Annotated in this window: 130 protein-coding genes and 2 riboswitches (2 of these 132 cut by a window edge); of the genes, 95 read left to right on the forward strand and 35 right to left on the reverse strand. The window is 36.6% G+C overall.

Translation table 11 applies throughout. From position 1 onward, the window contains the following. The 3 genes in view from ACE38V_RS04475 to ACE38V_RS04485 are tightly spaced (at most 13 nt apart) and all read right to left on the reverse strand, a layout consistent with a single transcriptional unit that may run on beyond the window. Positions 1 to 92, reverse strand: partial view of a DUF2249 domain-containing protein gene (locus tag ACE38V_RS04475; RefSeq protein ID WP_375839984.1) — the 5' end (the start) only. 115 nt of this gene lie to the left of the window's left edge; only the first 92 of its 207 coding nucleotides appear in the window; it begins with the start codon at positions 90 to 92; the stop codon falls past the left edge of the window. 4 nt (positions 93 to 96) lie between these two features. Beyond that, positions 97 to 333 (reverse strand): DUF2249 domain-containing protein, encoded by a 237-nt coding sequence (locus tag ACE38V_RS04480; protein WP_375839985.1) that lies wholly within the window; start codon positions 331 to 333, stop codon positions 97 to 99. Between the two features lie 13 nt (positions 334 to 346). After that, a complete protein-coding gene (locus ACE38V_RS04485) occupies positions 347 to 1036 on the reverse strand; it encodes a Crp/Fnr family transcriptional regulator (RefSeq protein WP_375839986.1) in 690 nt (229 codons plus the stop codon). Positions 1037 to 1255: 219 nt separating this feature from the next. On the opposite strand from ACE38V_RS04485, the gene ACE38V_RS04490 reads away from it, so the two are divergent. From ACE38V_RS04490 to ACE38V_RS04500, 3 genes are all read left to right on the forward strand, one after another. Then, positions 1256 to 3625 carry a nitric-oxide reductase large subunit gene (locus tag ACE38V_RS04490; protein ID WP_375839987.1) on the forward strand — a complete coding sequence of 790 codons (2370 nt, stop codon included), beginning with the start codon at positions 1256 to 1258 and terminating at the stop codon, positions 3623 to 3625. Between the two features lie 113 nt (positions 3626 to 3738). Beyond that, the gene (locus ACE38V_RS04495; RefSeq protein WP_375839988.1) at positions 3739 to 3972 is read left to right on the forward strand and encodes a DUF2249 domain-containing protein; all 234 of its coding nucleotides are present in this window, start codon (positions 3739 to 3741) and stop codon (positions 3970 to 3972) included. A gap of 157 nt (positions 3973 to 4129) precedes the next feature. After that, complete coding sequence (locus tag ACE38V_RS04500; protein ID WP_375839990.1) at positions 4130 to 5647, forward strand: carboxypeptidase M32; 1518 nt, start codon at positions 4130 to 4132, stop codon at positions 5645 to 5647. 49 nt (positions 5648 to 5696) lie between these two features. Here ACE38V_RS04500 and ACE38V_RS04505 read toward each other — a convergent pair whose 3' ends face one another. The 4 genes from ACE38V_RS04505 to ACE38V_RS04520 form a co-directional block, all read right to left on the reverse strand. Continuing rightward, positions 5697 to 7352 carry a b(o/a)3-type cytochrome-c oxidase subunit 1 gene (locus tag ACE38V_RS04505; RefSeq protein ID WP_375839991.1) on the reverse strand — a complete coding sequence of 552 codons (1656 nt, stop codon included), beginning with the start codon at positions 7350 to 7352 and terminating at the stop codon, positions 5697 to 5699. Continuing rightward, the gene (locus tag ACE38V_RS04510) at positions 7352 to 7828 is read right to left on the reverse strand and encodes a cytochrome c oxidase subunit II (RefSeq protein ID WP_375839993.1); all 477 of its coding nucleotides are present in this window, start codon (positions 7826 to 7828) and stop codon (positions 7352 to 7354) included. The genes ACE38V_RS04505 and ACE38V_RS04510 overlap by 1 nt, the downstream gene beginning before the upstream one ends. 24 nt (positions 7829 to 7852) lie before the next feature. Continuing rightward, on the reverse strand, positions 7853 to 7999 hold the full coding sequence (locus ACE38V_RS04515) for a cytochrome c oxidase subunit 2A (protein ID WP_375839994.1): 147 nt from the start codon (positions 7997 to 7999) through the stop codon (positions 7853 to 7855). Positions 8000 to 8630: 631 nt separating this feature from the next. Continuing rightward, positions 8631 to 9086: a chemotaxis protein CheX gene (locus ACE38V_RS04520; protein ID WP_375839995.1), complete on the reverse strand. Its 456-nt coding sequence runs from the start codon at positions 9084 to 9086 to the stop codon at positions 8631 to 8633. 372 nt (positions 9087 to 9458) lie between these two features. Here ACE38V_RS04520 and ACE38V_RS04525 point away from each other — a divergent pair, with 372 nt between their 5' ends. The 6 genes from ACE38V_RS04525 (at position 9459) to ACE38V_RS04550 (ending at position 17777) form a co-directional block, all read left to right on the forward strand. After that, positions 9459 to 10550, forward strand: a complete 1092-nt coding sequence (locus ACE38V_RS04525; protein ID WP_375839997.1) for a type III polyketide synthase — start codon at positions 9459 to 9461, stop codon at positions 10548 to 10550. Continuing rightward, positions 10547 to 11110: an isoprenylcysteine carboxyl methyltransferase family protein gene (locus tag ACE38V_RS04530; protein ID WP_375839998.1), complete on the forward strand. Its 564-nt coding sequence runs from the start codon at positions 10547 to 10549 to the stop codon at positions 11108 to 11110. Before ACE38V_RS04525 ends, ACE38V_RS04530 begins: the two co-directional genes overlap by 4 nt. Before the next feature lie 398 nt (positions 11111 to 11508). Next, positions 11509 to 15168, forward strand: coding sequence for a dynamin family protein (locus ACE38V_RS04535; protein WP_375839999.1), 3660 nt, complete (start codon positions 11509 to 11511; stop codon positions 15166 to 15168). Positions 15169 to 15181: 13 nt separating this feature from the next. Then, a complete protein-coding gene (locus ACE38V_RS04540; RefSeq protein WP_375840000.1) occupies positions 15182 to 15919 on the forward strand; it encodes a nucleotidyltransferase domain-containing protein in 738 nt (245 codons plus the stop codon). 20 nt (positions 15920 to 15939) lie between these two features. Next, positions 15940 to 16776, forward strand: a complete 837-nt coding sequence (locus ACE38V_RS04545; protein ID WP_375840001.1) for a sulfurtransferase — start codon at positions 15940 to 15942, stop codon at positions 16774 to 16776. Between the two features lie 107 nt (positions 16777 to 16883). Next, positions 16884 to 17777: a 5'-3' exonuclease gene (locus ACE38V_RS04550; RefSeq protein ID WP_375840002.1), complete on the forward strand. Its 894-nt coding sequence runs from the start codon at positions 16884 to 16886 to the stop codon at positions 17775 to 17777. 120 nt (positions 17778 to 17897) lie between these two features. Here ACE38V_RS04550 and sspL read toward each other — a convergent pair whose 3' ends face one another. Next, entirely contained in the window at positions 17898 to 18035 is a 138-nt protein-coding gene (gene sspL / locus ACE38V_RS04555; protein ID WP_375840003.1) for a small, acid-soluble spore protein L, read from the reverse strand. Between the two features lie 134 nt (positions 18036 to 18169). On the opposite strand from sspL, the gene ACE38V_RS04560 reads away from it, so the two are divergent. Continuing rightward, positions 18170 to 18670 (forward strand): divergent PAP2 family protein, encoded by a 501-nt coding sequence (locus ACE38V_RS04560; RefSeq protein WP_375840004.1) that lies wholly within the window; start codon positions 18170 to 18172, stop codon positions 18668 to 18670. A gap of 28 nt (positions 18671 to 18698) precedes the next feature. Next, the gene (locus ACE38V_RS04565) at positions 18699 to 18968 is read left to right on the forward strand and encodes a DUF6123 family protein (RefSeq protein ID WP_375840005.1); all 270 of its coding nucleotides are present in this window, start codon (positions 18699 to 18701) and stop codon (positions 18966 to 18968) included. Between the two features lie 26 nt (positions 18969 to 18994). Here the strand turns inward: ACE38V_RS04565 and ACE38V_RS04570 are convergent, their stop codons facing one another. Then, a complete protein-coding gene (locus tag ACE38V_RS04570; protein ID WP_375840006.1) occupies positions 18995 to 19936 on the reverse strand; it encodes a DMT family transporter in 942 nt (313 codons plus the stop codon). After that, positions 19929 to 20345, reverse strand: a complete 417-nt coding sequence (locus ACE38V_RS04575; protein ID WP_375840007.1) for a reverse transcriptase-like protein — start codon at positions 20343 to 20345, stop codon at positions 19929 to 19931. Before ACE38V_RS04575 ends, ACE38V_RS04570 begins: the two co-directional genes overlap by 8 nt. A gap of 477 nt (positions 20346 to 20822) precedes the next feature. Between ACE38V_RS04575 and ACE38V_RS04580 the strand changes: the two genes are divergently transcribed. Both ACE38V_RS04580 and ACE38V_RS04585 read left to right on the forward strand, forming a co-directional pair. Further along, positions 20823 to 21479, forward strand: coding sequence for a reverse transcriptase-like protein (locus ACE38V_RS04580; protein ID WP_375840008.1), 657 nt, complete (start codon positions 20823 to 20825; stop codon positions 21477 to 21479). A 15-nt stretch (positions 21480 to 21494) separates the two neighbouring features. After that, positions 21495 to 21671: a zinc-finger domain-containing protein gene (locus ACE38V_RS04585; RefSeq protein WP_375840009.1), complete on the forward strand. Its 177-nt coding sequence runs from the start codon at positions 21495 to 21497 to the stop codon at positions 21669 to 21671. Between the two features lie 94 nt (positions 21672 to 21765). Here the strand turns inward: ACE38V_RS04585 and cspD are convergent, their stop codons facing one another. Then, on the reverse strand, positions 21766 to 21966 hold the full coding sequence (cspD, locus tag ACE38V_RS04590; RefSeq protein WP_009791749.1) for a cold-shock protein CspD: 201 nt from the start codon (positions 21964 to 21966) through the stop codon (positions 21766 to 21768). A gap of 362 nt (positions 21967 to 22328) precedes the next feature. Here cspD and ACE38V_RS04595 point away from each other — a divergent pair, with 362 nt between their 5' ends. The 5 genes from ACE38V_RS04595 to ACE38V_RS04615 all read left to right on the forward strand — a co-directional run bounded on the left by ACE38V_RS04595 (position 22329) and on the right by ACE38V_RS04615 (position 27925). Continuing rightward, complete coding sequence (locus ACE38V_RS04595) at positions 22329 to 23324, forward strand: HD-GYP domain-containing protein (RefSeq protein WP_375840010.1); 996 nt, start codon at positions 22329 to 22331, stop codon at positions 23322 to 23324. 86 nt (positions 23325 to 23410) lie between these two features. Then, positions 23411 to 23701: a hypothetical protein gene (locus ACE38V_RS04600; RefSeq protein ID WP_375840011.1), complete on the forward strand. Its 291-nt coding sequence runs from the start codon at positions 23411 to 23413 to the stop codon at positions 23699 to 23701. 613 nt (positions 23702 to 24314) lie between these two features. After that, entirely contained in the window at positions 24315 to 26453 is a 2139-nt protein-coding gene (locus tag ACE38V_RS04605; protein ID WP_375840012.1) for a DNA topoisomerase III, read from the forward strand. A gap of 149 nt (positions 26454 to 26602) precedes the next feature. Next, positions 26603 to 27019 carry a transcriptional regulator MntR gene (mntR, locus tag ACE38V_RS04610; protein WP_375840013.1) on the forward strand — a complete coding sequence of 139 codons (417 nt, stop codon included), beginning with the start codon at positions 26603 to 26605 and terminating at the stop codon, positions 27017 to 27019. 222 nt (positions 27020 to 27241) lie between these two features. Next, positions 27242 to 27925 (forward strand): class I SAM-dependent methyltransferase, encoded by a 684-nt coding sequence (locus ACE38V_RS04615; protein WP_375840014.1) that lies wholly within the window; start codon positions 27242 to 27244, stop codon positions 27923 to 27925. 100 nt (positions 27926 to 28025) lie between these two features. On the opposite strand, the gene metA is transcribed toward ACE38V_RS04615, so the two are convergent. After that, entirely contained in the window at positions 28026 to 28934 is a 909-nt protein-coding gene (gene metA, locus ACE38V_RS04620) for a homoserine O-acetyltransferase MetA (protein ID WP_375840015.1), read from the reverse strand. Positions 28935 to 29132: 198 nt separating this feature from the next. On the opposite strand from metA, the gene ACE38V_RS04625 reads away from it, so the two are divergent. The 5 genes from ACE38V_RS04625 to ACE38V_RS04645 all read left to right on the forward strand — a co-directional run bounded on the left by ACE38V_RS04625 (position 29133) and on the right by ACE38V_RS04645 (position 35662). Next, positions 29133 to 30821 carry a formate--tetrahydrofolate ligase gene (locus ACE38V_RS04625; RefSeq protein WP_375840016.1) on the forward strand — a complete coding sequence of 563 codons (1689 nt, stop codon included), beginning with the start codon at positions 29133 to 29135 and terminating at the stop codon, positions 30819 to 30821. Positions 30822 to 30866: 45 nt separating this feature from the next. Then, the gene (locus ACE38V_RS04630) at positions 30867 to 31397 is read left to right on the forward strand and encodes a hypothetical protein (protein WP_375840017.1); all 531 of its coding nucleotides are present in this window, start codon (positions 30867 to 30869) and stop codon (positions 31395 to 31397) included. A 290-nt stretch (positions 31398 to 31687) separates the two neighbouring features. Then, positions 31688 to 32347 (forward strand): HD domain-containing protein, encoded by a 660-nt coding sequence (locus ACE38V_RS04635; protein WP_375840018.1) that lies wholly within the window; start codon positions 31688 to 31690, stop codon positions 32345 to 32347. Further along, a complete protein-coding gene (locus ACE38V_RS04640; protein WP_375840019.1) occupies positions 32328 to 34208 on the forward strand; it encodes an ABC-F family ATP-binding cassette domain-containing protein in 1881 nt (626 codons plus the stop codon). Before ACE38V_RS04635 ends, ACE38V_RS04640 begins: the two co-directional genes overlap by 20 nt. Positions 34209 to 34534: 326 nt before the next feature. Further along, positions 34535 to 35662 (forward strand): conserved virulence factor C family protein, encoded by a 1128-nt coding sequence (locus tag ACE38V_RS04645; RefSeq protein ID WP_375840020.1) that lies wholly within the window; start codon positions 34535 to 34537, stop codon positions 35660 to 35662. Positions 35663 to 35736: 74 nt separating this feature from the next. Here ACE38V_RS04645 and ACE38V_RS04650 read toward each other — a convergent pair whose 3' ends face one another. Continuing rightward, entirely contained in the window at positions 35737 to 36570 is an 834-nt protein-coding gene (locus tag ACE38V_RS04650) for a polysaccharide deacetylase family protein (protein WP_375840021.1), read from the reverse strand. Positions 36571 to 36766: 196 nt separating this feature from the next. On the opposite strand from ACE38V_RS04650, the gene ACE38V_RS04655 reads away from it, so the two are divergent. From ACE38V_RS04655 to ACE38V_RS04675, 5 genes are all read left to right on the forward strand, one after another. Further along, positions 36767 to 37201: a BrxA/BrxB family bacilliredoxin gene (locus ACE38V_RS04655; RefSeq protein ID WP_375840022.1), complete on the forward strand. Its 435-nt coding sequence runs from the start codon at positions 36767 to 36769 to the stop codon at positions 37199 to 37201. Between the two features lie 85 nt (positions 37202 to 37286). Continuing rightward, on the forward strand, positions 37287 to 38063 hold the full coding sequence (locus tag ACE38V_RS04660; protein WP_375840023.1) for a class I SAM-dependent methyltransferase: 777 nt from the start codon (positions 37287 to 37289) through the stop codon (positions 38061 to 38063). A gap of 256 nt (positions 38064 to 38319) precedes the next feature. After that, a complete protein-coding gene (locus ACE38V_RS04665; RefSeq protein WP_375840024.1) occupies positions 38320 to 39498 on the forward strand; it encodes an LL-diaminopimelate aminotransferase in 1179 nt (392 codons plus the stop codon). A 28-nt stretch (positions 39499 to 39526) separates the two neighbouring features. Beyond that, positions 39527 to 40126, forward strand: a complete 600-nt coding sequence (locus tag ACE38V_RS04670) for a YpjP family protein (RefSeq protein ID WP_375840025.1) — start codon at positions 39527 to 39529, stop codon at positions 40124 to 40126. A gap of 168 nt (positions 40127 to 40294) precedes the next feature. Continuing rightward, on the forward strand, positions 40295 to 41071 hold the full coding sequence (locus ACE38V_RS04675) for a TerC family protein (RefSeq protein ID WP_375840026.1): 777 nt from the start codon (positions 40295 to 40297) through the stop codon (positions 41069 to 41071). Between the two features lie 120 nt (positions 41072 to 41191). Here ACE38V_RS04675 and ACE38V_RS04680 read toward each other — a convergent pair whose 3' ends face one another. After that, positions 41192 to 41338 carry a hypothetical protein gene (locus ACE38V_RS04680; protein ID WP_375840027.1) on the reverse strand — a complete coding sequence of 49 codons (147 nt, stop codon included), beginning with the start codon at positions 41336 to 41338 and terminating at the stop codon, positions 41192 to 41194. Between the two features lie 220 nt (positions 41339 to 41558). On the opposite strand from ACE38V_RS04680, the gene ACE38V_RS04685 reads away from it, so the two are divergent. The 9 genes from ACE38V_RS04685 (at position 41559) to ACE38V_RS04725 (ending at position 48284) form a co-directional block, all read left to right on the forward strand. Next, on the forward strand, positions 41559 to 42260 hold the full coding sequence (locus ACE38V_RS04685; RefSeq protein WP_375840028.1) for an anthrax toxin lethal factor-related metalloendopeptidase: 702 nt from the start codon (positions 41559 to 41561) through the stop codon (positions 42258 to 42260). A gap of 62 nt (positions 42261 to 42322) precedes the next feature. Next, complete coding sequence (locus ACE38V_RS04690) at positions 42323 to 43117, forward strand: thymidylate synthase (RefSeq protein ID WP_375840029.1); 795 nt, start codon at positions 42323 to 42325, stop codon at positions 43115 to 43117. Next, on the forward strand, positions 43114 to 43599 hold the full coding sequence (locus tag ACE38V_RS04695; RefSeq protein ID WP_375840030.1) for a dihydrofolate reductase: 486 nt from the start codon (positions 43114 to 43116) through the stop codon (positions 43597 to 43599). The genes ACE38V_RS04690 and ACE38V_RS04695 overlap by 4 nt, the downstream gene beginning before the upstream one ends. 226 nt (positions 43600 to 43825) lie before the next feature. Next, a complete protein-coding gene (gene ilvA, locus ACE38V_RS04700; RefSeq protein ID WP_375840031.1) occupies positions 43826 to 45094 on the forward strand; it encodes a threonine ammonia-lyase IlvA in 1269 nt (422 codons plus the stop codon). 196 nt (positions 45095 to 45290) lie between these two features. Then, a complete protein-coding gene (tatA, locus tag ACE38V_RS04705) occupies positions 45291 to 45485 on the forward strand; it encodes a twin-arginine translocase TatA/TatE family subunit (protein ID WP_375840032.1) in 195 nt (64 codons plus the stop codon). 198 nt (positions 45486 to 45683) lie between these two features. Beyond that, entirely contained in the window at positions 45684 to 46442 is a 759-nt protein-coding gene (tatC, locus tag ACE38V_RS04710; RefSeq protein ID WP_375840033.1) for a twin-arginine translocase subunit TatC, read from the forward strand. Between the two features lie 125 nt (positions 46443 to 46567). Continuing rightward, positions 46568 to 46930, forward strand: coding sequence for a DUF5658 family protein (locus tag ACE38V_RS04715; RefSeq protein WP_375840034.1), 363 nt, complete (start codon positions 46568 to 46570; stop codon positions 46928 to 46930). 106 nt (positions 46931 to 47036) lie between these two features. Next, positions 47037 to 47288 (forward strand): DUF2535 family protein, encoded by a 252-nt coding sequence (locus ACE38V_RS04720; protein WP_375840035.1) that lies wholly within the window; start codon positions 47037 to 47039, stop codon positions 47286 to 47288. Positions 47289 to 47441: 153 nt separating this feature from the next. Further along, positions 47442 to 48284, forward strand: coding sequence for a DegV family protein (locus ACE38V_RS04725; RefSeq protein WP_375840036.1), 843 nt, complete (start codon positions 47442 to 47444; stop codon positions 48282 to 48284). A 65-nt stretch (positions 48285 to 48349) separates the two neighbouring features. Here ACE38V_RS04725 and ACE38V_RS04730 read toward each other — a convergent pair whose 3' ends face one another. Then, a complete protein-coding gene (locus ACE38V_RS04730; RefSeq protein WP_375840037.1) occupies positions 48350 to 48874 on the reverse strand; it encodes a PCYCGC motif-containing (lipo)protein in 525 nt (174 codons plus the stop codon). 272 nt (positions 48875 to 49146) lie between these two features. Between ACE38V_RS04730 and ACE38V_RS04735 the strand changes: the two genes are divergently transcribed. The 3 genes from ACE38V_RS04735 (at position 49147) to ACE38V_RS04745 (ending at position 51251) form a co-directional block, all read left to right on the forward strand. Continuing rightward, positions 49147 to 49728, forward strand: a complete 582-nt coding sequence (locus tag ACE38V_RS04735) for an SCO family protein (protein WP_375840038.1) — start codon at positions 49147 to 49149, stop codon at positions 49726 to 49728. 176 nt (positions 49729 to 49904) lie between these two features. Next, positions 49905 to 50669 carry an SGNH/GDSL hydrolase family protein gene (locus tag ACE38V_RS04740; protein WP_375840039.1) on the forward strand — a complete coding sequence of 255 codons (765 nt, stop codon included), beginning with the start codon at positions 49905 to 49907 and terminating at the stop codon, positions 50667 to 50669. A gap of 3 nt (positions 50670 to 50672) precedes the next feature. Beyond that, positions 50673 to 51251: a YpmS family protein gene (locus ACE38V_RS04745; protein WP_375840040.1), complete on the forward strand. Its 579-nt coding sequence runs from the start codon at positions 50673 to 50675 to the stop codon at positions 51249 to 51251. Between the two features lie 39 nt (positions 51252 to 51290). On the opposite strand, the gene ACE38V_RS04750 is transcribed toward ACE38V_RS04745, so the two are convergent. Next, entirely contained in the window at positions 51291 to 51902 is a 612-nt protein-coding gene (locus tag ACE38V_RS04750) for a DUF4397 domain-containing protein (RefSeq protein WP_375840041.1), read from the reverse strand. Between the two features lie 233 nt (positions 51903 to 52135). Between ACE38V_RS04750 and msrA the strand changes: the two genes are divergently transcribed. Beyond that, positions 52136 to 52627, forward strand: coding sequence for a peptide-methionine (S)-S-oxide reductase MsrA (gene msrA, locus ACE38V_RS04755; protein ID WP_375840140.1), 492 nt, complete (start codon positions 52136 to 52138; stop codon positions 52625 to 52627). Further along, entirely contained in the window at positions 52617 to 53051 is a 435-nt protein-coding gene (msrB, locus tag ACE38V_RS04760) for a peptide-methionine (R)-S-oxide reductase MsrB (RefSeq protein ID WP_375840042.1), read from the forward strand. The genes msrA and msrB overlap by 11 nt, the downstream gene beginning before the upstream one ends. 146 nt (positions 53052 to 53197) lie before the next feature. On the opposite strand, the gene ACE38V_RS04765 is transcribed toward msrB, so the two are convergent. Further along, positions 53198 to 53800, reverse strand: a complete 603-nt coding sequence (locus ACE38V_RS04765; protein ID WP_375840043.1) for a DUF502 domain-containing protein — start codon at positions 53798 to 53800, stop codon at positions 53198 to 53200. 231 nt (positions 53801 to 54031) lie between these two features. Between ACE38V_RS04765 and ACE38V_RS04770 the strand changes: the two genes are divergently transcribed. From ACE38V_RS04770 to ACE38V_RS04835, 14 genes are all read left to right on the forward strand, one after another. Then, positions 54032 to 54190: a YjcZ family sporulation protein gene (locus ACE38V_RS04770; protein ID WP_375840044.1), complete on the forward strand. Its 159-nt coding sequence runs from the start codon at positions 54032 to 54034 to the stop codon at positions 54188 to 54190. Between the two features lie 439 nt (positions 54191 to 54629). After that, a complete protein-coding gene (locus ACE38V_RS04775) occupies positions 54630 to 56096 on the forward strand; it encodes an NAD(P)/FAD-dependent oxidoreductase (RefSeq protein WP_375840045.1) in 1467 nt (488 codons plus the stop codon). Positions 56097 to 56121: 25 nt separating this feature from the next. Beyond that, a complete protein-coding gene (locus tag ACE38V_RS04780) occupies positions 56122 to 57102 on the forward strand; it encodes a S66 family peptidase (RefSeq protein ID WP_375840046.1) in 981 nt (326 codons plus the stop codon). A gap of 171 nt (positions 57103 to 57273) precedes the next feature. Next, positions 57274 to 58629, forward strand: coding sequence for an aspartate aminotransferase family protein (locus tag ACE38V_RS04785; protein WP_375840047.1), 1356 nt, complete (start codon positions 57274 to 57276; stop codon positions 58627 to 58629). Continuing rightward, positions 58630 to 59325 (forward strand): CoA transferase subunit A, encoded by a 696-nt coding sequence (locus tag ACE38V_RS04790; RefSeq protein ID WP_375840048.1) that lies wholly within the window; start codon positions 58630 to 58632, stop codon positions 59323 to 59325. It begins immediately after the preceding gene. Next, complete coding sequence (locus ACE38V_RS04795) at positions 59310 to 59948, forward strand: 3-oxoacid CoA-transferase subunit B (RefSeq protein WP_375840049.1); 639 nt, start codon at positions 59310 to 59312, stop codon at positions 59946 to 59948. The genes ACE38V_RS04790 and ACE38V_RS04795 overlap by 16 nt, the downstream gene beginning before the upstream one ends. A gap of 76 nt (positions 59949 to 60024) precedes the next feature. Continuing rightward, on the forward strand, positions 60025 to 61293 hold the full coding sequence (locus ACE38V_RS04800) for a peptidase (protein WP_375840050.1): 1269 nt from the start codon (positions 60025 to 60027) through the stop codon (positions 61291 to 61293). A gap of 74 nt (positions 61294 to 61367) precedes the next feature. Continuing rightward, entirely contained in the window at positions 61368 to 62216 is an 849-nt protein-coding gene (gene ablB / locus ACE38V_RS04805) for a putative beta-lysine N-acetyltransferase (protein ID WP_375840051.1), read from the forward strand. 72 nt (positions 62217 to 62288) lie between these two features. Then, the gene (locus ACE38V_RS04810) at positions 62289 to 63695 is read left to right on the forward strand and encodes a sigma-54 interaction domain-containing protein (RefSeq protein ID WP_375840141.1); all 1407 of its coding nucleotides are present in this window, start codon (positions 62289 to 62291) and stop codon (positions 63693 to 63695) included. A 203-nt stretch (positions 63696 to 63898) separates the two neighbouring features. Beyond that, positions 63899 to 65305: a lysine 2,3-aminomutase gene (kamA, locus tag ACE38V_RS04815; RefSeq protein ID WP_375840052.1), complete on the forward strand. Its 1407-nt coding sequence runs from the start codon at positions 63899 to 63901 to the stop codon at positions 65303 to 65305. Further along, complete coding sequence (locus ACE38V_RS04820) at positions 65302 to 65583, forward strand: YokU family protein (protein ID WP_375840053.1); 282 nt, start codon at positions 65302 to 65304, stop codon at positions 65581 to 65583. The genes kamA and ACE38V_RS04820 overlap by 4 nt, the downstream gene beginning before the upstream one ends. Positions 65584 to 65694: 111 nt before the next feature. Then, positions 65695 to 65886 (forward strand): hypothetical protein, encoded by a 192-nt coding sequence (locus ACE38V_RS04825; RefSeq protein ID WP_375840054.1) that lies wholly within the window; start codon positions 65695 to 65697, stop codon positions 65884 to 65886. Between the two features lie 184 nt (positions 65887 to 66070). Further along, a complete protein-coding gene (locus tag ACE38V_RS04830; protein ID WP_375840055.1) occupies positions 66071 to 66289 on the forward strand; it encodes a YozE family protein in 219 nt (72 codons plus the stop codon). A gap of 124 nt (positions 66290 to 66413) precedes the next feature. Then, entirely contained in the window at positions 66414 to 67100 is a 687-nt protein-coding gene (locus tag ACE38V_RS04835) for a hypothetical protein (RefSeq protein WP_375840056.1), read from the forward strand. A gap of 1 nt (position 67101) precedes the next feature. On the opposite strand, the gene ACE38V_RS04840 is transcribed toward ACE38V_RS04835, so the two are convergent. Next, on the reverse strand, positions 67102 to 67266 hold the full coding sequence (locus tag ACE38V_RS04840; RefSeq protein ID WP_375840057.1) for a hypothetical protein: 165 nt from the start codon (positions 67264 to 67266) through the stop codon (positions 67102 to 67104). A 182-nt stretch (positions 67267 to 67448) separates the two neighbouring features. Between ACE38V_RS04840 and ACE38V_RS04845 the strand changes: the two genes are divergently transcribed. The 3 genes from ACE38V_RS04845 to ACE38V_RS04855 all read left to right on the forward strand — a co-directional run bounded on the left by ACE38V_RS04845 (position 67449) and on the right by ACE38V_RS04855 (position 69544). Beyond that, a complete protein-coding gene (locus tag ACE38V_RS04845) occupies positions 67449 to 67622 on the forward strand; it encodes a YozD family protein (RefSeq protein ID WP_375840058.1) in 174 nt (57 codons plus the stop codon). Between the two features lie 334 nt (positions 67623 to 67956). Then, a complete protein-coding gene (locus ACE38V_RS04850; RefSeq protein WP_375840059.1) occupies positions 67957 to 68787 on the forward strand; it encodes a serine/threonine protein kinase in 831 nt (276 codons plus the stop codon). Further along, positions 68774 to 69544 carry a sporulation protein gene (locus ACE38V_RS04855; protein WP_375840060.1) on the forward strand — a complete coding sequence of 257 codons (771 nt, stop codon included), beginning with the start codon at positions 68774 to 68776 and terminating at the stop codon, positions 69542 to 69544. Before ACE38V_RS04850 ends, ACE38V_RS04855 begins: the two co-directional genes overlap by 14 nt. Positions 69545 to 69607: 63 nt before the next feature. Here ACE38V_RS04855 and ACE38V_RS04860 read toward each other — a convergent pair whose 3' ends face one another. Then, complete coding sequence (locus ACE38V_RS04860) at positions 69608 to 69733, reverse strand: hypothetical protein (protein WP_375840061.1); 126 nt, start codon at positions 69731 to 69733, stop codon at positions 69608 to 69610. Between the two features lie 172 nt (positions 69734 to 69905). Here ACE38V_RS04860 and deoD point away from each other — a divergent pair, with 172 nt between their 5' ends. The 7 genes from deoD to ACE38V_RS04895 all read left to right on the forward strand — a co-directional run bounded on the left by deoD (position 69906) and on the right by ACE38V_RS04895 (position 76035). Continuing rightward, positions 69906 to 70610, forward strand: a complete 705-nt coding sequence (deoD, locus tag ACE38V_RS04865; protein ID WP_375840062.1) for a purine-nucleoside phosphorylase — start codon at positions 69906 to 69908, stop codon at positions 70608 to 70610. A 144-nt stretch (positions 70611 to 70754) separates the two neighbouring features. Beyond that, positions 70755 to 71603, forward strand: coding sequence for a M15 family metallopeptidase (locus tag ACE38V_RS04870; RefSeq protein WP_375840063.1), 849 nt, complete (start codon positions 70755 to 70757; stop codon positions 71601 to 71603). Positions 71604 to 71648: 45 nt separating this feature from the next. Continuing rightward, the gene (locus ACE38V_RS04875; protein WP_375840064.1) at positions 71649 to 71978 is read left to right on the forward strand and encodes a metal-sensing transcriptional repressor; all 330 of its coding nucleotides are present in this window, start codon (positions 71649 to 71651) and stop codon (positions 71976 to 71978) included. A gap of 104 nt (positions 71979 to 72082) precedes the next feature. Then, positions 72083 to 73543, forward strand: coding sequence for a lmo1851 family serine protease (locus tag ACE38V_RS04880; RefSeq protein ID WP_375840065.1), 1461 nt, complete (start codon positions 72083 to 72085; stop codon positions 73541 to 73543). A gap of 142 nt (positions 73544 to 73685) precedes the next feature. Beyond that, on the forward strand, positions 73686 to 74609 hold the full coding sequence (locus tag ACE38V_RS04885) for a CobW family GTP-binding protein (protein WP_375840066.1): 924 nt from the start codon (positions 73686 to 73688) through the stop codon (positions 74607 to 74609). Beyond that, positions 74606 to 75025, forward strand: a complete 420-nt coding sequence (locus ACE38V_RS04890) for a MarR family winged helix-turn-helix transcriptional regulator (RefSeq protein ID WP_375840067.1) — start codon at positions 74606 to 74608, stop codon at positions 75023 to 75025. Before ACE38V_RS04885 ends, ACE38V_RS04890 begins: the two co-directional genes overlap by 4 nt. Positions 75026 to 75201: 176 nt before the next feature. Further along, complete coding sequence (locus ACE38V_RS04895; RefSeq protein ID WP_375840068.1) at positions 75202 to 76035, forward strand: hypothetical protein; 834 nt, start codon at positions 75202 to 75204, stop codon at positions 76033 to 76035. A 111-nt stretch (positions 76036 to 76146) separates the two neighbouring features. On the opposite strand, the gene ACE38V_RS04900 is transcribed toward ACE38V_RS04895, so the two are convergent. Next, positions 76147 to 76389 carry a DNA alkylation repair protein gene (locus tag ACE38V_RS04900; protein ID WP_375840069.1) on the reverse strand — a complete coding sequence of 81 codons (243 nt, stop codon included), beginning with the start codon at positions 76387 to 76389 and terminating at the stop codon, positions 76147 to 76149. 430 nt (positions 76390 to 76819) lie between these two features. Here ACE38V_RS04900 and ACE38V_RS04905 point away from each other — a divergent pair, with 430 nt between their 5' ends. From ACE38V_RS04905 to ACE38V_RS04925, 5 genes are all read left to right on the forward strand, one after another. Next, positions 76820 to 77074 (forward strand): hypothetical protein, encoded by a 255-nt coding sequence (locus ACE38V_RS04905; RefSeq protein ID WP_375840070.1) that lies wholly within the window; start codon positions 76820 to 76822, stop codon positions 77072 to 77074. A 147-nt stretch (positions 77075 to 77221) separates the two neighbouring features. After that, positions 77222 to 78199, forward strand: a complete 978-nt coding sequence (locus tag ACE38V_RS04910) for a YncE family protein (protein ID WP_375840071.1) — start codon at positions 77222 to 77224, stop codon at positions 78197 to 78199. Next, positions 78196 to 78876, forward strand: coding sequence for a response regulator transcription factor (locus ACE38V_RS04915; protein WP_375840072.1), 681 nt, complete (start codon positions 78196 to 78198; stop codon positions 78874 to 78876). Before ACE38V_RS04910 ends, ACE38V_RS04915 begins: the two co-directional genes overlap by 4 nt. Before the next feature lie 134 nt (positions 78877 to 79010). Then, positions 79011 to 80267 carry a sensor histidine kinase gene (locus tag ACE38V_RS04920; RefSeq protein ID WP_375840073.1) on the forward strand — a complete coding sequence of 419 codons (1257 nt, stop codon included), beginning with the start codon at positions 79011 to 79013 and terminating at the stop codon, positions 80265 to 80267. Positions 80268 to 80306: 39 nt separating this feature from the next. Continuing rightward, entirely contained in the window at positions 80307 to 80753 is a 447-nt protein-coding gene (locus tag ACE38V_RS04925) for a FixH family protein (protein WP_375840074.1), read from the forward strand. Between the two features lie 58 nt (positions 80754 to 80811). Here the strand turns inward: ACE38V_RS04925 and ACE38V_RS04930 are convergent, their stop codons facing one another. From ACE38V_RS04930 to ACE38V_RS04950, 5 genes are all read right to left on the reverse strand, one after another. Continuing rightward, positions 80812 to 81360 (reverse strand): hypothetical protein, encoded by a 549-nt coding sequence (locus ACE38V_RS04930; protein WP_375840075.1) that lies wholly within the window; start codon positions 81358 to 81360, stop codon positions 80812 to 80814. A gap of 12 nt (positions 81361 to 81372) precedes the next feature. Further along, a complete protein-coding gene (locus ACE38V_RS04935) occupies positions 81373 to 81864 on the reverse strand; it encodes an Hsp20/alpha crystallin family protein (RefSeq protein WP_375840076.1) in 492 nt (163 codons plus the stop codon). Positions 81865 to 81925: 61 nt separating this feature from the next. Further along, positions 81926 to 82420: an Hsp20/alpha crystallin family protein gene (locus ACE38V_RS04940; RefSeq protein WP_375840077.1), complete on the reverse strand. Its 495-nt coding sequence runs from the start codon at positions 82418 to 82420 to the stop codon at positions 81926 to 81928. A 32-nt stretch (positions 82421 to 82452) separates the two neighbouring features. Next, positions 82453 to 82695: a spore germination protein gene (locus ACE38V_RS04945; protein ID WP_375840078.1), complete on the reverse strand. Its 243-nt coding sequence runs from the start codon at positions 82693 to 82695 to the stop codon at positions 82453 to 82455. 20 nt (positions 82696 to 82715) lie between these two features. Then, the gene (locus tag ACE38V_RS04950) at positions 82716 to 82958 is read right to left on the reverse strand and encodes a spore germination protein (protein WP_375840079.1); all 243 of its coding nucleotides are present in this window, start codon (positions 82956 to 82958) and stop codon (positions 82716 to 82718) included. A 191-nt stretch (positions 82959 to 83149) separates the two neighbouring features. Here ACE38V_RS04950 and ACE38V_RS04955 point away from each other — a divergent pair, with 191 nt between their 5' ends. Next, positions 83150 to 83923 (forward strand): SDR family oxidoreductase, encoded by a 774-nt coding sequence (locus ACE38V_RS04955; protein ID WP_375840080.1) that lies wholly within the window; start codon positions 83150 to 83152, stop codon positions 83921 to 83923. Positions 83924 to 84453: 530 nt separating this feature from the next. Here ACE38V_RS04955 and ACE38V_RS04960 read toward each other — a convergent pair. Continuing rightward, positions 84454 to 85821: an MATE family efflux transporter gene (locus tag ACE38V_RS04960; protein ID WP_375840081.1), complete on the reverse strand. Its 1368-nt coding sequence runs from the start codon at positions 85819 to 85821 to the stop codon at positions 84454 to 84456. A gap of 160 nt (positions 85822 to 85981) precedes the next feature. On the opposite strand from ACE38V_RS04960, the gene ACE38V_RS04965 reads away from it, so the two are divergent. Continuing rightward, positions 85982 to 86092, forward strand: coding sequence for a DUF2639 domain-containing protein (locus ACE38V_RS04965; RefSeq protein WP_375840082.1), 111 nt, complete (start codon positions 85982 to 85984; stop codon positions 86090 to 86092). 71 nt (positions 86093 to 86163) lie between these two features. Here the strand turns inward: ACE38V_RS04965 and ACE38V_RS04970 are convergent, their stop codons facing one another. The 4 genes from ACE38V_RS04970 to ACE38V_RS04985 all read right to left on the reverse strand — a co-directional run bounded on the left by ACE38V_RS04970 (position 86164) and on the right by ACE38V_RS04985 (position 89685). Further along, entirely contained in the window at positions 86164 to 86724 is a 561-nt protein-coding gene (locus ACE38V_RS04970) for a GNAT family N-acetyltransferase (RefSeq protein WP_375840083.1), read from the reverse strand. Between the two features lie 304 nt (positions 86725 to 87028). Next, entirely contained in the window at positions 87029 to 88174 is a 1146-nt protein-coding gene (locus ACE38V_RS04975) for an amidohydrolase (protein ID WP_375840084.1), read from the reverse strand. Positions 88175 to 88286: 112 nt separating this feature from the next. After that, positions 88287 to 88877, reverse strand: coding sequence for an undecaprenyl phosphate transporter UptA (gene uptA / locus ACE38V_RS04980; RefSeq protein ID WP_375840085.1), 591 nt, complete (start codon positions 88875 to 88877; stop codon positions 88287 to 88289). A 28-nt stretch (positions 88878 to 88905) separates the two neighbouring features. Beyond that, positions 88906 to 89685 (reverse strand): undecaprenyl-diphosphate phosphatase, encoded by a 780-nt coding sequence (locus ACE38V_RS04985; protein WP_375840086.1) that lies wholly within the window; start codon positions 89683 to 89685, stop codon positions 88906 to 88908. A 233-nt stretch (positions 89686 to 89918) separates the two neighbouring features. Between ACE38V_RS04985 and ACE38V_RS04990 the strand changes: the two genes are divergently transcribed. From ACE38V_RS04990 to dapF, 3 genes are all read left to right on the forward strand, one after another. After that, the gene (locus ACE38V_RS04990; protein ID WP_375840087.1) at positions 89919 to 90242 is read left to right on the forward strand and encodes a DUF4870 domain-containing protein; all 324 of its coding nucleotides are present in this window, start codon (positions 89919 to 89921) and stop codon (positions 90240 to 90242) included. Between the two features lie 83 nt (positions 90243 to 90325). After that, positions 90326 to 91108, forward strand: coding sequence for a hypothetical protein (locus tag ACE38V_RS04995; RefSeq protein ID WP_375840088.1), 783 nt, complete (start codon positions 90326 to 90328; stop codon positions 91106 to 91108). Between the two features lie 203 nt (positions 91109 to 91311). Then, positions 91312 to 92295, forward strand: coding sequence for a diaminopimelate epimerase (dapF, locus tag ACE38V_RS05000; RefSeq protein WP_375840089.1), 984 nt, complete (start codon positions 91312 to 91314; stop codon positions 92293 to 92295). Positions 92296 to 92334: 39 nt separating this feature from the next. On the opposite strand, the gene ACE38V_RS05005 is transcribed toward dapF, so the two are convergent. After that, positions 92335 to 94164: a DNA ligase D gene (locus ACE38V_RS05005; protein WP_375840090.1), complete on the reverse strand. Its 1830-nt coding sequence runs from the start codon at positions 94162 to 94164 to the stop codon at positions 92335 to 92337. Between the two features lie 135 nt (positions 94165 to 94299). Between ACE38V_RS05005 and ku the strand changes: the two genes are divergently transcribed. The 15 genes from ku (at position 94300) to ACE38V_RS05080 (ending at position 107602) form a co-directional block, all read left to right on the forward strand. After that, on the forward strand, positions 94300 to 95136 hold the full coding sequence (gene ku / locus ACE38V_RS05010) for a non-homologous end joining protein Ku (RefSeq protein WP_375840091.1): 837 nt from the start codon (positions 94300 to 94302) through the stop codon (positions 95134 to 95136). A 533-nt stretch (positions 95137 to 95669) separates the two neighbouring features. After that, positions 95670 to 95753, forward strand: a riboswitch (ZMP/ZTP riboswitch). Positions 95754 to 95795: 42 nt separating this feature from the next. After that, a complete protein-coding gene (locus ACE38V_RS05015) occupies positions 95796 to 96638 on the forward strand; it encodes a bifunctional 5,10-methylenetetrahydrofolate dehydrogenase/5,10-methenyltetrahydrofolate cyclohydrolase (protein ID WP_375840092.1) in 843 nt (280 codons plus the stop codon). A gap of 189 nt (positions 96639 to 96827) precedes the next feature. Then, positions 96828 to 96940, forward strand: a riboswitch (SAM riboswitch). Positions 96941 to 97036: 96 nt separating this feature from the next. Next, positions 97037 to 97192 carry a YezD family protein gene (locus ACE38V_RS05020; RefSeq protein WP_375840093.1) on the forward strand — a complete coding sequence of 52 codons (156 nt, stop codon included), beginning with the start codon at positions 97037 to 97039 and terminating at the stop codon, positions 97190 to 97192. A 128-nt stretch (positions 97193 to 97320) separates the two neighbouring features. Beyond that, positions 97321 to 98019 carry a phosphoadenylyl-sulfate reductase gene (locus tag ACE38V_RS05025; protein WP_375840094.1) on the forward strand — a complete coding sequence of 233 codons (699 nt, stop codon included), beginning with the start codon at positions 97321 to 97323 and terminating at the stop codon, positions 98017 to 98019. Between the two features lie 57 nt (positions 98020 to 98076). After that, the gene (locus ACE38V_RS05030) at positions 98077 to 99099 is read left to right on the forward strand and encodes a sulfate permease (protein ID WP_375840142.1); all 1023 of its coding nucleotides are present in this window, start codon (positions 98077 to 98079) and stop codon (positions 99097 to 99099) included. Positions 99100 to 99140: 41 nt separating this feature from the next. Continuing rightward, positions 99141 to 100283: a sulfate adenylyltransferase gene (gene sat, locus ACE38V_RS05035; protein WP_375840095.1), complete on the forward strand. Its 1143-nt coding sequence runs from the start codon at positions 99141 to 99143 to the stop codon at positions 100281 to 100283. A gap of 11 nt (positions 100284 to 100294) precedes the next feature. Beyond that, positions 100295 to 100897, forward strand: coding sequence for an adenylyl-sulfate kinase (gene cysC, locus ACE38V_RS05040; RefSeq protein WP_375840096.1), 603 nt, complete (start codon positions 100295 to 100297; stop codon positions 100895 to 100897). A 52-nt stretch (positions 100898 to 100949) separates the two neighbouring features. Continuing rightward, entirely contained in the window at positions 100950 to 102560 is a 1611-nt protein-coding gene (locus tag ACE38V_RS05045) for a nitrite/sulfite reductase (RefSeq protein WP_375840097.1), read from the forward strand. Positions 102561 to 102571: 11 nt separating this feature from the next. Beyond that, positions 102572 to 102784, forward strand: coding sequence for a DUF3906 family protein (locus ACE38V_RS05050; protein WP_375840098.1), 213 nt, complete (start codon positions 102572 to 102574; stop codon positions 102782 to 102784). A 38-nt stretch (positions 102785 to 102822) separates the two neighbouring features. Continuing rightward, the gene (gene cobA, locus ACE38V_RS05055; RefSeq protein WP_375840099.1) at positions 102823 to 103599 is read left to right on the forward strand and encodes a uroporphyrinogen-III C-methyltransferase; all 777 of its coding nucleotides are present in this window, start codon (positions 102823 to 102825) and stop codon (positions 103597 to 103599) included. Continuing rightward, positions 103600 to 104337 (forward strand): sirohydrochlorin chelatase, encoded by a 738-nt coding sequence (locus ACE38V_RS05060; protein ID WP_375840100.1) that lies wholly within the window; start codon positions 103600 to 103602, stop codon positions 104335 to 104337. Positions 104338 to 104583: 246 nt separating this feature from the next. Then, positions 104584 to 104781, forward strand: coding sequence for a cold shock domain-containing protein (locus ACE38V_RS05065; RefSeq protein WP_375840101.1), 198 nt, complete (start codon positions 104584 to 104586; stop codon positions 104779 to 104781). A gap of 501 nt (positions 104782 to 105282) precedes the next feature. Beyond that, entirely contained in the window at positions 105283 to 106710 is a 1428-nt protein-coding gene (gene cshA / locus ACE38V_RS05070; protein ID WP_375840102.1) for a degradosome RNA helicase CshA, read from the forward strand. Positions 106711 to 106799: 89 nt separating this feature from the next. Next, on the forward strand, positions 106800 to 107000 hold the full coding sequence (locus ACE38V_RS05075; protein WP_375840103.1) for a cold-shock protein: 201 nt from the start codon (positions 106800 to 106802) through the stop codon (positions 106998 to 107000). 197 nt (positions 107001 to 107197) lie between these two features. Then, positions 107198 to 107602, forward strand: coding sequence for a cytosolic protein (locus ACE38V_RS05080; RefSeq protein ID WP_375840104.1), 405 nt, complete (start codon positions 107198 to 107200; stop codon positions 107600 to 107602). 28 nt (positions 107603 to 107630) lie between these two features. On the opposite strand, the gene ACE38V_RS05085 is transcribed toward ACE38V_RS05080, so the two are convergent. Beyond that, a complete protein-coding gene (locus tag ACE38V_RS05085; protein WP_375840105.1) occupies positions 107631 to 107924 on the reverse strand; it encodes a DUF6509 family protein in 294 nt (97 codons plus the stop codon). A gap of 19 nt (positions 107925 to 107943) precedes the next feature. After that, positions 107944 to 109008, reverse strand: coding sequence for a DUF3900 domain-containing protein (locus ACE38V_RS05090; RefSeq protein ID WP_375840106.1), 1065 nt, complete (start codon positions 109006 to 109008; stop codon positions 107944 to 107946). Between the two features lie 280 nt (positions 109009 to 109288). Here ACE38V_RS05090 and ilvA (ACE38V_RS05095) point away from each other — a divergent pair, with 280 nt between their 5' ends. Next, entirely contained in the window at positions 109289 to 110497 is a 1209-nt protein-coding gene (ilvA, locus tag ACE38V_RS05095; protein WP_375840107.1) for a threonine ammonia-lyase, read from the forward strand. A 52-nt stretch (positions 110498 to 110549) separates the two neighbouring features. Here ilvA (ACE38V_RS05095) and ACE38V_RS05100 read toward each other — a convergent pair whose 3' ends face one another. Then, positions 110550 to 110771 (reverse strand): YczF family membrane protein, encoded by a 222-nt coding sequence (locus ACE38V_RS05100; RefSeq protein WP_375840108.1) that lies wholly within the window; start codon positions 110769 to 110771, stop codon positions 110550 to 110552. 211 nt (positions 110772 to 110982) lie between these two features. Here ACE38V_RS05100 and ACE38V_RS05105 point away from each other — a divergent pair, with 211 nt between their 5' ends. From ACE38V_RS05105 to ACE38V_RS05115, 3 genes are read left to right on the forward strand one after another with little or no spacing between them, the layout of a single operon-like run. Further along, positions 110983 to 112563 carry a spore germination protein gene (locus ACE38V_RS05105; RefSeq protein ID WP_375840143.1) on the forward strand — a complete coding sequence of 527 codons (1581 nt, stop codon included), beginning with the start codon at positions 110983 to 110985 and terminating at the stop codon, positions 112561 to 112563. Between the two features lie 15 nt (positions 112564 to 112578). Beyond that, complete coding sequence (locus ACE38V_RS05110; protein ID WP_375840109.1) at positions 112579 to 113784, forward strand: Ger(x)C family spore germination protein; 1206 nt, start codon at positions 112579 to 112581, stop codon at positions 113782 to 113784. Positions 113785 to 113813: 29 nt separating this feature from the next. Beyond that, positions 113814 to 114950: a GerAB/ArcD/ProY family transporter gene (locus tag ACE38V_RS05115; protein ID WP_375840110.1), complete on the forward strand. Its 1137-nt coding sequence runs from the start codon at positions 113814 to 113816 to the stop codon at positions 114948 to 114950. 244 nt (positions 114951 to 115194) lie between these two features. Here the strand turns inward: ACE38V_RS05115 and ACE38V_RS05120 are convergent, their stop codons facing one another. Beyond that, a protein-coding gene (locus ACE38V_RS05120; protein WP_375840111.1) for a LysE family transporter crosses the window boundary here: on the reverse strand, positions 115195 to 115343 show its 3' end. 481 nt of this gene lie beyond the right edge of the window; the window shows 149 of its 630 coding nt (coding positions 482-630); its start codon lies off the right edge, out of view — the gene reads right to left on this strand; its stop codon occupies positions 115195 to 115197.

Genomic DNA, 115343 nt, shown 5'->3' on the forward strand with positions numbered 1-115343 from the left:
GTTAAAGTTTCGTTTTTCTCTAAATTTTGTAAGGCTTCTAATGTTCGCATCATGGGTTGCGGTGGCTCAAGTCCGCGGTTATCCAAAATCATTTTCCTACCCCCCTTGCTTCGTAAAGGTAATTTTCCAATGTTTACTTTCGATTTTTTCTGATTCACCCGTAAATCCTTTTCCTTTCAATACCGGAAATAATGGGACGGGCTTAAAGGGAGCATGGAGGATGAATACATCATTTTCCTCTAAACTACTGATAGCCTCCATAATCTTTTGAAATGGTTCCAGCTTGTTTTTTATATCTTCTCTTACATCTAGTTCAACGATTTTTTGACTCATCATTTATTCTCCTTTATAGCAATTCTTGATGAAGATCTTTCACATTAATAAGAAAGAATCCGTCTTCATCAGTCATTAAATACTTCTTCTTTTTTAAGCCATTTAACGTTCTGCTAACCGTTTCCCGTGAAGTTCCTATCATATTGGCAAGCTCACGATTTGTAAATGAAGTGGTGATTCGATAGATATCTCCGATTTTTTCACCATTTGTTTTACATAGGCGCAATAATAACATAATAATTTGCTCATAGGTGTTATGAAGGATTTGCTCCTCTAAGCGAGATTGCAATTCAATTATTTTTCCTCCAAGCACTTTAAAGAGCTTAATGCATAACTCTGGGTGGGAAATTAAAATTTCCTCGAATTTTTGAATCGGAATCATCAGCAGATGGGTATCATCCATAATTTCCGCAAAGGCAGGATAATTTCCATTTCGGAAGAAGCCTGCATGCGGGAACATTCCACCAGCTTCAATAATGGAGACAATTTGCTCTTTCCCTGTGACTTCTGTTTTAAAAATTTTGACCCGCCCAGAATGGACGAAATAAACATTTTCAAGTGGATCTCCCTGCATAAAGACATACATTTTTGGTTTGTAAAAACGATATCTTGCAATCGAGACGAAGGGTTGTATTTCCTCCTTTGATAAATCATTAAATAATGGAACACTCATTAATCTTTCTGTAATTTCTTCTATTCTCATTTAATCACCAACTACAAAACAAATATTTCTTTTTAACGATTATTATTGTACCAATGGTTTTTTTGCCATGATGTGACCTACATCATAGTTTTAATAATTTTTGATTCTCATTCTCATCTGTGGTGAAAATCACAGGTGAAAAATGAAATCCATCACAATAAAAAATTATCATCCGTTATACAATCAGGTCTGTTGAAAAAAACAGAGAGGAGTGTGTGAATGGAAATGCAAAGGTCAGCAAAACCGAATCAGTTTAGGAAACAAAATAAAAATGCTCTATTAAAATCCATTCTCATTATTACATTAATATTAAGCTTCACAGTTTTAATCGCTGGAGGTGTCTGGATCTTTAAGGAAATGGCTCCAAGACCATTGGAGGTTACCGATAGTAAAGGAGAGGTGCTTCTAACCAAGAAATCCATTATGGGAGGCCAAGCAGTGTTTCAAAAGTATGGCTTAATGGATTATGGAACAGTCTTAGGCCATGGTTCATACATGGGACCAGATTATACGGCTGAAGCATTAAAGGTATATACAGAAGGAATGCAGGATTATAAATCTTTCCATCAATATGAAAAGTCTTTTAAAGAATTGAATGAAGACCAACAATCCATCATTAAATCAAAAGTCATAAAGGAAATGCGCAAAAATCGCTATCAGGCTAATAAAGATAGGCTTGTGCTAACAGATGCACAAAGCTATGGCTTAGAGGAGGTAAGAGCTTATTATAAAAAGGTCTTTACCGATGGAGACGGCTGGGGGTTAAAGCCGAATCTCATCAAAGAAAGTGATATGCCGGAAAAGGGAAGGGCTTGGGTTAGCAAAGGGGATCAAATCACACAAATATCTGATTTCTTCTTTTGGACAGCTTGGCTTTCAAGTACAGAGAGAAAAGGGGACAATATTACTTATACAAACAACTGGCCATACTATGAGGATGCTGGAAATCATATGTCCTTTTCAGCTATCTGGTGGAGCGGAGCTAGTGTAACCCTTTTAATTTTATTTATCGGAATTATTCTATTCGTCTTCTACCGTTATCATTTAGGGATGCAAGAAGCCTATAAAAAAGGGAATTTTCCCAAAATCGAATTACGACGGCTTCCAGTTACTTTGTCGCAGGTGAAAACAGGAAAATACTTTGCGATTGTGACGGTGTTATTTTTTGTTCAAGCAATGTTTGGTGCTCTTCTTGCACACTATTATGTGGAACCTGAGAGCTTCTTCGGCTTGAAATGGATCTATGATATTCTTCCATTTAATATTTCAAAAGGTTTTCACCTACAGCTCGCCATTCTTTGGATTGCCACTGCTTGGCTTGGAATGGGAATCTTCATTGCTCCACTCGTTGGCGGGCATGAACCGAAAAAACAAGGTCTTCTCGTCGATATTTTATTTTGGGCACTTGTTGTGTTAGTTGCAGGAAGTATGCTTGGTCAGTGGTTAGGCGCTAAAGGATATTTAGGAAATAATTGGTTCTTGTTTGGACATCAAGGATGGGAATATCTTGAATTAGGGAGAATATGGCAATATATCTTAGCAGCAGGAATGGTCATTTGGTTATTTATCGTTTACCGAGGCATCAGAAGCGGATTAAAGAAAGAAACTGACAAAGGTGGACTTATTCATCTTCTCTTCTATTCAGCTGTTGCTGTTCCGCTATTTTATTTATTCGCCTTCATGATTAACCCAGATACAAGTTTTACATTTGCAGATTATTGGCGTTGGTGGATTATCCACTTATGGGTTGAAGGAATTTTTGAGGTCTTTGCCGTTGTTGTTATTGGCTTCCTCATGGTACAAATGAAACTTGTGACGAAAAAATCAACTGTCAGGGCGCTTTACTTCCAGTTAATTCTCTTAATGGGCAGTGGCGTTATTGGAATCGGCCATCATTATTATTACAATGGGTCAGCAGAGGTTTGGATTGGTCTTGGTTCTGTATTCTCTGCTTTAGAAGTTATTCCATTAACTTTACTCATTTTAGAAGCCTATGATCAATACAAGATGATGAGAGATGGAGGAATAGATTTCCCTTATAAAGGTACATTCTGGTTCTTAATTTCTGTTGCCATTTGGAATCTAGTAGGCGCCGGAGTGATGGGCTTCCTAATTAATCTTCCTTCTGTCAGCTATTTCGAACATGGACAATTTTTAACACCAGCTCATGGACATGGGGCTATGATGGGTGTTTATGGAATGTTTGCTTGTGCTGTGTTTATTTATTGCTTAAGAAATATTACAAAACCAGAAAAATGGAGTGATAAATGGGTTAAATTTAGCTGTATCATGCTAAATATTGGACTTGCTGGGATGATTTTAATTTCTCTTTTACCGGTTGGGATTATTCAAATTAAAGAAGCATTTAATCATGGATATGCCGCTTCACGCTCAGCAGCCTTTTTACAAAAAGATATCGTTCAAACGCTATTAACCATTCGTGCCGTTCCAGATACGATTTTCCTTATTGGCGTTGCCGCATTAGCCATTTTTGCTGTCAAAGCTCTTTTTAACCTAAGAAAAGTAACACATAAAGAGAATGAACCTTTGCCAGTAAAAGATTTAGCGATTGATGAAGATGAGGCATAATAATTTTAGCAGAAAAAAATAAAATCTATTCTTATGTGTGATTTGGTTCACATGGTTAAGACAATTAAAATACTATTATAAAGTTGTAAATATATTTTTTGGAGGAAAGAATCATGACTCAATATGCACAAACAGTAAATGTACCAGATTATCCACCACGTGAAAAGCATCCAACAATTTTTCGCACCTTTGATTCTCTAAATGCAGGAGAATTTATGCTTTTAATCAATGATCATGATCCAAAGCCATTACTTTATCAATTCATGATGGAAAGACAAGATCAATTTATTTGGAAATATCTTGAAGAGGGTCCGGAAACCTGGAAAGTATCTATTGGTAAAAAATAAATTAGTTTAACGAGTACAAACTCTAAAAAAAGGCTAACTATGATTTTTGTAGTTAGTCTCTTTTATAATGAAGAAATCATCTAGATGCTCCAAATGGAAATAATTTCTGAATTCTGTGATAAAATGGATAGAAAAGAAAATGAATGGAGTGATTGATATGACGAAACTACAAACATTGGAAAATGCGTTTTATGAGCATGTGAAGAAAATAGTCTCTTATAACGAAGCATTATCATTAATATTTTGGGATTTGCGAACAGGAGCTCCAAAAAAGGGAGTTAATCAACGATCAGAAGTGATTGGAATTCTTTCTTCTGAAGTTTTTCAAATGTCTACCTCGAATCAGATGCTGGAGTACATAGAGAAATTAACGAGAAAAGAGGTATTTTCTGAGCTTTCCCCTTTGACGCAGAAGCTAGTCGAGGATTGTAGAAAAACTTATGAACGCAATAAAAAGATACCTGCAGATGAATATAAGGAATATGTCATTTTGCAATCAAAAGCTGAGAGTATATGGGAGGAAGCGAGGGAAAAATCTGATTTCGAAATGTTCCGTCCATATTTAGAACAACTGGTAGCTTTCAATAAACGTTTTATATCTTATTACGGCTATGAAGGGAATAAGTATAATGCCCTTTTGGATTTATATGAGCCTGGAGTTACGGTTGATTTATTAAATAAGGTATTTGGGGAATTACGAGAATCTATTATTCCTCTTGTTCAGCTTATAACGAATAAAAGGGAAAAACTAGATACGAGCTTTTTGTTCCGAAAATTTCCAAAGGATAAACAGAGGGAGTTTAGCATCGAAATATTAAAACAGATGGGATATGACTTTCAGGCAGGGCGATTGGATGAAACAGTTCATCCTTTTGAAATTAGCTTAAATCCCGGAGATGTAAGGGTTACGACAAGATATGATGAAACTGATTTTCGAATGGCTGTATTTGGCACCATTCATGAAGGGGGGCATGCCCTCTATGAGCAGAATATTTCAAAGGATTTAATTGGCACTACCTTATGTGCTGGAACTTCTATGGGGATTCATGAGTCTCAATCTCTTTTTTATGAAAATTTTGTTGGCCGCAATTATCATTTTTGGAAGAAAAATTATGATTTAATCCGGCAATATGCTAAGGAACAGTTTTCTCATGTCGAGTTGGATGAGTATTATCATGCAATTAATGAATCGAAACCATCTCTTATACGGATCGAAGCAGATGAACTCACGTATCCTTTGCATGTTATTATTCGCTATGAAATTGAATTAGGATTATTTAATGATGAAATCGACGTGAAGGATCTTCCAAAAATTTGGAATGAGAAGTATGAGCAATATTTGGGGATCCGTCCTGAAAATGATGCTGAAGGAGTTCTTCAAGATGTTCACTGGGCAGGTGGAAGCTTTGGCTATTTTCCTTCCTATTCTTTAGGATATATGTACGCCGCCCAATTTAAAAACGCCTTATTAAGGGACCTTCCAGATTTTGATGCATTGTTAGAAAAAGGAGAATTACTTCCCATTAAAGAATGGTTAAATAAGCATATTCATCAATTTGGAAAAATAAAAAAACCGTTAGAAATATTACAAGATGTAACGGGTGAGGGATTAAATTCAGAGTATCTTATTCACTATTTAGAGGAAAAATACAGAAGCATTTATCAGCTGAAATAAAGATTCATCAAAAAAGGCTCCCAACCATAGAGGTTGGGAGCCTTGCTTATTACCATAATTTGAATCCTTTTGATCCTGGAGGTGCATTTTGAATAAGATCAATAAATGGAATCGTGTATGCGAATAGGATAAGTAAAGCGGTAATTCCAAGCCAGATTTTCCAATTTTCGAATACCATTGGTGCTTTTTCTTCTGCACTTTCTGCTTCTCCTAATGGGAATTCTTGTTCACCCTTAGGAGCAAAGAATGCAAGGTTAATAAAGATGTAAAGCATGAGAATAATCGCTAAGAATAGGATAGAACCACCTACTGCTTGTGCGATTTGATATGGAACCCAGTCAGCTGCTTGTGCGGCCCCAGCGTAATCAGAGAATGAAGAACGACGTGGTGCTCCAAGTAAACCAGCAGCATGCATAGCGCCTGACATGAATGTCATACCAACTGCCCAAAGAATCCCTTGAATAAGAGCTAATTTATTCATTGCTTTTGTTAGGACGCGACCAGTTAAATGTGGCACAAGCCAGTATGCTGTACCAAAGAATGTTAAGACAACGGCTGTTGCAAGAGTTAAATGGAAGTGACCAGTTACCCAAATCGTATTATGAACTACTTGGTTCATTTGGTTTGAAGCATTGACCATACCACCAGCACCAGCAGGAATAAAGGCAAGCATACCGATAAATGGTACGGTAAAGCGAGCATCTCCCCATGGAAGCTTCTTAAACCAACCGAATAACCCTTTTGCACCTTTAGAACGACCAAATCTCTCGAATGTTGCAAATAGAGAGAAAGCAGTCATTAAAGAAGGAATAACAACTAAGAATGTTAAAATTACTTGTAAGAACTTCCAAGCTGGATCAATCCCTGGTTCCAATAACTGATGGTGGAAACCTACAGGAATTGAGAACAATAGGAATAAGATAAAGGACATACGTGCTAAAGAATCAGAGAAAATTTTACCACCGATAACTTTTGGAATAATAACATACCAAGCCATATAAGCTGGAAGCAACCAGAAGTATACAAGTGGGTGTCCAAAATACCAGAATAATGTACGGCTGACACCAACATTAACTGTATCCACTAAACCTAAAGACCAAGGTAATAATTGAATTAATACAGTAGCTGCGACACCTAATGTAGCAACATCCCATAGTACCGTATTAACAACTGCCATAAATGTAAGTAATGGACTAGGTTTTCCAGGGTTGTTTTTACGCCATCTTACATAACCCATAATAATGGCTGCACCATCAATCCAGCTTCCTACTACGACAAGTGTTAAACCTAGGTAGTATAAAAAGTGAGCTTGAAGAGGTGCATAAAATGTATAAAGAACAGAAGCTTTATTTAATAGAATCATTACAGCAGCCATTGCTGTACCGATTGTCATAACCCAGAATCCAATCCATCCAGCTAAACGCTGACCATTGGAATAGGTGCCAGATGTACGGCTAACTCCTGAGTGTTGGAATCCAAAAATAAAGAATGTTGTTAAAACAAGTGCTAAAATGACACCATGAACGGTTAAAATTTGATAATATCCAATTCCAGCTGGTAATGTTACTTTACCAGTACGGACTAAAACTTGTAATAGTCCGGCAATACCGCCTATTGCTAAGGCAATGAATGCCACATAAAAGTGAGCCATTGCTAATTTTCCATCACGGCGGTCAACCTTTAGGGTAGCTGTAGGGCTAAGCATTATTTAACCACCTCGATTTTTGAAGTCATCATGTGGTGACCAGAACCACAATATTCATTACATAGAATTAAGAATTCACCAGTCTTATTAAATGTTGCTACGTGTTCACTAATATATCCTGGTTCAAGCATCATATTAATATCAGTACCGGCTACTTCAAAACCATGCATAACATCTTTTGATGTTGCAATGATTTTTACTTTTGCCCCTTTTGGTATTTGAACATTTCCAGGATTATAAGCGAATGCTTGTGCTGTAAATACAAGCTCATAGTCCCATTCTTTTCCTTCCACTTTATGTAATCCTGGTTTATTGAATGGTGCTGTTGTATCGACTTTTTCTGAATCGATGGTTTTTAAACAGCTAGGTGGCTGATTTCCAAGATAGAATGCGCTTACTCCAAGTACTGTTAAGAACACGAGAAGGGCACCTATTCCGAAAATAAGCCAAATTTTTTCAAATTTATGCATATGCATAGCTTAATTTCCCCTTTCTATTTGTTAGAGACGATCTAAGAATAAGAAATAAACTCCAACCCATACCGCTACTAGGAAGAATCCTAATAAGAAAACGGATGCCATCGTTCCCTTAAGTGAGGAACTATCTTCAACTTCTGTTTTTGTTTTGTTGCTAAGTTCCGTTTTCACTTTTCTTCACACTCCCCTCTTATTTTTGAAATAAATAAATAATTACATTTTCATAATACCGAACAATTAGAAAGATTCCATTAGGGTTTCATGTATTTCACAAATTGTTCATTAATCGATTTAACACTATGTTAATGTTAGAAAATTGATATAGCAGTGATGAATGTCACAAAAACAGGTTTTTAAATGTGAAGAAATTGTGAAGTGATGCATGAATGTAGGCGATAAACCATTGATATTCCTCGATAGAGGATAAACTATCCCAGAATAATAGAATCACGTTAATTTAGTACAATTTTAGGAAAATTACAAAATAAATTTGGACAAAATATGAACATATTGATCGTCACGTTTTTAAATTTGACATCATAAATTAAATGAATAAACACAATAGTTTTGAGAAAAGCGAGTGGTAAAAATGCTAAAATACTACTGTGAACATTGCAAAACTTTATATAATGGTGAAATGATTTGTACAAATTGTGGGTTATTGGCCAAGCAAAGAATATGGATAGAGGTTCAAGAGCATAAAAAAAATAACCATCTAGATGATGATTATGGGGAAATATATTAAGATTCTATATAAACAATAGCAACCTAGGAATTGTTTTATCCAGGTTGCTATTTGTGGTTATTTCATTTCAATCATTAAAATAACTTCGAGTATTAGTTTACTCTCTATTTGAATAGGGAGTCGAAACGCCTTTTTAAAGCCATACACCTTGGTTTGACCAACTAATACGGTAGGTGGAGTAATATCCATTTCAAAACCTTTTTGTGAAATGGAAGTTGAGAGATTTCCTGCAATCATGTTACCAAGCTCTCCAGCAAAGGATTCAAGCATTTCTCCTTCAAGTTTCATTCCAAACATACTTTCACCGATGTTGCTGAAAATAGTTTCGTCACCATTTATGATGATTCTTCCTCTTAAGTCTCCTGTCATTCCAATTAAAACCCCGATAGAATGTTGTGTAAATGGCTGCGTAAATAAAGAGGGCTTATCAATCGTTACTTCAAAAGGCAATACGGCCTTCACTGAATCGATGGTGCTATTTAGAACATCTGTTATGTATTTCGATAATGTCATGAATTATTACCCCCTACTTTGTTACCAATAATCTTAACATATCTTTATTTTAAAGAGTGTAAATGATTTGAAAAAATATTAAAATATTTAACATAATTGTTATTTTTATATAAGAAAAGTTATGTGAAATTTAACACAGAATGATCCTTCCAAAAAATGAATTGGAAATGATTAAATAATGAAATGGAGAATAAGTATAAATATAATAGGTTATGCACAGCAACATCCTTCAAAACATGATGGAAGTAAGCTTTTTTGGGCTTTCTTCCTTTTTTATTGCCTTCTAAAGGATCAATATATTATAGGATAAGGAGAATAATTGAGGATTGTGTAGGTAAATGCTAAAGGAAAAAGAGAAAAGGTGATGATATTTTGCCTACTATCGTATCCGTCGCAGAAGCCCTTCCTCACTTTGAACTTAAGCAAGCTGCAGTACTTGATTTTGCGAGGGAATTATTTTCTGAATCATTTAAGGACATTGAACGACTTTTGACAGTTTTTCAAAATGGCTGTATTGAAAAAAGGTATTTTGTAAAAGAATTATCATGGTTTAAGGAAGAACATTCTTTTGCAGAAAAAAATAACGCATATATCGAATCGGCCATCAATCTAGGTTCGAAGGCGATCCTAAATTGCTTGAGGAATCCCCATTTTTTAGCTAGAGAAATAGCCTGTGAAGAAATTGATGCAATATTTTTTATATCTAGTACTGGCATTGCTACACCAAGTATTGAAGCAAGAATAATGAACATTCTTCCCTTTTCTGAAGAGACAAAAAGAATTCCAATTTGGGGTCTTGGTTGTTGCGGTGGGGCATCAGGATTATCACGTGCTTATGAATATTGTCGGGCATATCCTGGGTCGAAGGTTATTGTTCTTTCAGTTGAAATATGCAGCTTGACCTTTCAGCGAAATGATCTTTCGAAAAGCAATCTTATTGGAACCTCTTTGTTTGCCGATGGAGTGGCATGCTGTTTAATTGTTGGGGATGAGGTTAATATGAATGAATGGTGCCAATTGACCGCATATCCTAAGATTATCGCAACAAGGTCTGTAACAATGAAAAACTCACTCGATGTGATGGGGTGGGATGTTCGTAATGAAGGATTATATGTTATTTTTTCAAAAGACATCCCATCGATTATTGAAAAATGGCTTCGACCCAATGTCCAGCAATTTCTTGAAAATGAAAAAATATTAATAGAAGAAATTCAACATTTTATCGCTCACCCGGGAGGAAAAAAGGTTTTGGAAGCCTATCAACATTCATTGAAGTTTCCTAGCCAAATGACAGATGAATCATTTCATGTTTTAAAAAACTATGGAAATATGTCTTCTGCGACGATTCTTTATGTTTTAAAACAATTCTTGGCAAAAGGAAGGGGAGGAGAGCTTGGATTGGCAACTTCCTTAGGACCAGGCTTTAGTTCAGAAATTTTGTTATTAAGGTGGGAAGATCTTTGATTTTTGTTTGTTTCTTACTTGTTCTTTTGATACAAAGAGGGATTGAACTAATCTTGGCGAGAAAAAATGAAATTTATTTAAAAAATTTGGGGGCTATAGAACTTGGCAGAAGACATTATCCAGTAATTGTGGCCGTTCATGGATTATTCTTTGTATCGCTTAGTCTGGAAGTATATTTCTATCAAAAGGAAATATCGAATATATGGCCATACATACTCACCTTTTTCCTGCTAACACAATCAATCAGGATATGGGTGATTAAATCTCTTGGTCCATTTTGGAATACAAAAATCATTGTATTACCGCAAGCTACGGTCATGAAAGGCGGTCCTTATCAATTAATAAAGCACCCAAATTATGTGGTCGTTTCTCTTGAGTTTATTCTCATCCCATTTCTTTTTAATGCTTATCTAACCGCCATTCTCTTTTCCTTTCTTAATGCAATGATTTTAAGTATTCGTATACCTGCCGAAGAGAATGCATTGAGAAAATGGACGGAATATGAGGTGGAATTTTCCGCGAAAAGTCGCTTTCTTCCTAGTTTATTAAAAAAAATATGACAATTTCAACAGTTTATTGAAAATGATTATCGTTCGTGATAAAATTCTTCATGTAGATGAAAATAATTCTCACTATTCAAATAAAAGGATGGTGTTACATATGGTAGCTGCTTTTATTATTTGCACAGTTGTTGCCTATTCCTTTGTAATGAAGCATGTATTATCACGTGTCTTAAAACCTCAGGACCATACAATCTAAATAACCACTAGAAAGGCTGATTCTGTTTGTGGAATCAGCTTGTTTCTTTTTATCTCCTTTTAAAACAAGTTCCACTTTTTAAAATACTAATAGGAATTATCATCTTTATCCATTAAAATAAGGGATATGGGGAAAAGTTTGTAATTTTCTGTCTAAAAATAAAAACTATAGAATTTAACATAACAAAGGGGTATTTTGAATGGTTCAAACAATAAGCGAGCTAGATAGAGCTGAATTGTTAGAAAGAATAGTGGCTTTTTATACCTATTTCAACGAGAACAATGATGTTATATCTGCAAAAAAAGTAAAACAATTAGGACAAAAGCTAAATGACGGCGAATTTGCGATTTGCTTTTGCGGTCATTTTTCTGCGGGCAAATCCAGTATGATTAATCGAATTATCGGAGAAAATTTATTGCCTTCTAGTCCGATTCCAACAAGTGCAAACCTTGTAAAAATAAAGATTGGCGAGGAATATGCAAAGGTATTTTTTAAAAAAGGAAATCCAAAACTATATCCAGCACCATATGATTTTGCAAAGGTGAAATCGTTTTGTAAGGATGGCGATCAAATTCAAGCTATTGAAATTAGCCATGCTTCTGAAATATTGCCAATGGAAACGGTCATATTGGACACACCAGGTATTGATTCAACAGATGATGCTCACCGAATTGCAACGGAATCTGCCTTACATCTTGCCGACCTTGTTTTTTATGTGATGGACTATAACCATGTTCAATCAGAATTGAATTTTCTCTTCACGAAAGAATTAACCCGTGTAGGAAAAGAGGTTTATTTAGTTATTAATCAAGTTGATAAGCATCGGGAAGAGGAGCTGAGTTTTGCCGATTTTCAAAGGAGTGTAGAAGATTCTTTTGCTTCATGGGGGGTTAAGCCGGCATCTATCTTTTATACTACACTAAAGGAACCAAACCATCCTTTAAATCAATTTGCTGAGTTAACCCTTTTTATTCATGAATCCATCGCGAAACGGAAGGAGTTACTACCGAAATCTGTTTATTATTCCTTAAAAAAAGTTTCGGATGAACATCTATCTTCACAAGCTGAGTGTCATTTTAATGAAGTTGAACGGATTGAAGAGTTGCTTTCGACAAGTGAAATCAATCAAGAGTCAATTAGAAAATCTTATCAAGAATATCAGGAAGAATTAGAGGCGGTACAACAGTCACTTTCTGAAAAGGAAAATGGGCTGAGAGAAGAAATCGAAAAAATATTAAACAATGCATACCTAATGCCCTTTCAAACAAGGGAATTAGCGGAAAAATACTTAGTAGCAGTACAACCTGATTTTAAGGTGGGGCTGTTCTTTTCCAAGCAAAAAACAGAAACTGAGAGGCAAGAAAGGCTACAAGCTTTTTATGAGGATTTTCAAGATAAAGTAAAAACACAAATTGAATGGCATCTAAAGGATCTCCTAAATCGGGTTCTAAAGAATGACCATATTCAGGATGCTGCCCTACTTTCCGCTGTTCAAAGTTTTGAACTCACCTTTTCAAAGGAATTATTAAGCCAAAATGTGAAAACAGGAGCAAAAGTCTCAGGGGAATATGTACTTAACTATACAAGAGATGTTGTAGAAGCGATAAAAAAAGTGGCAAGAACAAAGGTTGATTTGTGGAAGGAAAAATATATTGAAATAATATCACAAAAACTGGAAGAGCGGAAGCAGTTTCTTTCAAATGAAATAACACGATTAAATCGTTTTGTGGAAGCATTAAGGGAAAAGGAAGAGATTGAAGATTCAAATACTGCAATTAAAATTAAACTGGAGCAGCTCCTTTCAGGTCCTATCGTTCTGAAGCCTGATGAAGTATTAACGAATCAAATGTTGGCGGAAACTGAGAAAGTCGAGGTCATTTCCTTAAGTCTTGAAGACGAAGGGATGGCTGATCAAGTCGATTCCCCTTCATGGAAAAGTCGCGAGAAAAGGGTTAGCGGCATTAACGATCATGTAAAGGTACAAAAGGAAAGTGAATCAATAGTAAACCAATTAAGGTTTACTGCTCAAGAATTATCCAATTTGCCAGGGTTTAAGAAAAAACGCAAGGAACTGCTGCAAAAAGCAGAAAGATTAGAAAGTAAGTCATTTACTGTAGCCTTATTTGGTGCCTTTAGTGCCGGAAAATCCTCCTTTGCCAATGCGCTAATTGGTGAAAAACTCTTACCTGTTTCACCTAATCCAACAACGGCAGCCATAAATAAAATCCTGCCAGTTGATGACTCCCATCCACATGGGACGGTCATAGTTAAATTTAAGAGTGAAGAGGTATTATTTGAGGATGTGAATCGTTCTTTAGCTGTCTTTCAAAAGAAAGCATCGAACTTTGATCAGGCGATGGCATTAATTGAGAAAATTATTCAAACCCACTTGGAGTATGATGCAAATGAGAAGACGCATTATGCGTTTTTAACTGCATTTTATAAAGGATTCTCCGCTTATCAGACAAAGCTGGGAGACATGCTTGAAACGGGTTTAACCGAATTTGGTGATTTTGTTGCGAAGGAAGAAAAGTCCTGTCTCGTCGAGGAAATTAAGGTCTATTTTGATTGTGAATTAACGCAGAAAGGAATCACTCTAGTTGATACTCCTGGAGCGGATTCGATAAATGCTCGGCATACTGGAGTTGCCTTTGAGTATATCAAAAATTCAGATGCTATTTTGTTTGTGACCTATTATAACCATGCGTTCTCGAGAGCGGACCGTGAATTTCTTATTCAATTGGGACGAGTAAAGGACACGTTTGAAATGGATAAAATGTTTTTCATTATTAATGCGAAAGACCTTGCACATGATGAAGAAGAAATGCATGCCGTTTTGGATTATGTTGCAGATCAACTGATTCAGTATGGAATTCGTGCACCACATCTATTTCCTATTTCCAGCTTACTCGCTATTCAGGAAAAGAAAGGAAAGTTACAGGGGAATGATTCAGGAATTGCAGAATTTGAAGATCAATTTTATTCCTTTATCCAGCAAGAATTGATGTATGTTGCCATTAAAGCAGCGAAAACGAGCGGTCAAAGAGCCGTTCACCAATTGAATTCCTATATTCTATCCGCTCGTGAAGATAAGGGTGTTAAGCACAAAAGAATTGAGAGATTGAATTTGGAACAAGAACAATTGACCAAGATAATGAATTGTCTTTCTTTAGAAGTGCTAAACCAACGTTTAGCCCAAGAAATTGGCGAATTAGTATATTATATTAAGCAAAGAGTGTTTTTCCGCTTTCATGATTTCTTCAAAGAATCATTTAATCCAACGGTTTTAAAGGATGATGGGAGAAATTTGAAGAAGGCTTTGAACAATGCGCTTGAGGATTTACTCGATCATTTTGGGTATGAGTTTGCCCAGGAATTACGGGCAACAGGTTTAAGAATTGAATCTTACATGAATAAGCTGATGAAAGAAACGCATCATTCGTTTTGTTTAGAGGCATTAAAGGTGAATGATGAGCTAATTTTCCGTGAATTTGAACCGTTTCCATTTGAAAATCTGGAATATGAATCTGCTTTTGTGGAATTGGAACGCCAGCAATTTAAAAAGGCATTAGCGTATTTTAAAAATCCAAAGTCCTTCTTTGAAAAAAATGAAAAAAAATACTGCAGTGAAGAAATTGAAAAACAGTTGGAGGAACCAGCGGATCAATACCTAATGTCAGAAAAAAATCGCGCAACTAAACACTACCAGATTGAGCTAGATCAGGTGTTACAACAATCTCTTTGTGATTATCAGGAGCAAAGCAACGAGTTTTATCAGGGAATGATTGCAACACTTAGCGATGAAATTTCCATTGATCAGCTTGAAAGGATTGCAAGTAATATTCCACATTTCAGCTAAAAGGATTGACTCTATGATTAATTGGCTAAAACAATTAGAAAATGCCCACGATGTTGAGATTCTCTTTGCTTGTGAAGCAGGAAGCAGGGCATGGGGAATGGAATCTCCAACTTCTGACTATGATATTCGTTTTATATATATTCATAAGGATCTTCATCGCTATCTTTCCATTGATCCGCCAAAGGAAGTATTAGAGGAAGGACCATTTGATGCGGTAGGCTGGGATATCATGAAAGCTTGTAAGCTATTGAGAAAATCGAACCCCAGTCTCTATGAATGGTGTATGTCTCCAATCTATTATATAGATAAGCACGGATTTAGCGAGATTTTAAAGAAAATAATCAAGGAAGGATATTCCCATTATGCTCTGTTTCATCATTATGAATCTCTTTGTACGAGGAATCTTCATGAGGTAAAAGAAAAAAGTTATCATGAAAAGAGGCAAAAACAATTAATCTACGCTGTACGGTCAATTTTAATCGTTCAGGAAATGATTCTTAAAAAAGAACTATTCTTCGACTTTAGAATGAATGAAGCCAATTTGAAAGAAAATCAACTGTATCAATTCTATTCTGATTTACTCGCTGCTAAAGATAAGCAAACGTTGCTTTCAGAAAAGAAGGTTCAGGACTTGGTTAGCTTAATTGAACAGGAGAAACAACGACTGGCTCACGAGGCAATGACCCTAGCTAAAGGAAGGGATATTACGGTAGAATTAAATGAGTGGTTATGGTCACTATTAGGAGTTTAAGAAGAATGGAGGAAGAATAGATGGATTTTTTTGTTAATTGCACCTGGTTAAAAGATCAGTTGCATCATGATAAGATTCGTATCGTTGATTGTCGCTTTCAAATGGGACAACCAGAAGCGGGAAAAAATGCTTATTTAGAAGAGCATATTCCTGGTGCTGTGTATTTTGATTTAGAAAAAGATCTTTCAAGTGCTGTCCAAACCCATGGTGGGAGACATCCACTGCCAAATCTAGATTCCTTTAAAGCCCTGTTAGACGATTCGGGCATTGATGAAGAGACAATGGTGATAGCATATGATGCCGGGGGAGAAGCTTATGCAACACGTCTTTGGTGGCTGCTTAACTATGTTGGCCATAAAAAGGTCGCGATCCTAGATGGTGGATTTCATGCATGGAAGCAGGCGAACCTCCCTGTTACTCATGAGGTTCCGTCCTATAGGAAAACCAATCTCGATATTCAACTTCAAGAAAAGATGCTTGCTGATTATGAGGATATAAAAAAGATTGCAACGGATTCGAATTCGAAGGTGATATTAGTCGATTCACGTGAACGAAATCGTTATTTAGGCTTAGCTGAACCAATCGATAAAAAGGCAGGACATATTCCTGGAGCCATAAATAAGGTCTGGACTGAAGGGTTTCGGGATGGACTTTTTAAAGGTGTTCAAGAACAAAAACATAGATTTCAAGACTTATCATCAGAAAGTCCCGTAATTGTGTATTGTGGGTCAGGTGTCACGGCAACCCCCAATTTTTTGGCATTGAAAGCAGCTGGATTTTCGAATGTTAAACTGTATTGTGGAAGCTTTAGTGACTGGATTTCCTATGATGATAATGATGTGGCAACAGGAGAATGAAGCTAAGGTAAATGGATTCTTTTCCATAGAGGTTATTACCAAGCCCATGGATCCTTGCAGCATGTTATAATAGTCATTATGTTGCAAAATAGTAGGAGGAATTTATAATGGAAACAGTTCAGAAGCCTAAATTGATGCTCGTAGATGGAATGGCTTTATTATTTCGAGCCTTTTTTGCAACAGCCGTTTCCGGCCAATTCATGTTTAATTCAAAAGGAATTCCAACAAATGGTGTAAATGGGTTTGTAAAGCATTTCCTTACAGCGGTTTCATCCTTTCAGCCATCTCATGTCGCGGTATGCTGGGATATGGGGAGCAAGACCTTTAGAAATGAACTATTTCCCGATTATAAAGGGAATCGATCTGAGCCACCGCAAGAATTAATTCCCCAGTTTGATTTAGTCAAAGAGGTGGTTGAAGCTTTTGACGTTCCGAATATTGGTTTAAAAGGATATGAAGCGGATGATTGTATTGGAACTTTGGCTAAAAAATATTGTGCTAATGCCAATATTCATATCGTTACAGGGGATCGGGATATTCTCCAGCTTTTAGATGACCAAATTTCCGTTGTATTATTGCAAAAAGGCTTTGGAAATTATTTGGTCCATACAAAGGATAGCTTTTATGAGGAGAAAGGAATTTATCCAACCCAAATGATTGATTTAAAGGCATTTATGGGGGATTCTAGCGATAATTATCCTGGAGTAAAAGGAATTGGTGAAAAGACGGCATTAAAGCTATTACAACAATATCATCATGTTGAGGGCGTTGTTGAAAATCTTAATCAATTAACTAATGCCCAAAAATCAAAAATTGAAGCGGATTTAGATATGCTCTATTTAAGCAGAAAACTTGCTGAAATCAAATGTGATGTACCGATTCAATTTGCGTTTGAAGCATCCACTTTTAAATTTAATGTCGATAAAGTAATGGACAAGTTTCATGAGGTTGGGATGAAAGGACTTCATCGATTTATTGAACCCATAAAAGAATACGCATAATTTTTTGCTATTCTTTCAAAAATATAATTTTACAAAGGATTAACGCACTGCTTTTTATTGTCTGGAAAAATGATCGATAGGCATGAGTTCATCAAATGATGCTCATGCCTTATTTTATTTTTATTTTGTATTCTTTTTCTTTGCTGCATTTTCTAGCTTGCTTTTTGGCTCTTCAGCAAATTCAGCATCCTGGCCATAACCTTGAGGGGTAACTCCTTGTGACTTAGTTCCTCGATTAGATCCTTTCTTTTGCCCCACCTAAAACACCTCCCACTATCTCTTAACAGTACATATTTATTTTTTCCTAAAAATAGATTTTATATGAAAAATTCCAGAGAGTTCCTTCTGAATAATCCTCGTTTTCTTTCTCAAACTAAGGGAGAGGTGAGGGAATGAATAAGGGTGTATATATCGCATTGATAAGTATCGGGCTTGCGCAAGCGCTGAAGATCCCGATTTATTTTATTAAGGAAAGAAAATGGAAGCCTAACTTGTTTTTTCAAACAGGTGGGATGCCGAGTTCTCACTCAGCTGGTGTGACTTCGTTAACAACCTTTATTGCTTTAAAGAGAGGGATTCCAACCATTGATTTTGCTCTTTCATTCATTTACGGTTTAATCGTCATGTATGATGCACAAGGAATAAGAAGGCAAACAGGAGAATTAACCTTAAAGGTGAATGACATGAATGAGTTAATACAAAAGGTCCATCACAAAGAAAATGTACAATATCGGGAAAAAGCACCCAAAAAGTTAAAGGAAATGCTTGGCCATGATCCTGAAGAAGTAATTGGAGGAGCCATCTTGGGAATGATAACAGGTACTTTTGGTTATTTTTTCACAAAAAAGGATAGAAAATCAAAGGCTTTTCAAGTAAGATTTAGAAGGAAATAAGAGTGGCTAACATGGGGAGGATGAACCTATGAGGACGGTAGAAGAGTATTTACTCCATTTGGAAGGCAAGGGTTTTTTATTCGGGGAGGATACGGTTGGGTTTATTTATTTTGGAAAGCGGTTTACAGAGGCTTCAGATGAAATAACAAATACAGCCATTGAGTTAACTTTAAAGGCACAAAGAACATTCGATGGCAGCTTTTATATTTCTTTATTAGAAATGCTGGTTGCAAACCAAATTGAAAGCAGAAAGCAAGCAATTCAATTTGTTAAAGACCAGCAAATTTTAGCCATATAGAAGGTGTGCTCTGAAGCACGCCTTCTTCATGAAATATTTTTTGTCTTTGTCAAACGCTTCTTTTGCTTTTTTTGGTACATTGGGATCTTCGTAGGAGGCAGCTCGGAAATGACCATTCCAGCAAAGATGAACAAGCAACCAAATAGGGCACTAAAGGATAGTCTTTCGTTTGCCCAAATAAAGGCAGTTACAGCCGCAAACACTGGTTCCATCGCAAAAATAAGTGCAACTCTCGTTGGGGTTGTGAATTGCTGGAATTTCGTTTGCGCAAAAAAGGCTAGAGCTGTTGCAAAAAAGGATGTAACAAATAATGCAACAAACACATCTGTATTTAACAGAGTGCTTGGGTCGAATGCAAGCTTCCAATCTTCATAAATAAAGGCATACAAAGAAGACAGAACGGCTACGGTTGCAATTTGAATGACGGTTAGCAGCAATGAAGGATGATTGACACTATATTTACCAGTAAAAATAATTTGTAGTCCAAAGGCAATCGCGCAAATAAAGACATAGGCGTCTCCAATATTTAAAGAGGCGACATCTGTCATCGTCAAGAGATATAATCCTATTGTTGCAATGAGCACTCCAATGACTGCATTTCGACCTGGACGTTGTTTTAAGAGGAGAAATGAAAATAAAGGAACTAAAACAACACTCAAGCCTGTAATAAATCCAGCTTTTGAAGAAGTGGTGTAAAGGAGTCCTTTAGTTTGTGTGGCATAGCCAAGAAAGAGCCAAAAACCAATAATAAAGCCAGATAAGAATATTTTTTTATTTATCTGTTTTAGTTGTTGTCTTTCAAAGATTATTAGCCATCCTCCAAGTAAGAGGGTAGCAATTAAGAAACGTACACCATTGAATGTCAAAGGTCCTAAAAAAGAAATGGCATTTTGAACAAGGACAAAGGTGGCTCCCCAAACAAGAGCAACGAGCAGTAAACTAATATCAGCTATAACGGATTTATTCATTTTTGGTATTCGCTCCTTTCTCTTTATGCTTTCTGATGCCTTGGCGAGCCAGTTCATCTGCAGTTTTATTTTCACTACTTGGAATCCATTTAATAAAAAATAGCTCAAACTGTTTTGAAAGCTGTAAAGCCGTGTGTAAAAGATCCGCATAGCCTTTATTTTTGACAAATTCCTTTTCCATGCTACGACTGACAAGTTCCGAGTCTGTCCGAATTGAAATGGTACGGAATCCATTTTGTAAGCAGATTTTTAAGGCATGCAGAAGGGCATGAAATTCTGCTTCATGATTTGTCATTTCTCCTAAAAAAAGAGAAAATCTTTCAACTTTACCAGCATTTTTGATGAAGATTCCGGCACCACTAGGTCCAGGGTTTCCAGCACTAGCTCCATCAATGTAAACTTCAATCAAAATAAGTCCTCCTGTACTTTTCCTTTTTATGTATTTCCATCATTTTTTTTACTATAATGAAGTAAATAGGTGCGTTCAGGTGAATCCTAAGAAATACTATGTTTGTAAGTGTATCACAAATCGAGAGAATGACCAGATATAAAGTGAAACTTCCATCAGTGGGGGTTTTCATTCATCCCCCACTGATGGTTAGTCACGCAGAGCCTGATTGATTTTTCTAAGGGCTGAAGCCCAAAGAAAAATCTTATTTCACTTATCACGCTCATAGCGCCACGTCCTGTGGCTTTCGCCTGACTAGGACATCCTTGTCCGTCGTCGGACCTTTACGGACAGTTGATCTCCCGCTTATCTTCTTCGTATTCTCAGAATCTTGAAGTGGGAGTCTTACTGTCCGTTAAGAGTGGGATAAAACGAAGTATCTTTTAATGAAAATAAAATGGCTTAGAACAAATAGAGTGGAATGGAGTGCGGCTTGCGATGAAGTATAAAATTGAATGGAATTATCAATTGAAGAAGAATCAGAATGTTTGGTTTACCTCTGATTGGCTGGATTCGGAACTTGCCTTAGAAACAGGGGAAGAAATCGAAAAAAGTGGAAAAACATTGGATCTATCATATTACGATGAAAAGGGAGTTTCCTGGACAACAAAGGAATTAAAACAGCTGCTTGTAGAGGTGGAGGAAGAACCCCACGATATTACGATTTATTTTGATGGCGGATTTAATAAGGATACGTTAGAAGCTGGCTTAGGTGTAGTCATTTTTTATAAACAAGGGAAAAAGAAATACCGGATTCGTGCAAATCAATTGATTCATGAAATGGATACAAATAATGAAGCAGAATATGCGGCATTTCATTTTGCATTAAACCTATTGGAAGAACTTGGTGTTCAGCATATGTCCTGTGAATTTAAAGGGGATTCTCAAGTAGTATTGAAGCAGCTTGAAGGAGAATGGCCGTGCTATGAAGAGAATTTAAATCGGTGGCTCGATCGTATTGAGAAAAAAATCAAGGATTTAGGAATTCATCCCAAATTCTCACCGGTCCCACGTCAAGAAAATAAAGAAGCGGATAAACTTGCGAGCCAAGCGCTCGAAGGAAAAAATGTGAATAGTAGAATGCTGATTATTTAAAAGGGAGAGACCGTTTTGGACAGAAAGAAATTGTTAGACGAAATGGACTATATTATGTCACAATACTGTGAAAATTGTTTTTTATATAAATACCATCGAGACGAGAAAGGAAAACGATTTGCTCATCGTTTTTGCATTACAAAGTGCACGGTAGGCGAGCAGTTAAAGTATTTTGGAAAGGAGCTCTCTTAACCATGACACAAACCTGAACAGAAGAATGACATCGCTTTCAAAAAATTAAAAAAGCTGGCAATTGATTGCCAGCCGGATAAATTTATTATTATGATTACAGTTTTACCACATTAGCGGCTTGAGGTCCGCGGTTTCCTTCAACGATTTCAAAAGAAACTTCTTGTCCTTCTTCTAATGATTTGAAACCATCACCTTGAATAGCTGTGAAATGTACGAATACATCATCTCCGCCTTCTACTTCGATAAAACCGAAACCTTTTTCGTTATTGAACCATTTTACTTTACCATTTTGCATAATAACTTTTCCTCCTAAGCCTATCAAGACACCGATGTGTCTAAGTTAAGTATATTATCATTTAATGAAATATGAATCAGCCATATAATAGAAATAGCGGAATATATTATTAAATGACGATATAAATATACACGAAAATGTAGTAAACAGTCAAGAAAATAAGTATATTTTTCCATAAAACGTAACAACTTTCCACGGTTACATATTACACTTTCCTCAGGATAAAACCGGATTGAAGATTTTTCCAAAAATATTTTTCTTAAATACTTTTAGGGATTAAATTTCAGAAATTTCTTTAAATTAAAACTGATATTTGGTATTATTTTCTTGATATACAATTATTTTCATGCCGGGTGATATTGATGAATAAGAAAAAAATAAAAACCTCAACTGCTGAGGATTCACTTTTAACCGTTGAGGATATTGACCAATTACTTGAATCTTTTCGAAAAACTGAAAGAAACCGCTATTTAGATCAAAGTAAAAAAGTAATCACTCAAGTAAATTTAAAAGAAATTCGTCAAAAAATCGAACAAGCAACAAAAATAATGAAAGAAATATTTTCCTTTGTCGGAGCAGGTGGAACCATTCCTATTTCTGAAATTAAAGAAGAAATTATTCCTTCTATTAAACAGGCTGCAGAAATACCGCATATTTACTATCTATTTTATGAATTACAATCAAAGGATGAATATACCTATAGACATACAATTAGTGTTGGCATTATCGCCACGATTATAGGAAAATGGCTAGGTATGCCAGAAGAGTCCTTGCATGAATTATCCCTTGCAGCAACCTTACATGATATTGGAAAATCTAGAATATCCAAAGAAATTTTAAATAAGCCTGGAAAGTTAACGACAGAAGAATACAATGAGATGAAGCAACACTCCATTATTGGCTATGATTTACTTAGGGATATACCGAGCATATCTGAAACGATTCCATTAGTTGCATTACAGCATCATGAAAGGGAGGACGGGAAAGGGTATCCGCTTGGATTAGTGGGGGATCAAATTCACCGACACTCTAAGATTGTTGCGATTGCGGATGTGTTTCATGCTATGTCTTCTTCACGAGTGTATCATCAGGCAAAGCCTTTTTATGAAGTAATTCAGGATATGCATAATAGTGCATTTGGGAAGCTCGACCCAAATATTTTGCTCATTTTTCTTTATAAAATGATGGATAATTTAGCTGGAAAGACGGTGCTACTTTCAGATGGATCGCTTGGAAAAATTATGATGATTCACTCATTTGATCCTCTACGCTCTCTTGTAAAGGTAAACGATGATTTGATTGATTTACGATATAATAATCGTTTGCAAATTGTAAGAGTGGTGGATGAACTGAATTAAGGTATGTTGCATTGCAATAGATTCATAATTTATATATCGACTTCATAGTTTATGATTATCTAATCATGATAAAAAGGGTGAGACTGATGTATCGATTTCTTATTAATGGCGAAGAATGGATTTTAAGGTTTTCTCGCCATTTATTTATGGATTCAGAAATGAAAAAAGAAGTGGCCGATTCAACAATGAGAATGAAAAAACAGCTTCACTTATATGGACATGGAGATTCTTTTCTTATCTTTCATGAAATGCTCGGAGCACTTATTTTTAATATTGAAAAAATCCCTTCTTTAATCTTGACATTGTCCAATATTATCGCAAAAGAGCACTGGTACACCCAAGAAAGGGAAAACATTCCACTTTTTTCCAAGAAATAGAGGTAAAAAAACGATTTTCATATTTGGAGGTGATTTTATGTTTTAATTTGGTCGAAAAAGATTTGTACATAAAAGATAAATACTTAATTTTTAGCGGCTTTTTAAGGGTGAACAACCTTACCTACGATATTTTCTCTCCTCTTTCCTTTTTTTTATCGTACGATATGTTTCATATTCTTCCCTTGTTTATTTCCAAATAATTAAATAAATATGTTATTCTTGTATAACTTGAGTTTTGAATCTACGAATTTATCCCACTCTTAACGGACATTTTGACTCCCACTTCAAGATTCTGAGAATACGAAGAAGATAAGTGGGAGATCAACTGTCCGTAAAGGTCCGACGACGGACAAGGATGTCCTAGTCAGGCGAAAGCCACAGGACGTGGCGCTATGAGCGTGATAAGTGAAATAAGATTTTTCTTTGGGCTTCAGCCCTTAGAAAAATCAATCAGGCTCTGCGTGACTAACCATCAGTGGGGGATGAATGGCAGACTAAAAGCGCGACGTCAACACATAAGTCTGCACGCTTCACGTCCTGTGCGTCGAAAACCCCCACTGATGGAAGTTTCACTTTATATATGCTTGTATTCAATTTTAAAGGAGTAAGACGAATGAAGCTTATTATTGCGGAAAAACCTGACCAGGGGGCGACATTGGCATCCATTTTTAAGATGAAAAAACAGCAAGGGTATATCGAAATATTGCCAAATGAGATTTTTCAGGAGGGGGCCTACATTACATGGGCTGTGGGTCATCTTTGTCAATTAGTGAATCCAGAGAAATATAATCAAGAGTGGAAAAAATGGGATCTGACTACGCTCCCGATGATTCCAGGTCAGTTTCAATACGAAGTGACAAAAGATAAATATAAACAATTTAATATCATAAAAAATCTCATCCATCAGTCCAATGTCACAGAAATTATACATGCGGGAGACGCTGGCAGAGAAGGAGAACTGATCATCCGAAATATTTTAAGGATGACAAATTGCAGGAAACCAATGAAAAGGCTATGGATTTCCTCTTTAACCCCAAAGTCGATTCGTGAAGGTTTTTGCAGTTTGCTTCAGGAGGATGAAACAAGAAATTTATATTTTGAAGCCTATACAAGAGCATGTGCAGATTGGATTGTCGGAATGAATGCTTCAAGATTATACAGCCTCCTTTTACAAAAAAAGGGGTATCGCGATGTTTTTTCTGTTGGAAGAGTTCAAACCCCAACTCTAGCATTAATTGTGAAAAGGGATTGGGAGATTGATCAATTTGTTTCAGAGCCTTATTGGGAGATTATGGCTAAATTTAATGTTGAAGGAAAAGTGTATCAAGGTAAATGGGAAAAAGATGGAGAGACAAGGGTGAAATCTCAAGAGCTTGCAGAGAAAATCGCAGCCTTTTGTCAAAAGAAACCGGCCCAGGTAACGGATATTCAAACAGAAAAGAAGGAATATTATCCTCCCTTACTGTTTAATCTATCAGCGTTACAAGCGGAAGCAAATCGAAGGTATAAATTTCCTCCGAAGAAAACATTAGATGTTTTACAAAAGCTTTATCAAAAAGGGAATGTATCCTATCCCCGTTCTGATTCACGTTATGTAACAGCTGGAGAAGCGGAAATGTTTCCAGATATTCTACAGAAGATTGGAAATATTGCAGAGTACAAACCTTTCTTTCCATTACCAATTGAATCTATTAAGAATAATAAACGATATGTAAATGATCAAAAGGTCACGGACCACTATGCGATTATTCCGACTGAGCAAGTTCCGAATTTGGACAAGCTTAGCAGTGATGAAAAAATGATTTATGATTTAATTGCAAGAAGTTTAATTGCGGCTCACTATCAAAAATCTGTAACAGAATATACAACAATTTATACACTTGTAGATCAACGTGCCACCTTTGTCTCAAAGGGAAAGGTACAGTTAGAAGAAGGCTGGAAAAAGGTTATTAGGCATGTGGAAAAGGATAAAGAACCTATCCTGCCCTTGATGGAGATTGGTGAGCAAGGAAAAGTAGTAAAAGTTGAAGTGAAGGATAGCAAGACACAGCCTCCGAAACGATATACCGAAGGGCAGCTCATCACTCTTATGAAAACGGCAGGAAAATTCATTGAAGATAAGGAGCTTGAAAAGGTATTAATGAAGTCTGAGGGGTTAGGAACGGAGGCAACTAGAGCAGGAATAATCACAATGTTGAAGGATAGAAATTACATTTCAATAAAGAAGAATATCGTCTATCCAACAGCCAAGGCAAAAATTCTCATAACCGCTATAGGAGGAGAAATATTGGCTTCCCCTGAAATGACAGCAAAATGGGAACAACGATTAAAAGAAATATCGGAAGGAAATGCATCTCCTAAACAATTTATGGAGCAAACGAATAAAATGATCAGCCATTTAATTCAAATGACGACGAAGACTTCAAATGAATGGCGGTTTACGAAGGAAGATCAAGAGGATTTTGTTCCGGGGAAACAGAAGAAAAAGCGATCCGCTAATTTAGGTAAGTGTCTTAAATGTGATGGCCATATTGTCGATAAAGGCAACTTTTATGGATGCTCCAATTATCAAAAAACGAAATGCGACTTTACCATTTCCAAAAAAATCTTAGGAAAATCTATAACACAAACTGCAATCAAGAAGCTATTAGCTGAAGGTAAAACGGATGTAATTAGTGGCTTTAAGAAAGATAATAAAGAGTTTAAGGCAAAACTAATGATAGTAGATGGAAAGATAAAAATGATTTTTTAATCGTAAGAAGTCATGTTGCTTTCGGTAGAAAATCCCAAAAATGTGTCTTATTTATGCATCTCTATGGTAAAAAATTCAACCATCTCTTGTTTCCCTAACTTTTGTATAGTAGAATTTTATTGATGAGTGTGTTTTTAGGAGGATAAGGGATGCCAACACCAAGTATGGAAGATTATATTGAACAAATTTATAATTTAATTGAAGATAAAGGCTATGCACGTGTATCAGATATTGCTGAAAGTTTATCTGTTCATCCCTCATCTGTTACGAAAATGGTTCAAAAGCTAGATAAAGATGAGTATCTAGTGTACGAAAAATATCGAGGATTAGTTCTCACAACAAAGGGTAGGAAAATTGGAAAACTATTGGTTTTTCGTCATGAGTTACTGGAACAATTTTTAAGTGTGATTGGTGTGGAAGAAGAAAATATTTATAGAGATGTTGAAGGAATTGAACATCATCTGAGTTGGAATGCGATAGATCGAATTGGTGATTTGTTACAATATTTTGAAGAAGATGAATCTCGAGTAAAGACATTACGAGAAGTTCAAATGAGGAATGAGTAAGAATAAATAGGATGATTTAACAGGGCAGATTTAAAGATTAAATCTGTCCTTTTTGTGTGTTCTGAAGTGGGAGTCTTACTGTCCGTTAAGAGTGGGATAAAATGACCTCTTTAAACATATATATTTAGAATGACACATTTTTTAGAGAATCATTCAAGGATTTCACAAACTTTTCACGAATTTAATGAGTGAATCTTTTTTCATTTAAAGGTAGGGTTGTGGATGAATCAGTTTAATTGGACAGAGGAATCAGAAAAACAATGGAATCAATCAGCAGATCATTGGAGTTCGAGGAGCAAAAAAATGTGGGAGACGGGGAGTAGAAAGGATATTATTCCGTTTCTTGCACAATATGTTCCCGTAAATTCAGTAATCTGTGATTTGGGCTGTGGTGATGGATATGGTTCAAGGAAATTAACGCTGGCAGGGTATTCGGTTACTGGAGTTGATGTTTCAGATGATATGCTTCATAAAGCCTATACCCTAAATTCAGATAACAATGCAAGATTTGAAAAGGCGGATATTGGACATTTACCATTTTCTGATGGCTCATTTGATGCATTAATGGCAATTAATTCACTAGAATGGACGGAAAGCCCTCTGCAAGTTCTTGATGAGATGAATCGAGTTCTCAAAAGAGACGGGAAGGCCTGTGTTGCGATATTAGGGCCTACTGCAGGTCCAAGAACCAATAGCTTCCCAAGACTATATGGAAAAAAATCGATTTGCAATACGATGATGCCCTGGGAATTCGAGCGGTTATTAAAGGAAAATGGATGGCAAAAGCTTGATGAATTTGGGGTTTACAAACAAGATAGTATTGGGGTTTCTATGGAAAAATTACCGCTTAATTTAAAACAGGCATTATCCTTTTTTTGGGTATTTATGCTTAAAAAAAGTAGATAGCGAAGAATATTTTTATTATGGCCATGTCCTCTAAATAGATAAGAAGAGGACATGGATTTTCTTTGGCAGCGCCATCATAATTTTGCTAAAGGATGGATAATTATTCCCATTCATATGGTGTTTCTTGATATACATAATAGTTAAGCCAATTAGAAAAAAGCAAATGGGCATGGGAGCGCCAACGATTCAAGGGCGTCTTCTTGCAATCATCATTTGGAAAATAATGCAGGGGTACATGAATATCTAAACCTTTCTGTAAATCCCGCTGATATTCATCAGCAAGAGTTTTAGAATCATATTCAAAATGACCAGTTACCATGATTTGTTTTCCTTCGTTGGCAAGTAGGATAAACGGTCCTGCCTCCTCAGAGCTAGATAAGAGCTTTAATTCAGGTGTTCTTTCAATTTTTTCAATCGATACATCCGTATATCGTGAATGGGGAGCATCATAGACATCATCAAAACCGCGCAATAGCATTTCCGAACGGTCCAAAACTGTGTGAGTAAAGACGCCCGTGCATTTTCGCGGTAATTCAAATTTGTCAATCCCAAAATGATAATATAGAGCTGCTTGGGCACCCCAACAAATATGGAGAGTGGAGGTCACATTAGTGACAGACCAATCCATGATTTCTTTTAACTCTTCCCAATAATCCACTTCCTCAAAAGGCAGCATTTCAACTGGAGCTCCGGTAATTATTAAACCATCATACTTGCGATGAACGACCTCGTCAAAGCATGTATAGAATTGCTCAAGATGATACTGGCTCGTATTTTTAGATTGATAGGAAGCGGTTTTAAGAAACGATATATTGACTTGCAAAGGAGTGTTTCCTAGCAATCTGAGAAGCTGAGTTTCAGTCCTTTCTTTTTCCGGCATCAAATTTAAGATAAGAATATTTAACGGCCGGATATCCTGTGTATTTGCCCGATCTTCATCCATGACAAAGATATTTTCAGACTCCAGTATTTCTCTAGCTGGAAGAAGCTTCGGAATTTTAATAGGCAAAAAATCATCCCCTTGAATTGAATATTTAGATTATTTAATATTATATAGACGTTTTTTTTTTGTAGCAATGAAATATTCTTCTGAAATCCATCTTTTATTAAATGAATTTGAAACTTTTAAACTTCTATTGATAATATTCGACAAATCATGCAATATTAAGGCAAGTGCAAATGAGGCATAATTCAGGAGGGAACAGTTTTGAAAACACAGACGAAAGTCAAATCAGATATTACCATCGCGCAAGAAGCAACAATGAAGCCTATTACGGAAATTGCTGAAAAAATCGGCCTTACAATGGATGATATTGAATTGTATGGAAAATATAAGGCAAAGCTTTCCTTCGATGTGCTCAATCGCTTAAAGACGGAGAAAATGGGAAAGATTATTCTTGTCACAGCTATCAATCCGACACCTGCCGGGGAGGGAAAATCCACCGTCACTGTTGGATTAGGTGATGCACTTAATCGTTTAGGAAAAAAGGCAATGATTGCTATGCGAGAGCCTTCCCTTGGGCCGACGATGGGGATTAAAGGTGGAGCAACTGGTGGAGGATACGCACAAGTGTTACCAATGGAAGATATCAATCTTCATTTTACCGGTGACCTTCATGCGATTACAACAGCAAACAATGCTTTGGCTGCATTGATTGATAATCATTTGCAACAAGGAAATGAACTGCAAATAGATGCACGGAGGATCGTATGGAAAAGAGCCCTCGATTTGAATGACCGTGCCTTAAGAAAGGTTGTCATCGGATTAGGAGGTCCAATGCAAGGAGTTCCTAGAGAAGATGGATTTGATATTACGGTTGCTTCAGAGATTATGGCTATCCTTTGCTTGGCTAAGGATTTGCCTGATTTAAAAGAACGTTTGTCAAAAATCGTTGTCGCCTATAATATCCATAAAAAACCTGTAACGGTAAAAGATTTAGGTGTTGAAGGAGCTTTAGCACTTCTCCTTAAAGATGCCGTTAAACCCAACCTAGTTCAAACGATTGAACATACTCCTGCACTTGTTCATGGAGGCCCATTTGCGAATATCGCCCATGGCTGCAATAGTGTCATCGCTACAACTGCAGCTGCAAAATTAGCTGATTATGTTGTGACAGAAGCAGGTTTTGGTGCTGATTTAGGTGCGGAGAAATTCTTGAATATAAAAGCTGAAGTGGCAGGAATTAAACCAGAAGCAGTAGTCATTGTGGCAACCATCCGAGCATTGAAAATGCATGGTGAAATTGAAAAAAGCGATTTAGGACTTGAAAATGTAGCTGCCTTAAAGAGCGGGTTTTCAAATTTACAGAAACATATTGAAACGATTCAATCCTTTGGTCTTCCTATCGTTGTTGCAATTAATCGTTTTATTACGGATACGGAACGTGAAGTGGAGACTTTATATCAATTATGTAACCAAGAGGGAATTTCCGTTGCTCTTACAGAGGTTTGGGAAAAAGGGGGAGAAGGCGGAATTGAGCTTGCAGAAAAGCTTCTGGCTGCCATTGAGAAGAATGAGTCCCATTTTCAGCCTTTATATAAGCCGAGTGATTCCATCGAAATGAAAATTTTAACTGTTGTTCAAAAGGTATATGGTGGCATTGGTGTGGAATTTTCCTCAAAGGCAAAAAAGCAATTAAAAGAAATCGGAGCAAATGGCTGGGGAAATCTCCCTATTTGTATGGCAAAAACACAATATTCTTTATCTGACGATGCTTCAAAACTAGGGCGGCCAACCGATTTTGTCATATCTGTTAGGGAGCTGAAGCCGTCCATTGGAGCAGGATTCATTGTGGTATTAACAGGGGATGTCATGACGATGCCAGGGCTTCCCAAAAAACCAGCAGCACTAAATATGGATGTCGATGAATACGGCCATGCAGCAGGTTTATTTTAAAACATGAATGACCAATTTTTATCTCAATAGAATGGGGGGATTCCCGTGTTTGATCCAACAGCTTTTGAAAATATGAAGGTAGTGCTGGAAGGGGCCTTGTATGACCGTGATATAGAGGGGGATATTGCCATCATTAACCGGAGTGATGTTATGAACTTGGCAAAGCTTTCACGGGAATATGAGGTGACTTTTACTTTAAAAGAAAAGTCAATGACCCAATGTACAGTTAAGTTAAGATCGAATTTAGAAAATTTAGCAGCTGAGCTACTTCCAGCCATGAAATCGGAACAATTATCAGGCTGTACCCTTTCAATTGTTTTTACGGTCGAACATTATGATGATCTTGATCTGCATGAAGAAATAGCCAATGTTTTAACAGATGTTTGGGGGATTGAACGGACATATCAACATAAAATGATATTAGATCCATTTCAAGAACACGATGTAATAACGAAGGAAATTTCGATTGATTTTAATCGTCTGATTTACGAGGACCAGATGGATGATTTTATTAATATGATTGATTCAATGGTGGTTTCTATCAAGAATATCAATCAAATTATCATAAATTATTAGACTGAGAGAAGAAATGAAGATATTTTCCAAAAGGATGAGGAAGATCACTTGGATTTCCGACAGTAATGACAATATGGATGTAGTAAATCTTTGGAAAAATGAATAAAAATAGATTTTTCCAAAGATTTATTATAATTGCTTCTCCTTTTTGATCTTCATGTGAATAAGCCCATGTTGAAACTATCCTGATACAATGGTTTCCAAAAGAAAGTGCTGATTGGCACTTTCTTTTTTGCTGTAAGTTAATTCGTGTTAAAATATGAGAAGGTTAATGAAGGTAGGAAGTCATAATGGAAAATATCATTGAAGTAACAGAACAGTTTGTGAAACAATCATTTAGAGGGGAATCGACCGGCCATGATTGGTTTCATATGGAACGAGTCCGGAAAAATGCCATCTATATTTGGAAACAGGAACAAAAGGGAGATCGTTTCATTATTGAAATGGCCGCTCTTTTACACGATATCTCCGATGAGAAATTAAATGAATCGAAAGAAGCTGGACAGCAAAAATTATCTTCATTTTTAAATCAATTACCACTAGAAAGTCATACCAAAAGGCATATTATGGAGATTATTGATTCTATTTCCTATAAGGGCGGAAATAAGTCATTGCTTTCTTCTATTGAAGCCCAAATTGTTCAGGATGCCGATCGACTTGATGCGATTGGAGCTATCGGCATATCAAGGGCATTTGCCTATGGCGGAAAAAAGGGACAGCCCATTTATGATCCAACTATAGCTGTTCGTGACAAGATGACGATGGAAGAATATCGGATGGAAAAGTCATCAACGGTTCATCATTTTTACGAAAAGCTTTTTAAACTCAAAAATCTTCTTCATACCACTACTGCAAAAGAAATCGCCGAGAGGCGTGATGCTTTTATGAAATTATTTCTTGAAGAATTTTATAAGGACTGGAATGGTATATATGAAAACAATTTCGATTGAAAATCTGACAAAAACATATGGAGACAAGCAGCTTTTTAAAGATATATCATTTTCCATCTCGGAAAAAGAGCGGGTCGGGTTAATAGGAGTTAATGGGACTGGTAAATCATCTTTATTAAAAATCGTTGCGGGTGTGGATTTTCCTGATTCAGGTGAATTGGTATCACCAAAGGATTTTACAATTGCTTATTCTGCGCAGCAGCCGGAGCTGCAGCCTGATTTAACTGTTCTAGAGCAAGTGTTTGCCGGTGAAACACCGATTTTAAAGCTCCTAAAAGAATATGAAAATATGATGCTGATGCTTACTAAACATCCTGAGGACACGGAAGTACAGGAAAAGCTATTTTCCGTTCAACGTCAGATGGATGCTTCAAATGCCTGGGATGCTAGTACAAATGCGAAAACGATCTTAAGTAAGTTAGGAATAGAAGAGTTTGACAAGAAGATTGCTGAGCTTTCCGGCGGTCAGAAAAAGCGGGTTGCATTAGCTCAAGTATTAATTGTGGAACCGGATTTATTGATTCTCGATGAACCGACTAACCATTTGGATTATGATTCAGTGAAATGGTTAGAGGAATATTTGGGCATGTTTCAAGGCGCTTTATTTTTAGTGACTCATGATCGGTATTTCTTAGATCGAGTGACGAATCGAATTTTTGAGCTGGATGGAGGGAAACTATACAGCTACAAGGGGAACTATGCTGATTTTCTGGAAGCGAAGGCAGTTCGCGAAGAGAATGAAGCAGCTACACTTGAGAAAAGAAAGAATCTTTATCGCAGAGAACTTGAATGGATTCGCCGTGGTGCCCAGGCCAGGTCAACAAAACAAAAGGCGAGAATAGATCGTTTTAATGAATTAGATGATAAGATTGCTTCTTATCAAACGAAAGAAAAGCTAGATATCGCTTTAAACGGTTCAAGATTGGGAAAACAAGTGTTTGAATTAAAAAATGCCAATAAGAATTATGGGGATCAGGTTATTTTACATGATTTTGATCTCTTAGTGAAACCAGGTGATCGGCTCGGGATTATTGGCAGAAATGGAACCGGAAAATCCACGCTTTTAAAGACTCTTGCTGGAAGGCTTCCGCTTGATAGCGGGGAATTCATTATGGGGCAAACAGTCAAAATTGGTTTTTATACACAAGAAAATGAAGATATGGACGAAAATAAGCGGATGATTGAATATTTAAAGGAAACCGCTCAAGTTATTCATACTTCCGATGGAAAAACGATTTCAACATCACAAATGCTCGAACGCTTCTTATTTCCAATGAATACACATGGAACTTTAATTAGAAAGCTTTCAGGTGGTGAAAAACGAAGACTTTATTTGCTAAAAATCCTAATGTCAGAACCGAATGTCTTGCTTCTGGATGAACCGACAAATGATTTGGATACACAAACATTAACGGTTCTTGAGGATTATTTAGAGGATTTTCCAGGCGTCGTGATTACCGTTTCCCATGATCGCTATTTTCTTGATAAAGTGGCGGAACAACTCCTCATTCTTGAAGGTCAAGGGATAGTGGATCGCTATTATGGGAATTACAGTGAATATTTAGAGAATCAGGTAGCAAAGCCGGTTGTGAAGGAAGAAAGTAAAAAAGAAAAACAGCCAGAGCCAGAAAAGCCAAAGAAAAAGCGATTGTCCTATAAGGAAAAAATTGAGTGGGAAGAAATTGAAGGAAAAATTGCTGATACCGAAAAGAGACTAGAGGAAATTACTATAGAAATGGGTCAAACGGGTAGTGATTTTGAAAAAGCACATGCACTTATGAAAGAAGAAGAGGAATTAAATAATCAATTAGAATATTTCATTGAAAGATGGAGTTATTTATCTGAGCTTGTTGAACAATGATCGCTTTAGCAGGGAGGATTTCTTATTTAGAAATCCTTCTTTTATTTTTAAAGACTACTAACTAACTTTGTTAAAATATTGGAGTAGAAAGTATAAGCATATTGAAACACGTTATTCTAGTGGGAATGCGAAAATGAGGGGGATACAAAGGAGCTTATGACATTGGAGGCTCTGTCACCCGTCTACCGTCAATGGAAAGTGAAGCATTAAGGAAAGCGTTTAAAAAAAATAATCTGATGTGATCAGCATTAAAAAACGATGAGCATGGAATTATGAAGCCAATATTCTCTATGTTAAAATAATTCTAAAATACGAGGGGGAATCCTATGAAAATTCAATCCATTGAACCTACTCCAAGTCCGAATACAATGAAAATAAATTTAGATGAAGAATTGCCAAAGGGAATGAGCAATAATTATAAAAAAAATGCTGAAGAAGGGGCACCAAAGGTAATTCAGGAAATATTGAAAATTGAGGGTGTAAAAGGAGTTTACCATGTTGCAGACTTCTTAGCCGTTGAAAGAAATCCTAAAATTGATTGGAGAGATATTTTAGAAAACGTTAGACTGGCATTTGGTATGGAAGGAGAAGAAAGGAAGCCACAGACAGAATTAAATAATCATTTTGGAGAAATACGAGTTTCTGTTTTGATGTTTAAAGGAATTCCGTATCAAGTAAAATTAAATGATGGACAGGATGAAAAACGTTTTGGGTTAGCAGAATTCTATATTTCAGCAGTGACGAATGTAACCAATGAAGGAGAAAATGTTGTTTTTTTAAGAAAATGGCAAGATTATGGGGTGCGATACGGAGAATTTGAACAAGTTGGTAATGAGGTGATAGAAGAAATCTATGCCGCTTTTCCAAAAAAAAGAGTGAATGAGCTAGTTCGTCAAGCAAGTATTCAGGTCCAAAGCTTTACAGTACCCTTCCGGAAAAAGGAGAAGGTTACTCCTGGAAACTTTCAAAATCCTGATTGGCGCATGAGGTTTCAACTATTAGAACAAATGGATGACCCAGCAATTGAGGATATCCCTCTTTTGGCATTAGCACTTGAGGATGAAAAAGCATCCATTCGCCGATTAGCAACTGTTTATTTAGGGATGATTAAGGATAAGCAAGTACTTCCATTTCTTTATCAAGCATTAAAGGATAAAAGTGTTGCGGTGAGAAGGACTGCTGGAGACTGCTTATCTGATTTAGGCTATAGTGAGGCAATGGATGAAATGATGTTAGCTCTTCGGGACTTGAATAAACTAGTTCGCTGGAGAGCAGCGATGTTTTTATATGAGGTTGGAGACGAACGAGCCCTTCCAGCATTAAAGGCAGCTGAAGAGGATTCGGAATTTGAAGTCAGTATGCAAATCAAGCTTGCCATTGAGCGAATAGAGCATGGTGAGGAAGCGAAAGGCTCAGTCTGGAAGCAAATGACGGAATCAAGGAAAAAGAACTAATGGGGAGTGCCAATTATCAAGCGAACACACCTCTGAGAGCAAAGATTAAATTGTGTACGCTTGATATTATTGGTTTATCTTTTTAAATGGAATTGCAATGGCTCAAGACTTTCAACAATGGGCTTTAAGGTATAACCCATTGCAATCAGCTTATCAATTAATTTTGGCAAGGAATCAACAGTAATATTGGAATCATGCATTAATATAACTGGGGTAATTCGATGCTTTTTCTGTACTTTCACTTGTTCGACAATATTATGTATTAAATAGGTAGGGGTCTTATTTCTACGAAGCCAATCTTCACTATCCACATTCCAATCCCACATGATAAAACCAGCACGATCTAAGTATTTTTTTTGTGCAGCTTTTAAATTTGGATAGCTGCCATACGGTACTCGAATTAAAAGGGTATCGTCCCCACTAGCTTTTAAGACTGTTTTTTTACAAGTATTCATCTCTAATAATGGTGATCTTTTGGATAAATAAAATTTTTTAACATCATGAGTAACCCCATGGCAACCAATGGAATGTCCACTTTTGTATAGGGATGAGACAACATTTTGATACTTCTTGATATTACCATTTAACATAAAAAATGTGGCATGAATCTTTTTCTTATTTAAAATTGCAAGGATTTTCGCTGTATACTCATTTGGTCCGTCATCGAAGGTTAAATAAAGTGGTTGAACATCATGTGAGGTTTGATATTTCACTTTTTTAGCCTTCGCTACTAGTGCAATTGATTTATATGGTTGAGGCTTGATTGTGCCTTTTGTTTGGACAGACGAATCTGCTTTAACACTTTCATTTGGAGGGAGATGCTTACTCATGATGTTTACCGTTAATCCAAAGATGGTTACTAGACATGATAGTAAAATAAATAAATAGATTCGTTGTTTGCTAAACATATTTACTCCTTTAAAATCATAGTACTTTTTAATCATAAAGAAGTGAATACAAGAATGATAGGGATAAAAGTCATGTTTTGTAAATATTTGTTTTTTCAATTAATGAAAAACAATTTTTGTTCAAAAGCTTGCGCGTTGCATAATAATACTTAAATATTGTATGCTAACAAGGAATATAAAGGGAGGTTTTTGCACGATGTCAATGGCTTATGAAGAATATATGAAACAAATGGTTAAACCTATGCGTGAAGAATTAGTTCATAATGGCTTTAAAGAACTATTGACCGCTGATGACGTTGAGAACTTTATGGATCATGTTGAAGGTACTACTTTAGTAGTAGTCAATTCGGTTTGTGGCTGTGCTGCAGGGCTTGCACGACCAGCCGTTAATCAGGCACTGTTAAATTCAACCAAAAAACCTGATCATTTAGTTACCGTTTTTGCCGGACAAGAAAAGGAAGCAACAGCGAAAATGCGTGAATATTTCGTTGGAATTGAGCCTTCTTCTCCTTCCATGGCACTGCTTAAGGGGAAGGAAGTTGTTCATTTTATCCATCGCTACGATATTGAAGATCATCCAATGGAAGCGATCATGGAGAATTTAATGGGCGCTATAGAGGTTCATGGCTAATGAGTGCAGAACAATGAGGAAGGATGTCTTTTGACGTCCTTCTTTTAAATTAGGGAAAAAATGATAAACAAGGGATCGATTGAAAATGTTTGTAACAACAGCGGGCAGGACAAATGATGCATTAATTGAAAAAGCGAAGAGTATTGCGGATGAGTTTTCCGTTGAATATATTCCAAGAAGAAAAAGCTCGATACAAGCCATTCAACAATTAAGAAACGATGATTGTATCGTTATAGGGAAAAATCGGATGGAAATGTATGCGTTTGGGGTAAAAGAGGCTTTTTTCTTTCATCCCAATTCTGCCATGTTTCGCATAAAAAGGATTATTCGTGGGGAGCATGATCCCTTTTTGCAGGCATGCAGGCTTAAGGAGGGAGATCGTTTTTTAGATTGTACATTAGGGCTTGCCTCCGATAGCATAGTGGCATCTTATGCGGTAGGTAATGAAGGAGAAGTTGTCGGTGTTGAAGGAAGTTTATATTTGGCCTATCTTGTTAAGGAAGGACTTCAGCAATGGGAATCTAATGTTTCGAGTATAAATGGAGCAATGAAAAAAATATGTGTTATTCATCAGCAAGCCCTTGATTTTTTACGTAACCAGAAGAGTAAACAATTTGATTGTATTTATTTTGATCCAATGTTTGAAGCACAAATTGATGATTCCGATGGCATCCATGCATTGAGAAGATTTGCCATTTATGAAGATATAACGACCGAATTAATGGACGAGGCCATGAGAGTGGCCAAAAGAAGAGTGGTAATAAAAGATCATTTTAGAAGTTCACGGTTTCAAAAATATGGATTTCAAGTCAATGTTCGAGAATCAGCAAAGTTTCATTATGGTGTTTTGGAAAAAGAATAGTGGACTCATCTTTTTCTAATCTGTAACAGAAAGAAAAATGAAATATGCTAATAATAATAAAGTGCCAATCACAAATAATATATCCGAACTTCTGGATATCCCTCCTCAATAAAGTAGCTGAATGAACCTTTATATCCTCATATTTACTAATTAAATCAAATTATTATGAAACTATTTTTGTATTTTTTCGTATAGGGAGTATATTATTATATTAATAGATTATATTTTGATTGTTTTAAGTGGAGGCAAGTAAATCATGAATTTTAAGTTAGCTAGCAGAATGAATGCCTTTCAGGAAAGCATCTTTTCTGAATTAACTCAAATGAAAAAGGCAAAAACTTCAGAGGGAATTGAATGTATCGATTTAAGTATTGGTAGTCCTGATCTTCCTCCACCATCCTTTATTTCAGAAACGGTTAGTAAATACTCAAGTAAACCCGAAATGTACGCTTATTCTCTTACAGGAACAAGTGACTTTATGGAGGCTGTCTCAAGCTTTTATCGTCGAAACTACTTCGTTCATTTGGATCCGGAGCAAGAGGTAATCCAGTTAATGGGCTCTCAAGATGGTTTGGTCCATATTCCTATGGTTTTTTGTAATCCGGAAGATTATATTTTAGTCCCTGATCCCGGGTATACAGCCTATGCTACCGGAGCTGCGATGGCTGGAGCAAAACTGTACTCAATGCCATTGAAAAAAGAAAATAATTATCTTCCTGATCTATCAGAGATTCCCGAGGATATCCGGCAAAAAACTTCGATGATGATTCTAAACTTCCCAGGTAATCCAATTCCTGCGATTGCATCAAAGGAATTCTTCGAAGAGGTTATTCGTTTTGCGAAAAAATATCAAATTTTCGTGATGCACGATTTTGCCTATTCTGAACTTTATTTCGAGGAGAAACCAATCAGTTTTTTATCAGTTGAAGGAGCAGAAGAGGTTGGAATTGAAGTCAATTCCCTCTCAAAAAGCTTTTGTATGGCGGGATGTCGTGTTGCATATGCGATTGGAAATAAGAGTATGATTCAAGCCATCAATCGTTTTAAATCCAATCTTGATTACGGGGTTTTTCTTCCCGTTCAAGAAGCGGCAACAAGAGCGCTTTTGGATGAATCTACATTCTTAAGTGATAATCGAAGAATTTATCTTCGTAGAAGAGATGTTCTGATCAACGGATTTCAAGAAATTGGTTGGAAAGTGAATCCTCCAAAGGCTTCCATGTTTGTTTGGGCAAAAATCCCTGAAGGCTATCAATCATCAAAGCAGTTTGCAATCGATTTAATCCATCAGGCTAATGTAGTTGTGACGCCTGGTGTTGCATTTGGTGAATGGGGAGAAGGATATGTGAGAATGGCGATTGTCCATCCGGAGGAAACTTTAATGAAGGTAGTTCATTCAATTGAAAAAAGTGGAATTTTACAGAACATGAATTGAGATGAAATGTTGAGGGAGTGTGAGAAACATGCCAAACTGGGTACGTAAATCGCTTGTTGTTTTAATCACAATTGTTACATTTGGTTTAGTTTCTCCATCTCAAATTTCCTTTATCGAAAATGGAAACCCAAGTAAATCACCAAAGGATAACGTATTTGAAGAAAATGTTATCCCGAAAGGCTTAGAAAATCAGGGACTTTATAGTAATAAAGAAATTGTTGATAAAGAAGGAATCCTTAGTCAATTATATAGTCAAGCTGAAAGTCAAACCTATTTAAAGTTTGGTGAAAAAATAAAACCGGTTATTCAGGATGAGTTTAAAGACATCATTCTTCCAAACATGGAGACTGCTATTTTTCAAGCTGTTTCAGAATTCCCTGAATGGGATTTACGCAATTTGGCGGTAACGGAGCAACCTGGTAAGGGAAGTGCTGAAAGGATTTTTCATATAGTTGATCGAGAGACAAATCAAGATTTAATTAGATTTCATGTGAGAAGAGATCATCCCCCTCAACAAGGATACTGGTACAATTTCCATTATCACACTTATCATGATCAATATGAGACTCATTATGAATTAGGTTCAATATATTGGGGGAAAAATACCCCTCCCAATTGGATGACTTAAAGCTGAAATGATCTTGTTATTTTTTTCCTAACAGAAAAGTTAGTAATTATGTTAAACTACCAAAAGGATAATTTGAAATAGCTGTAGTTAAATAGAAACAATATTTCAAAGACTCGGTCCTTGCCGAGTTTTTTCTTGAGGTAGATTTTACTTAGGAGGACTTCTAGAATGTCATTCATGGAAGGAATTTTAAATACTTATGCCCAATTCTTTGATGGTCATATGTGGTTGGAGGTTTTAACTGATCCTGTCAGCTGGGGACTCGTTGGCTCACTAGTTATTCTAGAAGGGTTGTTATCAGCGGATAATGCGCTTGTATTAGCAGTCATGGTCAGACATTTACCGGCGGATAAAAGACGGAAGGCACTATTTTATGGCTTATTAGGTGCTTATGCATTCCGATTTATCGCTATTGGTATTGGAGTCTTTCTTATTAAGCTATGGTGGGTGAAGGTTATTGGGGCATGTTATTTAGCATGGCTTTCCATAAAATACTTCCTGGACCGAAGAAAGCCTGCTCCCGTAGAGGAAGAGCATCATGAGAAGGCAGGAATGGACAAGCAGGGCATTCTTATTCGTTTGTTTGGAAGCTTCTGGGGAACTGTTGTTTCCGTAGAATTGATGGACATTGCCTTTTCTGTGGACTCCGTTTTGGCGGCATTCGGTGTTAGTCAAAAGGTTTGGATTCTTCTTATTGGTGGAATGCTCGGTGTTTTAATGATGCGTGGCGTCGCAGGATTATTCTTACAGCTGATTGATCGCATCCCAGAGCTCGAAACAACTGCTTATATCCTGATTGCCATTATTGCAGTTAAAATGTTTCTTGCTGTCTTTCATATCGAAATTACACACACATATTTCTTTACTCTATTGCTTATAACCTTTGGAATCACTTTTCTTGTCCATTTTTGGAAAAAAAGAAAGAACGAAAAAAGTCATTTATAAGTAATGGGAAAGCAAGGGAACCTATTCCCTTGCTTTTTTTACTATAGGTTTGAGTCATTCCTACAGAATAAAAAGTAGTAATGCAAAATGGTGCTTGATAACCAAATTTATTCCTATTCATTAAAGGAGGTATGTTAATATCAATATTAAAAAAAGGGATGTGAGAATGAAATCAAAGAAGAGAAATTTTTTATTACTCATAGCCTCAATGACTTCCATTTTAAGAGTATCATCAATCGCTGTTTTTTCTTTTTTTGAAATCCTCATAGAAGCCCACCTCCTGAAGTAAAGTTAAAGAAATCGATCTTTTAAATACAGTCTAAGACTATAAGCCTCCTCCTATTCATTAATGCGAATGAATTTGGAGTAAATTTCATGTTTAACACAAAATTACCTCGATCCTTAAATATAATTTATGTCTTAGAGCTATGATATAATTCTATTAAAATAGATAATTATCAAATGATAAAATGTGAGGGGAGCAACCATGCGTAAATTCATTGTCTTCGTTGTATTAGTGGTGTTCTCTTTTCTAATGATGGAAAAATCTCAAGCAACCAGTACTGATATATACTTAGGAGAGCTGGGAAAGCAAAGTGAATTAAAAAGCTTTTTGCATCTTCAGTCTTCAAGAATATTGGATAATATCATCATCGTACCCCGAGAAAATTATGACATGAAAGCAGCTGCTGGAATCATTTCCAGGATTGATCGGTTACCCACTTCCTTATTACAAAAAATCAATGATCAGAACATTGTGATTAAGCTTTTTACAGGAAAATTAACGGATAACCCGACTGCAAGTCATTTGAAGGGAAAGACACCAAGAGGCTATACGAGTGGAAGGACGTGGGATAGTGTCCCGGGAATCGGCGGTTCCAAAACAGTTCTCGTGAAAATTGGCGCAAGTGAGAAAGGGAATGGACATGGTTCAGTCAATCTTGAACTACATGAACTTGCTCATTCCATTGATCGCTATGTTTATCATAATCTTCGTAGTCATCCATCGTATTTAAAAATCTGGAATGAAGAAAAATATGAGCTATTTCCTAATCAAACCTATTTTCTATCATTTCCTGAAGAATATTTTGCTGAAAGCTTTGCTTATTATTACATGGGTGGAGAGTATCATGCAGAATTAAAGGAGAAGGCTCCAAAAACTTATGAATTAATTAAAGGCTTAAAATAGTGTATTTTCTCTATAGTACTGTTAAAATAGAAAAGATGAATTGGCTTAAAGGTGTGTGAAAAATGGAGCAATATTTACAATTATGTAGACATGTTTTAGAAAATGGTGTGAAAAAGGAAGACCGGACAGGTACTGGAACGATTAGTACATTTGGATATCAAATGAGGTTTAATTTACAGGATGGTTTTCCCCTTTTAACGACGAAAAAGCTTCATCTTAAATCCATCATCCATGAGTTACTTTGGTTTTTAAATGGGGATACGAATGTGAAATATCTGCAGGACCATGGAGTTCGCATTTGGAACGAATGGGCGGATGAAAACGGGAATTTAGGTCCAGTTTATGGGCATCAATGGCGTTCGTGGACAGGGGAAAATGGAGAAACTGTCGATCAAATCAGTCAATTAATCGAGCAAATTAAAACAAATCCTAACTCAAGAAGATTAATCGTGAATGCCTGGAATGTAGGGGATCTTGATAAAATGGCATTGCCGCCTTGTCACTGTCTGTTCCAGTTTCATGTGGCAGATGGAAAACTCTCCTGTCAATTATATCAGCGTTCTGCTGATATCTTTCTAGGTGTCCCTTTTAATATTGCCTCTTATGCATTATTAACCTTGATGATCGCAAAGGTATGCCATTTAGAACCAGGCGATTTTATTCATACTTTAGGGGACGCTCATATTTATGTGAATCATCTTGAGCAAATACACTTACAATTATCACGTGAAGTACGGCCATTGCCAAAAATGGTAATGAATCGTGATGTGAAAGATATCTTTTCTTTTCAATATGAAGATTTTGAATTAGTGGGTTACAACCCTCATCCTCATATTAAAGGAGTGGTCAGTGTTTGATTTCTTTATTATGGGCAATGGATGAAAAAAGGACGATTGGTAAAAAGAATCAGCTTCCTTGGCACCTTCCGGAGGATTTGAAGTATTTTAAAAGAGTCACGATGGGTCACCCGATTATTATGGGGCGAAAAACTTTCGACTCTATTGGCCGCCCTTTACCAGGACGAGAAAATATGATTTTAACCAGAAATCAAGATTTTCAAATCCAAGGATGCCACATATTACATTCTATCGAAGAATTACTTGCTTATAGCCGGACGATTGAGGATGAAATATTTGTGATTGGGGGGGCAGAGATTTTTAAGGAAGTGCTTCCTATAGCCGATCGTTTATATGTGACGCAAATATATGAAATATTTGATGGTGATACATATTTTCCTTTCTTTCCTTTAGATGAGTGGAAAATTTTATCAAGGGAAAAAGGGATAAAAAATGAGAAGAATCCTTATGAGTATGAATTTTTAGTTTATGAGCGAATTTAATTCGCAGCAAAATATGCTTTCACTCGATTTTTCTTTAATTGAAACTTTGTTCGAAAAATTTATTGTCAATGTAAAGAGAAGCTGCTTTAGGGCTTCTTTTTTTTATATAAAAAATAAATTATTAAAATTATATGAAAAGTTATAAAATTTATACAATTATCATTGTATTAGATGATGAAAGTGATATAATGTACGAATTATAACGGGTAGAAATGAGGGTGAAGGTATGGAACAGAAGGTAATGAAAAAGAAATGGGTGCAATTGGAGGATATTATGATTGCATACCAGCAGCTTAAGGATATCGTTGCCCATACACCATTGCAAAGAAATGAAAGATTATCTGAAAAATACGACTGCAACGTGTATTTAAAAAGAGAAGATTTGCAACATGTCCGATCCTTTAAACTTCGCGGTGCATATTATTGCATGAAATCTTTAGGCGAAGAGGCATTGAAAAATGGGGTCGTCTGTGCAAGTGCCGGAAACCATGCACAAGGTGTCGCTTATGCATGCAGAAATTTGGCCGTAAAAGGGAAAATTTTCATGCCGACAACAACACCAAAGCAAAAAATCAGCCAAGTAGAGATGTTTGGCAGGGGCTTTGTTGAAATTATTTTAACAGGTGATACATTTGATGACTCCTATAATGAAGCGGTGACTTGCTGTGAGGGAGAAGGCTCTTATTTCATCCACCCATTTGATGATGAGATGGTGATTGCTGGGCAGGGAACGGCTGCTGTTGAAATTTTGAATGATTGTGAAGATGATATTGACTTCGTTTTTGCAAGCATCGGTGGCGGCGGTTTAATGTCAGGTCTAAGCACTTATATGAAAAGTGTTTCCCCACAAACAAAAATGATTGGCGTTGAGCCACAAGGGGCCGCATCAATGAAAACCTCCATTGATGCGGGAGAGGTTACCCCTTTAGACCAGATTGATAGTTTTGTTGATGGGGCGGCTGTAAAGATTGTCGGTGGCAAAACCTATGATATCTTATCGGAGCTATTAGATGATACGGTGGTTGTTCCAGAAGGGAAGGTCTGCTCGATGATCTTAGAACTTTATAATGAGCATGCTATTGTTGCAGAGCCAGCTGGAGCACTTCCGATTGCTGCGCTAGATTTTTACCGCGAGGAGATTAAAGGTAGGACGGTCGTTTGCGTGGTTAGCGGAGGAAATAATGATATTGGTCGGATGCAGGAAATAAAAGAGCGATCCCTTATGTATGAAGGATTATTGCATTATTTTATTGTGAATTTTCCGCAACGTGCCGGCGCATTAAGAGAGTTTTTAGATGAAGTACTTGGTCCAAATGATGATATCACAAGATTTGAATATACAAAGAAAAACAATAAAGAAAATGGACCAGCGTTAGTGGGAATTGAATTAAAGAGCAAGGAAGATTATAGCTCTTTAATTGCGAGAATGGAAAGAAAGAAATTTGCCTTTACAGAAATCAATAAAGATAGCAATTTGTTTAATTTATTGATTTAACTCCTTTGTCTGGTAAAATAGTCTAGTAAATAAAAAATTATTGTACAACATCATTTGCATATTATTTAAAAATAAAGAAATTTTTTAATATGTGAATATCTCATGAACAATTGACCGTTTTAGCTACCAAATGGTTTGTAAACGTACTATAATCATGATAGATTTACTAGATGAATGATGAAGGGAATGTGTCAGCATGCTTTCAAACATTGGAGTTCCAGGTTTAATTTTGATACTAATTTTAGCATTAATCATATTTGGACCTAAAAAGTTGCCTGAAATTGGTCGTGCATTCGGTCAAACCTTACGTGAATTTAAAAAATCAACTCAAGAATTAACTTCTGAAGTAATGGAAGATTTGGATGATGGGAAAAAGACTTTGAATAAATAAGGTGTGAGTCTTCTTACACCTTATTTTTCATTCAATTTGGTAAACAGACCGACCTAAAATGGCAGCTTTATTTGAAAATCCTTATAAGAAGTAAATTTCCTTTTAACCAGCGCCTGTCCTGGGATGATCAAAATAGATGCTGTATCATACTTAATTTGTTGTTACATAAATTTATCGTGAAAATGGCAGGGGAGAAATATGGAAGATAAAGAATTAAATTTAGTTGAACATTTAGATGAGCTGAGAAAGCGAATTTTAATTACCGTTGCAGGATTCCTGATATTTTTTGTCGTTGGTTTTATATATGTTAAGGATATCTACAGCTGGCTTGTTAGAGATTTGGACGTAAAGCTGATTGTATTGGGTCCAAGTGATATCATTTGGGTTTACTTTATGATTGCTTCGATTATTGCCATTGCTGGAACGATTCCGATCTTGGCTTTGCAAATTTGGTTATTTGTCCGACCAGCCTTAAAGCCAAAGGAAATTAAGGTTACTTTATCTTATATTCCGGCTTTATTTATCTTATTTATCATTGGACTTTCATTTGGCTATTTTGTTATTTTTCCGATGGTCTTAAAGTTTCTCGTTGATTTGGGCGGAGATATGATGGTCACCAATTTTACCGCCGAAAAATATTTTCGCTTTATCATGAATATGACGTTGCCATTTGGTGTTCTATTTGAATTGCCAGTTGTCGTGATGTTCTTAACTTCACTTGGAGTCATTAATCCATATGTATTGACGAAAATTAGAAAGTACGCCTATTTTGTCCTTGTGATTATAGCTGTAGTGATTACACCGCCTGAATTTATGTCCGACTTTGCGGTTACTGTTCCATTATTATTCTTATATGAAATCAGTATTAATTTATCAAAGATTGTTTACAAGCGAAGACTGAAAAAGGAAAAAGAATGGGAGCTTGAGGGAAAAAATATCGTTTCTGAAACGAAATAAAAAAGATGCAAACCTTCAGTAATTTGGCTGAAGGTTTTTTTGTCTTTTCATTTAAAGTGAGATTTTAGGAAAAAGGGAAATATTGTGTAAGAAGACCCATATACTTATGATAAAAGGATGATTGGTTGATACTAAAAAAAATGAGGGATATAGACTTAGCAGGGAAAAAACATAATTTAATAAGTGGTGATTTTAGTTTGTATATGATTTTATCCTATGTGGCGATTTTGAATATTATCGACTCCTTTGCGACTTATATTGGTGTAACAAAGAAGTTAATTGAGGAAGCAAATCCAATTATGAACCAGCTATTTTCCATTCATCCTCTTCTTTTTGTGACAATCAAAATTTTACTGTCAATCGCGTTATTTCTTTTATTACTTTATCGTTATTTTCCCAAAACAATCATATTCCATTTTCTTGCCTATTTATCCGCCACACTATATACATTTGTATTTTTCTGTCATCTAATTTGGATCACTGCTTAAAAAAATGAATAGAATCATTTTTTGCATTTTAGCGCATATTCAGACACATTTCGAAACGAAATTGAGGTATAATAAATACAAACGGGGAAAAAAGAGGATTGATACTTTGTTATTGAAAAGCCTAGAGTTCAAAAATGCTGTTGGACAGAAGGTAAAAGTCATGGATATTCCTGTATTGGAGGAAGATAACCCTAATTATTTTTTAATCCAAGTCCGTTTACAAAGATATATTAATAGGATTTATAATGATTGTTCGACTAAAAAGAGTTTTTCATTTAGAGAGTATTTGAAGCGGAGCGTTAAGTGGACTGCTTATGAGCAAGTATTTCATTTGCCAGAGTTAAAGAGTAATGCTTGAGTTAATCAGGTATCAGATTGTGCTGATACCTTTTTTCATGGGTATTATTTGCAAGTCCATTCGTCGATATATAGACATTTCTTTTCTTCCATTATGGGAAGATAACCATGTTATAATAGGACTAATTGTATACTTAGGAAGCGAAGTGAAGGAATGAACAAAATTAAAATTGTGACAGATTCAACAGTAGATTTGCCAAATGAATTATTAGGAGATTATGGGGTAGAGATTATCCCCTTATCAATATACATTGATGGAGAGACGTTTACGGATCGAGTAGATATTACTCCTAAGGAATTTCTGCTTAAGATGGAACAAGCAAACGAATTACCGAAAAGCTCTCAGCCTCCTGTTGGGGTATTTCTAGAAGTTTATGACCATTGGGCTGAAGAAGGCTATGAAATGATTTCAATTCATATGAGTGGCGGGTTGAGTGGGACTGTGCAAGCGGCAGAGACGGCTGCACATCTGACAAAGGCAAAGGTGACGGTAATTGATTCAGAGTTCATTTCAAAAGGGCTGGGATTTCAAGTTATCGAGGCAGCCAAAATGGCACAATTGGGCATGTCTAGGGAAGAAATTGTAGCAAGAGTTCAAGAAGTAAAGCGTTCAACGAGATTATATGTTGTGGTGGACACGTTAGAAAATTTAGTTAAAGGTGGAAGAATTGGAAAAGGAAAAGCAATCATCGGCTCTCTTTTACACATAAAACCAATTGCCTCATTAGAATCTGGAGTATATAATCCAGTGACCACTGTTAGAAGTCATACACAAGTAGTGAAATATCTTGCCAAACAACTTGCTGAAGACGTAAAAGGTAAGACGATTAGAGGGGTTGGAATTGCCCATGCGGAAGGGCAAGTACTTGCTCATAAACTAAAAAAATTGATCACGGAATTAACCGGTTATGAGAAGATTGATATCGATTATACGACGCCTATTGTTAGTACGCATACGGGTGCTGGAGCCATTGGCTTTATGTATTATTTTGATTAAAAAATGCAAGAAGGCTGAATCTGGTTATTAGATTAGCCTTCTTTTTTTATAAGGATATGCCAAATTTAAGCAGGCATAGGTGTTGGCGTTGGTTTTGGAAAACCTTCTTTATATTTATTATCAATATATTGGCGAATTTCTTTAATCGATTTGCCCGCTTGATATTGCTTAATGCTTTCTGTTGTTGTTTCCACACAGGTACTACATCCTGTTCCGTGGGCATCCCATACGACTTCACCATTTTTGCGGTTTTCATAAATATAGCAATCGTAATTATTTTTATGGTTGCCAGATTCTGCACAGCCACAGTAGCAAGGAATGGATTCCAGTAGTTCTTTATTCTTTGCTGCTGATAAATAGACATTCTTCATGCCTTCTGTTGAATCCTTTAAAAAACCAGGAAGGACATTCTCAGAAGGCGTGACTTCTCTTAAATCTCCACTATCGGCAAATAATTTTTGTTCATTGGTTGAAGATTCTTCTGAATGCTTTGGCGAATCACTCGTGTTGTTTGATGTAGAAGAACAACCAGAAATGATGAAAAGGATAGATATTATAAAAATAAAATAGGTTAATAAATGTTTTCGCATGCTCCCTCACCTTTATTTTTGTTGGTTAAATCTTATTAATTATAGCATATTACTTACATTTAAAAGCTTATGTCTTCTACTTGTAATAATGTTTAAATCAAAAAATGTAAATTTTTGTAAAATGCGATTATATCTACAAGAATCAAAGCTTATATATTCTGCATGAATGTATGAATGTGCTTATGTCACGTATTCGTTAAACCTTTTTCTTTAAAATTTCTTATTATTTTGATAGAATGTTTTCCAAAGGGATGAGAGATGCAGGTGAGTCGATGAAAAGCAAAGTGCTAGCAATCTATTTAATTATGACCGTTGTTTTGCTATCTGCATGCGGTCAAAGGGAAATTAAAGATGCAAAAAACTGGCCAATAAAAGATGAATTTACTTATACAAATCAGGAAGGGAAGCCATTTGGCCTAAAGGATTTAAAGGGGAAGGTATGGGTAGCTGATTTTATTTTTACGAATTGTGAGGATGTATGTCTTCCAATGACTTCAAATATGGCAAAGCTTCAGCAACTGGCAAAAGACGAAAATATTAAAAATATTGAATTTGTCTCATTCAGTGTTGATCCAGAAAACGATACACCACAGAAAATGAAGGAATTTGCACAGAGTTTTAATGTTGACTTCAAAAATTGGCATTTTTTAACTGGTTATTCTCAAGAAGCAATCGAGCAATTTGCGATGAAAAACTTTAAAGCACTTGTTAAAAAGCCTGAAAAGGAAGATCAAGTTATTCATGGAACGGATTTTTATTTGGTTGATCAGAATGGTACCATCGTTAAATACTATACCGGATTGAATAAAATTCCTATGAAAGTCATCATTAATGATATTAAAACATTACAATAGACCTGCAAGAGGTCTATTTTTTTGCTTGTGATATTGGAATCATTTAAGTCTATTGAATACAAATGAACATGATATAATATTTATATTTGTAAAGGTAGGTGAACCATATGAAAAAGATATTCACCTTTCTTCTTTTTATATGTTTTTTATTATTCATATTTAGTGGTTGTTCTTTTTTGAATAAAGAAAATCTTATTAAATATAAGGAATCAGGGTTAAGTACAAAAGCTTCCGTGCCAAATGACTTCGTCCCAATTCAGCTTAAAGTTGTATCCATTGGGGACTCATTAACAGAAGGAATAGGGGATAGCACAAAACGCGGAGGCTATTTGCCCTATTTAAAGAAACATTTAGAAAAGGAAAAAGGGATTAAAGAAGTTGAATTTTCCAATTTTGGTGTAAAAGGTAACCGAAGCTCACAAATTTTAGAAAGACTGCATCAGCCTGAGGTTGGGGAAGCCCTAAGGGAATCTGATATGGTGATTATGACGATGGGTGGGAATGATTTAATGAAGGTTGTGAAAGAAAATTTCCTTCATCTCCAGGTTCAGGATTTTGATAAAGAAAAACAAAATTATAAGAACAATTTGCAGGAGATGCTAAAACTCATTCGTAAGGAAAATCCGGTAGTCACTATTGTTTTGATTGGTCTTTATAACCCATTCAGTCATTGGTTCAGTAATGTAAAGGAAATGGATCATATTTTAAACGACTGGAATAACACGAGTAAGTCTGTACTTTCAGAATACGATCAAACATTTTTTGTTGAAATCGCTGATATTTTCAAGAAGAACGAGGAAGAGTTATTATATACGGATTACTTTCATCCGAATGATAAGGGCTATAAATTAATCGCAAACCGGGTATATGAACGGCTGGATGAGCAAGCTTTAGCGGTTATTGAAAATAAAAAATTCACATCCAGAAAAGAGGCGTATTAACGGATGAAAAATCTTTGGAAGAAACTTTTTTTTACATTGTTTGGGATCAACCTCGCTATTCTTCTTTTCCTTCTTATTATGATTTTTCTTCCACCTGATACCAACCATGTGGAGAAGGGAAAACAAACGAATGAAAATCTTGTAACCTTTCCTGTCGAAACAAATAAGGAGGATTTAAATAAAATCATCAATTATTATATCGCAAAGAATGATTCCAAAGGGGCGATTGATTACAAGGTTTATTTAAAGGATGATGTTGAGTTATATGGAGCGATTACGTTTTTCGGAGAGAATCTTCAACTCAAGCTTACCTTTGTCCCAGAAGCATTGGACAATGGGGACCTATTGTTAAAACAAAAAGAGATTTCCATCGGTCAATTAAACTTACCCGTTTCCTATGTTATGAAGTTTGTTGCAGAGCAATATCAATTTCCTAATTGGGTCAGCATTCAGCCAAAAGAGGAACAGGTATATGTAGCTTTAAATAAAATGAAGCTTAACAGTGATCTTCACATTCAAGTCAATAAATTTGATTTGAAAAAGGATAAAATCAATTTAACTTTTGGCATACCGACGAATTAAAGGAGGTATGCCTTTTTTTATGTAGTATGGGAAGGGTTTCTATAAATCAACCAAGTAATCGGTTAGGACGATCACTTCATAGGGCCGTTCTTCAGAATCGTTTTTGAGTAGAACAAGAGAGTAAATGTGATTTGGCTTAAACACTAGCTTTGGCAAAGGAAGAAGAATATTTTTTGTCCCAGCTTTCCTGATTTCTAAATTAACAGTCATGGGTGATAAACCTAAATATTTTGTCATGTTCATAAAATGAATATGGGGGAAAATCACATCTCCAAAGGTAGCTTTCACATCAACAGTTGAAAATTCTTCAGCTAAATGGATGAACCGCATTTTTGCTTCTCCAATTGGAACCTCTGTATCATGATAAATTGGCAGCAATTTAAATTCTTCCTTTGTTCTATAAAGGATAACCGTAGCTAAAGTGCCTGATTCAACCCTTAACTCTTGACAAATAAAAGGCGAGCTCTGTTCACCTATGGAGTAAATCTCTATTTCATAATCAGCTCTTGGAAGTGATAGGAAAGAGCTTACCTCTTTAAATTTCACGTTTTGAAAATAACAGGTACCATTGATAAAAATATTGAAGGCTAATTTAGATGGTAGAGCATGAAAAAAGCGAATAGCAGCTGGAAAATGAAGTTTATTGTACATTGAAATCTCTCCCTAAATGGATGATTATTTGCCGTATTTCATATATATGAGTTTATTTGCTTGTTCATGAAATCAAGTGAAGGGCAAAAAATAAAGAAGCTGGATTTTTTGAAAATAAATATGGTTATCATATAATTTATATTGTAAATTTAGTTTTTTAAGTGCGGAGGTGTTGTCTCTTGAAAGAGGAAAAGTATGAACTAGCAACCTTTGCTGGAGGTTGCTTTTGGTGTATGGTGAAGCCGTTTGACGAATTACCAGGTATTATCAAGGTAGTTTCAGGCTACACAGGTGGGCACAAAGAAAATCCTACCTATGAAGATGTCTGTTCGGATAAAACGGGACATTATGAAGCAGTACAGATTACTTATGACCCAATTTTATTTCCCTATGAAAAACTTGTGGACCTTTATTGGCAGCAAATTGACCCAACGGATGAGGGGGGCCAATTTTATGATCGAGGCTCTTCCTATCAAACCGCTATTTTTTATCATCATGCAGCCCAGAAAGAAATAGCTGAAGCATCGAAGCAAAGGCTTGAAGAAAGTAATATTTTCAAAAAGCCGATTGTAACAAAAATCCTTCCGGCAGCTCACTTTTATCCGGCAGAAGAATATCATCAGCATTACTACAAAAAAAATCCAGCTAGATATAATGCCTATCATATTGGCTCAGGGCGAGAGGCTTTTACAAGAAAATATTGGGGTGAAGAGTATGGCAAATAAAGATGAATTGAAAAAGAGACTAACAGAGGTGCAATTTCATGTCACGCAAAATAATGGAACAGAGCCTCCATTTCAAAATGAATACTGGAATGAGTATAAAGATGGAATCTATGTAGATATCGTATCTGGAAAACCGTTGTTTAGTTCAAAGGATAAATTTGATGCAGGCTGTGGATGGCCAAGTTTTTCTAAACCGCTTCATGAAGAAGAGATGATCGAAAAAGAAGACACTAGCCATTACATGATTCGGACCGAGATTCGTTCAAGGACTGCGGATTCCCATCTAGGTCATGTGTTTAATGATGGGCAAGCTCCAACTGGCCTTCGTTATTGTATGAATTCAGCAGCCCTCAAATTTATTCCCAAGGAGAAGCTTGAGGAAGAGGGATATGGAGAATATTTGAAGCTTTTCCATAAGAAATAATTTTTTGTACATTTAAGTTTTTTAATTTGAATAAGAATGAAATTTGGACAGGGATTGTTGTCAAACGAAAATCCTTGTCCAAATTAAAAAAAATAGCATCTGCAGTTCATGGAGAAAGAAAAAGTATTCCTTAATCACTTAAGACTTTATTCAATCTCCTTCTTTAAGATATCCTCGCCTTTTGAGGTCATTCCACCAGATAAAATGAATTTCATCGCTTCCTCTGGTTTTATATCGATGATTTCCACTTGATCTTTTGGCACCAAAAATGTAAAACCAGCCATTTGAAAAGATTGTTGGATGTACACGGCGACATGATCCTTCAAGGGACTATATAGATTTTCAAGTTCTTCAGCTGTTATAAAGCCTAAGCTTTTCATTTCAGTTCCAGGAATGGTGATAAGGGCTACCTTTGAAAAAGCTTTTTTGTCACCCAAGAAGGATTGAATTGTATCTTTAATAACCGAGTAAATCGTTTTCACAATCGGGATATTATCTAAAATGCGATCAATAAGACGAACAATCGATCCGGTAATAAATTTTGTTGAAAGAAATCCAAGGACTGTAATTAGAATAAGTGTTACCAATAAACCGATACCAGGTACATAATCATTTTTTAAATAGGTTCTTAATACATTTCCTAAAAGACTATCTAAAAAAATGAAAGTCTTATAAATGACATAAATCACAAGAATAATTGGTACAATGGTTAAAATTCCATTAACAAAACTTTTTAATATTGCTTTCATTCTTTGAAGATCTCCCTTAATCATTTTCTCGATTTTCAATATCGGAAAAAAACGTCTTTTTATAAGTACTTTATCTAAAAAGTCTTGTACTTTCAATGAATTTAACTAATGTTCAGGTAAATCAACCCCATCTGCCTAAAGTTTTGGAGAAATTTGGGCGAAAACACATGCAAGACAAGTACCTAAAACATAGCCTATCTTGAACAAAGAACTTTAAGGAGTGAATGCAATATGGGTTATGGTTATGGTTACGGATGTGGATGTGATCCATGTATTCCAGCGTATGGCTATGCACAACCGTGTGTTGGCTTTGGACGAAATACATTTGTGTTAATTGTTGTCCTATTTATTTTGTTAATCATCATTGGTGCCAGCTGTTACGGAAAATAAATGATAATATGAATAATTGGCAAGGAACTAGCTTCTTTTGGCTATAGCTCAGGGACGAGCAAGCTACGAGAAGCTGGTTCCTTTTTTTATGCTAACTCGCAAAGATTATTGTTTTTTTGCCTAATTATACGCCTTCATGATAAGACTCGATTGCTTTGAAATTCGGCCTTACTGTTCGAATAAGCCTCTGATTCGGATACAATTTTCATTGAATTTATCCAAAACTGTCCAAAGGATTCTCTATCAACCAAGTGAAACAAAGAAGATGAAAAGAGCCTTATTTAAAAAAATGAAAATTAAGATAAAGGCTAATTCCCGAACATTATATATGCGAATAAATTTATAGTTCGTTATTTACGTCGACAAAAAGAAAAATATCTGATATAATTACACAGGTTGAGATAGAAACACGAAGAATTTGTGTCTGGGGGAATAATCGATGAATACAAACTATGATGTGATTGTTGTAGGAGCAGGTCCTGCAGGAATCTTTACTTGCTACGAACTAACATTAAAAATGCCAGAAGCGAAAATTCTACTGATTGATAAAGGTCATGACATATATAGAAGAAATTGTCCCATTTTAGAAAAGAAAATTGAAAAATGCCCACCGGCTGCTGGCAGAAAGGAATTTGCTGGCTGTCTGCCTGCTTGTTCCATCACCAATGGCTTTGGTGGTGCTGGTGCTTACTCTGATGGAAAATTCAATATTACAAGTGAATTTGGTGGCTGGATGACAGATTATTTGCCGGATTCAACAGTGGTGGATTTAATCAAGTATGTGGATGAAATTAACCTTAACCATGGTGCAACAAAAAGTATTACAAACCCATTAACTCCTGAAGTAAAGGACATTGAACACCGTGGCTATGCAGTTGGCTTAAAGCTGCTTCGAGCTCATGTCAGACATTTAGGGACTGAGCAAAACTTAGAAATCTTAAAGAGCATTTATGAGTATTTACGTGAAAAAATTGAGATGGCTTACAAAAAAGAAGTGGAAGATTTAATTACAGAAAGAACCACTGATGGACATATTATTAGAGGGATTAAGTTGAAAACAGGTGAGGAAATCAAAGCAGATCAAGTAGTGGTTGCACCTGGCCGCGATGGCTCTGTTTGGCTCGCAAAATTAATGAAATCACGCCGTTTGCAAATGCTAAATAACCAAGTCGATATCGGCGTTCGGGTTGAAACCTCAAATATTGTCATGGAAGAAATTAATGAGCATCTTTATGAAGGAAAATTTGTCTTTAATACATCGGTTGGTACGAGGGTTAGAACATTCTGCAGCAACCCATCTGGGCATGTAGTGGTTGAAAATCATTCAGGAACAATGCTTGCAAATGGTCATGCTTACCGCGATCCAAAATTAGGAAGTAATAATACGAATTTTGCTTTGCTCGTTTCTCATACTTTTTCCGAGCCATTTAATAAACCAAATGAATTTGCTCATGGCATATCAAGACTTGCGAATAGCTTATCAAATGGCGGTTTGATTGTGCAAAAGTATGGAGACATCATGAAAGGGCGAAGATCGACGGAAAAGAGAATTAATGAAGGCTTTATCGAACCGACATTGAAGGAAGCAGTACCAGGTGACTTAGGTCTCGTTTTGCCATATAATACACTTAAAAGTTTAATTGAGATGACGGAAGCGCTAAATCATGTTACGCCGGGACTTGCTTCTGAACATACGTTATTCTATGGTGTGGAAGCAAAGTTCTATTCTGCTCGTCCAAAATTAAACGATCGATTCGAAACGGAAATAAGCGGTCTTTATGTCGGTGGAGATGGGGCAGGTGTCACTAGAGGTTTAGCTCAAGCAAGTGCATGTGGCGTTTGGATTGCCCGCGATATCATAGAGAAATCACATTCAAAAGATAAAAAGAAACCAATGACTGTGTAAACCGCATTTCCATAGGGGGGAGACTATGTTTGCACAAAAGTTACAGCCTGGAGATGAAATTAGAATCATTGCCCCATCTACAAGTGCAGCCCTTATTAAGGGTGAGCAATTGGATCTTGCTAGTAAGAGATTAAATCAACTTGGATTTAAAGTATCTTATGGGGCCCATATTTTTGAACATGATGAATTTTTTAGTTCATCGGTTGCTGAACGAATTGTTGATATTCACGATGCCTTTCAAGACCCAAATGTTAAAGGGATTCTCGCTGTATTAGGAGGCTATAATGCCAATCAGCTGTTAAAAGGTATGGATTACGATTTAATACAGAGAAATCCAAAAGTATTTTGTGGATATAGTGATATCACTGCCTTGTCTCTTGCCATCTATCATAAAACAGGATTGGTTACCTATTCTGGTCCATTCTATTCAACCTTTGGCGTGAAGTATGGACTTGAATATACACTGGACTCCTTTCTTGCAGCTGTTACGAATGATGCCCCATATGAAATTGAGCCATCGTTAGAGTGGAGTGATGATCCTTGGTATTTAGACCAAGAAAAGCGGGAATTTATAAAGCAAGATTCCTATTTCGTAATTCAAGAGGGAGCGGCATGTGGAAAACTGATAGGGGGCAATCTCTGTACTATGAATTTACTTCAAGGTACAGAATTTATGCCATCTTTGAAGGATGCGATTTTATTCATTGAAGATGATCATGAGTCTCACAGTCAATTATTTGATCGTGATTTACAATCTCTTCTTCATCTTCCGGATGCTAAAGATATTCAGGCTATTCTGATTGGGAGATTTCAAAAAGACTCCAATGTGACAGATAGAGCGATTCAAAGAATCATCCAAACAAAACCAGAATTAAGTCATATCCCAGTTATCGCCAATGTAAATTTTGGACATGTACAGCCAATGGCAACGATTCCGATTGGATCAAAGGCATCCGTTGAAGTGAATAAACATAAAACAGAAATCGTTATTGAGCAAATGGAATAAGAAACGTTTGAACAAGAACTTACTCATTTATTTTTGAGTGGGTTCTTTTTTTGTGCAAACGATAGAATCCTTTTTCAAACTCGAAAGCAAGATTTCTGTATATCCCTCATACAATTAATTAAGAGTATAGGTTTTTAAAAGTGTTTTTCCTTTAGGGAATGGGGGAGGGGCATGAGTCAATCATATTTAATTAAACCGGATCTCGAAGGGGAATATCCGACGATTGATTATGGCAAAGGAATATATTTATATGATGTGAAAGGAAAAAAATATGTCGATGCTTCGTCAGGGGCGATTACCGCAAATATTGGGCATGGCGTTGAGGAAATTATGAAGGCGATGACCCTTCAGGCAAGTAAGGTTTCCTTTGTTTATCGTTCACAGTTTACAAGTGAGGCAGCTGAAAATCTCGCCCTTAAAATCGCCGAATTATCAAGTGGGGATTTAAATTGGAACTTCTTTGTTAACAGCGGATCGGAAGCAACTGAAACGGCAATGAAAATCGCTATTCAGTATTGGCAGGAAAAAGGCATCGAAACAAAAACAAAGGTGCTATCCAGATGGGTGAGCTATCATGGGATTACTCTAGGATCACTTTCCATGTCTGGTCATCCAATGAGAAGAGCAAGATTTGTCTCACTTCTAGAGGATCTTCCGGTTATCAATCCACCCTATTGTTATCGCTGTCCATATGGAGAAATACCGGATCAGTGTCATTATTCTTGTGCCCATGAGCTAGATACTGCTATTGAGCGAATAGGATCAAAGCATATTGCTGCCTTTATTGCTGAACCAATCGTTGGAGCTGCAGGGGGCGCGTTAACTCCGCCAAAGGAGTATTACAGAACGATAAAGGAAATATGTGAACGACATGACATTTTGTTTATCGCGGATGAGGTAATGACGGGCTGTGGAAGAACAGGAACGATGCTTGCGTGTGAACATTGGGATGTGGTTCCTGATTTAGCGACTTTAGGAAAGGGAATGGGGGCCGGATATACCCCAATTGCGGCTACATTAGTAAGTGACCATGTTATGGAGCCAATCCTTAAGGGATCAAAATCTATAATGAGTGGACATACTTTAAGCGCTAATCCACAGACCTGCGCCGTTTCGCTAGCTGTATTAAAGTATCTAGAAGAACACCAGCTTTTTCAAGGAGTTGAAGAAAAAGGGGCGCATTTAAGCATAAAGCTTAAGGGCTTACAAAAAAAATATCCCTTTATCGGTGATGTGCGCGGGAAAGGATTATTACTTGGTCTAGAATTTGTTGAAGATGCTGAGACAAAACATCCCTTTGCAAGAGAACTTCAGGTAACGCAAACAATCATTAAAATTGCACAGACTCATGGTTTACTTTTATATCCAGCTGGTGCAGGTCTGGATGGAACAAATGGTGATGCCATTTTAATTGCTCCACCTCTTACAATTACTCATCAAGAAATCGATGAACTCATTCAGTTGTTCTCAATGACCCTTGGAGAATTTTGGGAAATAATAAAAAAAAGGAACGGAGTCGTTAAGTAAATGGTTGAAAATCCATTTGGGAAAATCGTCACTCTTGATAAAGTGATGCCCTTTTTTCATGATGGGATGACCTTAATGTTTGGTGGCTTTGGTGGAGTAGGCACCCCTCCAACCATTATTGATGCGATCATTCAAAAGGGGCTTCAAGAACTTATTTTAATTGGAAATGATACGGGTTTTCCTCATATTGGAATCGGGAAAATCGTTGCAAAAGGAATGGCTAAGAAAATTATTGCGTCCCATATTGGCTCGAATCCACTTGCAGGAAAATTAATGAATGAAGGAAAGCTAGAAGTTGAATTTGTTCCTCAGGGAACTTTAGCGGAAAGAATTAGAGCTGGGGGAGTAGGGATTGCAGGGATTTTAACAGATGTGGGAAGACACAATGAAGTTGTTGCTCAAAATAAGCCTACCATCTGCCTCGATGCGGAGGAATATCTTGTTGAAACAGCTCTAACAGCAGAGGTATCGATCGTTTATGCCAAAAAAGCAGATTCCTTTGGCAACCTTATTTATGATAAAAGTGCGCGGAATACGAATCCTTTAGTTGCAATGGCTGGTGATATTACGATAGCTGAAGTTGAAGAAATTGTCCCGATAGGCAGCCTTAATCCTGAGGAAATCATTACGCCCGGTGTCTTTGTTAATTATGTCATACCAACAAGAGGTGTGAATTGGAAATGGGCATGGGAATAGAAATTCGCAACAAAATGGCTAAAAGAGCAGCACAGGAAATAAAAGACGGAATGGTTGTTAATTTGGGAATTGGAATCCCTTCATTAATTCCGAATCACTTGCCAAAAGATATAAGGGTAGTCTTTCATGCGGAAAATGGAATTATTGGAATGGGACCGAGTCCGAGGAAGGGAGAAGAGGACGCCAATTTATGCAATGCTGGGGGATTTCCAGTGACCATCCAGGACTTTGCCTCCTATTGTGATAGTACCATCGCATTTGGAATGGTTCGAAGAGGATATTTGGATATGACTGTACTTGGATCTCTTCAAGTTAGCCAGTTTGGAGATATTGCAAATTGGATTGTTCCAGGAAAGAAAATTCCTGGAATGGGTGGAGCTATGGAGCTTGCACAAAAGGCGAATCGGGTAATCGTCGTCATGAATCATGTTGATAAACAAGGACAGCCCAAAATACTAGAATCATGTACATTACCGCAAACGGCTCGAGGCTGTGCTGATCTGATTATTACAGATATGGCGGTTTTTCAAGTTACAAGTGAGGGACTTCAACTAAAGGAAGTATTTGAACCTCATTGTTTAGCAGAAATTAAAAAATTAACTGGATGTAGGTTTAGATATTAGTAGTCTTATGGCTCTAGAAAACAATCAACAGTGCGGTCATCGACAGGAGTCAATATAGGTTCGAGGAGCTGGTCATTTGGAATATGAAGAAAATTTGGTGAGAGGATGGATTCAAAAGCATCATTCAAAGGGAATTCGCTTGCTAAGGAAGCTTGTTCAAGAGGGGAGCGTTAGAGGATGTGAAAGCAGTGCCCAAGCTATTATTATTGAAAAATGCAGGCAGTTAGGTCTGGAATTGGATATTTGGGAGATAGATAAAAAAGAATTAAGTCAGCATCCTGCCTTTCGTTCTGATCGAAAGGATTTTTCTGGAAATCCTAATGCTGTGGCTGTTTTAAAGGGTATTGGTGAAGGAAGGTCCATCATCTTAAACAGTCATATTGATGTTGTTCCTGAAGGAAATAAGGAAGATTGGAGCAAGGACCCATTTAGTGGTTCTATTGAAAATGGACACTTGTATGGTAGAGGAGCAACGGATATGAAAGGGGGAACTGCTTCCCTCTTATTGGCAATGGAAGCCATTATCTCATGCGGTATAATTTTGAAAGGTGATATTATTTTTCAAAGTGTTATTGAGGAGGAAAGCGGCGGAGCAGGAACCCTAGCAGCTGTATTGAGAGGTTATCGAGGGGATGGAGCCATTATACCGGAACCAACCAAAATGAAATTATTTCCTAGTCAGCAAGGGTCCATGTGGTTTCGAATTATAGTTAAAGGAAAATCAGCACATGGAGGAACCAGATACGAAGGTGTGAACGCCATTGAGAAAGCAATCAAGATAATGGGGAGGATTCAACTATTAGAAAAAGAAAGAAATGCTCGAATAACCGATCCCCTTTATCAATCGATTCCGATTCCCATTCCGATTAATTTAGGCAAAATCAATAGCGGTGAATGGCCGTCATCGGTACCTGATTTAGCGATTATAGAAGGGAGGATGGGAGTAGCTCCAAATGAAAAATTGGAGGAGGCAGAATGGGAGATGGAGTCCGCCCTTTTATCAATTTGTGAGGGAGATGCTTGGCTGCAAAAAAATCCACCGACGATTGAGTGGTTCGGAGGGCGTTGGCTGCCGGGAAATTTAGAGGTGGACCATCCTTTGATGAAAACTCTTGGAGAAGGCTTTCAAAGGGTGATGAACCATTCTCCAAAAATAGAGGCATCTCCATGGGGGACAGATGGTGGCATTTTATCTAATATCGGCAATACTCCAGTGGTTATATTTGGTCCAGGAACGACCGAAGTAGCTCATGAAGCAAATGAATATATTGATCTTAAAGATATGTTTGAGGCAGCAGAAATTATTGCAATTACCTTATTACATTGGTGTGAGGTTGCTAAATAATTGATGAGGAAAGAGGCAGTAATTTGAACTGTCTCTTTTTCTCATACAGGTTCAGAAAGGTGGAGTGGTATTAGATGGAGGCGGTTGTTCAAAAATCCATTGTTACGAACCAATATACAGTCAAAATCACGATTGATTCCTTTAATAAGAGAATAAGACTTGATGATTATTGCGGAAATGTGCTACAAATCCTTGCAAATGTTGAAAATCTGGCTCAAAAAGAGCAGGCGCAAAAGCTTATCATCAAAGGAAAAAGAAAGGATTATCCGCTATTTTTAGAACACGGGTTTCAATGTGAAGGAGTTATTGATCATTACTTTTTAGGTGAGGATGCGTATTTATTTTGTAAATATATAACAACAGTTAGAAAGAACAGCCAATATTGGCTAGAGGAAGAAAATATCATTTATTCCGTTAAGGAGTTAGAGGTGGATTACGTTGTTAAGGAAGTCCCTAATTCCTATCAATTGATAAAGGCAACAAAGGAAGATTCCAAAATGCTTTCGCAACTTTATCAAAAGGTTTTTAAAATCTATCCAACCCCTCTTCATCAACCAACATATATTGAGAAAACAATGGAGGAGGGTACCATCTATGTGGCGATAAAAGATGGCGAGAAAATCGTCTGTGCTGCTTCTGCAGAGAAAAATTTATTTTATAAAAATGCAGAGGTGACAGATTGCGCTACTTTGCCAGAACATCGAAAGAATGGTTTATTGAAAATTCTTTTAATGGAGCTTGAGAGGGTATTAAAAAGAGAGGGATATTATTGTGCATATTCGCTTGCCCGTGCTCTTTCATTTGGGATGAATGCAGCCTTACAACAATTGGGATATCGTTATCGAGGAAGATTGATTAACAACTGTTATATTTTTGACAAGCTAGAAAATATGAATATTTGGGTTAAGGATCTTTCCTTATAATCGATAAATGATGCCAAAAATTCGGCATCAATTGCAACTTTTTCGGCACTGGCTAGAAGGATGTGAGTGAGATTGACGGAAACGCTGGATATTTCAAAGGAAGTATTGACGGCAATTCTCAAAGGAATTGATGAAGCCATTCATGTTGTCGATCCTTTTGGAACAACAATTTTCTACAATGAAGTTGCGGCAAAGCATGATGGGCTGGAGATTACGGAGGTCATTGGGAAGCCGATCTTAGAAGTATTCCCATCATTAAATCAAGAAACGAGTACATTGCTTAAGGTTCTTCAAACAAGGAAGCCATTATATAATCATACGCAATTGTACCGAAATATTCATGGAAAGCAGATTGAAACTATAAATTCTACTCTTCCTATCTATGTGCGGGGAAAGCTTGTTGGAGCAGTGGAAATTGCCAAGGATTATTCAAGGATGAAACTTCTCTCAGAAAGACTTTTAGATATGCAAAAGGAAGTGAGACAAAGAAAAAACAATTATCAATCTCCTCAAAGAAAAATTACTTTTGCTCATCTGTTAACGATCAATCCAACCTTTTCTTCCATGAAACAAGAAGCAATGAAATTAGCAAAATCTGATTCTTCCATGCTTGTCTTTGGTGAGAGCGGCACAGGGAAGGAATTGTTTGTTCATGGCGTTCATCAGGAGTCTCCACGTAGAAATGGTCCGTTTATTGCACAAAATTGTGCAGCTATACCTGAAACACTGCTTGAGAGTATCTTATTTGGGACTTCTAAAGGCAGTTACACCGGTGCTGTAGAACGTGCTGGAATATTTGAATTAGCAAATGGAGGGACGTTGTTTTTAGATGAGATTCATGCGATGCCATTTGAACTTCAAGCGAAATTATTAAGGGTACTGGAAGAGGGGATTATCAGAAGAGTAGGGAGTACAAAAAATAATACTGTGGATGTACGAGTCATTGCTGCCATGAATATTCACCCATTAGAAGCACTTGAACAGAAAAAAATTCGAGCTGATATTTATTATCGTTTAAATGTTTTCTCGTTTGAATTGCTACCTTTACGTGAAAGAAAAGAAGATATTGATTTTTTAACTAATCACTTTATTAAAGAATTTAATCAAGAATTAAACAAACGGGTTACCAGTGTAAATGAGGTTATCCAAAATCTATTTTTGAAGCATCCTTGGCCAGGGAATGTCCGAGAATTAAAGCATACGATCGAATATATGATGAATATTTGTGAAGGGAATATTCTAACAGAAACAGATTTGCCTGCTATTTTGAAAAATTCTCGTAATTTAAAGGGTTGCCAAAAAAATAAAGAAGTGTGCCTTCCCCTAAAGGAGGAGCTGGAGCAATTTGAAAAAAGGACGATTAAGAAGGCGCTTCAGGCAACAAACGGCAATGTTCTTCAAACTGCTAAATTATTACAAATTCCGAGACAAACCTTACAATATAAAATGAAAAAATATTCTCTTCACGCTGCTAAATAATCGGCATTTAAAGTGCCATATAACGCTCAAAAGACAGAAGGCTTTAAAAGCATACGTTCGTGGCTTTCATTTCTTCCCACTTGATGAAAATCAAGAACATTGGCATGAAACTTGCATTATGGTTAGTATGGAGGCGCGAAAGAATGAGTCTTCTCGCATGACTCTGACTGTTATGCAATTGTCTTAATAAGGGAGGAAAATGAATGAAATACGATTTATATAAACCATCTCGTCATTGGAAGGATATTGAGCTTTGGAAGGATGTGACAGAGGAACAATGGAATGATTGGATCTGGCAACTCACGAACACGATTCGTACAGCTGAGGATTTAAAAAAGGTGATTCATTTAACACCTGATGAGGAAGATGGAGTGAGAATTTCTACGAAAACGATTCCTCTTAATATTACACCTTATTATGCTTCTCTGATGAATCCGGATGATCCCCGTTGTCCGATTCGAATGCAATCGGTGCCGATTTCAAAGGAAATCTATAAAACAAAATATGATTTAGAAGATCCGCTTCATGAGGATGAGGATTCACCCGTTCCTGGCTTAACCCATCGTTATCCAGACCGTGTCTTATTTCTTGTGACCAATCAATGCTCCATGTATTGCCGCTATTGTACAAGAAGAAGATTTTCAGGACAAATTGGTATGGGGGTTCCCAAAAAACAATTAGATGCGGCGATTGACTATATAAGACAAACCCCAGAAGTTCGTGATGTTTTGATCTCAGGTGGAGACGGACTACTGATTAATGACAATATTTTGGAGTATATCCTGAAAAATCTCCGTTCAATCGATCATGTTGAAATTATCCGAATTGGGACAAGAGCTCCGGTTGTTTTTCCACAACGAATTACAGAAAACCTCTGCAATATGTTAAAGAAATATCATCCTATCTGGCTAAACACACACTTTAATACGTCCATTGAAATTACAGAGGAATCAAAACAGGCATGTGAAATGCTGGCAAATGCCGGTGTGCCGGTTGGAAATCAATCGGTTATTTTGGCAGGAATTAATGACAGTGTCCCTATTATGAAAAAACTAATGCATGATCTTGTGAAAATTAGAGTACGCCCCTATTACATTTATCAATGTGATTTATCTGAGGGCATCAGTCATTTCCGCGCACCTGTATCAAAAGGACTTGAAATAATCGAGGGATTGAGAGGTCATACAAGCGGGTATGCAGTCCCGACATTTGTAGTGGATGCTCCAGGCGGTGGCGGCAAAATTTCCTTACAACCGAATTATTTAATATCGCAAAGCTCTGATAAGGTTGTTTTAAGAAATTTCGAAGGGGTCATAACTACCTATCCTGAACCTGAATCTTATGTACCAGGAAGGGCAGAAGCCTATTTTAAAGAAATTTACCCAGAAATGGAAGAAAAACGTTCTGTGATTGGCGTTTCTTCCTTATTGAATGACAAGCAGTTTAATCTTGTTCCAGAAAAACTGGAAAGATTTTCAAGACGAGTCAAATATGAAACTGATCCGGGGCATTACTCCTTAAAAGATAAACGGGATAAACGAGATGAATTAAAAGAAAAGAAATATCAAGCACAGCAAAAGAAACACGGACTTAAGGAGGGTCCTTTATGAATCATTTGTGTGAATGGTGTCAGAGCACAAGGATTAATCATTCAACGGGCCCTGTCTATTGGGAGCTTCCAGATGGCTCAAGTGCAATTGAAATAACGAAAACCCCGACGGTCAACTGCTTAGATTGTCATATGAGCTATCAGACAGAAGCTGTTGTTAAGCTAATTGAAGATCAGCTCTTGTTAATTAATACTCGAACACTTGCCAAACAAATAAGCTACCAACAATTAATGGAATTACCAAGAATTTTGAAACGGAATTATTTCGACTTTTCTTAAAACTCCGATAAATGGTTCACAATTTGTTCATTTTTTTCACACAAATTCAAATTATTTTCTTTTTATAATGATTATAGATACAGGCAAAGTTTGAGTTTGGGGGAAAAGTGAATGAAATTAGTGATTATCATTATGCTGGCAGCAGCCATGGTTTCCTTATTTTTTTGTGGCTACTATGTAGGGATTATCAAGGAAAAGTTCGGGAAAAATTGGCTATTTGCGGTGCCAATTACAATTGCTATTTTGATGTTTAATATTATTATGGCCCTTTATGAGCTTTCACAGGATGGCCGTTGGCAATAGATTTCATCCTTTTTGAAATCAATTATTTACATTAATTTAGTGAGCTGTTCTCATAAGGAGATCAGCTTTTTTATTTGTTTGTAAAGTGTTTGAGTAGACGACACACACTATTTTGTATATATTATCAATAAAAATCATTTCAAGCTTTTTTGTTAAAGCGAACGAGAAAGGTGTAGTTTATCGGATGACAAAATCCTTTTATCATTTTCTAATGAAATATCGACATCCTGAACCAAAAGATTCTATTAGTGAGTTTGCTAATCATGCCTTTCATGACCATGGATTTCCAAAAAACTCATCGAATTATGATGAAATCAGTACGTATCTCGAACTAAATGGGCATTATTTAAAAAATATGACAGTATTTGATGAAGTTTGGGATATTTATGTAAGCGAAGGATAAAAGAGTATCCTCGGCTGAATCGCAAAATTCCCCCATTTTTCTTGGATGTACGTTCTATGTGGTTCGAAAAATTTAGTTTTCGCATATTATATCCTAGCACGGCTCATGGTTAGCACCTGAGAGGATGGAGGAAATGACAAAGAAAAGGAAAAGGCCAAAATTTAAAGTTGGTGACAAGGTGGTGATCACCATTTATGGAACTGTTGGAAAAGTAACCGATGTGAAATGGTTAGATGGTATGTATGTTTATGAAATCAATCAAAGTGAAGGTTTATATATAGAATCAAGCCTCAAAAAGCTTTCTGAATATGATTCTAGCTTGGTTGAGAAGGAACATATTAATATTGTTTATAAATATATTTTTGGAGATCTCGTCCAGGTTAAGGGCTATGGATCGGATCTATTCAAAATAGTCGGCTTCCGCACAGAAATTTGGCGCTACAAGGAAGATGCCTGGGAGGACGTGATTTATGAAATGTCACGGATTAGTGATGGGGAATGGCTCGAAGCGGGAGAAGAGGAGATTATCTTAATTGCCGATGCTGAAAGTGCTGATAACTTCATTCAAAAGTTAGGAATCGTTAACAATCAAGGGAAAAAAATTTCTCTAGATGTTCCAGAGAAGATAACAGCGTTCCAAAAGGTTGATAAAGAAAAGAGTATCTCGAAAGAAGAAAAATATGAATATATTAATCATTTATTAGATATTTATAATGATTATTATTTTCTCTATTTAACTTTTAAGGATGAGGATTATCTTCGCGTCATGAAAATGATTTTAAAAAAATTGGAAGATCTGAATCTGAAATAGCTCATCCGCTCATTTTATGAAACTCCCAAAAAAGATATAAAAACAATGGAATGCATAAGAGAATAATAATTTGAAATAAACGATTAACGAATCTAGTGAAAAAGGTAATAAAAACCCCATCTTCTTTATTCACATCATCCTTTATGGCTTCGATTAATTGATTCATATTCCTTACTCCTTCCACAGGTAACATTGAATTAAGAATGAATAGTTCATTTATATGCTTGGGCGAAAAAAAGATGACAAAAAATCATATTTTACTTTGTGTGAAATAATTTGAAGGAATTTCCTATTCTAATCATGAAAAGATATATAGACTCATACAATTTGAAAAAAGGGGGCGATACTGTGAGAGAAATAGAAGTAATCATCGATACGGAAGAAATTGCAGAGTTTTTCTTTCAGGAATTATTGAAAAGGGGATACGTCCCAAGCGAGAGTGAATTGGAAGAGCTTGCAGATATAACCTTCGAATATCTTTTGGAAAAATCAATCATTGATGAGGAAACAGATGAAGAATGACTGATATAAACAAAAATGACGGGCCTGAGAATGCTCGTCATTTTTTATTGAAAAAAAGGGAATGAAATATGGTTCATTTATAAATATTTTTGAAACCAAACTTAAAAGTTTTCGTATGAATAATATAAAAAGGAGGAGATTGTTAGATGTTTAAAAAGATTATTAAATCCATCATAAAAGATTCTAATCATCATAAACACTTAAGTTCAAGTGATGCTTGGAAATATCATAAGTCCAATAAATATGGGCATCTTGGACATCACCACTATAAGCATAAGCATAAATCCAAAAGTGGAAGCTTTTTCAGCAGTTTTTTTAGCAGTTGATTGTCTCTATGATGAAACCAATCTTTCAAACGATATTTTTAAGAGTAACCGATTTCTTTGATTCAAAATTTCAATTGGGTGAAAAAATCGATAATCGATATCAAATTCAAAAATTCCTCGGAAAAGGAAGCTATGGTTATAGCTATTTAGTCCTAGATCTTCAAAATGGGATGGAAGTGGTTCTAAAAACATTACGACTTCATAAGAGGTTGACAAAGAGGGGAAGAAAAGGGTTCCTACGTGAAATGGAAATATTAAATCAGTTTCTCCATCTGCAATTTCCACATTTTTATGAGCGAGGAATCTATCAGTCCATTCCATATTTTACAATGGAATATATGAAAGGAAGGACCTTTGAACAATTAATTTTTCAGGACGGTAAGGTTTTTACGGAAAGGGAAGCTTTTCAAAAAGGGCTTGAGTTACTTTCTTTAATGCGTGTGCTTCATCAAAAAGGAATCATCCACAGAGATATTCGCATCCCCAATGTGATACTAGATGACGGGCAACTTAAATTGATTGATTTTGGTCTTGCAGCCTATATAGAAGATGTGCCTAATAAATCAAAATGGAAAACCGTACGACGGGCGGCTAACCCTTTAAGTGATTACTATGCTTTAGGTCATTTTCTGCTGTTTCTTCTTTATTCGCAGTACGATAGCAAGGAATCGAAAAAGGAACAGAGCTGGGAAGTGGAATTACAGATTTCAGAGGATGGAAAACAAATCATCAAACGGCTTCTGCTCACATCTATTCCATACAATAGCATTGATGAAATAGAAAAAGATATTATTCAGATTATCGCAAAAAACGGGAGGAATGAGGATGTCGTTATTTAATAAAATTTTTGCCAGTGTTGGGATTGGAGCTGCTACGGTTGATACTAAAATTGAGAAATCAACGATTATTCCTGGAGAGATTGTAAAAGGGGAAATAGACGTTCAAGGTGGAAGCATTGAACAAAAAATAGATTCAATTTATTTATCGTTGTACACCACCTATATCAAGGAGGTCGATGATAAAAAATATAGTTCTTCCGGATTGATAGATGGTTTTCGGATTGCAGAATCGTTCCAGCTTCAACCAAATGAACGAAAGGTGCTTCCTTTTTCCTTTCAGCTTCCAATTGATACTCCCATCACGATTGGAAGGACAAAAATATGGGTAAGCACAGGATTAAACATCAAAAATGCGGTTGATCCTAATGATAAAGATTATTTAAAGATTATGCCTACCCCTTTAATGTCATCTGTTTTACAGGCCATAAGTGATTTAGGCTTTCGCTTAAGAGAAGCTGAATGTGAGGAGGCACCATATCGCCTCCGTAATCGTTTTCCGTTTGTACAGGAGTTTGAGTTTGTCCCAGCTGCGGGTTCTTTCAAAGGGAGATTGGATGAACTTGAAATGATCTTTTATCCAAAATCGTCTCATGAGATTGAGCTGCTTATTCAGGTTGATCGGAGGGCGAGTGGATTAGGAGGTTTCTTATCTGAGGCGTTAGAGATGGACGAAACAAACGTTAAGATAACAGTTTCTTCAGCAGATATTTCAATCATGAAGGATAAGATGAAATCGGTCATCCAAGCTTATTGTTAACATATCAATAATGAAACTGAAATGGAAGCTGACTTTTCTTGATAAGCCGGCTTCCATTTCAGTTTATCTCTTCCTCTTTTGGGCAGTATGTTCCTTGGCATGTGCCTCATGTTCAGCGACAATTTCCTCAGCTGCTATATGGTTATTCTTTTTTGGTGAATTAATTCTATTACGGTGCTTTTTACCCATGCTGATGACCCCCATTTCCCTTATTAAATCCCCTAAAAAACTAGGTGGGAACTCTTGTTTTATGATAACCATTTGTAAATAAAGTATGTTTTTCCGCAATAAATTTTTCTGTTCCCTCTTGTTTATGTTATAGTTTGATGTGCAACATCTTTTTATGACGGAGGGTTAATAAATGAGCGTACATATTGGTGCAAAGGAAAATGAAATTGCGGAAACGATATTATTGCCAGGTGATCCACTTCGTGCAAAATATATTGCTGAAACCTTTCTAGAAGGAGCTACTTGCTATAATGAAGTAAGAAATATGTTTGGCTTTACAGGTACTTATAAAGGAAAAAAAGTGTCAGTCCAGGGGACTGGGATGGGGATTCCATCGATTTCTATTTATATTCATGAGCTGATGAATAGCTACAATGTTCAAAATCTCATCCGAGTTGGAACTTGTGGGGCAATCCAAAAGGATGTTAAGGTGCGAGATGTTATTTTAGCCATGAGCTCATCAACAGACTCTCAAATCAATCGCTTAACCTTTGGTGGCGTAGATTATGCGCCAACAGCGAATTTTGATCTTCTCAAAACGGCTTATGATTTTGGAATTGAAAAAGGACTAAACCTTAAGGTAGGAAATGTATTTTCCGCAGATAGTTTCTATAATGATAACAGTGAATTAGAAAAATGGGCGAGATACCAAATCTTAGCAGTGGAAATGGAGACGACAGCCCTTTATACGCTAGCTGCGAAATTTGGGAGAAAGGCATTATCCATTCTTACCGTGAGTGATCATATTTTAACTGGCGAAGAAACGACGGCTGCAGAAAGACAGACTACTTTTAACGATATGATTGAGGTGGCTTTGGAAACAGCGGCTCAACAATAAATAAAATGGGGAGACTGACTTAATGAGTTAGCCTCTTTTTTTGAAAAATATGAATCCTTCATATGAATAAAATCAGTTACAGGCACCGATGAATAGTGGTAAAATAAAAATATTGCATTGAAAAGGATTCAGGTGAGAGACAAAATGAAAAGAAACATCATTCTAATGCTGAGCATACTTATCGTATTAGCAGGTTGCAGTCAGTTGAATACCATCATGGATAAAATGCCATGGCAAAAAAAAGATCCCAAACAAACTAGTGTAAATGACGATGATCAGAACAAGAAAGAACATCCGTCTAATGGACAAGCCAATGACCAATCAGCGAAAGATGGACAGAATAATCAACTAACTCTTGACTCTGCATTCTTTAATGAAATAAGAATGGTCGATGGAAAAAAAGTGATTCAAAACCCAACGAATATTCTGGCATTAGTGAATAAACAATATGCTCTTCCTAATAATTATGCACCTAAGGATTTAGTAAGACCAAAAGTTCCATTTCCATTTGGAGATCAGAAAATTGAAAAAAGCTATATGAGAAAAGAAGCAGCAGAGGCACTTGAAAAAATGATAAATGCTGCAAAAAAAGAAAATATCATTATTTATGCCGTTTCTGGCTATCGTTCCTATGGTAGGAAACAGGAGGTATATTCTGCCGAAGTAAATCAAGTTGGGAAAGAACAGGCAGAACAGGCAGTGGCGATTCCAGGTTTTAGTGAGCATCAATCAGGACTTGCAATGGATGTATCAAGTCCAAGTAACAACTTTGATTTATCTGAGAACTATGGAAATACCAAAGAGGGGAAATGGCTTGTGGCTAATGCCCACAAGTTCGGGTTTATCCTTCGCTACCCAAAAGGGAAAGAGCAAATCACAGGCTATGAATATGAGCCATGGCATTTTCGTTATGTTGGTATCAAAGCGGCAACGGATATATATGAGAGAGATATAACCTTAGAAGAATATTTCAAAATCGTTGAAAAGATTTAATTGAAAATCTTCTTCGCTTTCTATTCGATTGAAAAGGGTGAAAAAATGGAGCATTGTCACAATGAAAATATCGAAGAAAACGTTGAAAAAAAGCCACTTGTCCCAAGGACTCAGGTTGAAAAGGACCAATTAATCACAAGATTAAAACGAATAGAAGGTCAGGTCCGCGGAATTCAAAAAATGATTGATGAGGACCGTTATTGTGTGGATATATTGATTCAAGTTACAGCAGTGAATAATGCATTAAAAAAGGTTGGAATGAATCTGTTAGAAAGGCATACGAATCACTGTGTATCTGATGCCATAAAATCAGGAAATGGTGAGCAGGCTATAGATGAATTGATGAAGGTCATTGAGCAATTCAGCAGGGCATAATCAATTCGACAAAAGGACCTTTTAGTATCACTTTCATTTGGAAAATGTTATTATTTTTTAAGGAACAAGCATAAGTTTTTGGAAAAGTGGTGAAGAATTTGGACATGGAAAAAACGAACCAGGATACGCCTGAAAATGGGTCCGGATTTATTAAAATGAAAAAATTTCACTTTGTTATGTTAATTTTCTTAATCGTATTTTTAGCTGCCGGAATTACGGTGGTGGCCCTATCTTTTGGGGATGAAAAAGCTGTGACGGTTGCAAATGAAAGAAATGAATTTGATAAATTATATACGGCTTATGATACGATTAATGATAATTATTACAAAAAGGTGGACAAGGATACATTAATAAATGGTGCTATAAATGGAATGGTTGAAGCACTTGATGATCCATATTCAGATTATATGGATGAAAAGGAAGCAGGGCAATTTCATGAAACAATTTCTTCCTCATTCGAAGGAATTGGAGCTGAAATTGAGGAGCAGGATGATTCTATTGCCATTGTCTCACCAATCAAAGGCTCTCCTGCAGAAAAAGCTGGATTAAAGCCTAAGGACAAGGTGTTATCAGTGAATGGGAAAAGCTTACGGGGAAAGTCCTCTTCAGAAGCAGTGGCCCTTATTCGTGGCAAAAAAGGAACAAAGGTTACCCTGGAAATTGAAAGGCCAGGTACAAAAGGAACTATGACTATATCCTTAGTTCGGGATACCATTCCAATTGAAACGGTTTATGGAGAAATGTTAAAAGATGGAATTGCTAAAATTCAAATTACAACATTTTCCGAAAATACGTCTAAAGAGCTAATTGATAAGCTAAACGAATTACAGGGGAAAGGTATGAAGGGAGTTATCCTTGATTTACGCCAAAACCCAGGTGGTCTTTTAGACCAGGCGGTTAATATCGCTGACCTATTCGTTCCAAGTGGAAAAACCGTATTAAAGATTGAGGACCGTAAAGGAAAAATTGAAGAAATCAAAGCAACCAATAGCAATCAAAATTCGAAAATTCCATTAGTCGTGGTCATTGATAAAGGCAGTGCAAGTGCTTCTGAAATTCTTGCGGGTGCCGTTTCGGAATCTGCTGGTGTACCATTAATTGGTGAAAAATCATTTGGTAAGGGAACCGTTCAAAATGCGAAAGATTTTGATGATGGATCAAACTTGAAATTTACAACGGAAAAATGGTTAACACCAAGTGGAAAATGGATTCATAAAAAAGGAATTGAACCTGATTATAAAGTATCACTTCCAAGTTATGCATCCTTACCATTTATTAATCCAGATTCTAAATTAAAAATGACCGATGCTTCTGATCAAATTAAAGTTGCTGAAAAAATGTTGAAAGCAGTTGGCTACGATCCCGGAAAAGTAGATGGATACTTTGACAGTCAAATGAAAGAAGCCGTGATGCAATTCCAAAAGGATCAGAAATTAAAGGCAGACGGGATTTTAACTGGACCAGATACACTCGCCTTAATGGAAAAGCTTAGAGAGAAAATTGAAAAAAATGATACACAAATCAAAAAAGCTGCTGAAGTATTAAAAAAACAAATAAATCAATAAATGATTAAGGCTTGCTTATGATCATCCAAGGTTAGGAATGAACTTGGAAGTACGGAATAGGCAAGCCTTTCTCACGAGTTCGGGATTTATTGAGGGAATCATGCAAAATGAACATCGAAATTGGATATAGAAGGTTGAGATAATGAAAGAGAAAACAGAAATTTATATATTATCAGGCTTTTTAGGTAGTGGAAAAACGACATTATTAAAAAGGATTTTGCAGGAAGAAAAGAAGGCAGGCAGAAGGCTGGCTGTGATGATGAATGAACTTGGAAGCGTTTCTATCGATTCTGATACCGTTAAAGGGGATGTGACCCTAAAGGAATTATTGGGTGGATGTATTTGCTGCACGATACAAGATAAATTAGAATCCCAACTTCAAGGCTTACTACTAGATGATAAGCCTGATGTGATTTATATTGAGACAACAGGTGCAGCACATCCAGTAGAAGTTTTAGATGCTATTCTCTCACCACTATTTGCTGAAAAGCTCGATGTTAGAGGAATTGTTACAGTAGTGGATGCTTACTTCTGGATGAGCAGAAAGAGTTTCAGTCCTCAAATTCAACAGCTCTTAATCGAGCAAGTTCGCCATGCAGATTTATTATTACTCAATAAAGTAGATCGATTATCCGACTCTGAACAAGCTAGTTTGGTCATGAATATTCAAGGATATAATACCTTTGCACAAACTATCTTAACGACATTTGCAAAAGTGCCTCTTTCAACGATTCATCAGATGTCTTTAAAGAATAAAAGCCAAAAGACTAGCACTCATGTTGATGTACATTTACATTTAAGTACCTTTGTCTATCATTTTCAGCATTCAGTTAATCAGGAGGAATTTGAGTCATTTCTAGCATCCTTGTCAGATAAAATTTATCGCATAAAAGGATATGTTAAATTCTCAGAATCCCATTATCCTGTTTTATTTCAATACGCTTATGGAATGCCGATGTTTATGAAGGAATACATGAATTATCCATTGAATCTTGTCTTTATTGGTGAAGGAATAGAATGGAGTGTAATTGAAAAGAAATTGAAAGAACTTGAAAGGAAAGAATGAGATTGAAACAAGAGCAAATTTTTGAACTTGAACAATTATTAAGAATGGTTTACCGAAAATTAAAGCAGGATATTCATACAATCTTTAAGAAGGAAATCAGTCACGGTGAATATACCGTCTTAAAGCTCCTGTCAAAAGATACGTCCTTAAAAGCAACTGATTTATCAAAGAATCTTAAGGTTTCGGCAAGTCATATAACAATGGTAACAGATTCCCTTGTTAAAAAAGGCTTTTTGACTCGGACAAGATCGGATGTGGACCGCAGAGTGGTTGATATGGTCGTAACCGATGAGGGAAAGGAATTATTGAAGCATTTTAACGAGAAAAGATCAGATTATTTTTATGAAAAATTGAATCAATTTTCAGATGAAGAAATTGAAGAATTTATGCGATTATTAAATAAATTAAAAGATTAAATCAATGTTTTTGATAGGAATTTAGATCGAATAAGCGAAATGAATTTTCGGAGTTCTTTGAAATCATTTTTGTGAATGGTAATAGAAAATAAAGGGGACACTCTACTTGTATTCTAATTTGTTGGTTTATTCTTTTCAGGATATGCAGAATTTTAGATAGTAAGTAGGTGTTGGTTTTGAAAAAAATATCAGTGGTCTTTCTTATAATCTTTTTTTCTTTCTGTTCTCTGAGCTATGCTAAACAAAAAAAACAAGCTCCAATTGAAATGCTGCCATGGAAGGAAGTAAATAGATTTCTTCCAAAGTATACGAAATTTACTGTTAAAGACTTTGAATCGGGAAAGGAATTTAGGGTTCAGCGCAGGGCGGGAAGTCAGCATGCTGATGTGCAGCCTTTAACGAATGCAGATACTGCTATTATGAAACAAATATATAATGGAAAATGGAGTTGGAAAAGACGCGCGATTATTGTGAAATACAAAAATCAACGGATTGCCGCATCCATGCATGGTATGCCTCATGGAGCAGGTGCATTAGTGAATAATTTCCCTGGCCACTTCTGTATTCATTTTTATGGGAGCACAACCCATCGGCATAATTATATGGACTTATCACATATGCTCATGATTTATAAAGCTTCTGGGAATCTCCCACTTTACTATGCACAAGCCGGTCCGTATGAAGTGATTAGTGCATTTGTTGCTGGATTTAAAGAAAAGGATCCCAAAATTATCTCGCCAATTTCATTACAACCTATTCAATGGGAAACAACTATATCTTTAATTGAAAATACTACAATTACCAGTATGTCTGAATTACCAGTTGAAGACTTGCAGGATGAAATTTATTTAGAGGTCCCTGTTGTTATCGATTGGTTCATCAAGGGAAAAGGGAGAAGTGTCTTTCGGGGAAATGTTCAGCTTGTAAGATATTCTCCATTTGATGCATGGAAAGTAGATGCTGTATCTTTTTTAGCTGATAATCACTTTGAAGAAATCTATTATAAATGAAAATAGCGCTGGGAGTGATTTCCCAGCGCTTTTGTACTGAATTGAACAAGCAATGAGAATTCACTGCTTTTCATATCGTTGATCGTCCATATTCGATCTGATTGCATTTTGTTACTTTTGTTCACCGAATTTAATGAAGGTACGTTCGTCCTCAATTAGGCCACATGTCCCACATTGGACGCGATAATCTGGACCATTATAAGCTAGATGGAATGGACTTAAGTGTTCGCTTGAGTATTCTTCAAGGATATTTCCAGTTTGTGGGTCTAATTTTACAGATTGCGGTAATTGCTGAATAAGATTAAAACGACTTCGATTCGTTTTACAATTTGGACAACGGTAAGGTGTTGGCATCGCCAAACACTCCTTTCTTTTTTAACATTATTTTGGTCAATTTACCTTTAGATATGTAAGAAACCACATCCTCAATTTATCCCACTCTTAACGGACATTTTGACTCCCACTTCAAGATTCTGAGAATACGAAGAAGATAAGTGGGAGATCAACTGTCCGTAAAGGTCCGACGACGGACAGGATGTCCTAGTCAGGCGAAAGCCACAGGACGTGGCGTTATTGAGCGTTATAAGTGAAATAAGATTTTTCTTTGGGCTTCAGCCCTTAGAAAAATCAATCAGGCTTTGCGTGACTAACCATCAGTAGGGGATGAATGGTAGACTAAAAGCGCGACGTCAACACATAAGTCTGCACACTTCACGTCCTGTGCATTGAAAACCCCCACTGATGGAAGTTTCACTTTATAGTTGAAAAAGGAGAATCAGAAAACATGTTTGATTTTTTATTACAGCAATATCGATTGCTCTGGAATAATCGAAAGCTTATCGAAGAGGATACAGCTGAATCGGTGTTGAAAAAGGCAATTCTTCAGGAGCTAAAGGATGAAAATTCCCATCCTCGGGTTAGAAAATCGCCACATGAAAAATATTTTTCTGCAATTAAAAGGATCATGGATTCCTCATTACCTGATGAGGTCAAGCTTTCGTTAATTAAGCTGCACACGAATTTAATGGAGGATTTGTAAGATTGAAAGGTAGAAGCTCGCATGAATTGCGGGTTTTTTCTATTTTTTATCATTTTTTGACAAGATTCATGCAGATTTCACATTTTTCTCACAGAGCCGTGATAAATTGTTTTAAAATAGAATTATTATTAAAGAGGAGAAAAACAGATGAAGCTTCTTATTAAATTGCTCTTATGTTTACCCATTTTTCTGTTAGCATCCTGTCAATATGAAAGCTATCCAAAGATATCGAAAAATCAATCTATTGTTGCCACCGTGAATATCAAAGACATGAGTGTTACATTTGTTGATATGAAGGCAATGAAAAAATTAGCAACATGGGATCTGAAAAAACCCTATTCAGGTGGATTAATGCTTCCTGATGGGGATACATTGCTTTTATATGGAAAGCAGGTGGATTCGATTGATCTATATTCATTGGCACAAGGGAAAAAAATCAATAGCTGGGATATCGGAAAAGGCATTGTTAATGGAGCGCTAATCAACCATAATCATGAAATTGTTTTTTCAGACCAATTCAATCATATTGTCCGATTTTTTACTCTCAAAGGAAAAGAAATAATAGATGTGAAAACTGAGCAAAACCCATTAACATTACTTGAGAATAAAAAGAAAGGGCAATTAAATGTTATTAGCTATTCATCAGAAAAAATGTCAACCATTGATATAAAAACAAAGAAAACGATTAACACCATAAAAATCCATTCTCAAGCAGCGGGAGCGATGATTGATGAGAAGAGGGATGAAATATGGATAGGTGGTCACGGGGAAGGGCTTGAACCTGAAAAATATATTCATGTGTATGATGAAAAAGGAAAATTGGTAAGAAAAATTCATGCACCCATCATGCCAGTGAATTTTTTAAAGGATGAGAATTATATTTTTGTTTTGAGTCATGGATCAAGCACATTACACAAGTTGAGCGTAACTGGAAAGCCCATAAAATCTGTGGTAATTGGTGCTAATCCTTTTGAAATGGTTTCCTTTCATGATGAAATTATTGTAGCTGGGTATGACAGCAATGATATTCATATCGTGGATCCTCGAACATTACAAATCAAGAAAACGATTAAAGTGGACAAAGGACCATTTCAATTAATTGTTAGAGAGGGGCAGAAGCAATGATCCCAATTACAATCTTAATTGTTGATGATGAAGAGGAAATGCGTCACCTTATACAAATGTATTTGGAAAACTCAGGGTTTCACTGCATACAAGCAGCAAGTGGTGAAGAAGCCTATCAAATATTAGAGCAGGAATCTATTGATTTAGCAATCTTAGATGTGATGATGCCGAATGAAAATGGATTTATGGTCTGTGAAAAAATTAGAGAAAAATATACAACGCCAATTATTTTCCTCTCTGCGAAGGGAGAGGAATGGGATAAAGTACGAGGTCTCCAGCTTGGTGGGGATGATTATATGGTGAAACCCTTGAGCCCAGGTGAATTGGTAGCCCGAATCCAATCTGTGTTAAGAAGGACTGGAAGTCCAGCCATTGAACAAAATGTAATTAAGATGGGCAGTGTGACGATTGATAAGAAAGCGCGCAAAGTGATGGTTGAGGACAAAGCAGTCCCATTAACATTAAAGGAATATGAGCTCTTAATCTATTTCATTGAACATCAATCCCAAGCATTAAGCCGAGAGCAAATTCTAGAAAGTATATGGGGCATTGATTACCATGGCTCCTTAAGAACAGTGGATACCCATATTAAAACATTAAGAATGAAGTTAGGTATCGATGAATACATCCAAACGGTTTGGGGGATTGGGTATAAGTTTGAGGTGCCTGAAGAATGAGAGTTGGTTTCAGGTCTTTGTCGATGAAATTATGGATTGTTGTATGTTGCGCGATCCTACTTTCAATAGCTTTTTCCTTTTTTCTCTCAAACTTTTTTTATGAAAAGCTTTACGTGGAAAAGACGGAGAATTCTTTGCTAACGGAAGGAAAACAATTGGCTGCCAATTATAAGGGTGGACCACTTACGGATGAATTGAAAAATAAAGTGGAGTGGTACAATGCTGTATCTGAAGCAGAAATTTTCATGGTGAACAATCCAAAAGAACTGAGCGCCTGTCTTCCCTTTGATATTGATTATCAAAGTCTAATCAAACCGGATGAGCGAGAAAAGCTATTAAAGGGCGAACCTGTTTTGAAGACGGGTTTTGAGGAGCGGTTTGATCGGAAAATTGTCGCCACGATTATTCCCCTTCTAGATCATAACCGACTAGAAGGGATTATCTATTTGTATTTGCCAATAGAAAAAATTTCGGAAATCACAAAGGATTTTTCTGTTTTATGGCTTGCGGCTGCGGTTTTATTTATTGTAATTACCTTATTTTTTGGAACCAAATTAATTAGTAGGTTGACCAAGCCGTTAAAACAAATGACTTTGGCGGCAGAAAAAGTGTCAGAAGGTGATTATAATACGCGGGTCGATATTGAATCTGACGATGAAATTGGTCAATTAGGAACTGCTTTTAATCAAATGTCTGCATCCATTCAAAAGGAAGATGAGCGGAAGAAGGAGTTTTTAGCCAATGTTTCACACGAGCTAAGAACGCCGATTAGCTATGTGAAGGGGTATAGCGAGGCCATGCTCAACGATATAATTCAACCTGAGGATGAATATAAATACCTCCACCTGATTCATCGAGAAGCTGGAAGAATGGAACGATTGGTGGGGGATATTTTAGACCTAGCCAAAATGGAGTCAGATGGATTTCAATTATTAAATTTTCCTTTAGTTTTATCACAATTAATTGAAGATGCCGTTGAAAAATATGCGTTGGTACTCGAGGAAAAAGGCCTAACCTTCTCCTTACAACTAGATCCGGATATTATCATTAATGGGGACGAAGGACGTCTGGAACAGGTGGTGCAGAATTTGATGGATAACGCGATTCGTTATACAGAGGAAGGTGGAATTACGATTCGCTTAACCAAGCATCCAAAAGGCTGTCTATTAGAATTGTGCGATACTGGCTGTGGAATCCCTCAAGAAGATTTGCAAAAAATCACACAACGGTTTTATCGTGTTAATAAAGGAAGAACAAGGGCTGATGGAGGAACGGGATTAGGACTTGCCATTACGGAAAAAATCATCCATTTACATGGTGGGGAGTTTTCAATAGAAAGCGAATTGGGAAAAGGCACCTGCGCAAAATTGATTTTTCCAACGATTGAATAATGGCAAGTAATATATATAAATATGAACTTATTTAGGGGTGTGTTTGTCTTGAAGAAGAGTCTTATCATAGTCATTTCCATTTTTACGATGATCTTGTTAGCATCATGTAATACAGCCAAAAGTGGGGATGAGGAAGTACCTCAATTTTTAGATGTAAAATTAGCGGTAAATCCAGAAAAAGCAAAGATACATCAACCAGTTCAGTTCGAAGCGAAAGTCACATACGGAGATAAATTGGTGCGTGACGCGGATGAGGTGGATTTTGAAATATGGAGAGCGAATGAAGAAAATCATGAGAAGGTAAAAGTGAAACATGATCATGATGGAATTTATTCTCTTCGTAAAACCTTTGATCAAGAAGGAACCTATTATATCATTTCTCATGTGACAGCTAGGGATATGCACTCCATGCCTAAAAAGGAATTTATCATTGGGAAGCCTAGTAAACCAGAGAGCGATTCTTCTTCTGAAACTGAGGGAATGTAGGTATTGCAAATTCGAGAAAGCTATGAGAGGAATCACAATCTTTTGAATGGGATTCCTCTTATTTTTTTTGTTCATCCTTTTCCGCTCTTGCTCTCATTTGAACTTTGGCGAACTTATCCTCTCGTGCCGATTGCTTTTCTTCAAACTTATGGAATTTAAGAAGTTGTTTCTTGGGTAGCCTTCCTTCGAGACTCGTTCCAATATTTAATTTACCACTCAGATCATGAATACCGAGCTGACCGATATTATTAATATATTCGAGACCGTCAACTATAAAAGATTCAATGGTTAGGTTATCGATAAACACGTTTGAAGAAGTCTCTTCTTTGACTGTACCATGGTTTAATTGAGTAATTTCTTTTGATAAGTTCATGATTTGATGCTCCATAGCTTGAAGCTTGATCAACAGGATATCCAATTGGGTATCTTTATAAGGTTTAGGGAGTGCGAGTTGTTCTAACTTTTTTAGAAGCAGGATAATATGATCGTTTTGGATTGTTTGATTGCTTGAAGAAGAGGGGAGCTTCATTTCAATCGACTGTAGTTTATCGATTAATGTATCGATTTGCTTCTCAATCTTATTTTCTTTTTTCTTAAAGAAAAACATGATCATCATTCCTTAAGAATTCTTATTTTTATCATGAAGTGACCAGTCTATTGATTCAACCTCCTCTTCATCGAGGGGAAGAATAATAGTCAAGATTCCATGCTGAAGAATCGATTGGATATCGTTTTGTTTGACAGGTGAAGGCAGTGGAATGGATTTTTCAAATATTCCATTATGCCTTTCTTTTAATAAGTATTGATTCTTTGTCTGAAAGGACGCAATTTCTCCTTTAATATGGAGGTGTTGATTAAAAAGGCTAACATTTAATTTGTTTCTTGAGATTCCAGGTACTTCCGCTTCAATAATGATGTTTTGTTCCTCCCGATAAACATCACACCGAGGAAATACGGTTTTATTGACATAGAAGGAATGCTCTGGCTGTGATTGCGGCTGTTTTGGATTTAATTCCTGGTGGTCGCTTATTTGGAAAATCTCCTTCCAAAAGTTATCCTTTTGATACTGCTTAGTGATATCTAACCAAGCCTGTAATTTCTCCATATCCATTTTAAAATCCCCCTTTTGATTTCATACGAAATGACAATTAATATTAAAAATAAATTGACGCCTAGTAGATTTCTTTGACGTCAATTTCGGAATATTGCATATCAATGTTTTTAGGAATTTTTATTTCAAGTGTTCCTTCTTTATATTGAGCGGTGGATCCTTTTCTTTTTACGATTGCTGGCAACGTAATGGTTTCTTTATCATCATATTCAGGAACATGTTCTAGAATTAATTGATTAGAGGTATGGTAGACACGCAGTTGTTTTAGCCATTCTTCATCTTTTACTGGTATCCGTGCATAAACATAATCATGAGTTTCAAATACTGCTGCTTGAATTTTTGATGAGGAATTAGAATTTGTCTGACGTGGACTTTGATTATTCATCAGTGGAAACCCATGAGCTAGATCCGCAGGATTCATCATACTACCAAAGTTTTCTTGGAAGGCTTTTTTCATGATATCCTGTATATATTGATCAATTTCCTCCGGCTTCATCCCACTAACCATTTTCTGAAAATTATTATTATGGAAGGGAAATAGATTCCATGGAAACATTGAGGTTCCTCCTTTCCATGTAAATAAAACGGTCATATTTGATTGTTTAAATTACCTGAAGGATTTGCAATTTGATCTTGATCACTCAGGGATAGATCTCCCACACCATTTGCAGAGCATGAACCAGTAGGTGATAGATCACCAAAGGCCATGGTGACACCCACCCATTTTGAGTTTGCAGTGTGGCTATTATGAACTGTCGGACCAATATCAATATTGCCGTTACTGTTTATTCCGTTCGTTTTTATGTTAAAAATATTGATTTGGTAGGGCATTATTTTCACTCCCAAATGAATTACAATTGGTTAGAATTAACAGGAGCTGGATTTCCAATATCTCCTTGGTCATTGATATCCGGGTCAATATATACATTTTCCATCGCTGCAGTAGGTGGAGCATAATCACCATAGGATGCATTTTGTCCTGTCGTTTTTGCATTAGCCGTTGGTGCATTATGGAGGGATTCCCCAATCGTCACGGATCCGTTAGTGGAGATACTGTTGATTTTGATGTTGAAAATATTGATGATGGTTTGCATCCTTACACATCCTTTCTTTGTATCCATACTATGCACCACACTAGCCTAATGTTTATGAAAACTTTTGTAGATTGTTTTAAAAGCAAATAAAATCGCAAGTCCTCCGCAAATTATTTGCATATATGCTTCGTTCTTTTTACTATAGAAACAAGGGAATGAAAAAATTTTGAATTACGATGGGGTATATATTTGTGAGAATGAAAACCGCTTTAATAACAGGAGGTGCCACTGGCATAGGAAAAAGAACAGCTATGTATTTAGCTGAACAGGGTATCTCCATAATGATTAATTATCGGAATAGCGAAAAAGAAGCACAAGAATTAGCTAGTTTCCTGACAAAACAATATGGAAACAAAAATGATATTATTCAAGGGGATATTGCAAGTCTCAAAGGCTGTGAGAAGGTTATTGACGAGGCCTTTTCTATTTCTCCGACGATTGATATCCTCGTTCATAATGCCGGACCTTACATAAATGAAAGAAAGCGTTTGACAGATTATAGCAATGAAGAATGGAATTATTTATTAAATGGGAATTTGAATGCTGTTTTTATTTTATGTAAGGCGTTTATTCCTACAATGAGAAAGCAAAAATGGGGTAGGATTATCACAGTTGGATTTGATCGAGTGGAAACGACACCCGGCTGGATTTATCGTTCTGCATTTGCTGCTGCAAAATCTGGTCTAGCCTCTTTGACGAGAACCATCTCTTTAGAAGAGGTAAATGAGGGGATTACGGCAAATATGGTATGCCCTGGTGACATTACAGGTGAATGGAAGGAAGGTAATATTGCTGAAGCTATAAAGATTATTGATCGCGAATCTCCGACTGGAAGGCCAGGAACTGGGGAGGATGTTGCAAGAGTTATTTCCTTTTTAGTGGATGAAAGGTCTAGCTTTATTACAGGTAGTATCATTCCTGTAACTGGAGGAAAGGATGTTCTTGGAAAGATATATAGGTTGTGATAAAGTGAAACTTCCATCAGTGGGGGTTTTCGACGCACAGGACGTGAAGTGCAGACGTCGCGATTTTAGTCTGCCATTCATCCCCCACTGATGGTTAGTCACGCAGAGCCTGATTGATTTTTCTAAGGGCTGAAGCCCAAAGAAAAATCTTATTTCACTTATCACGCTCATAACGCCACATCCTGTGGCTTCGTCTGACTAGGACCTTAATCCCTCGTCGGACCTTTACGGGCAGTTGATCTCCCACTTATCTTCTTCGTATTCTCAGAATCTTGAAGTGGGAGTCAAAATGTCCGTTAAGAGTGGGATAAAATCCAAATCCGTTATAATAATTGGATGGCAGGCTTTAAAGTGATCGTCGAAAATTAGAGCCTGCTTTTTTATTCTATGTTTGAAGGATGTTGGTGAATTAGTTGAGAAGGATGTTAGGAAGGGGGACGAACGACATTCATCTAGAAAGGAAGGCCCAAAAACTTGTTCATATAATGAAACAATTCTAAGCCTACGCTAAATATCTCTCCCACCTATTATTATCTTCCGAAATTTCCTCTTAAGATCCCCCATCTTTTTTGAATCATGACTAAACGACTGGCGAGGCAAATAGCCCCAACTGCCAAACCTGTGATTAAGCCAATCCAGAACCCAAAAGCACCCCAATCCGAGTAATTTCCTAAATAATATCCTAATGGTAATCCAATTACCCAATAGGAAACGAGGGACATGACAAAAGTGATATTAACATCCTTATATCCTCTTAGAGATCCTTGTACAGGTGCCTGAATCGCATCTGAAAGTTGGAAGAATAAGGCATATAGTAAAAAGTCAGCGGTTAATTTTATGACCTCTGGATCTGTTGAATAGATACCAGCAATCTGATGACGAAATCCAACGAGTATAAGACCGTTTATAATCGCTAAGCTTATGGCTAAAAGAACCCCAAGCCAACTGTATTGCTTCGCATCCAGGTACCGTTTTGCCCCAACTTCAAAACCGACGACAATCGTTAGTGCCATGGAAATACTTAAGGGGATCATGTATAAAAGGGAAGCAAAGTTCATGGCTGATTGATGAGAGGCAATCGTAACAGTATCAAAATGACTCATTAATAAGGTAACCGCTGAGAAAATACTTGTTTCAAAAAAGATGGACAGACCAATTGGAATCCCTATTTTCAAAATTTCAGCCCATTTTCTGAAAGAAACCTTAAAGAATTTCTCGAATATTTGAAATGCTGAAAAGGGATGATTGTATTTTATGATGAAAAACGAGATAAACGTGATAATCCAATAGGTAATCGCTGTGGCGTAGCCTGCTCCAACGCCTCCAAAAGCGGGAAATCCGATTTTCCCGAAAATCAATAAATAGTTAAATAATAAGTTAACAGGAAGTGCAGATAAGGTAATCAGCATCGATACCTTTGTTTTTCCCAAAGCATCAATAAAGGAACGCTGCACTTGAAACATAAATAGGGGAATCATGCCAAAGCTTAATGCCACCAAATAGTCATGAGCGATATTTTGAACCTTTATGTTCAGATTCATATGGTTAAGGATTGAATTTAGGAATATTGCTCCCAAAATAATGACAACAATGGCCATGATAATAGATAAATATAAACCTTGGATAATATGAAAAGCGACTTGTTTTTCTTTTTTTCCGCCAATAAGTTGAGCGACTATGGGGGTGATGGCAACCAGTATTCCACTTAACCCCGTATAGACGGCAACCCAAATAGAAGAACCAATGGCTACACCCGCCAAATCATTTGCACTAAAATGACCGGACATGGTCGTATCAAAAAAGTTCATGGAAAACATCCCGACTTGCGTTATAAATATAGGAATAACGATAATTAATAATTGTTTTATTTTTTCTTTGAAATTTGTTGTTTGCTGCATAATAGAACCTCTTCTAGTAAGTTGGTGTTGATTAATGTATTATAGCATAATGATTTTTTCTTTATTATAGGATTCTTTTCAAACGTATCTATTAACTGTCATGTTTTCTTTTCTACAGCATATGATTTATGGACGAGTATTATAAAAGGGGACATGTTGCATGGCTTATCCGGGATCTAAAGGGTGGTATGTTCAGAAATTAAAAGAGTTAGGAGTATCCAAGCATCCAGTAGATCGGAAAAAACTAGAGTTATATAAAACTTATATTTAGAAATAGCTAACCCGCATGAATTATGAGCAAAATAGCAAAAAATACCCCACGAAGGAATATCGTGGGGATTTTTAGGCATTAAGTAAATGAGAATCTCCTTGTTGGTCAGACTCTGAGCGAAGAACATGTAAGGTGTATAAATCTTTAGGAATTTCGAATAAATGATAGATGTCTCCTTCAGCGTTTAACTGATCGTAAATGGATTTTCTTGTTTCGTTTGCTTGAGCGACATATGGTAGTTTCTCGGCAGCCTTTTGTGAACGGATATTGACTTTACGTATTCGCATAAACACAGTTTCAATGCCCAATTCATAGAAAAGCTCATTGAAAAATAGCTCTTTTGCGATCTTATTATAGCCTTTTCCGTGATATTCCTTGCCCAGCCATGTTCCTAGAAAGCCAGACCCATTTTTAATATCGAATAGGCTAATCGTACCAATGGGGGTCTCCCATTCATCTAAAATTGTTCTAGATATTAATTCTCCACGTTCTTCTGCTTCAATTGTTTGTTTAGTCATAAATAGAAATTCTTCATACGAACTAGCTTTTTGGCGCACAAAAGGGAAGACATCTGGGTGCGTAATTAGTTCATACAAAGAGTGGCAATCCTGGAGATCGCGTTTCTTGAGCATATGAATCCCTCCTATGAAGGGCAGTCCGATTTTGTGTTTGGAATGCTCTGAACCACCCTCGAAATTTTTTGTAATGTAGCTAAAAAATTTCGGGGTGGGAATCGAACCCACTAGAACCAGTTTTGCTGGTGGCGCACCATTTGCCTTCCCAATAACTTTGATATTCCGTTTTGGTAAAAAATTTTATCATAAAATAATTCTTTTATTAAGGTATAATACTAAAAAATCGCTAAAAAGAAAATAGGTTTATGAGATATTTTATTAAAATTTAATGTTATTTTCCTAACTATTTTTCTACAGAATCCTACATTTCCTCAAATACGATTTCGCCGTTTATCATCGTCCAAATTGGTTTTCCAGAAAAATGAAATGGATGTTTATTCCAGAGAACTAAATCAGCATCCTTTCCTTCCTCAATACTTCCTAATTGTGAGTCAATTCCTAGGTTTTTGGCGGCTAGGATCGTTATTCCTTCAATTGCCTTTTGTTCTGACAGCCCTTCACGAGCCGCGATCGCAGCAGAAATATTTAAATATTGGATGGGAACATAGGGATGATCCGTTGTAATCGATACTTCCATGCCATGATTGGTTAATGCCTGATACGTTTTCCAGGTTTTATTCTTTAATTCTACTTTGGAGCGTCTAGTTAATGTTGGACCAACAGAAACCTTCAACTGATAAGGAGATAATTCTTCGGCAATTAAATGCCCTTCGGTACAATGCTCTATTCGAAGATCTAGCTGAAATTCATCTGCTAGACGGATGGCTGAAATGATATCATCTGCTCGGTGTGCATGTGCTCTAACAGGAATGTCACGGTTAAGGGCTGCGACGATTGGAGCTAGCTTGAGAGATTCAGGGTTCTCTGCATTCTTTCCCTCATAAAAGGCTTCCCTTAACATACCCATGATTCCCATTCTTGTCATGGAATCACTGTTTCCGTTGCTATGAATTCTTTTTGGATTTTCCCCAAAGGCAATTTTCAGTCCTGCCGTTTCTCTAACAAGCATTTTTTGAATATTTTTGCCCTGTGTTTTTATGACGGAAGTGGTTCCACCGATGACATTCGCACTTCCGGGCATGACGTGGACGGTTGTTACACCGTATTTGACAGCGTCAGAAAAAGCGGGATCTAATGGGTAGACACCGTCAATGGCACGAACATGTGGACTCATGGGCCCGATGGTTTCATTGGCGTCATTTCCTGCCCATCCCGTTCCTTCATCATATAACCCTAAATGGGTATGAACATCGATAAAACCGGGGAAAAGAAGTTTATGATTACAATCAATTATTTTTAGCTGGGCAATCGCATCCAAGCTAAAGGATGTGGTGATTTGGGGACCGATTTTTTTAATCTTTCCATTTTCAATAAAAACATCACAGTGATGAATCGGATTAGAGGTGATTGGATACACGTTTGCATTTTTTAATAAATAGTTTGTCATAGAAACCCCTTTCTATTTAAAATAAGTAGGCATTATTACATGTATATGTGATAACTTTACAGCATATTAAAAAACTCGCCAAATTGGCGAGTGAAAGGGATACAACATAAAATTATTTTTTTCTTTTTCTTTTTTGCCAAAAGAAGTAAAGGGCAATAAATATGATGGCAATAATTGTAATGGGAAGGACATACGGTCTTGCATATTCTTCAATATCCTTCCAATGTGTGCCAAGCTGCATTCCTAGAAGTAAAAACAAGACTGTCCAAGGAATTGTGGCACCGACCGTATAGGCAATAAATTTGGATAAAGGCATTTTTGAAATGCCTGCAGGAATGGAAACAGCTTGTCTAACTACGGGAATAAATCGCGCGGTAAAAACCACGATTGGTCCATACTTTTGAAACCAATATTCTGAGGCATCAATATGTCTTTTATGTATTAATAAGAATTTCCCGTATTTATCTAAAAAAGGTCGACCACCAAATAGGCCAATCCAATACAATAGTACTTGGGCAATGGTAATTCCAATAGTTCCTGCAAGGATAGCACCAAAAAAGTTTATATGACCAAGGCTGACTAAATAACCTCCGTAGCTTAAAACAATTTCACTAGGAATGATTTCAATCATTAATCCGAGCGCAATACCCCAATATCCAAGTTGATTTAAGTAATCAAAAATGGATAGTATTAATTCTTTCAATGAGGATCCTCCTTTATTTATGAGTAATTTAAAAGATGCCTGTTAGTTGGAGGGTGAGAATCAGGATTCCTAAGACCCAAACATAGATGGCAAAGATTTTAAGCGATCGTTTTTTCAAATAATTAATCATCCAGACAACGGCTAAATAGCCAAAGAAGGCAGAGGATAGGGTCGCTATAAGTAAACTGTTAAAACGTACAGCTTCAACTTGCCCAGAATACAATTCACCGAATTGGAGGACAATCCCCCCTGCAATGGCAGGTATGGATAACAAAAATGAAAAAAAAGCAGCTGTTTCACGATCTAGCTTACGAAAAAGACCGGCTGCAATGGTTAATCCTGAACGTGAAACTGCAGGGAAAATCGCTGCTGCCTGAAAGGAGCCAATATATAAAGCATCCCTATAGCTTAAATCTTCCATTTTTTTGTGACCACTTTTGACTCCATCAGCACCCCAAAGAATCAGCCCTGTTAATAAAAACTCCCAGCCAATCGTAACACCTGTCTTCGATATCGTATCAAATAAGTCATTGAAAAGTAAACCAATAATTACAGCAGGTAATGTCCCGATAACTAATAAGAGGGAAAGCTTTCCAAACGGTTGTTTGATAATTTGGAGGATTTCCCCTTTGTATACAACAAAAACAGCGATTAAAGTTCCAACATGAAGCATTGTATCTAAGAAAAGACCTGCTTCATCAAGTCCAAATAAATGTCTTCCTAAATAGAGGTGTCCCGTACTTGAGATGGGCAAAAACTCCGTTAAACCTTGAATAATCCCGAGGATGAACGCTTCAAAATTTGACATCAAACTCATCATTCCTTTTTCGTGTCTCTTATTAAAAATGTATTCAGTTTGTCCTAAACAAGAACAAAAAAGGATGAAATACCATTGAATTAGAAAAAATGAGAAAAAGGAAATAAGTTGTTTGCCTGTAGACGGCAAAAGGAAAGTAGAATTGAGAGAAGTTGAAACTTTTTCTTCAGCCAATCGTAAAATAGCCATAAGGCAAGCAATTATCAAATTAGGGGGAAAGAAAAATGCCATCTCAAGATGAAAGAATATTGGCCGCTGCCATTTATGGTATAAGTTTTTTTACCGTTTTTATAGGACCGCTCATTATTTGGTTAATAAAAAGAAACGACTCTGCATTTGTTGATTATCACGGAAAAGAATATTTAAACTTTCTGATCTCTTATGCAGTCTATTCGATTATTAGTGTCGTTTTAATGCTTGTTCTAATTGGCTTCCTATTAATTTGGGTTGTGGGAGTATTAGGATTTATTTTTACCATCATCGCCGCAGTCAAAGCCTATGACGGTCAAGCCTATCGTTTTCCATTCATCTTCCGCATCATCCGCTAAAAGCACGGGCATGGGGACGGTTCTATTTCTTTCTTTCGATAATAGAATATTTAATAGGATTTTCTTCATAAGGAGAATAAATCATGAATATTCGTCAATATTATCGTCAGTCAGCGGTGATGTCATTAAACGCTAGTCTTATTTCTTTAGTTCCCATCATTCTAATAGTGATAGGATTTTCTCTTTTTCCATCCGGATTATTACTGATTCTTTCTTCCATTCCTTTTTTTATTTACAGTTTCATTTGTTTTCAAAACTATCAATTACAGAATAAACGATTTGAAGAGACGATGGATTTCGGTGAAATGGATGATCCTGCTGAAGTATTGGATCAGTCTCAATGGTTCATTGCCTTTTTGCCAGCACCATCTTTACGAATGGTTTTATTTGAGCCAAAAGGAAGGATGGTAGGTGAAATTAAGGATATCCAGTTTTGGAAGATTCGCTGGTTTTTACCATATTGGATTGATCGATTTATTCCGAAAAAATATGGAGTCTACAACCATCAGCAGCAATTTATCGGAAAGATTCTGATAAAAAAAAGGAAAATTCAATTATGGAAGCCTCAAGAGGAATTTTCCGCTAATTTGTACTGCACCGACTACAATGGCAAAAAGGAAAGCTGGTCCTTTGAGGAAAAAATTTTTTCCACTCATAAGGAATGGCTTCTCACAGATGTACGCTATCAAGTGGAGCATTTAGGGGAAGTGGCAAGGTTAAAGAAGGGATGGATGCCCAAAGGATGCGAAAAATATTTTAAGGATGCAAACACACCCATCTTTTCAATGCAAAAAGAGCTGAAAAAAGAGGACAAACTCATTCTTTTAGGGCTATTGGTAAGATTTTATTGTTATCGTGAACATTAAGCAAATGAACTTCTAAATATATGGAATAAAGCTCAGCAGATTGTTGAGCTTTTCTTCTACCAGTTCGTATTTTCATGTTGCATGCTATAAGCTTTTATTGAACAATTTAAAAAAATATGGCACCATTAATGATACAAATATATGAAGATTAATCCCTGAAAGATAAGGGTTATATCCTTCAGGAATGGTTGGAGGTTATCAAGTTGCAGTTGAAATTAACAAAATGCCATGGTTCAGGTAATGATTTTTTTATCATTGACGAAATCACAAATGATTATAGGTTTTCGGAAATGGAACGTGCTGAGTTAGCAAAAGCTTTATGCAATCGTGAAACGGATTTAGGGGCTGATGGAATTCTCTATATTTTAAAAAGTGATCATGCCGATGGACGGATGAGGGTGTTTAATGAAGATGGGTCAGAAGCATCAATGTGTGGGAATGGTTTGCGCTGTGTTGCCCGCTATGTTTGTGAGCTGCTTGGGAAAGAATCGGCTCTAATTGAGACGATGAAAGCGGATCTTGAAGTGAAAAGAGAAAAGGATATTTATCCTGATATTCCAACTTATCTGGTGGAAATTTCGCCCGTTTCCTTCCAATTAAAGGATCTACCATTAAACTTTGAGCAAGATACTTTAATAAATGAAAAGATTCCTAATCTGTCAGAGAAATTAACCTTTACAGCATTAGCGGTTCCTAATCCACATCTGATTTCAATCGTTCAATCAAAAGAAATTCATTCAGATACGCAAAAGCATCTTAGCGAGTATGTAAATGGACCAAATGAGTTTTTTCCTGATGGAGTGAATGTCAGCTTTGTTAAGTCATTAGATAAAGGTCATATTTATGTTAGAACATTTGAAAGAGGGGTTGGGTTTACGAATGCTTGTGGGACGGCGATGTCTGCCTCAAGCCTTGTAACCTGTCTACAAGGGATAAATGATTTAGAAAATGCCATCCAAGTCCATAATAATGGGGGAAAGGTCTGCTGCGTTGTTCATAAAAATAAGGATCAATATAAAATTGATTTAATTGGAAATGCGACCTATGTGTATCAAACGGAAGTGACCCTTGATTTAAAAGATCCTCAATCTTTTAAGATTGGAGAAAAAGATCTATATCTTGCTGAGGAAAAGCAGTATGCTAATCTCCAAGCTGAGGTGCAGGCTTTCCTTTCACAGTATCTATAAAGGAATTTTAGAAAATAGCCGATTCTCCACTCGAATCGGCTATTTTTTTGCTTTAAGAAAATCAAGAATGGGATCGAATTTTTGTTTTTCTTTCACTTGAAAAAAGGATTGGAATGGATCTCCTTCTTGATTCATCCGTTTGATCATCATTGGAAGTTGAAATTGATCGATGGTTAATTTCTCATTCACTTCCTCCCAATAAAGCGGAGTAGCTATGGTTGCATTGATTTTCCCTCTTGGAGAATAAGGGGCAATAATTGTTTTCCCTTCTGAGTGCTGTAGATAGTCAATATATAAGCGATGTCCTCGATTTTTTTTAAATCTTTCAATTGTAAAAGAATCAGGATCCTTTGATACTAAATAATCTGCGATAAAGGATGTAAATAATCTTGTCTCATCAAAGGAATAACGGTTTTCCGGCAGTGGAATGTAAATCTGCAATCCCTTGCTACCAGAGGTTTTAATAAAGCTGATCAACTGTAAATGATCCAACACTTCTTTTATATAGCGTGCTGCCTTAATAGCAAGGGGAAAAGCATTTTTATCGGGTGGGTCTAAATCAAAAACAATTTCACTTGGCCCTTGGTTGGAGATGGTTTGAAAAGGAATGTGAAATTCAAATGCAATCTGATTTCCTAGCCAAAGAAGTGTTTTTAAATTATTGCAAACCAAGTAATGTATTCCTTCGTGCATATGCGTTTTAACAAATTCAGGTGCATAGTCAGGACTATTTTTCTGATAAAAGGCTTCACCCAATATTCCATGCGGATAACGAATAACCGTTAATAAACGATCATGCAAAAAAGGGAGCATATAAGGAGAAATCTCTCTTAAATAGTGGATATAATCCATTTTACTAATGGCTGGTGTTTTCCATAATGGTTTATCAGGATGAGTGATTGCAACATCGAGTGGAAGATTCCTTTGTTGGTGAAACATCTTTTCATTGGTACAATCAGTAGGTTGTAAATCAAAGCGAAAACGATCAAAATGAGGCTCTCTCATTCCATCTTCGTACCATTCTAAATATTTGAGCTCAACACAAATGGCAGGTTTCACGAAAATAAATTTTGCATTTTCTAGCGTTTTATTCTCTTTTAACGTTAAAAATAAGGCTTCTTTTTCCTCGGGCTTTATTCCAAATAAAAAAGAGCCAATTGGCATGATTTCTTGATTTTGATAAACCCCGACATAAAAATAGCCATTTCCCTTTTCAAAAGCAGTAATAAAGCAGGATACATACTTCCAGTTTTTATACTTTAACCAGCTAGTGGTTCTTTTCCCTTCCTCCCATTTATTATTTTCTTTTTTGGCCACAATGCCTTCCCCATCATGTAATACAACCATTTCCCATATGGATTTAAAATTAATGTAATAAGGAACCATTTGCAATAAAGCTTTGTGGTGATGATGAGGTGATAAAGGGAGAGATAGGGCTTGAAATAAATTTTTTAGGATTTTCTTCCGAGCTTTATAGTCCATTTCCTTTGTTGATTTGCCTTCAACAATAAGAATGTCAAAAATCAATAGTCGACAAGGAGCTTTATCGGCTTTTTCCTTTATTCTTTCCTGTGAACGCATTCGCCCTCTCACTTGGAGATTGCTGAAATTTGCTTTATACGAATTCTCTAACAAGACTAATTCCCCGTCTAATATGAAAGGTAAAAAGGGTTGAAAATGATTCTTGTTTTCCTCTAAAAATTGGTGGATTTCGGGAAAGATTGGAAGCAATGATTTTCCGTTGCGACTAGTTATGCTGATTTCTTTATTCCAATCCAAGATTGCACGAAACCCGTCATATTTTACCTCATAAAACCAATTATCATCATTTGGGATCTCAAAGGTTAAGCTTGGGAGCATTGGCTTCATTTTTTTTGTTCCTTTCTCAACTTTTTTAATATTGTCTCCAAAGTCTGATAATTCTTCTCTTCCAAATCTTGAAATACATGCTTTTTAGTGATTTACATACATTAAGTATAAATAAAAGAAGAATGGAGTTTTCATATGCATACAATGTGGAAGGGCAGCATCAGCTTCGGCTTAGTGAATATTCCAATCAAACTGCATGCAGCTACGGAAGATAAAGACGTTAAACTTAGGACATTACACAAGAAATGCCATGCGCCAATTAAGTATGAGAAGGTTTGCTCTGCTTGTGAAGAGGAAGTAAAACCTGAGGATATTGTGAAGGCATATGAATATACAAAAGGAAAATTTGTTGTCTTGGATGATGAAGATCTGGAGAAGCTTCGGAAGGAAAATGAAGATAAAGCGGTGGAGATTATTGATTTTGTTAAAATGGAGGAAATAGATCCGATTTACTATGATAAAACCTATTATATGTCTCCACATGAAGGGGGAGGAAAGGCTTATTCCTTATTAAGGAAGGCACTTGAGGAATCAGCAAAGGTTGGATTAGCGAAGATTATTATCAGGGCGAAAGAGCAGCTTGCCGTTATACGTGTCTATAAAAACACTTTAGTGATGGAAACCATCCATTATCCAGACGAGGTTCGAGCGGCGGAAGATGTTCCTAATGTTCCATCAGGGGATAAAGTGACAAAAAAAGAACTAGATACAGCTATTCTGTTAATCGACCAATTAACAACAGAATTTGAACCGGAAAAATACAAGGATGATTATCGTACAGCTCTCTTAGATTTAATTGAGGCGAAACGAACAGGAAATAAGGTTGTTACTTCTGCTGAAAAAGAGGTCAAGTCCAATGTAACCGACTTAATGGCTGCTCTTCAGGCTTCGATTGATCGAACAAAGCCAGTGAAAGAAACAAAAACAAGAAAAAGGACAACAACAAAAGCAAAGGAACGGAAACAGGCTTGAACTCCATATCGCCAAGCAGAACATGAAATTGTTCGTTTGATGTACTGTTTGGCAGATTATTATTGTTCATTCGGTTTTCATGTTGACGATAACGACAAAATGTTATATAATTAATACCTTGTGTTTGGATGTTAAATTATTTTTAACAAAGTAAATAGTTGAACACTTAAAGATTGTTTAGGTTTTGTGTTTCCAGAGATTTTTAACCCACTTTTGTAACAAACCTCTTCTTACACGTATCACTACTCCAGTATCTTTAAAGTCATTATTCCCAGAAACTATTAAGGAACCTGATTCTTGTAGGCGCGGTCGAGGAGCCGTAAAGACGGAAGAGAGGTAGGGCTTTCGTTGTTTTAGGTTATACATGTGAATGAAAAACATATCCAAATACTTGATTTAGGCTGATGGATTGTATCTAAGCATTTGCTGCTGATATAATTGTCAGCCTTTTTTAATAGTGAAACACGAACAATTTGATAATATTAGTTTGAAATATATGTGCTCTATGCTATTATTTGAATATAAAAAAAATGAAGGTTCGCAGTGACTGACGACGATGTGGAATCAACCATAAGGGAGCTGCGAAAAAGAAATAGCCGGTCGTCTGGGCAGAGAATAGTTTGTTATTCTCTTTCAACCAATTCCGGGGAGTGAAAGATATGGAAAAATTGATATTAGATGGAAACAAAGTAGCAAATGCGGTAAAAGAAAGATTAAAAGAGAGAATTTTCAAACTTAAAGAACAAGGTGTAACGCCTTCTTTAGTCACGATCTTAGTTGGTGATGATCCATCATCAGCAACTTATGTGAGAATGAAAGGAAATGCATGTGCACGATTGGGGATTGATTCACAAAAAATTCATTTACCAGCAGAAACGACAACAGAGCAATTATTGGATGCTATTTATGGGCTAAATGAGGATAAAAATGTACATGGAATTCTCCTACAACACCCGGTTCCAGGTCATATTGATGAACGGAAGGCATTTGAAGCGATTGCCCTTGAAAAGGATGTAGATGGTGTAACAAGTTGGGGTTACGGACAAACTGCGCTTGGATTTGGCATTTTCCCATCTTGCACACCAGCCGCTATTATGAAGATTTTAGAACACTATGATATTTCGGTTAGCGGCAAACATGCAGTAGTTATTGGCAGAAGTCCGATCCTAGGAAAGCCAGTGTCAGCTTTATTACTTAATGAAAATGCAACGGTGACAACCTGTCATTCTTATACAAAAAATCTACCAGAGATTTTAAAAATGGCAGATATTGTCGTAGCCGCTGTTGGAAAGCCTAATTTTGTTAAAGGGGAATGGTTAAAAGAAGGAACGGTTGTACTCGATGCCGGCTATAACGAAGGCAATATTGGTGATGTCGATTATGATTCATGCTTCGAAAAAGCATCCGCCATTACACCTGTACCAGGTGGTGTAGGTCCTGTAACCATTTCGATGTTATTAAAGCATACGGTAGATTCAGCTGAAAGAACACTTCAAATATAGAATATGAAACTTCTTAGCATCCTTTTGCGATAAAAAAGCAGAAGGGTGTTTTTTTGTCACTTAACTACACCCATTTAGAGGAGGTACAGCTATTTTCAATGATTAAATTTAAAAAATTAAATTCCTATCGAAATACTAGGGTTGACTTCAGAAAAAAATATGTTATTATTTAGAATAATAAAATAATATTACTTATCCAGAGTGGTGGAGGGAACTGGCCCTATGAAACCCGGCAACCTACAGGCTTATTAATGCAAGGTGCTAACTCCAGCAAAATGTAATTTCATTTTGAAAGATAAGGTACATACCTACTAATCTTTCCTAATGGGAGGATTTTTTTATTCAGGTGCGATTGCCTTAAAGTTTGCCCAGTGAAAGTATAGGTAGGAGGAAATCGAGTGGCAAAAAATGAGGGAAAAATCGATCAATTGGATCAAGTGATTCCAAAGTTAAGAGAAATGCTCCATTCGATGGGGCATGGCTCTATTACACTCATAATCCAAGACGGCAAAGTGATCCAAATTGAAAGAAATGAGAAAGTAAGGCTGAAATAAACATGGATGCTGACTAGAAAACTAGAGGCGTCCTAATGATAAGAGACAAAAAATCTTCTTATTCATTAGGACGTCTCTTTTTATTTCTAAAATTTAGGGAGAAATTGATTTTTGAGGAGATGATGAAAATGCTGACTTATAATGATTGGATAAAACCGATCAGGGATTTTGAAGTGGATGAAACTTATAAAGGTGCTCTAAATGTTCTCGACTGGGCATATAAGCATTACGGAGAGGATATTGTATACGCGTGCAGCTTTGGAATCGAGGGAATTGTATTAATTGATTTAATTTCAAAGGTAAAACCGGATGCAAAAATTATTTTTCTTGATACCGATGTTCATTTTAAGGAAACCTATGAAACGATTGAAAGAGTAAAGGAAAAATACCCGCAATTAAAAATCGAAATGAAAAGACCAAAACTAACCCTGCAAGATCAAGTGGAACAGTATGGGGATAGGTTATGGGAATCGAACCCTGATCTCTGTTGTCGAATTCGCAAGCTCGCTTCGTTAAGGGAAACATTAACTGATGCAAAATCTTGGATTTCTGGATTACGAAGAGAACAATCGGAAACGAGAAAAAATGTTGAGTTTATTAATCTTGATCCTAAATTTCAATCGATTAAAATATGTCCGCTTATCCATTGGTCGTGGAAGGAAGTATGGCGCTATGTTTATAAGCAACAGCTTCCATACAATCCTTTGCATGACCGTGGCTACCCAAGCATAGGCTGTACTCATTGTACTGCACCCGTTTTTAATGAAGAGGATTTACGCTCTGGAAGATGGAAAGGAAAAGGGAAGACAGAGTGCGGTCTTCACTAGGAGAGGAGACTGGATTTGTTTAATATTTGTGCTATCCTTATTAGCTTGTTTTTTGCAATGAATATTGGTGCGAGTGGTGCAGCTGCATCAATGGGAGTTGCTTATGGCTCTGGTGCTATTAAAAAGGCTCGCATAGCTTTAATCATCTGCTCTATTGGGGTTTTTACTGGTGCAGTTATTGGCGGTGGCGAGGTCGTTAAAACCATTAGTTCTGGCATCATTCCACAGGAAATGATTACGGCAAAGGTGGTTATCATCATTCTTTTATCAGCCACTTGTTCCTTGTTTTTGGCAAATCTGATTGGAATTCCACTATCAACAAGTGAAGTGACGGTTGGAGCGGTTGTTGGTGTAGGGGTTGCTTATAAGGTCTTGTTTGTTCATTCGCTTTTAACGATTATGATGTTCTGGGTTCTTGTTCCAGTAACGGCATTTATAATCACTTACATAATGGGGAAGGGGCTATACTTTTTTCAAAACAAGGGGCTTCAGACGGAGCATCATATCCTTACCTATGTATTAATTGTTTCCGGTTTTTTTGAAGCCTTTTCAGCAGGAATGAACAATGTTGCGAATGCTGTTGGACCATCGGTTGCAGCTGGGCTGCTTTCTGTAGGAAAGGGGACATGGATAGGTGGATTCTTTGTTGCGCTTGGGGCTGTACTTCTTGGAAAACGTGTTCTTGAGACGAATGGGAAAAAGATCACACATTATGAAAAATCAGAAGGAATATTAATTTCAGCTACTGGAGCTATCCTTGTGATCATTAGTTCATTATATGGATTGCCTGTTCCATTAACACAAGTTACTTCTTCTTCCATCATAGGAATCGGTATGGCAAAAAACGGAAAAAGTATTTTGCAAAAAAGCATTGTAAAGAAGATTTTTAGTATCTGGATTGTCTCACCATTGATTTCGTTAACGATTTCTTATTTTTTGGTAGAGCTCTTTTTAGATATTGATATATATGCAGTGATTATCCCGTTAAGTGTTATTATCGCGACTCTAGGTGGACTTACATTGCTAAAAGTAATGAATGAAGAAAAGCGTTCCTATTATGAAGATGGTGGCGGAATTTAATTCTAAAGCCTACTAAAAATATAAATTAAGGAGGAATTAATATGAGTTTACTACCACATGGAGGGAAGCTGGTTCAAGCTTTTAACCCTGAAGAAGAATATCGAACATTGGAAGGGAAACTTAATCTCGACAATATTGCCTTGAGTGATTTAGAGCTAATTGCAATTGGTGGCTATAGTCCGATAACCGGTTTTTTGAATGAAAGAGATTACAATCAGGTCGTTGAAAACATGAGATTAGAGGATGGGACGGTTTGGAGCATCCCCATTACTTTACCTGTTCAAGAAGTAGAAGTGAAGGGGATCAAACTTGGTGAAAAGGTTCAGCTTGTTTATAAAGGGGAAATATATGGGATTCTTGCGGTTGAAGATATTTATCGCCCTGATAAAGAAAAAGAAGCCATTTATGTTTATGGAACGAACGACTTGGCTCATCCTGGAGTGAAAAAATTATTCAATCGTGGTCCTATCTATGTTGGCGGGGAGATCACACTAGTTAAACGTCCGAAGAAGAAATTTGCCGAATTTACCTATGATCCTATTGAAACAAGAGCAATCTTCGCAGAAAAAAGCTGGAAAACGGTGGTAGGCTTTCAAACACGTAATCCGGTTCATCGGGCACATGAATATATCCAAAAATCCGCATTAGAAACCGTGGATGGCTTATTTTTGAATCCGCTTGTGGGAGAAACAAAATCTGATGATATTCCTGCAAATATCCGCATGGAGAGCTATCAGGTTCTTCTGCAAAACTATTATCCTGAAGAACGCGTATTTTTAGGTGTATTTCCAGCTGCGATGCGATATGCCGGTCCAAGAGAAGCCATTTTTCACGCTTTAGTCCGCAAAAATTATGGTTGTACTCATTTCATAGTTGGCAGGGATCATGCGGGTGTTGGTGATTTCTATGGAACATATGATGCACAAAAGATTTTTAATCAATTTACAGAGGAAGAGCTTGGCATTAAGCCAATGAAATTTGAACATAGCTTCTATTGCCAAAAATGCGAAGGAATGGCGACCACGAAAACTTGCCCTCATGATCATAAGGACCATGTGATTTTATCTGGCACAAAAGTTAGAACTATGCTGCGAAATGGAGAAATCCCTCCAAGCACATTTAGCCGAAAAGAAGTGGTTGAAGTGTTGATTAATGGACTTAAACAAGAAGTTGGGACGTATTAGGAGGGATAAAGATGAGTGAAACCATCCAAAACATCGTTTGGCATGATTCATCCATTTCGAAGGAAGAAAGAAGAGAAAAGAACCGCCATCACAGCTTTATATTATGGTTTACCGGACTATCGGCTTCAGGTAAGTCAACGGTGGCCAATTCTTTGGCACGGAGATTATTTGACCAAGGAAAACAAGCCTTTGTTTTAGATGGAGATAATGTTCGTCACGGATTAAATAATGATTTGGGATTCGATGAACATAGCCGCAAAGAAAATATTCGAAGGATTGGCGAAGTTTCTAAGCTATTAGTAGAAAGTGGGCAAATCGTATTGACTGCTTTTATCTCTCCTTACCGAGCTGACCGTCAAGTGGTAAGAGAACTTATGGAGGATGGAGAGTTCTTGGAGGTATATGTGAAATGCTCTGTTGAAGAATGTGAAAGAAGAGACCCAAAAGGACTTTATAAAAAAGCACGTAATCAAGAAATTTCGAATTTTACAGGAATTAGTGCTCCTTATGAAGAACCACTTCAAGCCGAGATTATTTTAGATACGGTAGTGTTCTCTATTGAAGATTGTGTTGGGCAATTAACCAATTTTCTAATGGAAAAAAAGTGCATTTAAAGAGTGTAAGAGCTTTTTCTCTGTGCAAAAATAAATAGGGAGAGTCGATAAGATGGCTTATACAAAAACATGGACAAATATTGAAAAGTTAAATGCAACGGAAAAATGGAAGCTTGAAAAAGATGGGTTGACCATCCTTAATGATATACCTTACTACGCAGCAAATGGCTTTTCTTCGATTCCAAAAGAAGAATGGGATAAATTCAAATGGGCGGGTCTTTATTTACAAAGACCAAAAGAAGCTGGATATTTTATGATGAGAGTCTGTGTTCCTTCAGGAATCCTTACAAATGATCAAGTTCGGGTCCTTGCTTCAATAGCAAAAGATTTCGGCAGAGGGGTTTATGATATCACCACGCGTCAAGCGATTCAATTTCACTGGCTAACTATTGATCAAATCCCTGAAATATACAAAAGATTAGAAAGTGTGGGTCTATCGAGCATTGGTGCCTGTGGAGATATTACGCGAAATATCGTCGGCAATCCTTTGGCTGGAATCGATAAAGAGGAATTATTCGATACAACCGCGATCGTGAAGGATGTCTTTGAGTTTTTCCAACAAAATGAGGATTTTTCCAATCTACCAAGGAAATTTAAAATATCCATTAGCGCAAATGTTCGTAATGCGGCAAATTCACAAATAAATTGTGTTTCCTTTGTACCAGCAAAAAAAGTGATAGATGGAAAAGAAGAGTTGGGATTTCATCTCATCATCGGTGGCGGCTTATCAGCAAGACCTTATCTTGCACAAAAAGTCGATGTTTTCGTAGAGCCTGAACAAGTAAAAGAGGTTGCCATTGCTGTAACAACGATATTCCGTGATTATGGATTCCGTGAAAAACGCCATTATGCTCGCCTAAAATTTTTGATGGCAGAATGGGGACCTGAAAAGTTCAAGGAAAAATTACTAGAATTCATCGAACTTCCAGCAGCTGGAGAGGATGTCAGAGAAACCTGGAATGCTGGATACTTCTATGGGGTCCATCAGCAAAAGCAACCTGGTCTATCCTATGTCGGATTAAACATTCCGGTAGGACGCTTAACTGCTGATGATATCCTTGAGCTTGCAGACCTTTCCGAAAAATTTGGAAATGGGGAAATCAGAAATTGTAACTCTCAAAATCTTATTATTCCGAATATACCAAATGAGAAGGTAGAAGCCCTTTTATCAGAAAAAATCCTGCAAAAATATAATCTCAATCCTTTATCTTTTATTGGCTATTCCGTTTCCTGCACAGGCATTGAATATTGTAATTTAGCCCTTGTCGAAACAAAGAAAAGAATGAGAGAAATTGCGAATCGACTTGATCATGAGATTTCATTAGATGTTCCCGTTCGTATCCACATGGTCGGCTGTCCGAACTCATGTGGACAAAGACAAATCGCTGATATCGGCCTTCAGGGGATAAAAATGAAGTCAAAGGAAAAAGGGATGGTTGAGGCATTTGAAATCTATGTCGGTGGGACACTTCAAGATGACGGAAAATTCAATGAAAAATTAAAAGGAAAAATTGAAGCAGATGATCTGTATTCAGTAATAAAAAATCTATTGATTCACGTCAAAAATACGAAATTGCCCAATGAAACTTTTTTCAGCTATTTGGACCGAGTGGGAATAGACTCCCTTCAACAGGCCTTAGATGAAATTCTTCAGCATGCATAAGGAGAGAATTCATGTATTTATATCGATTTGAAGTAATTACGACTGAATATACAACAAAAGTGGTGGTTGCGGCTGATAAAGACGAAAAAGCGTTTGAACAGGTAGAGTATGAACTGGAACAATATTTTTTAAAAACACCGGATATTCTTGATTTATCTCTTTATGAGAAAAGAAGAATCGCTGACGGAACCGGATATGTTCTCTATGAGCAAGAAAACCGCTAATTTCTAGTCAAAGAATGGTGAAGTTAAGGAGGGATGAAATGGGGAAGGTTTATATTGTAGGAGCCGGTCCCGGTGATCCAGAGCTAATCACGATAAAAGCGCTAAAATGCATCCAACAAGCAGATGTGATTTTATATGATCGTCTTGTGAATAAAGAATTACTCACTTATGCGAAAAAAGGGGCAGAGCTCATTTATTGCGGCAAGCTTCCTCATAATCATACGATGAAACAAGAAATGATCCATCATTTGTTGATCCGCCATGCTCAAAACGGAAAAGTGGTTACGCGTCTAAAAGGGGGCGATCCATTTGTGTTTGGACGTGGAGGAGAAGAAGCAGAGGCTTTAGCCAAGCACCACATTCCTTTTGAAATCGTTCCAGGTATAACATCAGGAATTGCCGCTGCCGCTTATGCAGGCATTCCTGTTACCCAACGTAATTTAAGTACCAGTGTAGCATTTGTCACAGGACATTTGAAAGATGATAAAAAAGAAGATGAAAAGTGGAAAAGCCTAGCGAATGGAGTGGACACATTGGCCATTTATATGGGTGTTGGAAATCTTCCATATATTAAAGAACAACTCATCAAGCATGGGAAAGATGAAAATACACCAGTGGCACTTGTTCATTGGGGCACAACAGAAATTCAAAAAACGGTTACCGGAACTTTAGCAAATATTGTGGAAGTTATCAAGAAAGAAAAGATTGAAAATCCAAGTATGATTATCATTGGCGAAGTGGTGCGGTATCGGGAAAAAATTAAATGGTTTGAAGAGACTCATCAACAGGATCTGTTTCTTAGCGAGGCTCAATAAATGAAGCAGGCTGTCTTATATGTCTGTCATGGGAGTCGATTAGAAAGGGCAAGAAGGGAAGCTATTTCTTTTATTGAAAGATGTCAGCAGAGGATAATTGCTGACATTCAGCAAATCTGCTTTTTAGAGCTTGCTGCTCCGTCGATAGAGGAAGGCTTTCGAAGTTGTATAAATAAAGGGGCAACTAATATTGCCGTTGTCCCCTTGCTATTATTTTCAGCTGGTCATGCAAAAGTGGATATCCCCCTTGTTATTCAGAAAATGAAGGACCAGTTTCCATTTGTTAATATAACCTATGGAAGGCCTGTTGGTGTTAATGAAAACATGGTCACTTGTGTGGCTGATCGACTAAAGGAAACTCTGACAATGAATAAACATGCAAGTGTAATATTAATTGGAAGAGGTAGCACGGATCAGCAGGCAATTTTGGACTTTCAATTAATGGCTCAATTAGTAAAGGAGAAAATCAAAATAGAAGATGTAAGGATTTGTTTCCTCCATCGTGCAAAGCCGAGCTTCGATGAAACACTCTTGCAGGTCCAAAATGAGGGAAGGTCAGCTATTTTTATCCCTTATCTTTTGTTTACTGGATTATTAATGAAAGAAATCCACAGGAAAATCAATAATGCTCATAAACAAAATCCGTATCTCCAACTTGGGCAATATTTAGGTTATGACACAAAAGTGGAAGAGGCTTTTATTGAAAGAGTGGAAGAGGCAATAAAGAAGGTAGTATGATATGCGGATAGACAAGAGAAGGCATTCATAAAAAAATAGATTGGCCTAACATGGTAAATAACTTGACATTATGGTGTTTCTTCTTTATCATCAAAGTAACGCTAATAAGTCGGTATATATTTTTGGATAAGTAGTCGTAGCTGCAAGTGAGGGAGACGATGTTTATTCGCTACCCTTCTTGCAACTACGATTTTTTTGTGAATTATATAAATGCTTATGGTGAACATTTTTTGGAGGTAATTGAATATGACTGGAAAAGTAAAATGGTTTAATGCAGAAAAAGGTTTTGGATTTATCGAATCTTCAGAAGGAACAGATGTATTCGTACATTTCTCTGCTATCCAAACTGAAGGCTTCAAAACTTTAGAAGAAGGCGAAGCTGTTTCTTTTGAAATCGTTGAAGGAAACCGTGGACCTCAAGCTGCTAACGTTACTAAAGGTTAATAGCTAAATTTATTGGAGAGGTGATGTGTTCTGCATCACCTCTTTTATTATGAGAAAGAAAACTAAAAATTTCATTTGATTGCTATAATTTCATCTGATATTTGTTTGTAAAAGAATGCAATTATTGAAATACTATAGTTGTGTAGTGTGAATACATGTGTTTCATATAGTAGTTAAAATTCATCAATAGCGGAATTTATCCCACTCTTAACGGACATTTTGACTCCCACTTCAAGATTTTGAGTATACGAAGAAGATAAGTGGGAGATCAACTGTCCATAAAGGTCAGATAAGTGAAATAAGATTTTTCTTTGGGCTTCAGCCCTTAGAAAAATCAATCAGGCTTTGCGTGACTAACCATCAGTGGGGGATGAATGACAGACTAAAAGCGCTACGTCAATCGCAACGTCTGCACTCGCACTGTGCGTCGAAAACCCCCACTGATGGAAGTTTCACTTTATAGCGCTTGATTGATTGAACTACATAAAGGAGGAAGAACATTTGACAACATTTTCAGATTTTGGTCTAAGCGAGGAGCTAGAAAAGGCCATATCCAATATGGGGTTTGAAGAACCTACCCCAATTCAAATTCAAGCCATTCCAATCGGACTTAAAGGGAAGGATATGATTGGGCAAGCACAGACAGGAACGGGGAAAACAACTGCATTTGGGTTACCGTTATTGGAAAAAGTACAAAAGGATGAGGGAATTCAAGGATTGGTTATAGCGCCTACAAGGGAACTTGCTGTACAAGTTGCTGAAGAGTTAAACCGTATCGGACAAGTGAAAGGGATTCGAACCTTGCCAATTTACGGTGGGCAAGATATCAATCGACAAATTCGAGCGTTAAAAAATCGACCTCAAATTATTGCCGCAACTCCTGGAAGACTGATTGATCATCTTGACAGAAAAACCATTCGATTTAATCAAATTAAAATGGTTGTGTTAGACGAAGCGGATGAAATGCTGAACATGGGCTTTATTGAAGATATTGAAAGAATATTGAGCGATATCCCTGAAGAGCGGCAGACACTTCTGTTTTCTGCAACTATGCCTCGAAAAATTCAAAATCTAGCTGAAAAGTTTATGAAAGAACCGGAGTTAGTCAAAATTAAAGCAAAAGAAATGACGGTCACCAATATTGAACAATATTATTTTGAAGTTCAAGAAAAACAAAAATTTGATGTTCTTTGTGGCCTTTTAGATATTGAATCTCCAGAGCTTGCGATTGTTTTTGGTCGGACCAAAAAACGAGTTGATGAGGTTGTTGAGGGCCTAATCAAACGGGGCTATTCGGCTGAAGGAATTCATGGCGATATCCCTCAAGCGAAGCGTGATCAAGTGATACGTCGCTTTAAGGAACAATCGATTGACATCATGGTGGCAACGGATGTGGCAGCACGTGGCTTAGACATTAGCGGTGTCACTCATGTCTATAACTTTGATATTCCACAGGATCCCGAAAGCTATGTTCACCGTATTGGAAGAACGGGGAGAGCAGGGAAAAAAGGGCAGGCATATACATTTGTAACCCCAAGAGAAATGGATCACTTAAAAATCATCGAAAGTGTAACAAAAAAACGTATTACGAAAAGATCTGTACCATCCTTTAGAGATGTGATGGCAGGAAACCAACAAGCAACGATTAATCTTTTAATGAAAACCATTGATCGTGGTGAATACACGGAATATAAGAGAATCGCTGAAAATTTATTAGATGATATCGATTCCGTCACTTTACTCGCTTCTGCATTAAAGCTCTTGACCAAAGAGCCAGATGCCACTCCTGTTAAATTAACTGCTGTAGAGCCGCTTCGTTCTAAAAAGCCAAGATTTGACAAGGATTCTAAGGGCCGTGGAGGAGACCGTAGAGATCGAAATAAGAATTATGATCGCGGTCGAAAAAGAAATCGTAATAGAAATCGTTAAAAACACTTATAAAAAAATGTAAAAATAGTCATATTATAGATGTGGATATTTTATTCACTGCCCTAGCTTTTTGATTTAGGAGGATGGAAATGGCAACTGGTAAAGTAAAATGGTTTAATGCAGAAAAAGGATTTGGTTTTATCGAGGTTGAAGGTGGCGAAGATGTTTTCGTTCATTTTTCTGCGATAGAATCAGAAGGTTTTAAAACCTTAGAAGAAGGACAAGAAGTAAGCTTTGACATTGAACAAGGCAGCCGCGGACCACAAGCAGTTCATGTAACAAAGCAATAATTGTCTCTAGAGGCTTTCTTGGAATCAAATACACTCCTTCAATTGAAATAATTTCAGGTAGTATTAGGTAGGTATTTGATGATTCAAGTTAGCCTCTTTGTCATTTATTTATCATTTTTAGAAAAATGAATCTGTTACAATAGGTTTTGGAAATATATGTGGAAATGATGTTCAATATATAATGGGAGGTTATTCAAATGAAGGCATTTACCGTGAATTTTCATAAAGAAGATCAAGTGGAAGCTATGAAAATTAACAAATTAAATGAAGAGGATTTTAATCGAGTGACCGAGGGTGGAACTCGTCATTTATTTGAATTAGACACAAATATCGGCTTTTTTGTTTATTTTGATGCCATTGACCTTGCAGATCAGGAATCCTATTTAGTCCTTCATTATGAGGAGGACCAAGAAGATCCAATTGGTTGCTATTCTTTTGAATTACAAGACTTCTATCAATTTTGTGCTCTACATTTAAATGATTTGGAATTTCAAGACGAAATCAGTGACGAGGAAGAAGAATTGGATGAACATAGTCCAATCCATCATTTAGCCCATTTAATGTATCATATTATTGAAGAAGGTAAAGAGGTAGAAGCATGATTTTTTCAGTGAAAAAGAGTAGATGGCTCTACTCTTCTTCACTGGGAATATGCTCTTTACAATATTGGTTCACTAATTCCTCTTCCTCTTCTTCTAATTCGAAATCGAGAATTTGATCCGTCGTATTTTCAGTAATATGGTAATTGGAAATTCGCATTCCTTTCTCATCCACGATATAAAGGACTCTTAATTTCAATCCATACTCTGAATACAATTCGTCTTCTTCCTCTACTTCTATATTAAGGAAAAATTCGTATCTCTCTCCCTCCAGTATCCCAAAGGGATCTTCAATTCTAGCAACAGTATGACTAGTTATGATCATGTTCTTCCATCCTTTCTTTTTATCCATGTTTATGTATAATGCGACTGACTACTTTTTGCAAATCATCCGGTTTTAAAAATTCAATCGGTGAAAAACCTTTTTCAAAAACAATTGAGTCTGCCTCAACCATTAATACATAACGATTATTGACCTTTGTTAGATGTATGGTGTCCCCAAAATCTGAAAGTAAACCCTGGACTGAAATATGATCCATTTTCAGTTTTAAATCAATATCTGGAGCTTGTTCAATAATTTGTGCGGATGCTTCGATGACTTCCTCGGGTGAAAATCGTTCTTGAAGCTCTCTTTTTGGACTGGCTGCCCAAATTTCCATTGATGACTCAAATTGCTCCCGTTCCTCGCTTTCCTCCTGATAGTTTTCCACGATATGCTCTTGCACCATATTAAATACTTGCGTCTTCACAATTTCGGGCATCGACATTTCATAATCCACATATTTCAGGAAATCCTCAAAATAGTTTGCATAGGAGGATTGATGAATTTTGAGTTCTCCCTCTTCCACCATTCCCTCCTCAGGCATGTAAGGATATTGAATGGATTTCATATTTTTGGTTGTAATGGCGAACTCAACATTTTTAATTAAAGTAGATTCATCAGCGATGGAAGCCACCTTTGGTTCGAAGTCACATTTCATAATAAATACAAACGGTTCATCAAAATACTTGTTGAGACTAGCATTGATAACTAAAAAGACACCTCCGCGAACAGCACTCGTATCTAAATAGGAAGTAACGAGCTTTTCATTTTCTTGTTGAAAAATTTGCTTATTATCCGCAAATCTCACACGATGAAATAGATTGTAGTTTGGATTAGAATCAAGCGAATGCCCTACTTCTACAATGAATCGACCAATTTTGGTCGGAGCTTGATCAGTTTTCGGATGCCGCTCCGCCTTCCTTTTGGAAACCTTCATCAATTCCCCATCTAAAAAGGATCTTAAAGCGCTCTGTTCATACTCATCCTTGTCCAAGGTCTGAAAATGCTTATATCTTTTATCTGTCTGATCGCCTTTCCCCTCGACATGTATAACATAAAACGATAAATATTTAATTTGAAAATCCATGCGTGCCACCTTATCTATTGTTTGCTTTCATAAGTATAGATAATGGAAGGGAAAGAGTCAATTGCATGAGACCATTGCTCACAACAATCTATCCAATTGATATTTTCTCTCAGGACATGGGACATTATATTTACACTATAATTTTTCTAAGCTCTCGTGCAAAATTTCATCAAATTTTTATCAGAGAGGTTCAGGAAATGATTTTAGAAACAAATAATAAGAATAAGCTCCTTAATCTAACAAAAAATAGATGTAATTAGGATTATGGGAGGTTAAACGAATGAGGTTGTTTGAGGACATAGTAAAAGCCCAAAAACGAATGGCGGGCATTATACATAAAACTCCTTTGGATTATTCGAAGACGTTTAGTGAAATTGCTCAGAATGAGGTTTATTTAAAGCTTGAGAATCTGCAGAAGACTGGTTCCTTTAAGGTAAGGGGATCGTACAATAAAATGATTTCATTGGAACCGGATGAGGTGAAGCATGGAGTTGTTGCGGCATCCGCAGGAAATCATGCTCAAGGAGTGGCTTATTCCAGTAACATGCTGGGAATTGATTGCAGGATTATAATGCCAAAGGGAGCGCCGCTGAGTAAAATTCAAGCGACAAGGATGTATGGTGCGAATGTTGAACTGCATGGGGATTCTTTTGATGAGGCTCTTGCCTATGCACTTGATTTGAAGGAAAGGGAATCTGCGGCTTTCGTTCATGCGTTTGATGATGAAGCAGTTATTGCTGGGCAGGGAACAGTCGGGCTCGAAATTATGGAGCAGCTGCCTGATGTGGAGGCGATTATTTGTCCGGTTGGTGGTGGAGGACTTATCGCTGGGATTGCGATGGCTGTGAAAGAAACCAATCCTGCCATTCAAGTCTTTGGGATTGAGGCATTAGCATGTCCAAGCCTGGTGGAATCCCTTAAGCAAAATATGCCAGTAACAGTTGATGCGCTGCCAACCATGGCGGATGGGATTGCAGTAAAAAAGCCAGGAAAAAGCACATTCGACATCATCCAACGGTATGTTGACGGAGTATTTTGTGTAGAGGAAATGGAAATAGCTCGAGCCATGCTTATGCTGTTAGAGAGAAACAAATTACTTGTGGAAGGGTCAGGAGCCTCTTCGCTAGCTGCTTTATTATATCAAAAAATAGAGATTAAACATAAAAAGACGGTTGCAGTCATAAGTGGAGGGAATGTAGATGTTAATTTTATCTCCAGAATCATTGAAAGAGGGATGGTGGAAGCAGGAAGATTTGTTCATTTGGAACTTATATTAAAAGATAAACCTGGGAATCTTGAAAAAGTATTAAAGGATATTACAGAGCAACAAGGAAATGTGTTAGATATTTCTTTAACACATATGGGAGAAAACATCTATCCTGGTTACGCCCAATTAAGTCTATCTATTGAAACCAGAGACCACCACCATATTGAGCATATCTTTTCTAACTTGAAAACAAAAGGATACACCCCGAAGCTTATTTCTTAAAAAGCATAATAAACAAGCTAGAATGCGAATAAATCATTTCGATTTCCGCTTTCTAGCTTTTTTTATTGGAGGATTTCTTAGCATAAATAAGATTTATGATAAGGAGGAGTAGAAAACAGAGAATAACAAAATACTCAGAGGAATCCAAAATTTGAAAGCTATTGGTTGCCTGGTAGAACACTTGTTTTAAGCTGAAATGTAATAAAAGATCCATAGCAAAAATAATTGCTAAAACACCGGCAGATAAAAGAACCATTACGAAAAGGATCTTCACCAGTTTATCTCCTTTTAGTTTTTATCTAGTATTTTGTTTTTAGGAGGAAATCATGCAAACGAAAAGCAAAACTCGATTTGTATAAACCTTCAAAATATTTGAGAGGGAAAGTTTCTGCATTGGATAAAAATAAATCAATTGGATACTCTATCCATTATTGGTATATCTTTTTTTAAAACCGGAAATAAGAGGGGCGGCAGATGTGTCGATAATGTCGAAATGGTTTAAAAAGCAATCAAAGAGTAAGGATGATAATATTCGGCAAAACAAAGATCCACAAAAACCGGAAGATTTGCCTATTTTAAGAGATTTGCATGAAAACATAAGTAGAATAAAGAATGAATTGGGGGAAAGCACTGATCTGATCATTCGTGAATATTTTCTTGGTGAATATCAGGGGGCTATAGTTTATCTTGATGGTTTGGCAGATAGTCAGGTGATCAGTGATTTTATATTGAAAACCGTTTTGGGGAAAAACGGAACGGGATTTGAGCCTTTTCAATATATGATTGAAAAGGCTATAGTGTTAGGAAATATTCAAATACTCAAGAATTGGGGTAAGTTATATGAGAGTTTATTAAGTGGAGATACCATTATCTTTCTTGAGGGTTACAAAGAAGCAATTAGCGCCAGCACACATGGTGGTGAAAAGCGTTCGATTACGGAATCGACAACAGAAGTGTCCATTCGCGGTGCTAAGGATGCTTTTACAGAATCTTTACGGACGAATACATCTTTAATACGCCGAAGAATTAAAAGTCCTAATCTTTGGTTGGAGACAATGAAAATTGGTGAGGTTACACAAACAAATGTTTCTATCATGTTTATTAAAGGAATTGCCAATGAAAAAATCATTGAAGAGGTGCGGAAAAGATTAAAGAGGATTAAGATTGATGGCATTCTTGAATCAGGGTATATTGAACAGTTTATTGAAGATCAAACGTGGACCACATTTCCAACGATTGCTCATTCGGAAAGGCCGGATGTCATAGCTTCGCTTCTATTGGAAGGGAGAGTAGCAATTTTAATTGATGGGACACCGTTTGTTCTTTGTGTTCCAGCGCTATTTGCGCAATTTTTTCAATCACCGGATGATTATTATTCACGGTTTGATATATCGACAGGGATCCGCTTTTTAAGAATTCTTGCATTTTTTACAGCATTAATTGGCCCAGCTACTTATATCGCAGCAACCACTTTTCATCAGGAAATGATTCCAACAACAATGGCCATCGCTATCGCTGCTCAAAGGGAAAATGTTCCTTTTCCAGCCTTTGTCGAAGCATTAATTATGGAGGTGACCTTTGAGATTTTGCGGGAGGCAGGGATTAGGCTTCCGCGTGCAGTTGGCCAAGCGGTGTCCATTGTTGGGGCCTTAGTTATTGGGCAAGCCGCTGTTCAAGCCGGCTTTGTTTCACCTGTAATGGTTATTGTTGTATCGATGACGGCAATTGCCAATTTTTCCACTCCTTCCTTTGCGATGGCCATTTCTTTGCGTCTTTTGCGTTTTGTTATTATGGCAATGGCGACCGTACTGGGCTTTTATGGGATTATGCTCAGTCTAATCTTTATGATTGTCCATCTATGTTCACTTCGCTCGTTCGGAGTGCCCTACATGTCACCGTTGGCTCCATTACATGTTCATAACCAGCAGGATGTCTTGATTCGATTTCCGATTTGGGCAATTAAAAACAGACCAACTTTAATAAGCAAAGGAAATACGAAAAAAGCTGGAGAAAATCAAAAACCAGCACCTCCGAAGGGAAAAAGTAAAAAATCATCAAGATCTTAAAAAAGGAGAATAGCAATGAAAAGGAAGCTCTTGTTATTTTCACAACTCATGCTTTTAATGTCTATTCTTCTAGGCTGCTGGAATCAGAAAGAGCTGACGGACTTAGCTTTTATTATGGCTTTAGGAATTGACAAAGGGAAGGACAAAAAATATGATGTTTCGTTTCAAGTGGTGATTCCTGAAAATGTATCAGCGGGTCAATACGGAAGTAAAACAGGGTTACCGGTAACCGTATATAACAGCTCAGGCGACACCATTACAGAAGCAGCAAGAAAAGTCACGCAAAAAATTCCGAGACAGCTTTATTATGCCCATACGAACTTACTAGTTATCAATGAGGAAATTGCCAAAGAAGGATTGTATGATTTATTAGATTCATTTGAAAGGGACCCGGTATTTCGCACAACGACAGAAATGATAGTCGTAAAGGATGCCCGAGCAGAGAAGTTCATTTCTACCATTTCAACGATTGAAAAATTGCCTGTCAATAAAGTTACCAAAACATTGAAAAATTCTCAAGATATGTTGGGAGAAAATATGGAGATAACGATTGATGATTTTGTAACAAGTCTCGTCAGTAATGGCAGGGATCCGATTACAACTGCATTTAAATTAACTGGCGATGAGAAGGGCTACGATCAGCTTTCCAATACTGAAACCGCAACTCCTCATGCGGTGCTTACAGCGGATGGCATAGCTGTTTTTAAAGATGGAAAATTAGTGGGATGGATGACAGGGGAAACTGCTAGGGGAGCAATCTGGATTGTAAACAAGGTAAAAAATACCGATGTTGCTATGAGCTGGAAGGGCAAGAAAAACGCCGTAAATATCATTATTAATCGAACGAAGGTAGGCATTAAAGCAAAGATAAAAAAAGGGAAACCCTCTATTTTAATTAGCATTGTAGACGAAGGGAATATTAGTGAGGCAAATTCCAAGATAGATATTTTGAATATTAAAGATATAAATAAAATGGAAACATTACTTTCGAAGGAGATAAAAAAACAGGTTGAGAAAACGGTTAATGAAGCACAAAGACAAAAAAGTGATATCTTTGGCTTTGGAGAAAAATTTCATATTGAAAACCCAAACCTTTGGAAAAAATGGAAGGGAAATTGGAATGAACGTTTTGCAGACCTTCCGGTAAAGGTGGAAGTGAAATCCTATATTCGACGATCAGGGATCAGAACCAATCCATTTTGGGTTGAATTAAATCGATGACCGCTTAAAAGAGGAAAGTGGTGCGCATAATGGAAAAGGCTAAAATTGATGGATATCAGTTGTTTGTTCTCGTTGTTTTATTTGAAATGGGCAGTGCCATTGTGGTTAGCCTTGGATCCAGTGCACGGCAGGATGCATGGATTGCCATATTATTAGGATTAAGTGGCGGCATATTTTTATTTCACATTACTTATCAACTCTATAAGTATTATCCCGATCTTCCGTTAACAGGTTATGCTCAAAAAATTGCTGGAAAAGTCGTCGGACGGTTTATTGGATTTCTTTATATTATTTATTTTATTTATGGCGCTTCAAGGGTTTTACGTGATTTTGGAGAATTGTTAACCTCCACAATTTACTCTCACACCCCTTTATTAATTATCAATAGCTTGATGATTCTGACCATTATTTATACCGTTATAAAAGGGATTGAGGTGCTGGCTAGAGTGGGGGAACTCTTTTTTATTGTTGTTTATATTTTAGCTATATTGGGGATGCTTCTTATTATTTTTTCAAAATTAATTCAAGTTGATCATTTGCGGCCCATACTTGAAAATGGATGGAAGCCCGTATTCAAAGTTTTTTTGGGTGAAACTCTAACTTTTCCCTTTGGAGAAATGATTATTTTTTCGATGATTCTCCCAAATTTGAATAAACCAGATAATGCTAAAAAAATATGTCTATCTGCGATGATTTTAAGTGGAATCAATATTACGATCACATCGATGATCAATATAGCTTGTTTAGGAGTAGACTTATTCATGCGTTCTCCCTTCCCATTATTAAATACGGTAAGTCGTATAGAAATTGCCAATTTTATTGAAAGACTAGATGTGCTATTTATGCTTTATTTGATTATTGGGGGATTCTTTAAAGTAACAATCTTTTTTTACGGGGCTGTTATTGGGGCTTCTGATATTTTTGGCTTTAAAAATTATCGGGTATTAAGCTTACCTATTGGGCTACTGGTCCTTTTTGCTTCTATGATGATTGCCTCGAATTTTTCCGAGCATATCAAAGAGGGATTGCAAATTGTTCCTAAATATTTGCACTGGCCTTTTCAAATAATCATTCCTACTTTGTTATTACTTGTCGCGTTTATAAAGAAAAAACGGAAGAAATATAACCAAAGGCAACCATCTGAAACGAAGAATATTAATGGATAGGCAATAAAATGAATTGCCAATTTTTAATTGGAGTAAAGGATTAAATCAGTAATTCGCTAGTTTTAAGGACCATCAATGATGATAAGCCATTTAGGATAAGGTCAGCTAGGCTTTTCAATCAGCTGACGATCCATGAGTGTTTGATCGATAGAAGTGTATTTTTTTTATCAAGAGGCTGATGAAAGGGACAAATCGATAACGTGCTCTGGTCATCTCTTAATCATGAGCAAACTGGAGTTTGAATTTAGTGGAAAAACAGTAGCTTAACAGCTTCATATCCGAAATAGATGCCAAAGCCAATCATCGATAATCCCGATAAAATGGAAATCATCGCCAATAGCTTTGAGGTGAGTAGTCTTCGAAAGCTTGAGGATAAGGCAGCCATTGATATAT

Origin of the sequence: Cytobacillus sp. Hz8 (assembly GCF_042263505.1) — a bacterium.
In the GTDB taxonomy this organism is placed as follows: Bacteria; Bacillota; Bacilli; order Bacillales; family Cytobacillaceae; genus Bacillus_BE.

Bases quoted from the DNA above. Each gene is read 5' to 3' on its own strand.
- ACE38V_RS04505 (WP_375839991.1), bottom strand. From the start codon at position 7,352: ATGCTTAGCCCTACAGCTACCCTAAAGGTTGACCGCCGTGATGGAAAA.
- ACE38V_RS04840 (WP_375840057.1), bottom strand. From the start codon at position 67,266: ATGAATCAATTAATCGAAGCCATAAAGGATGATGTGAATAAAGAAGAT.
- ACE38V_RS04615 (WP_375840014.1), top strand. From the start codon at position 27,242: ATGAATCAGTTTAATTGGACAGAGGAATCAGAAAAACAATGGAATCAA.
- ACE38V_RS05045 (WP_375840097.1), top strand. From the start codon at position 100,950: ATGGCTTATACAAAAACATGGACAAATATTGAAAAGTTAAATGCAACG.
- ACE38V_RS04480 (WP_375839985.1), bottom strand. From the start codon at position 333: ATGAGTCAAAAAATCGTTGAACTAGATGTAAGAGAAGATATAAAAAAC.
- ACE38V_RS04540 (WP_375840000.1), top strand. From the start codon at position 15,182: ATGATTAATTGGCTAAAACAATTAGAAAATGCCCACGATGTTGAGATT.
- ilvA (WP_375840107.1), top strand. From the start codon at position 109,289: ATGAGGTTGTTTGAGGACATAGTAAAAGCCCAAAAACGAATGGCGGGC.
- ACE38V_RS04735 (WP_375840038.1), top strand. From the start codon at position 49,147: ATGAAAAGCAAAGTGCTAGCAATCTATTTAATTATGACCGTTGTTTTG.
- ACE38V_RS05080 (WP_375840104.1), top strand. From the start codon at position 107,198: ATGAAGGCATTTACCGTGAATTTTCATAAAGAAGATCAAGTGGAAGCT.
- ACE38V_RS04875 (WP_375840064.1), top strand. From the start codon at position 71,649: ATGGAGCATTGTCACAATGAAAATATCGAAGAAAACGTTGAAAAAAAG.
- ACE38V_RS04745 (WP_375840040.1), top strand. From the start codon at position 50,673: ATGAAAAATCTTTGGAAGAAACTTTTTTTTACATTGTTTGGGATCAAC.
- ACE38V_RS04775 (WP_375840045.1), top strand. From the start codon at position 54,630: ATGAATACAAACTATGATGTGATTGTTGTAGGAGCAGGTCCTGCAGGA.
- ACE38V_RS04995 (WP_375840088.1), top strand. From the start codon at position 90,326: ATGAATATTCGTCAATATTATCGTCAGTCAGCGGTGATGTCATTAAAC.
- ACE38V_RS04785 (WP_375840047.1), top strand. From the start codon at position 57,274: ATGAGTCAATCATATTTAATTAAACCGGATCTCGAAGGGGAATATCCG.
- ACE38V_RS04830 (WP_375840055.1), top strand. From the start codon at position 66,071: ATGACAAAATCCTTTTATCATTTTCTAATGAAATATCGACATCCTGAA.
- ACE38V_RS04985 (WP_375840086.1), bottom strand. From the start codon at position 89,685: ATGTCAAATTTTGAAGCGTTCATCCTCGGGATTATTCAAGGTTTAACG.
- ACE38V_RS04670 (WP_375840025.1), top strand. From the start codon at position 39,527: ATGCCAAACTGGGTACGTAAATCGCTTGTTGTTTTAATCACAATTGTT.
- tatA (WP_375840032.1), top strand. From the start codon at position 45,291: ATGCTTTCAAACATTGGAGTTCCAGGTTTAATTTTGATACTAATTTTA.
- ACE38V_RS04665 (WP_375840024.1), top strand. From the start codon at position 38,320: ATGAATTTTAAGTTAGCTAGCAGAATGAATGCCTTTCAGGAAAGCATC.
- ACE38V_RS04685 (WP_375840028.1), top strand. From the start codon at position 41,559: ATGCGTAAATTCATTGTCTTCGTTGTATTAGTGGTGTTCTCTTTTCTA.
- ACE38V_RS04770 (WP_375840044.1), top strand. From the start codon at position 54,032: ATGGGTTATGGTTATGGTTACGGATGTGGATGTGATCCATGTATTCCA.
- ACE38V_RS04825 (WP_375840054.1), top strand. From the start codon at position 65,695: ATGAAATTAGTGATTATCATTATGCTGGCAGCAGCCATGGTTTCCTTA.
- ACE38V_RS04790 (WP_375840048.1), top strand. From the start codon at position 58,630: ATGGTTGAAAATCCATTTGGGAAAATCGTCACTCTTGATAAAGTGATG.
- ACE38V_RS04645 (WP_375840020.1), top strand. From the start codon at position 34,535: ATGAAAATTCAATCCATTGAACCTACTCCAAGTCCGAATACAATGAAA.
- ACE38V_RS04640 (WP_375840019.1), top strand. From the start codon at position 32,328: ATGAAAACAATTTCGATTGAAAATCTGACAAAAACATATGGAGACAAG.
- ACE38V_RS05085 (WP_375840105.1), bottom strand. From the start codon at position 107,924: ATGATCATAACTAGTCATACTGTTGCTAGAATTGAAGATCCCTTTGGG.
- ACE38V_RS04660 (WP_375840023.1), top strand. From the start codon at position 37,287: ATGTTTGTAACAACAGCGGGCAGGACAAATGATGCATTAATTGAAAAA.
- ACE38V_RS04930 (WP_375840075.1), bottom strand. From the start codon at position 81,360: ATGTTTTTCTTTAAGAAAAAAGAAAATAAGATTGAGAAGCAAATCGAT.
- ACE38V_RS04650 (WP_375840021.1), bottom strand. From the start codon at position 36,570: ATGTTTAGCAAACAACGAATCTATTTATTTATTTTACTATCATGTCTA.
- ACE38V_RS04910 (WP_375840071.1), top strand. From the start codon at position 77,222: ATGAAGCTTCTTATTAAATTGCTCTTATGTTTACCCATTTTTCTGTTA.
- ACE38V_RS04500 (WP_375839990.1), top strand. From the start codon at position 4,130: ATGACGAAACTACAAACATTGGAAAATGCGTTTTATGAGCATGTGAAG.
- ACE38V_RS05110 (WP_375840109.1), top strand. From the start codon at position 112,579: ATGAAAAGGAAGCTCTTGTTATTTTCACAACTCATGCTTTTAATGTCT.
- ACE38V_RS04855 (WP_375840060.1), top strand. From the start codon at position 68,774: ATGTCGTTATTTAATAAAATTTTTGCCAGTGTTGGGATTGGAGCTGCT.
- ACE38V_RS05025 (WP_375840094.1), top strand. From the start codon at position 97,321: ATGCTGACTTATAATGATTGGATAAAACCGATCAGGGATTTTGAAGTG.
- msrA (WP_375840140.1), top strand. From the start codon at position 52,136: ATGGTGAAGCCGTTTGACGAATTACCAGGTATTATCAAGGTAGTTTCA.
- ACE38V_RS04730 (WP_375840037.1), bottom strand. From the start codon at position 48,874: ATGCGAAAACATTTATTAACCTATTTTATTTTTATAATATCTATCCTT.
- ACE38V_RS04795 (WP_375840049.1), top strand. From the start codon at position 59,310: ATGGGCATGGGAATAGAAATTCGCAACAAAATGGCTAAAAGAGCAGCA.
- ACE38V_RS04490 (WP_375839987.1), top strand. From the start codon at position 1,256: ATGGAAATGCAAAGGTCAGCAAAACCGAATCAGTTTAGGAAACAAAAT.
- ACE38V_RS04510 (WP_375839993.1), bottom strand. From the start codon at position 7,828: ATGCATATGCATAAATTTGAAAAAATTTGGCTTATTTTCGGAATAGGT.
- ku (WP_375840091.1), top strand. From the start codon at position 94,300: ATGCATACAATGTGGAAGGGCAGCATCAGCTTCGGCTTAGTGAATATT.
- sat (WP_375840095.1), top strand. From the start codon at position 99,141: ATGAGTTTACTACCACATGGAGGGAAGCTGGTTCAAGCTTTTAACCCT.
- ACE38V_RS05105 (WP_375840143.1), top strand. From the start codon at position 110,983: ATGTCGAAATGGTTTAAAAAGCAATCAAAGAGTAAGGATGATAATATT.
- ACE38V_RS05005 (WP_375840090.1), bottom strand. From the start codon at position 94,164: ATGAAGCCAATGCTCCCAAGCTTAACCTTTGAGATCCCAAATGATGAT.
- ACE38V_RS05030 (WP_375840142.1), top strand. From the start codon at position 98,077: ATGAATATTGGTGCGAGTGGTGCAGCTGCATCAATGGGAGTTGCTTAT.
- ACE38V_RS04860 (WP_375840061.1), bottom strand. From the start codon at position 69,733: ATGGGTAAAAAGCACCGTAATAGAATTAATTCACCAAAAAAGAATAAC.
- ACE38V_RS04950 (WP_375840079.1), bottom strand. From the start codon at position 82,958: ATGCAAACCATCATCAATATTTTCAACATCAAAATCAACAGTATCTCC.
- cspD (WP_009791749.1), bottom strand. From the start codon at position 21,966: ATGCAAAATGGTAAAGTAAAATGGTTCAATAACGAAAAAGGTTTCGGT.
- ACE38V_RS04560 (WP_375840004.1), top strand. From the start codon at position 18,170: ATGAATAAGGGTGTATATATCGCATTGATAAGTATCGGGCTTGCGCAA.
- ACE38V_RS05090 (WP_375840106.1), bottom strand. From the start codon at position 109,008: ATGGATTTTCAAATTAAATATTTATCGTTTTATGTTATACATGTCGAG.
- ACE38V_RS04600 (WP_375840011.1), top strand. From the start codon at position 23,411: ATGTATCGATTTCTTATTAATGGCGAAGAATGGATTTTAAGGTTTTCT.
- ACE38V_RS04690 (WP_375840029.1), top strand. From the start codon at position 42,323: ATGGAGCAATATTTACAATTATGTAGACATGTTTTAGAAAATGGTGTG.
- ACE38V_RS04945 (WP_375840078.1), bottom strand. From the start codon at position 82,695: ATGCCCTACCAAATCAATATTTTTAACATAAAAACGAACGGAATAAAC.
- ACE38V_RS04580 (WP_375840008.1), top strand. From the start codon at position 20,823: ATGAAGTATAAAATTGAATGGAATTATCAATTGAAGAAGAATCAGAAT.
- ACE38V_RS04485 (WP_375839986.1), bottom strand. From the start codon at position 1,036: ATGAGAATAGAAGAAATTACAGAAAGATTAATGAGTGTTCCATTATTT.
- ACE38V_RS04520 (WP_375839995.1), bottom strand. From the start codon at position 9,086: ATGACATTATCGAAATACATAACAGATGTTCTAAATAGCACCATCGAT.
- ACE38V_RS04680 (WP_375840027.1), bottom strand. From the start codon at position 41,338: ATGAGGATTTCAAAAAAAGAAAAAACAGCGATTGATGATACTCTTAAA.
- ACE38V_RS04605 (WP_375840012.1), top strand. From the start codon at position 24,315: ATGAAGCTTATTATTGCGGAAAAACCTGACCAGGGGGCGACATTGGCA.
- ACE38V_RS04655 (WP_375840022.1), top strand. From the start codon at position 36,767: ATGTCAATGGCTTATGAAGAATATATGAAACAAATGGTTAAACCTATG.
- ACE38V_RS04675 (WP_375840026.1), top strand. From the start codon at position 40,295: ATGTCATTCATGGAAGGAATTTTAAATACTTATGCCCAATTCTTTGAT.
- ACE38V_RS04885 (WP_375840066.1), top strand. From the start codon at position 73,686: ATGAAAGAGAAAACAGAAATTTATATATTATCAGGCTTTTTAGGTAGT.
- ACE38V_RS04765 (WP_375840043.1), bottom strand. From the start codon at position 53,800: ATGAAAGCAATATTAAAAAGTTTTGTTAATGGAATTTTAACCATTGTA.
- deoD (WP_375840062.1), top strand. From the start codon at position 69,906: ATGAGCGTACATATTGGTGCAAAGGAAAATGAAATTGCGGAAACGATA.
- ablB (WP_375840051.1), top strand. From the start codon at position 61,368: ATGGAGGCGGTTGTTCAAAAATCCATTGTTACGAACCAATATACAGTC.
- ACE38V_RS04870 (WP_375840063.1), top strand. From the start codon at position 70,755: ATGAAAAGAAACATCATTCTAATGCTGAGCATACTTATCGTATTAGCA.
- msrB (WP_375840042.1), top strand. From the start codon at position 52,617: ATGGCAAATAAAGATGAATTGAAAAAGAGACTAACAGAGGTGCAATTT.
- ACE38V_RS04905 (WP_375840070.1), top strand. From the start codon at position 76,820: ATGTTTGATTTTTTATTACAGCAATATCGATTGCTCTGGAATAATCGA.
- ilvA (WP_375840031.1), top strand. From the start codon at position 43,826: ATGGAACAGAAGGTAATGAAAAAGAAATGGGTGCAATTGGAGGATATT.
- ACE38V_RS04595 (WP_375840010.1), top strand. From the start codon at position 22,329: ATGAATAAGAAAAAAATAAAAACCTCAACTGCTGAGGATTCACTTTTA.
- ACE38V_RS04880 (WP_375840065.1), top strand. From the start codon at position 72,083: ATGGAAAAAACGAACCAGGATACGCCTGAAAATGGGTCCGGATTTATT.
- mntR (WP_375840013.1), top strand. From the start codon at position 26,603: ATGCCAACACCAAGTATGGAAGATTATATTGAACAAATTTATAATTTA.
- ACE38V_RS04635 (WP_375840018.1), top strand. From the start codon at position 31,688: ATGGAAAATATCATTGAAGTAACAGAACAGTTTGTGAAACAATCATTT.
- cysC (WP_375840096.1), top strand. From the start codon at position 100,295: ATGAGTGAAACCATCCAAAACATCGTTTGGCATGATTCATCCATTTCG.
- ACE38V_RS05050 (WP_375840098.1), top strand. From the start codon at position 102,572: ATGTATTTATATCGATTTGAAGTAATTACGACTGAATATACAACAAAA.
- ACE38V_RS05115 (WP_375840110.1), top strand. From the start codon at position 113,814: ATGGAAAAGGCTAAAATTGATGGATATCAGTTGTTTGTTCTCGTTGTT.
- ACE38V_RS05060 (WP_375840100.1), top strand. From the start codon at position 103,600: ATGAAGCAGGCTGTCTTATATGTCTGTCATGGGAGTCGATTAGAAAGG.
- ACE38V_RS04915 (WP_375840072.1), top strand. From the start codon at position 78,196: ATGATCCCAATTACAATCTTAATTGTTGATGATGAAGAGGAAATGCGT.
- ACE38V_RS05015 (WP_375840092.1), top strand. From the start codon at position 95,796: ATGGAAAAATTGATATTAGATGGAAACAAAGTAGCAAATGCGGTAAAA.
- ACE38V_RS04940 (WP_375840077.1), bottom strand. From the start codon at position 82,420: ATGTTTCCATGGAATCTATTTCCCTTCCATAATAATAATTTTCAGAAA.
- kamA (WP_375840052.1), top strand. From the start codon at position 63,899: ATGAAATACGATTTATATAAACCATCTCGTCATTGGAAGGATATTGAG.
- ACE38V_RS05065 (WP_375840101.1), top strand. From the start codon at position 104,584: ATGACTGGAAAAGTAAAATGGTTTAATGCAGAAAAAGGTTTTGGATTT.
- ACE38V_RS04725 (WP_375840036.1), top strand. From the start codon at position 47,442: ATGAACAAAATTAAAATTGTGACAGATTCAACAGTAGATTTGCCAAAT.
- ACE38V_RS05075 (WP_375840103.1), top strand. From the start codon at position 106,800: ATGGCAACTGGTAAAGTAAAATGGTTTAATGCAGAAAAAGGATTTGGT.
- ACE38V_RS04890 (WP_375840067.1), top strand. From the start codon at position 74,606: ATGAGATTGAAACAAGAGCAAATTTTTGAACTTGAACAATTATTAAGA.
- ACE38V_RS04570 (WP_375840006.1), bottom strand. From the start codon at position 19,936: ATGAATAAATCCGTTATAGCTGATATTAGTTTACTGCTCGTTGCTCTT.
- ACE38V_RS04545 (WP_375840001.1), top strand. From the start codon at position 15,940: ATGGATTTTTTTGTTAATTGCACCTGGTTAAAAGATCAGTTGCATCAT.
- ACE38V_RS04835 (WP_375840056.1), top strand. From the start codon at position 66,414: ATGGAGGAAATGACAAAGAAAAGGAAAAGGCCAAAATTTAAAGTTGGT.
- cobA (WP_375840099.1), top strand. From the start codon at position 102,823: ATGGGGAAGGTTTATATTGTAGGAGCCGGTCCCGGTGATCCAGAGCTA.
- ACE38V_RS04495 (WP_375839988.1), top strand. From the start codon at position 3,739: ATGACTCAATATGCACAAACAGTAAATGTACCAGATTATCCACCACGT.
- ACE38V_RS04990 (WP_375840087.1), top strand. From the start codon at position 89,919: ATGCCATCTCAAGATGAAAGAATATTGGCCGCTGCCATTTATGGTATA.
- tatC (WP_375840033.1), top strand. From the start codon at position 45,684: ATGGAAGATAAAGAATTAAATTTAGTTGAACATTTAGATGAGCTGAGA.
- ACE38V_RS04970 (WP_375840083.1), bottom strand. From the start codon at position 86,724: ATGCTCAAGAAACGCGATCTCCAGGATTGCCACTCTTTGTATGAACTA.
- ACE38V_RS04565 (WP_375840005.1), top strand. From the start codon at position 18,699: ATGAGGACGGTAGAAGAGTATTTACTCCATTTGGAAGGCAAGGGTTTT.
- ACE38V_RS04960 (WP_375840081.1), bottom strand. From the start codon at position 85,821: ATGCAGCAAACAACAAATTTCAAAGAAAAAATAAAACAATTATTAATT.
- ACE38V_RS04850 (WP_375840059.1), top strand. From the start codon at position 67,957: ATGATGAAACCAATCTTTCAAACGATATTTTTAAGAGTAACCGATTTC.
- ACE38V_RS04975 (WP_375840084.1), bottom strand. From the start codon at position 88,174: ATGACAAACTATTTATTAAAAAATGCAAACGTGTATCCAATCACCTCT.
- ACE38V_RS04935 (WP_375840076.1), bottom strand. From the start codon at position 81,864: ATGGATATGGAGAAATTACAGGCTTGGTTAGATATCACTAAGCAGTAT.
- ACE38V_RS04965 (WP_375840082.1), top strand. From the start codon at position 85,982: ATGGCTTATCCGGGATCTAAAGGGTGGTATGTTCAGAAATTAAAAGAG.
- ACE38V_RS04780 (WP_375840046.1), top strand. From the start codon at position 56,122: ATGTTTGCACAAAAGTTACAGCCTGGAGATGAAATTAGAATCATTGCC.
- ACE38V_RS04750 (WP_375840041.1), bottom strand. From the start codon at position 51,902: ATGTACAATAAACTTCATTTTCCAGCTGCTATTCGCTTTTTTCATGCT.
- ACE38V_RS04900 (WP_375840069.1), bottom strand. From the start codon at position 76,389: ATGCCAACACCTTACCGTTGTCCAAATTGTAAAACGAATCGAAGTCGT.
- ACE38V_RS04550 (WP_375840002.1), top strand. From the start codon at position 16,884: ATGGAAACAGTTCAGAAGCCTAAATTGATGCTCGTAGATGGAATGGCT.
- ACE38V_RS04820 (WP_375840053.1), top strand. From the start codon at position 65,302: ATGAATCATTTGTGTGAATGGTGTCAGAGCACAAGGATTAATCATTCA.
- ACE38V_RS04535 (WP_375839999.1), top strand. From the start codon at position 11,509: ATGGTTCAAACAATAAGCGAGCTAGATAGAGCTGAATTGTTAGAAAGA.